The sequence below is a fragment of the Rhizobium sp. P32RR-XVIII genome, from assembly GCF_012641395.1.
Taxonomy (GTDB): domain Bacteria; phylum Pseudomonadota; class Alphaproteobacteria; order Rhizobiales; family Rhizobiaceae; genus Rhizobium.
Genome location: NZ_JABAIH010000009.1, coordinates 111,981 through 226,809 on the forward strand (window position 1 = coordinate 111,981; position 114,829 = coordinate 226,809).

Sequence of the window (114,829 nt, forward strand, 5' to 3'; positions counted from 1 at the left end):
TCTCCCGCAAGCGAGGGCCTCGTCGGAAAGCCTCACTAAGAAGTCGGGCGTTGGTGAACTCTTGCAGCCACCACTCCTTGCGCGCACGGCCTTTCTTTGGATTGGTTACGCGCTTCTTATCTCGTCCTTCTATTTCGCCAACACCTGGACCGCCAAGATTATTTCCGACGCCACGGGCGACGCCTATCTCGGCGTCCGGATCGCCATGCTGATCCAGTTCGGCGGCGTGCTGGGGGCCGTTCTCTACGGTCTCCTGACGCTTTGGATTAACGGACGGCTCGCGACGATCCTGCTGTTGGTGCTCGGCGGGGTGGCATTCACGCTTTATGCCCAGTTCAGCGGCGTCGTCTCTGCCGCCATGATGCTCGCCTTCGTCATCGGCATCTGCGCCAATGGTGGCGTTGCGGCCTTCTACGCCATCAGCCCGACAATCTATCCGACGGTGCTGCGCGGCACGGGTGTCGGCCTGATGATCGGCTTCGGACGCGGCGTAGCCATTCTGGCGCCGCTGCTGACGGGATACATGCTCTCCAGCTACTGGACGCCCTTCGACGCCTATCGGTTCTTCGCAATCGTCATGGCGCTTTCCGCGGTCGCCACGGTCGGCTTGCACATGACCTACAGGAACAGCCGGATCTCCGCGGCCAAAGCGTAAGGATGCTCGACTTGAAACATTGCTCCGAAACTCGAACGATGCGCGCCGTCCGCTGTCCGGCTCCCGGCGGCCCCGAGGCCATGGTAATCCAGCGTCTGCCGCTGCCTGCTCCCGCAGCAGGCCAGGTGTTGATCAAGGTTCACGTGGCCGGTGTGAATCGGCCCGACATTTCTCAAAGGCGCGGCACCTATCCGGTGCCGCCCGATGCTAACCCGACGCTTGGCCTTGAAGTCGCGGGGACGGTCGAGGCGGTCGGAGACGGCCTTGGGCTGAAACCCGGTCAACGGGTGTGCTCGCTCGTCCACGGCGGCGGTTACGCCGACTACGCGATCGCCGAAGCCGATCAGATCATCGCGCTTCCCGACGAGATCGACTTCATCACCGCCGCCGCGCTTCCCGAGGTCGCAATGACGGTGGAATACAACCTGGTTGAACGGGCGGCCCTGAAACGACACGAATGGGTCCTCATTCACGGTGGCTCGAGCGGCATTGGAAGCCACGCGATCCAGCGTGCCAAGGCGATGGGTGCAAAGGTGGCCGTGACCGCCGGTTCGGACGAAAAATGCGCTTACTGCCAAACGCTAGGCGCCGACGTGGCCATCAACTATCGCAGCGTTGATTTCGTTGAGGGCATCTCCGAAGCGACCAGGGGGCGAGGGGTCGATGTCGTGCTGGACATGGTTGGCGGCGACTATATCGACCGCAATCTCAAGGCGATGGCAGCCGACGGTCGTTGCGCGATCATTTCGCTTCAGGGCGGACGCAAGATTTCCGCGGATCTGGAGCCGCTTCTACGACGACGCCTGACCCTCGTCGGTTCCACCCTGCGCCCCCTGTCGAAGGCGGAGAAGGCGCGCATCGCAAAGCTGGTGTCACACGATGTATTGCCGCTCGTTGCGAACAACCATATCCGTTCCTCAGTCGGCAAGACGTTTCCACTGGAAAAGGTTGAGGCCGCCCATCGGCTGCTTGAGAGTGGCGCGACGATGGGGAAAATTGTCTTGACCGTCGTTTAGAACGCGACAGGGCTTGCACCAGACCGAAGGCATCGAGGAGAGCACCGCTGCCGTCGGAAGCTTCTGGATCAGGAGCATGACCGTGTCTTCGCCCTCCCGGTCGATGTCGCGATCCTGAGATCTTAACGATTGAGAGGGACAGCATCGCGGTTTCGGGTTAGTCTGGCCAGGTTGAGCCGGCAGATCCTGGTCAGGATCGAGAAGGGCGAGCAGAACTCCTTGTGGAGTCCGTCGAGAAGGTCCGCGCCGCCCGCGTGATCCGGCGCCCTCGCCAGGACCAGAAACGGTAGGATCCGTCCTTCGCGGCTGCCGGCTGTGTTGGCCGCCGTAGCCCGGTGCTGCTGCATGATCGAGTCAAGAGCATCGGCGTGCCTGTTCAGCGCCTCGCGGATTATCGCATCGTCACTGTCTGCTGTGGCGTAGAGGGCATCCTCCGGATCCGTTTCGCAGTCTATGACCATGCAGATCACTGTGCGGCGCAGGTCCAGCCATCTCCAATCGGTACGCGCTGCGGAGCATGTCCCAGAATGCGCCGCTCGGTCAGCCGGGCGGCGAACGCGTCTGGAAGGGAGACGCGGCGCAGGCCCGCGGCATGCCCGTCGATTGTTGGAACCTGCGAGACGACAGCTTTCAATCGCCGATCGGTCACACCGAAGCCGCGATGATCATGCACCAGCACTACGAAACCAGCTTCTGCGAAGGCTTCCGCGATGGGCTCGATGCCATGATATTTCGTCCCGGCATATCCGTGCGCCATCGTGATGGCGGGAAGTGGCAGCTTGTGTCCCTCCGGAACGAACAGCCACGCGGAGAGCTCGATTCCTCCCTCGGCGGGGAAGCGTAGGTCGTGTTTCTTGAACATTGATCGAGTCCTGTTTCAGCGGTTAAGTGAGCCGAGAAGGGGAGCAAGCGCCAGCTCTGCCTCCCTTGTCTGGAATCCTCGTTCGAATGCCCTGCGCATCTGCAATTGGGCAGTTTCACCCGCACAAGCTCGCCAAAGAGGTCGGAATCGCATCGGAACTCCTCGATGGGGGCGAGCGTCACTTTGTTCACACGATCCTTGATCATTTCGCCGCCGGCGGCGGGGAAGCGCGCTATGCGGTGGGCAAGCCGACGCGAAAATCTTCCTTGAAGCTCGGATCTCTCCCGAGACAATGGCGACATTCGGAGAGGTGGAAATTGCCACGCCTGAGGAGGAAATCTTACCACCATTGCGCAGTCAGGTGGCTAGCCACTCCCCCCAAAAGGCGAAACGTGTCGCGATTCTCATTCGCAAGCTCTACACCGCCGCGGTAATAAAGAAATGGTGTCTGCGGAACGTTGGGAAAGACATCGAGCAACATAAACTTCCGAAGCCCAAAGGCCACATGCCATGGCCAGCGGAGTACGTCGAACGGTTTGAGAACTTCCATAAGCTTGGGAGTGCCGCACGCACCCGCCTTCGCGCTCGCTCGCTTCCTCGGCAACCGGCGCGGTGACGTCGCTCTCGTTTAATGGGGCCAGCTTCACCCTTATCGCTACATCGATGACAGTACCAACGAGGTCCGCGTTGTGACGGTAGTCGGATTCTGGACGAGCAAAGACGAAAATAACGGCGGAAACGAGTATGTGACGGTGGTCGTTCGTCCCGAGCTTCAAGAAGTGCTGGCCGCTCTTGATCAGACCAACGGCGGCACCATCCTTAAGACGCACTATGCAAGCCGTTCTCCCGAAGGAGCCTCACGAACCAGAGGGCAGTTTGGTGCGAGCAAGCAGGTATCCCGCCGGGTTACACCCTAAATGGCCCGCGCACGAGCTACGCCAATGAAATGGCCGAGGGCGGCGCCGATCCTTTCGCCGTCCAAAAAGCGCTGGGGCATAAAAATATTCGGGACAACTCAGATATATCTCAAGAAGCTTGACGCGACGCCTATGGCTCTACGCGCCGCGGAGGCGGCGGCGCAAATCCGAAGGATTCGAGAGAGGGAGAAGTAGTCCAATCCACGAGTCACGTATTGATTCGTTTGTGATTTTCTTGGTTAACCCGTTGAGATGGATAATTGGTTAACCCGTTGAGATGGATAAAAGGTGGTGGGCCCGGAGGGAAACCAAGTTGGTTCAGTGAGCTGATAAAAGTGAAGGCTTGGGATGTTGGGCCTTATCACGTTCGCGAGGTTTATAGTACCCCATCGCGGAAGATGCGGCGCGCCCTCCCGCCAGTTCCGCGCGGCAAGCCTCGCCGAAATCCAGGAGAAAGTTCATCGCGCCGGACTGCGCGAGGTCGCGCATTTCAGAGAGCGAGCGATTGGGGGTCAGGTAGGTTTCGACGATCCTCGCCATCGCCAGTTCGGCCGCGTCCACGACCGGTCGTGATGAAATCAGGCGCATTTGAGCGACCAATGCATAAAGAAGCACTAGGTCCGAGACGTCATCCTTCTGATGGCTTATCGCATCGCCGTAAAGCCGCGTGGCTTCGGCTATGAAATCCGAAAACAGCTTTTCGCGTTTGGCCACCTCGACCTCGCGATGCTTTTCCCTCACCTGGGACCGATGCGTCATCCAGGCGGTGGCGAACGAGGCGAGACCTCCGAGTGCGACGCCGGCGAGGCCCATGAGGGCAGAGATGTATGGGTCCATGAGAATTCTCCTCTCGGATCGAAAGCGGCGCGGCCGACAAGCTACGTGCCCGGCGTCATCAGTACTTCTATCCTGCTAGCGGAGGGCCTATCCAAACGCCTTCCGGCACTGCGGGGATGCTGTTCACCAACCCGTCGAGCATTGCATGCAGGACGTTCTCGGTCAGCTCCTCCATCTTGTCGCCGGGCCCGACGAGGCGGTCCGCCAGCAATAAAGTCAGACCGTGCATCTGTGACCAAAAAACGAGGATCGCTCCATCGATGGTGCGGGTATTGGCCTCGTTATCTGCAATTGGACGCCCGAGAGCGCCGTCGGAAATCGCCGCAACTATAAGGGCTTTCATGTTGTAGGCCGCGGTTCTTTCGATCGCGGGACGCCCTTCGTCCTGACCGGCGAGGTAGCCCCCGAACATCAATCTGTAGAGCGCCGGATTGTTGACGCCGCCGCCGACGTATGCGCGCGCCATGGCTGCCAGCCTCTGGCGAGGACTGTCGAGTTCCTTCGTAGCGTCGGCCATGCGCTCGGCCAGCAGTTCGAATCCCACCGCAGAAACGGCTCCCAGCAATTCGCGCTTGTCGGCGAAGTGCTTGTACGGGGCGTTGTGACTGACGCCCGCCCGGCGGGCGAGCTCCCGAAGCGAAAACTCCGTGCTTTGAGACTCGCTCAACACGTCGAGCGCGGCCTCGACAATCGCCCTGTGAAGGTCGCCGTGGTGATAGGGCCGCTGTTCTCTGGTGGAAATGTCTTGGGTCATATCCGTCCGTTTAGAGAGTCAAGTTGCTCTTGTCAACATTTTGCTTGGAAGATGTTGACATTGTCCACTTTAACCCTTAAGTGGGCGATGTCAACATGCGCTCCATCTTCCGGAAGGCAGCGCGAACCAGCAACAGAGGCGACACTTCATGGATATTCATCATTCCGTCGGACGCAAAACGCACCGCACAAAGGAGCGTCCTCCGTTCGAGCGTATTGCTCTTTTGTTGCAAGGTGGCGGGGCGCTCGGTTCCTATCAGGCCGGCGTCTATCAAGCTCTGGCCGAAGCCGGTCTGCATCCGGACTGGGTCGCCGGCATCTCCATCGGCGCCATCAACAGCGCCCTGATTGCCGGCAATCCGCCCGACAGGCGAGTGGAGGCGCTCCGGAGCTTCTGGGAGACGGTAACTGGCCCTGCTCACGGATTTCCCACTCTCTTTTCGGCAATTTTTGGAGCGATAGGGTTCCAGGGTGACTTCGCGCGTGGCCTGCTCAATCAGACGCACGCCTTCGCAACCCTTATGAACGGCGCCGCGGGGTTCTTCACGCCCCGTCCGGTTCCACCTTTCTTTTCATCCGCCGGTCGTATCGAGGCGGAAAGCTTCTACGACGTCGCACCGCTCAAGGCGACGCTGGAGCGGCTGGTGGACTTCGACCGCATCAACGCGGGAGTCATGCGTTTCAGCGTCGGCGCCGTCAACGTACGCACTGGCAACTTCGAGTATTTCGACACCACGAGCCACGATATCCGCCCCGAACACATCATGGCGAGCGGCTCCCTGCCGCCCGGCTTCCCTGCCGCTAGGATTGACGGCGAGTGTTACTGGGACGGGGGCCTCGTATCGAACACGCCGCTGCAATGGGTGCTCGACAACTCGCCGCGCCAGGACACGCTGGCCTTTCAGGTCGACCTTTGGAGCGCGCGGGGCGAGTTCCCGCGTGACCTCCTTGGAATCGAACTGCGGCAGAAGGATATCCGCTTCTCGAGCCGCACGCGCGTGGCGACCGACCAATTCAGGTCGCAGCAGCGGCTGCGTCGCGCCCTAGGTCATCTGGTCGAACTCGTCCCCAAGGACGCGCTGCTGCGGGCCGATCCGGAGATCAAGCTTCTCGTCGATCAGGCCGACGAGAAGGTCTACAACATCGTCCAGCTCGTGTACCGGGCCAAGAACTACGAAGCTAGCTCCAAGGATTACGAGTTCTCCCGCCTGACCATGGAGGAGCACTGGACCTCCGGCTACAACGACGCCCTTCGAACACTGCGCCACCCCGAGGTGCTGCAGCGGCCCGACACGCCGGACGGTGTGGCTATTTTCGACTTCGATTGAGTTTTCACCAAAGAGAAGAGCACGACATGAAGATCGCCACAGTCCGCGAGAATGCCTTCGCGATGCCGCTCAACAACCCCGCCTATCCGAGGCCACCCTACAAGTTCTACAACCGCGAATTTGTCGTCATCAACTACCGGACCGATCCGGAGGCCCTTCGCGCTCTCGTGCCGGAGCCGCTGGAAGTCATCGGCGACACTGTCGCTTATGAATTCATCCGCATGCCGGATTCGACCGGCTTCGGCGACTATACGGAAACCGGGCAGGTCATTCCGGTGCGGTTCACGACGTCATCGGGCAGGGTGCAGGAAGGCAGCTACGTGCATGCCATGTATCTTGACGACAACTCTCCGATCGCCGGCGGCCGCGAGATTTGGGGCTTTCCAAAGAAACTGGCGACTCCGAAGCTGTCGCACGAGCAGGAGACGCTGGTCGGGACGCTCCACTACGGCTCGGTTTTGTGCGTGACGGCGACCATGGGCTACAAGCATCGCGAGCTCCCGCTGGAGCCGCTGGCAAAAGCGATGGCGAAGCCAGCCTTCGTGCTGAAGGTCATCCCGCACGTGGACGGTTCGCCGCGGATTTGCGAACTGGTGCGCTACTATCTCGAGGATGTGACGCTGAAGGGCGCATGGGCAGGGCCGGCGGCCGTGCAATTGTTCGATCACGCAATGTGCTACGTCGCGCGTCTACCTGTGCGCGAGGTCACGTCGGCCAGCCATTACGTTGCCGACCTGACGCTCGGCCTCGGCGAGGTCGTGTTCGATTACTTCCAAAACGACTGATCTCTTGCAATTGAAAGGAACTATCCATGACTCGATTTGATGGACGAGTGGCGATTGTCACAGGAGCCGCAAGCGGCATCGGCAAAGAGATAGCGCTTCGGTTCGCCGCCGAAGGCGGCATTCCCGTAATCGCCGACCTTAATCTCGACGCAGCGAACGCAACGGCCGCCGAGATCAAAAGCAAGGGCAGCGATGCCTTCGCCGTTGCGATGAACGTCGCCGACGAGGAGCAGGTGGAAAAGGCCGTTGACGACGTGGTCGCCATGTTCGGCAAGGTCGACGTGCTCGTCAGCAATGCTGGCATCCAGATCGTCAGGCCGCTGGTCGACTTTCCCTTTGCTGACTGGAGAAAGCTGCTTTCGATCCATCTCGACGGCGCCTTTTTGACCACCCGCGCCTGCCTCAAGCACATGTATGCCGCCAATTACGGCCGGGTGATCTACATGGGTTCTGTGCACTCCAAGGAAGCCTCGAAGCTGAAGGCGCCCTATGTCACGGCGAAGCACGGTCTGATCGGACTGGCCAAGGTGCTCGCAAAGGAAGGAGCCGAGCACAACGTCACGGCCAACGTGGTCTGCCCCGGCTTCGTTCGCACGCCGCTCGTCGACAAACAGATCCCCGAGCAGGCGCGGGAACTCGGCCTCAGCGAGGAGCAGGTAGTCAAGACGGTGATGCTCAAGGACACGGTCGACGGCGAGTTCACCAGCACCGATGACGTGGCCGACGCCGTTCTCTATTTCGCGGCGGCTAGTTCGAACGCCGTGACGGGTCAGTCGCTGGTCGTGAGCCACGGCTGGTTCATGCAGTAGGATCAAATCGCGAACAGACGAACGAACGACGACACCCCTTGTGACGCCGTGGGACAGGAACTTCTGCACCCTGGACCAGCTCTACCTCGCGACGAGCCGCAGTGGCCTGGCGCTCTCTCGTTCTTTAGTATCAAAGGAAATGAACATGGCAGTCTTCAATGATTTGCGGCGGGTCTTCTCGCACGCCCAACGACGTTCGGTGGCCACGAGCCGCTCCGTCGATGTCGTAGGCATGCGAGGAGTGACTGAGATACTGCGGAAGGCCGTCCAGACCACTGCGCTCGGCATGTTCGTAGGATTCGCCGCGCTGCCGACAGCCCGAGCAGATGACCAGCCCCCGCCGGTGAAACCGGCGATCAGCGACGAGGCAGCGACTGCCGTTTCGCAGATGGGAAAGACCCTGCATGCGAGGGACTTGTCGGTCACGGCAAGAACGGTTAGCGTCTATCTGGACGAATTCGGACAACCGCTTCACATCTTCCATACGATCAAAATCGCCGCCCGCCGGCCCGATCGGATCGCCGTCGAGTTTGTCGGCGATGACGGCAGACACGATCTATTCTACGACGGCACGACGGCCTCGGTCTTCTTTCCTGATAGCAAGAAATACATGACGATCTCCGCGTCGGGCGACATACCGTCCGCGCTCGACGAGGTCGCAACCAAGCTGGACGTCGATTTTCCGCTCGGCGCGCTTTTTGCGGGCTCTCCGGACACAGTGCTGCTAGGGGACGCCTTGTCCGCCTCACAGGTAGGGACCGCCAATGTCGACGGTGTCGAGTGCCGGCATCTGCTTTTCTCACAGAAGTCCGGCATCGATGTGGAATTGTGGGTCGAGAAGAATGACGCGGCGACGCCGCATCGTCTGGTCGTCACCTATCCGTTGCTGCAGGGCCAACCAAGCTTCGTTGCCGAATTCACCAGTTGGAAGACCCAGCCGCCTCTGTCCGACTCCGAATTCACGTTTGCGCCTCCTGCGGATGTGAAAAAGATCGATCCGACACCAGCCGTCGCGTCGGGAACGGAAGGGAGCAGGTGATGAACTATCTGAAGCGCACCTGCCTTGCTTTTCTCGCTTTGACGGCCATCACATCGGACGTTGCCTTCGGTCAGTTTGCGCCACCCGGAGGTCCGCCACCCCTCCCGTCTGGAGGGCCACCCCATTTTCCGTCGGCAGGGCCGGGCGGCCCCCCACGTCCGCCGATGGCGAGCCACGGTCGGCCGCCGGTGGGCGCGCAGAACCGTCCACCAGTGAACCCACGTACTCGTATGCCAGATGTCGGCGGCGCAAAGGGGCGATTGGCGGAAGGTCCAAGCCACAGAGGGAGCAACCTGTCCGGAAGCGTCCGCAACACCGTTAACTCGGGGGGTAACATCAATGGAAACCGCACCTTCATGAACTCCGGGGGCAATATCGTCGCGAAGGACTCGGGCAACCTTACCGTCAACAACTCTGGCGATCTCAAGATCTCGGGCAATCGCAATGGATACTTTGGCCGTGGATACTATGGTCGTGGAGACCATGGTGTAGGCGACTATGGTCCGGGAGAGTATGGCGGTGGAGACTATGGGCGTGGATACAATCGCCGCGACGCGTACGTCCTAGGCGGGTATGCGGCGGGCGTCGTCACTGGTGCGGCCACCGCCTCGAGCGCCGGCGGAAGGACTTACTCTTCCTATGGAGATCAGTCTGGATCCTCTACGGGTTCCTATGGCGCAGCGTCATCGAGTTCGTCCCAAGGCAGCGTGGGCTCCGCTAACGCGGCGTCGTCGGGTTCATCTCACGGGGGTTCTTCAGGTTCGTCTCACACCAGGTCTTCAGGCTCATCTGGCGGAGAATATGCGACCTCTTCCGATCAGAGCCGCTCCGACCGGCCTGTTGGCAGCGGAGAGGGCGGCTCGAACCAGAGCGGCGGCAATGGCAGTTCCCAGTCTGTCAATCCTCTAATTGCCGGCCTGTTTGAGAGCCTGCCGCCGGAGGGCACGGCATGGACATCGGAAGATGCGGTCGGTTGGCTTCAGGCTGCCGCCGCCAATCTACGAATCGTCTATAAGATCCAGGGAAACATCTTGGTCACGGGCGAAGTCCCGCCGTCGGATTACAATCGCGCTTCTAGTGGAAATTAGATTCAGCTCGGCATGTGGAAGAGGCTGAGGCCGGATGTCGCACGACATATCCGGCCTTCGCAGCAGGGCCCGTAATCGGTCGGCGCAGGATTCCCGAAGGCTGTCGATGGCGGTCGCTAGATCCGCGGATGAAGCGGAGTTGTTCCGAAGCATTTCCTGGAAAAGAACGTCCTTGGTCGGAAAATAGAGGTAGACCGTTCCCTTTGTTATTCCCGAGCGGGTTGCGACGTCTTTAGCCGGAGTTCCTTATATTCTCTCCTCGCAAACTCCTCAAACGCGGCCTCCAGTATTTCACGAGGCCGCCTTGCCTTCTGCTCCGCCCGCGATGTTTTCTTTCCGATTCGTTTGACAACATCGGGGGTACACCTGTGGTGGCCCGCTCAGGACCCTTGCCGGTGATTTGGTCTTACCTGTTCAACTTGAATCAATGTTGCGCGTGTCAACATTTTTGATCCGAAGGATGTTGACATCGCCTACTTTTGCCAATAAGTGGGCATTGTCAACATCTGGCAGTGGCCTTTTAACGCAGCAGATTGAAGCTGGCCGATCAACAACGTGGCTCTCTTCGCAACCTTACCGGAGCAAAAATGCAGTCCTTTCGATTGCTGGGAATTGGTCTCGCCTGCGCAGTTCTGGCTGCCTGCGAAGACAAAGCTGAAGTGGCGCCGCCACAGCAGCAGGTCCGTGTCGTCGCGGCCGCCGAGGCTCAGTATCAACCCGGTGCGGAAATCACCGGCGAGATGAAGGCCAGGGTTCAGACCGAGCTCTCCTTTCGCGTCAGCGGCCGGGTTCTTGAGAGAAGGGTGGACATCGGATCGCATGTCCACGCCGGCGACGTTCTTGCCCGCCTTAACGACACGGAACAGCAGGCGGACGTCAGCGTCGCCCGCGCCGCGCTGGAGTCGGCGCAGGCCGTCCGTACACAGAAGACACTGGCCTTCGACCGTGCGACGTCGCTCCTGAGGTCGCAGGCTGTCCCGCGGGCGATCTTTGACGATGCGCAGAAGGAGCTGCTGAGCGCGCAGTCTTCCCTCGAGGCCGCCGAGGCCGCGCTTGCGACTGCCGAGGACGCTCTATCCTACACCGAGTTGAGGGCCGCCGCGGACGGCATCATCACAGCGCGCGGCATCGAAGCCGGGCAGGTGGTGTCAGCGGCGCAGGCTGCCTTCACGCTCGCCCATGACGGTCCCCGAGACGCAGTGTTCGATGTCTTCGAGGCGTTCTTCCTGGATGGCCGGCCGTTGAAGGACGTCGAGGTGGTACCGGTGTCGGACCCCTCCCGCGACGTCCATGGCAACATACGCGAGGTTTCACCCGTCATAGATGGGAAGGGTGGCACGATCCGGATCAAGGTGGGGCTCCAAGAAGCCGCGCAATGGCCGCTCGGGACGCCCGTGGTGGGCAAGCTGCGGGCCGCGCCGCGCGACGGAATCGTGCTGCCCTACACCGCGATCGCATCAGCCGAAGGCGAACCCGCCGTGTGGCTCGTGAACGGCAAAAACCACTCGGTTTCGCTCCGGAAGATCTCTGTCGGCCGATACCGCCAGAGCGATTTCGTCGTCACGGGCGGCGTCGCCCCGCACGATCTGGTCGTGACCGAAGGTGGAAAGTTCCTCAAGGAAGGCCAGGCAGTCGCCTGGGATGGCAAGTGAGATGACTCTCAATCGCATATGCACCTCTCTCCCGCTTCTTCTGTCTGTGTCGCTTCTTGCAGGCTGCGATCAGAACTCCGTCGCAAGAGAGCAGTCGGGTCCTCGTCCAGTTAAAGTCGTCATAGCCGCGGCCGAAAGCAACCAGGCGGCAAGCTTGCCTGGCATCGTACGCGCCCGTATCGAGACCGATCTGGCGTTCCGAACGCTGGGGCGAATGGTGTCTCGCAAGGTCGACGTCGGCGACCTGGTGCACAAGGGCGATGTCCTCGCGGAGATCGATCCGCTCACGCTGCAGCTCGCCGTCAAGAGCGCCGAAGCCGATCTGCGCAACGCCCAGGCGCAGTTGGAGAACGCCGAGACGACCGAGACGCGAAAGAGAAGGCTCATGCAGAGCCATGCGGCAAGCGTTGCCGATCACGATCTTGCCGAACAGCAGCTCAAGTCGGCTACCGCCAATGCTGCGAAAGCAACGGCAAGCCTTGCGAAGGCGCATGAGCAGCTTGGCTACTCCGAGCTGAGGGCCGAGTTCGATGGCGTCATCACCGCCGCGTTCGTAGAGATGGGCCAGACCGTCTCTGCCGGCCAGCCGGTCGTGAAGCTGGCACGCCTCGAACAGCGCGACGTGATCGTCGACGTTCCGGAGGCGCAGTTCAGTAACATTCGCCTGGACGACCGCTTCAGCGTCGCCCTCCAGCTCGACAGCAAGATTCAAGCCATTGGCGTCGTCCGCGAGATCGCGCCTCAGGCCGATCCGAACACCCGCACCTATCGGCTGAAGATCGCCATCGATCAGGGGCCCGACATCTTCCGACTCGGCGCCGTGGTGACCGCGACGCCGTTTGTCGATGAAAGGACACAGGCCATCGCGCTACCGGTCTTCGCCATCCGCAGCGAAGGCGGCGCCATCCAGGTCTGGGTGGTGGATCGCTCGACAGCCACCGTGGCTAAGCGACCGGTTGAACTGGATGACCCGGCGTCCGGCGCCCGTTCCGTCAAGGTTCTATCGGGCCTGCGGGAAGGGGAAGAGATTGTCGTCGCCGGAATCGACCAACTTGTCGATGGACAGAAAGTGAAACTCGCACCGGAGCTACGCCCGTAAAAAAATTCAACCTTTCGGACTGGGCGCTCGAGCATCGTTCTCTCGTCTGGTATTTCATGATCATGTTCGCGGTAGCGGGCACCTTCGCCTATCTCGGGCTCGGTCGCGAAGAGGATCCGTCCTTCACGATCAAGACGATGGTGATCCAGGCCCGGTGGCCGGGCGCTTCCGCTGAGGAGGTGACACAGCAGGTCACCGACCGCATCGAAAAGAAGCTGCAGGAACTCGACAACCTCGAACACACACGCAGCATCACGACCGCCGGTCAGACGATCGTCTTCGTCGACCTGCTGCCGGATACGAACGCGCGGGATGTGAAGCCCACCTGGTCGCGCGTCCGCAATCTAATCGACGACATCACCTACGAGTTTCCCCAAGGCGTGGTCGGACCGTTCTTCGATGACCAGTTCGGCGACGTGTACGGCAATATCTTTGCCTTCATGGGCAATAGCGGACTTAGCCAGCGGGAGCTGCGCGATTTCGCCGAGAACGCCCGAACGCAAATCCTCAAGATCCGCGACGTCGGCAAGGTCGACGTGGTCGGTGCGCAGGACGAGGTGATCTACCTCGAATTCTCCACCCGCAAGATCGCCGCCCTCGGCATCGACCGCTCCGCCATCATCGCCACGTTGCAGGCGCAAAACGCCGTCACGCAGTCCGGTTTTGTCGAAACCGGGCCGGAGCGCGTCGCCTTGCGGGTCGGCGGGCGGTTCATCTCCGAAGAGACCTTGCGTAGGATCAATCTCAGGGTCAACGACCGCTTTTTCCCGCTGACGGACGTCGCCACCATCACGCGCGGCTACGTCGACCCGCCAACTTCGCTCTTCCGCTTCAACGGAAAGCCGGCCATAGGGCTCGCGATCGGCATGAAGACCGGCGGCAACCTCCTTGCCTTCGGCGAAGCGCTCGACAAGACGATGAGCAGGATCGTTGAGAACCTTCCCGTCGGCGTCTCGGTCGAACAGGTTTCCGACCAACCGAAAGTGGTCGACGAGGCAGTGGGGGGCTTCACAAGGGCCCTGTTCGAAGCGGTCGCGATCGTGCTCGCGATCAGCTTCATCAGCCTCGGGATGAGGGCTGGCCTGGTTGTGGCGGTTGCGATCCCGCTGGTTCTCGCCATCACCTTCCTGGTGATGCTCTACACCGGCATCTCGCTGCAGCGCATCTCGCTCGGAGCGCTGATCATCGCGCTCGGGCTTCTCGTGGACGACGCCATGATCGCCGTCGAGATGATGGTCGCGCGGCTGGAAGCTGGCGACAGTCTGAGGAATGCCGCGACCTACGTCTATACCTCGACAGCCTTCCCGATGCTGACCGGCACGCTCGTAACTGTGGCGGGTTTCATTCCTGTCGCTTTCAACAAGAGCAACGCAGGCGAGTTCACCTTCACTCTTTTTGTCGTCATTGCCGTGTCGCTCGTCGTTTCGTGGGTGGTCGCGGTTTTGTTCACGCCTCTGATTGGCGTGACCATTCTACCGAAGACAATGAAGAAGCATGCCAAGCACAAGGGGCGCTTTGCCAGGGCGTTTTCGAGCCTGCTGCAGTTCTGCCTGCGCTGGCGCTGGATGACGATCGTCGCAACAGTTCTCCTCTTCGCTGGATCGATCGTCGGCTTGTCGATGGTGCAACAGCAGTTTTTCCCGAGCTCCGACCGTCCTGAACTGATCATCGACTGGAACCTGCCGCAGAACAGTTCGATTGCCGAAACGAGCCGCCAGATGGCCCAATTCGAGCATGAGATGCTTGCCGGCAACCCTGGCGTCGAACATTGGTCGACATACGTCGGCAGGGGCGCGCCGCGGTTCCTTCTATCCTTCGACGTGCAGCCGGCCGACGTGTCCTTCGGCCAGACGATCATTGTCACCAAGGATCTCGACGTCCGCGACAAGCTGAAGCGGCAGATGGAAACCTACCTTCAGAAGACCTTTCCGGGAACGGACGCCTACGTGAAGCTACTGGACATCGGCCCCCCGGTCGGCAAGCCGATCCAGTACCGCGTGTCCGGCGAAAATCTGCAGACGGTGCGCGACCTGGCACAGAAGCTGGGCTCGGTCGTCAGCACCCATCCTTCCCTCAGGAACCTTGCCTTCGACTGGAACGAGCCGGCCCGTGTCGTGAAGATAGACGTGCTGCAGGACAAGGCCAGACAGCTCGGCGTCTCCTCCCAGGACATCGCGATGGCGCTCAACACCGTCGTACAGGGAAATGCCGTGACGCAGGTCCGGGACGACATCTATCTGGTCGACGTCATCGGCCGTGCCGCGGAAAAGGAGCGCGGCTCGATCGACACCCTGCTTGACCTGCAACTGCAGAGCAGCGGCGGCCAGTCCGTTCCGCTGTCATCGGTCGCAACCTTCCACTACGAGCTCGAACAGCCGACCATCTGGCGGCGCGACAGAGTTCCGACCATCACGATCAAGGCGGGGATCGGCGATGCGACGCAGCCGGCGACCGTCGTGAAGGCGCTCTCCGACAAGGTTGCGGCCTTCGAAAAGACGCTGCCGGCCGGGTACTCGGTCAAAGTGGGCGGCGCGGTCGAGGAAAGCGCCAAGTCGCAGGGTCCGATCGCCAAGGTGGCGCCTGCTATGTTCGTCATCATGGCGACGCTCCTGATGATCCAGCTTCAGAGCTTCCACAGGCTTCTCCTGGTCTTCTCGGTGGCCCCTCTGGCGCTCATCGGCGTCGTCGTGGCGCTCCTTGCCAGCAACTCGCCCTTGGGGTTTGTCGCACTCCTCGGCGTCCTCGCACTGGTCGGGATCCTCATCCGCAACTCCGTGATCCTGATTGTCCAGATCGAGGAGCTACGTGCCGAGGGAATGTCGGCATGGAAAGCGGTGGTTGAGGCGACCGAGCATCGCATGCGGCCGATCATGCTGACGGCCGCGGCCGCGACGCTGGCGCTCATTCCCATCTCGCACGAGATATTCTGGGGTCCAATGGCCTACGCGATGATGGGCGGGATCGTCGTCGGCACGGCGCTGACGCTTCTCTTCCTTCCGGCGCTCTATGTCGCCTGGTTCCGTATTCCTCGCGAAGTCGAGCAGAACTGAGATGACGTCACCGCTCTCGCACCCTGGGCGCATTGCCCAGGGTTTCGCCGGATATCGCCTCACCGCGACGATCGCCGCCGTTCATTGCGCGTGCAAAACCGTCCCAGTCCTCGTGGCCCTGTCCCTTATTACATCGGGTTGCGCCAATCGGGTGCAAGATGTCCTTCAGCCTCTCGCCGTGGCCCCGACCGGCACAACTCGGGTCACCATGCTGGTCGCTACGACGCGCAAGCCGTCGGAGGATCCTGGCAAACTCTTTTCCGGGGATCGCGGGACGGCGATTTCTCTCAACAGCGTCAATGTGTCCATACCTCCCGACCGGAATCGAAAGATCGGGGAGGTGCAGTGGCCGTCCCGCATGCCGCCCAACCCGCAAAAGGAGTTCGCGGTCACTGAGGTCGCCACGGTGCAATCCGAGGACAAGGCTCTGGACTGGTACCGAAGGAACCGAAACAAAAGGCATCAGGTCATCATCTTCGTTCATGGATTCAACAACACCTATGCCGACGCGGTATTCCGCTTCGCGCAGATCGTCCATGACTCAGGAACCGACGCCGCGCCGATTCTCTTCACCTGGCCCTCGAGGGGACGAGTCTTCGACTACCTTTATGACAAGGAAAGCGCCAACTACTCGCGCCGGGCTCTGGAGGATCTGATCCTCCAGGCTGTGAAAAGTCCCGACGTCTCCGATGTGACGATCCTCGCTCACTCCATGGGCGGTTGGCTTGCGGCGGAGGCCCTGCGCGGCGTCGCCATGCGCGAAAAGTCGATCCCGGCGAAGGTCAAGAATGTCATCCTGGCATCGCCGGACATCGACATTGATGTATTTCGCCGTCAGTTCATGGAGATGGGGCCTAAGCGGCCGCACTTCGCAATCCTGACGTCGAAACACGACAAAGCTCTGGAGGTTTCGAGCTGGCTATCGGGTGGCGTCGACCGCGTCGGTGGCTCCGATCTTAGACCCTATGCGCCCCTTCTCGACGAACTCGGCGTTTCCGTCATCGACACCAGCGCCGTCGCGACGAACGACCCGCTCGGCCACAATGCCTTCGCCGATAGTCCGGAGATCGTGCGCCTGCTCGGGCGGCGGCTGGCCGGGCAGAGCCTGGATGGCGGAAAGGCAAGCGTCGCAGACCAAATCGGGATGACTGCCGCAAATTTTGCAGGCTCGGCTGCGCGCCTTGCCGTCGCGGCGCCAGTCGCGGTCATCAGCCCGGAGGCGCGAGAGATCCTGAAGGAGGAGCTCACCTCCGACGGTGCAACCATAAAGGACGGGCAGATTTCGTACTGAACCGTAGCCGTTCAACCGAAGGCATGAATCCTCGATTGGCAAGGATTCGTTAGGATCGGACGATGGAAATCACCAAGACTGTAAGACGCTGGGCGCGGGCTGAATACGCCCGGATCGTCGAAAGCCGGCACCGTCGCCTTGCCGGCTGTACGGACCATCGAAGACAAACGTCACGGACGTCGCGCGGCTTCTTGGCAAGTCCCGGCGAGCGTGTACAAAATCTTCCCCTCCAAGGCTGCGATATTGGATGCCATCGCCGAAAATTACTTGGAGACCAGTCTGCGCTTCCCCGCGTTCGCGCCTGGTGAACGACGCGATGCAGCGAGCTGCCTGAAGGAAGCCGGTGATGATCATCATGGTGAACAAGCGCCGCCGGCCTTCGGCTTTTTGCGCGATATCGCCCAGGTTGCCGATCGCCTTGGCTTAGCCCGGCTCGCGCGGTTCTTCGGGGCTAAAAAGAGTGCCTCCTCAGTCCCTGCTCGGTGGCCTCGATACCGCTTCCCAAGAGCTGCAAAAGCAGCTGAATCGGTAGACCGTTTTCAGTCTCTGAAGTAGTCTCATGCAGGTGTTTGTTCGCTCCCAAAAATTTTCTTGGATACCCTCTTGAAACCAGAAAGTTGGCAAACCAAATCGATCTCAGCGGCAGCCCAGACGGGGGCCGAAATACCGGAGACGCAGGTTTCCGATGCGTCTCCTTTCCATGTTGCTTTACGGAGGATATGGTCATGAGAACAGAGTTCGACTTCGCACCCTTCTACCGGTCCAGCATCGGCTTCGACCGCGTCTTCAATCTCCTCGACAACGCGCAGCGTCTTCAGGCGGAGACATGGCCGCCCTATGATATCGTCAAGACCAACGAGGACGCCTATCGCATCATCATGGCGGTCGCCGGCTATGGAGAAGGGGACCTCGACGTCACCCAGGAACGCAACGTCCTCATGGTGAGGGGCGAGAAGACTGAGGAGACTGAGGGCGAATACCTGCACCGTGGTTTGGCCGGCCGCAGCTTCGAGCGGCGGTTCGAGCTTGCCGAACATGTGAAGGTCGAAAGCGCCTCCCTGAAGAACGGTCTTCTGAATATCTGCCTGAAGCGTGAGGTCCCGGAGGCGATGAAGCCGCGCAAGATCGCGATTGGCGACGACAGCCAGGCTCCGGCGCCTCTGCAGATCGCAGCCGAACAACAGGTCGCTTAACACCCTGCAGAAGGCAGACGCCGTCCCTGTGGCGGCAAAAGCCTCGAGGCTTACAGACATGAAGACGATCAATGTGAAGAACCTCGCGCCGTTCGATGAGCGCGATCTTGCTGCCTGCCAGCCCCTATTCGATCGACTTCTTCAGGAGGCTAAAGTTGCCAAGGACTCGGAAGAAGCCAAGCGGATAGCCGCTACACTGGTCGAGCTTTATCGGCAGGGTATTCGCGATCCGGAGAGTCTCCGGATCATGGTCGAAGGCGACCAGGGTCATACGCAGGCGTTCTGAGTCAGACCACAGTATAGTTGCGGCCGCCCGTGAACCGGGCGGCCGTTCTTACTTCGTGGAGGATCGTCTATCGTCATGCCACCTCTAGGTCTTTGTTTCCGTCGGCTGTGTGTCTCAAACGAACTCGCCGCAGTTCGTAAACGTCACACCGAAAAAAACGGACCGCGCTCGGACAATACGGCGCTTGCCGCAAGGACGATCGGCCCAGAGAGGAAACTTTGAATACACCTTCGCCGTCTCACCAGCTTCTCTCAGCGAAAGAAATTTTTGCGTCAGCGTGGCCAAGTTCTCGTCAAGCCATGCCGCCATCCCCTTATCCTTCGGCGAGGTTTGCCTGCAGGCCCGCCGTCGCGGCGCAGGATTGCCCACTTCGGCTATGGTGAGCAGGGACCTGTGAGCGGCGATCAAGACGTTCTCGAAAGCGACGTTGGCAAATGCGTCCTTCAGAATCTCGCTCCCCGCCACGGCGTGGCCAAGAGCGGCCATCGACCCGGTGAAGGGTAAGCCATATCCTTCAATGTGGGGAACCGTCACCATTGAAGTCATAAGCCCGGTCGGCAATTCTTCTATCCGAATGGCCACTGATGCAGCATCGTCCGAAGCGGCGAAAGGCTCAACGGCAGGTGCATTGCTGTTCTGCGGGTGCACCCTAGATAAGTTTACCGGATCGCGCGAACGATGAGGCAGAATGCGGCGGCACCAATGCTAAACAAGGAGATCATTTGGAGAGAAGTTCGCGAGCGGGAGATCGGTCCACCGCCGGCTAGGTTAGGAAGCGATCATCGCCAGGCGCTAACTAGAAGGACTGTAGGATGAAGGCCGAATTGTCATTGACGTCGAAATGGAAGGTTTAGGCACTTTGGCAGCAAGCGGGGAACGTAAATGCTGGAAGCCGGTAATGGGAGAATGAAATGAGCGACCGTCGGAGGACCGAGGCTAAGACTGGCATCGCTGGCCTGGATGAAATTCTTTGCGGCGGGTTTACCCGCCGACATGTATTTCTTCTCGAGGGCGCGCCTGGAACGGGAAAGACGACGATCGCCCTTCAGTTCCTCCTCGAGGGCGCAGCACTCGGAGAAAGGTGCCTGTACATTACTCTGTCGGAAACGGAGGAGGAACTGAGGGGTACCGCGGCGTCTCACAATCTGGAACTTGACGAAAAGATCGAGATCTTCGAACTGGTACCGCCTGAAAGCCTGCTGAACGCCGACCAGCAGCAGAGTCTTCTCTATTCCTCGGACTTGGAACTCGGCGAAACAACAAAGATGATCTTCGGCTCTTTTGAGCGGCTCCGCCCCAGCCGCGTCGTGATCGATAGCCTCTCGGAAATCCGCCTTTTGGCGCAGAGTTCATTGCGCTACCGACGCCAGATTCTCGCGCTGAAGCACTTCTTTGCGAAGTCGGGAGCCACTGTCCTCCTTCTCGACGACATGACCTCGGACGCCCTCGACAAGACTGTTCACAGCGTGGTTCACGGTGTCATTCATCTTGAACAGCTTGCGCCGGAATACGGATCGGAACGCAGGCGTCTGCGGATCATGAAATACCGCGGACGATCCTTTCGTGGTGGCTTTCACGACTTCGTCATCCACACGGGCGGCGTCCGGGTCTTTCCACGGCTTCGAGCACTAGAGCACAAGGCTGAATTTTCTCGCGGTATGCTTGGAAGCGGCGTCGCCAAACTTGACGGCTTGCTCGGCGGAGGGATTGAGCGTGGATCGAGTACCTTGCTGATCGGTCCTGCTGGAACGGGCAAGAGCCTCTTTGCGCTCCAGTTCGTCGACGCGGCCGTTAACCGCGGGGAGCGGGCCGCTGTCTTCGTTTTCGACGAGGAGCTCGGACTCTTGTTCGCCCGGACGAAATCCATGGGATTTGACTTCGAACGTATGAGAGACGAAGGGAAGATCCACATAGAACAGCTCGATGCTTCGGAGGTTTCTCCTGGAGAGTTTGCACAGCGGGTCCGTGACCGTGTCGCTGACTTCGATGCGAAGACGGTCGTGATCGATAGTATTAACGGCTACCAGGCGGCGATGCCCGAGGAGAACGCACTCATCCTTCACATGCACGAACTACTCCAGTTCTTGAATCGGCAGGGCGCGGCGACCTTCCTCACGGTCGCTCAGCACGGGCTGGTCGGTGATATGAAATCCCCAATCGATGTCACTTATCTATCTGACACGGTCATCCTGCTGCGTTACTTCGAAGCCTTTGGCAGAGTTCGCAGGGCCGTTTCCGTCATCAAGAAGCGCACCGGTAGACACGAGGAGACGATCCGGGAATTCTCAATCAGCGAGCGGGGGCTGATGGTGGGGGAACCTCTCTCTGCATTTCAAGGAGTTCTCCGAGGCGTTCCCACCTTCGCTGGCGACGGCCACTCTTTGTTGTCGGATTCGAACGAGGATCGCGAACATTCCTGACCAGCCCGTAGTCAACCTCATCTTAGCGCCATCCGGAAGGGACGCGCAAATTGCCGCATCGCTGCTCGAGGAGGCTGGTGTGTCCGGCCAGGCTGTAGCCGATCTGCCCTCTCTATTGCGCCAGCTCGACGAGGTTACTGGTTTCGTCGTCGTGACTGAAGAGGCGCTGCGAAGCGCCGATCTGAAGCCGTTGTCGGAATGGATAAAGCAGCAGCCGAGCTGGTCGGACATGCCATTCATAGTCTTGACACAACGGGGTGGCGGTCCGGAACGCAATCCTGCTGCAGCGCGCCTTTCCGAGGTCCTTGGCAACGTCAGCTTCCTGGAAAGGCCGTTCCACGCCACGACGTTCATCAGCGTCGCCCATACGGCAATGCGAGGGCGCCGCCGCCAGTATGAAGCGCGCGCTCGCATGGAGGCGCTGCGCGAAGGGGAACGCCAACTGCAGACGGCGCTGGAGGCAGGCAGCCTCGGTGCCTGGGAGCTCGCCCTCGGCAGCCGGATACTGACGACCTCGACGATGTGCCGGGCGATCTTTGGTAGAGGACAAGACGATCCGTTCACATATGAGCACCTTTTGTCCAGCATCTATCCCGACGATTTTCAACGGATGCAAGGAGCCTTAGCTGCTACCATCGAGACCGGTGTCGACTTTGCGATCGAATGTAGGACGCTGTGGCCGGACGGCTCAATCCGCTGGGTCGAGCTCAGAGCTCAGCTTTACCGAAACAGAGCGGGCGAAGCTGTCAAGATGGTCGGAGTATCGGCGGACATCACCGAGCGCCGCAACACTCAGGCGCAGCAGCAAAAGATGAACGAAGTCCTGGAGGAGCGGGTTGCAGCCCGGACTGCCGAATTGGAGGCGGCCCACGCGGCTGTCCTGGCCGAGGTCGCACAACGTGAAAGGGCCGAAGAGCAGCTTCGCCAATCCCAGAAGCTTGAGGCGATCGGCAAACTGACAGGAGGAGTCGCCCACGATTTTAACAATCTTCTGATGGCAGTGCTCGGAAATCTCGAACTTCTGCGCAAGGCCGTCGCGGGCAACGAGCGCATGCTCAGACTGGTCGATGGAGCGCTCCAGGGAGCTAGGAGGGGAGCCTCTTTAACACAGCGACTACTTGCCTTCGCAAGACGCCAGGACCTGCAGGTCAAACCCGTGGACCTTCGGAAGCTCGTGATGGACATGGAGGATCTTCTTAGAAGGTCCGTCGGACAAATGATTGTTTTGGATAGAGAGCTACCGGACAACCTCCCGCCAGTTCTCGCCGACCCCAACCAAGTCGAGCTCGCCTTGCTCAATCTCGCCGTCAACGCCCGCGACGCCATGCCCGAGGGGGGCTCGTTGAAGATCGCACTGGCTGCGAACCTGCTGAAAGAGGGCAGCGCTGACCTTGCGGCCGGTCATTACGTCACCTTGTCAGTGACCGACAGCGGAACCGGCATGAACGCGGAGACTCTTGCAAAGGCGGTCGAACCCTTCTTCTCCACAAAGGAACTCGGCAGGGGTACCGGACTCGGCCTCTCGATGATCCACGGCTTGGCTCTTCAACTCGGCGGCCGCTTCACCCTTAGAAGCACGCCAGGAGCCGGCACAACGGCCGAACTATGGATACCGGTCGCCAACGGGACTGCGGCAGAGGTCGAAGAAAAAGAGCGGCCAATTGGCATCGCATCGAATACCGCATCAAAACGAGTTCTCCTGGTCGACGATGACGTGCTGATTGCCATGAGTTCCGCGGACATGTTGCTCGACCTCGGCCATGAAGTTGTAGAAGCCCATTCGGGAGCCGAGGCGCTCGAGTTACTCGGGAGCGGCGAGCAGTTCGATCTGCTTATCACCGATTTCTCCATGCCAGGCATGAACGGCGTCGAACTAGCCAGGGTTGCAAGGCAGCTGCACCCGGGTCTGCCGGTCCTAATGGCGACCGGGTACGCGGACCTGCCGTCGGATGCGCAGATTGATGCCGTGCGGCTGGGAAAACCATTCACCCAGCATCAGCTCGCAACAGAGATCTCCAACGCTTTGCAAGGTTAGCGCCGATCAGGTCGGTAATAGCGCAGTGAGGCCACCGCCTCCCAAAGTCGTCATCGCAGGTCTCCGTCATGAAGCTCCCGTGCCGTGCGTCCGATCCGGTGGGGCGGGAATGCGGCGAATTAGCGAGAGAGGGTCAAAGTCCCGCCAAAGGGGGCAGGTAAGGGACGCGGAAACCACGCGCCGCCAGACTGAAAGGCATCAGCACGAGCTGAGGTGAGGAAAACCACCGTGCGGCAATTCCGATCAATGACTGAGATAACCCGCCGTTCCGGTCCGATAGCGTACAAAAAGAGACCCGCGGCTGGTGGAGAGTGCCTGCGGGGTCAAGTCGCCAGTTTCGCTGGCTGGATGCGCTGGCGGGCGTCGCCAAGACATGCAATCCGCCAAACTAACGAGCCGAGGAGGCAATGCGTTCCAGCGCGCTACGTTATGGTCAAAAAGAAGCCTCGGCGGAGCGGGGCAAGACGAGGGTGACCCAGCGACCTTTCAGAAGGGCGCTGAAGAGGCAGGGCTGTAAGCCCCGGTACGCGGCCCCAGACAACTGAACGATCAGATGACGCGCATGTTTCGGCGGCTGGCAAACATTTTCCGGCACGACCTACTCGTCGAACTCAGTCCAGGACCATGAACCAAAACGGAAGAACCGCGACGATATCCCCGTTTTCATCTAGGATTTCGAAGCGCTGTGCCAGACTGCCGTACGGCACTCGCCAACGGAAGAGCGACGAGTGTTCAGCGTCTGGCTTGCTGGCTGCTGATGTGTCAGGTCCGAGTGGAAGACCCACGCTTGATTAACTCACGAGTACCTCTCCAAGATGCGGGGTCCTCGTGAGGACTGGCGGACAAGGGCACCTTGCGATCTTCCTCCCATGCCGGGCCTGACGCGGATTTCAGCCGCTCGTGGGATAAGATGGAGCCCACCTTCACAATCTCCCTATGGTGATAGTTCCTGACGGTCTCAGAGGCGGGGCCAGGTTTGCGATTCACACACGACCTTCAGGACGCAGCCCTTCAGCTTCAGTGCGTTGCCAGAGAGCGTCAGAGAGCCGTCGTATGTCTTGTCTGCGGGTCATGTCCTGACCTCCGAGTTTATCAAGCAATGGGGCGAGGGGGCCGACAGCTTTGCCAAGGACCCTCCCAACGCGACGATTTCGGTCTTGAGCGGCAAGGGAGATTCTGTCGCCGATGCGGTAGTTGTCCTGAAGACACCGAAGCTTGAGGCCGGAAACCTGACCTTTGAGGTCGCCGTCCTCGAAGGCGATCTCGCCGGAGCCGATGGCCCCGCATCACTGTTCATCGACTGGTTTGCGGCCCGCGGTCCGTACGGGGGCGTCGCCGTCGGAGGGCGTGCTCCGGTCTGGCGTGGCGGGTGGTATGCGCATCCGGGCGCATACCACGGTGCAGGCGTCGTCGCCGGCGCCGCAATCGGTGCGGCAGTCGCGGAGGATCGTCGCTATTACCCGCCACCGGCATGCGGATATTACCCCTATCCTCCCTGCTACTAGCACCAGGTCGAAGGAACATGCGTGTGCTGGTTTCTGTCCGGTGGGAGGTTTGTAAGGGGCCTTCCACCGGAGGTGACAAGACTGAGGACCTAGCGATTGGACCATCTTTCGAACCCGAACCCGGTATTCGAAATCTTCGTCGGCACTGTGATTTTGATCGTCGTCATCTTCGTGCACGGCGTGGGTATCCGGAGCATCAGCCTTCAGTTCAGCAAATTCTGGGCGCACGTCACGAGCGCCACGCCGCGCTGGCGAATGAACCTGGTGCTGGCGGTGACGATCGCCGCGCTGGCGCTCCTGCATTTCGCAGAAACTCTGCTCTGGGCGGTTCCCCTCTATGTCAGGGATATCATCCCCTCGATGCGCGACAGCTATTACTACGTGCTGGAGAGCTATACGACGCTTGGGGAGGGCAATGTCACTCTCCCGGATCGGTGGCGTCTGCTTGGACCGATCATAGCAATGTCCGGTTTGTTCACCTTCGGTTGGACGGGAAGCGTCCTGGTCAGCATCATGACCGACGTCGGCAAGTTCGACAAACTGCAGGCGCGGCGGGAGCGAGCGGAGGGGGACAAGGCGCCATGAGTCGGCTCTCGCCTTCGCCGTTGCTGGTTATTGTAAAGTGTGCGACCAAGCTTCCGTCGAAACCCTTGCTCCGAGACGAGGAGCCGCGTCTACGCGGCGAGCGATGTCGTCCGAGCAATCCCGAGACTAACCAACTGTCGGTTCCCATCAGTTTCCAAGTGGCAAACCTTCTTGAAAGCAAGAGGCAGCCAGTCAGCCTGTTCGCCGGTTTTCGTTACTGGGCGACAGCGACAGCCGGTCTGACTTCGTCACCGGCGTTCCGCGCGGCAATTGGATTCAGACTGACCCGAAGAAGGGCTGGTTCACGATCCTGCGCCTGTACAGCCCGCTCGAGCCTTTCTTCGACAAGTCATGGCGACTGAGCGAGATCGGACTGGTGAAGTGAGGAGTGAGGTAGGGTTGTTCGATCCAACCAACCCTATGCGAATGTTGGCCGAGGAGGAAAATTGAGCGTAAACCTGCCGCATAATCCAAGGCCAAAGCATAGCCCACTGTCTGCTCCGTCGCGCCCAACTCGAGAGCTTCCTTCCGTTCACTATGGCGAGAAACCGGAAAAACCGCTGCGTTCGCCATCCCTGTCGTGTCCGGTTGACACGGCTCGCTCGGCAAAATGGATGTCGATCGGTCGGAATGGTTCCCAAGTCTCCGGTGGCCTTTTCGTTCATCAGGGGAACCTGCAACGGCCGGGTAAGTTAGATTCGGATGAAAGGAGACTTCCTCATGGGTATGGACAAACCGAAAGACGGCGCTCCCGGCACCACCGACCAGTCGCCGCGCTGGGAAGGCCCGCAGGAAAACACTCCGCCCGGCTACCTTCCTGCAAAGGACGACCCCGATCGGGCGAAGGATGCCAACGGTGAAACCAACAGTGACCCCGAGGTCAAGAAGGTTTCGGACGGCTACAAGCAGAAGGGCGAATGAGATGTCAGACGTAGAAAAAGAGCCAAGGTAAGTTCGCCAAGTCGGTAGCTGACCGGAAGGCCTCGGGCGTTCAACAACGCCAAGCCGACGGTAAATTACGGCCTCCGGAGATGCGACCGAACCAAGACACGTCCAGGCAAGAAGGGATCTCAACAATGACCCCGCCGACATGAACGGGGGCCGCGCGCGAAAAGAACGAGGAAACGTGGAAGGTTTGACCCTAAAAGCCTGCCCGCTGCGGACGTCTCCCGACGGTCCGCTGCAGTCGCCACTGGACCGCGCAATGGCTACATGACAGTTCTAGCGCCCCAGGTTCCCTTTAGTCGCTTCCCGCTTATTGATAACTCCGACCCGGTGCTTTTCGTGATTGTTCGATCCCCGAGACATCTATCGTTATGTCGCCGGTAAGCTCCTTGGTGATCGCTTCGAGTGTCACGGAAAGCCCGGCCTCCACCTCGCTCGATTTGAGATCTCTCGCGGTCTCACGCGCGTAAATCACCATTCTTGCCAAGGCGACGAGTTCTGTTTCTCTATCGATATTTTTCAGTTCTGAGCATGCCATGCTTAAACCCCCAAATTGATGCGCATAGCTTAGAACTGTTTTAGGGGCGGCGGGCGTGACATCGGCGTGACACAACGCACGGCTGACGACGTTAGGCCATACGCCAGAGAGATGTTCGGCTGAATGCGAAGCTCGGTGGAGGGGAACATTCATCAGCCTGATGTAGGACATCGATCAGGGCTATCGCGTCCGCTCTCTTCTGATCAACGTAGTTGTCGTGAAGAATTTGGAGCAGTTCATCAGCACGCGCGGCGCTGATCCCCGGGTAGTTTGCAATGACCGATTTCCAGGTGCGAGCTTTGAAAAACAAGCAACGCGCGCTTTCCTCGAGCCGCCGCGCTTCCTGGCTAGAGACAAGACCGTGGAGGAGACACCATCCGACGGTTGCAGAAACATTGACCATGGGAATAGTGATTGCCACATACCCCAGATCTTCCGGCCCATGTAGGAGCGCCACATCCGCATCGTCGACTAGGCTTTCATCCGCATACGCCTCGAATATTTCCCCGACACCGATCATGCCGAACGCGTGGCACTCCGCGGCCCGCAACGCGCCCATGCTCGCTGCGCCGAAGACCGCTACGCCCTTCGTGAGGCCATAGAGAATTTCCTTGTGCCAAACGGGCGCGACATTTTCGAAGGCGCCATCGATCAATCCTATGGCGCGAGCACCGTCGTCGACCGCCTGACGCACGTCACCCTGCACCGCTGGCGGCTTTATGATGATACCTTCCGCAACGAAGCGCCTTGCATCCGGAAGGCTTGGGCCGACGAAGACTACTTTCATGACGCAAACGATGCTGCGATCGCCCTGTTGCCAAACCTTTGCCGTCGCTCCCCCTCTGGGTTTTCCAATTCAGGCACCAGTATCTTGACGACCGAGAAGGGCAATTCCGGCTGGCTCAATCGAATGGCGATTGCCTGTGTGATACCTGCGCGCTTCAGATTCATCAAAATTCCTTCGAGATCCCGCGGGCCGGGTGCGGGCGCATGGCGGGAAGGCTCGGCGTAAAACAGCCGTCGCAACCGCTCGGGCAACGGTCGCCTATAGGTCTCATGAAACACGTCATCCCGCGCGCCGCTGATATAGGTGACGCGAGACTGAGCCGCCTCCGTCAGCGCTCGTATTGCAGCGCGTTCGGGAGAAGGATGGACGCCGCAGCCAAATGTCACGTCCACATAACGGGCAGCGCTGGTTGCCAAGGCGGTTTTGGTCGCAAGAAATGCGGCGATGCATGGGATGCCGATATCGCTTGTGATGTCGAACAACCGCAGCGCGATGCCGGCATTCTCGATCCGCATGACGAGCGACTTGACGTTCTCGTCGTCAAAAGCGCTGGGATCCATACACAGGGTGTGCTGCTTCGATTCCGGACTTACCTGCCACAAGACGTGGGCGTCGCGTTCGATGCGCTCGAGAAGAGCGTGAGAAACTGCTTCGTCATAGGTGTTGCCCGATGCGAGGCCGTCGGAAGACTGCCAGTACCGGCAGTCCGACAGGGTTCGATCAAGCAGCACGGCCCCACTGGGAACGTGGACGCGGTCACCCGTCATTAGATCCACCCCTGCCGCAAACGCCGTGATCTCGGTATCACGCGGAAGGGGTTGGTTTCGGGCGAGGAGCGGAACGAGCAGGTCGACACGTTGTCCGGCATCACGAAGAGCTAGCGCAGACGTGTTGCTCGTAGACAGGAACGGGGCGCTCGCGACGGCTCGCTCGAGAGCCTCCATAACCGCGGATGTTCTCGCATCAGCGTCGGTCAGCCCTTTGCCTTGAGCAACGGCGATCGACCTGGCGTCGGGCATGTAGGCACACCAGACCGGTATGCCGATCTGATCAAGTCCGGTTTGGCGACCTATACGGGTGATCCCAAACGTTTTTAGTAAGGGACGCACCCGCTCATAGGTCTGGTTTGGGGAGCATATGCGCTCCATGACTTCACGCCATCACTAGCTTAACCATCAAAGACGCCCGAGAAAGCCTGTCCAGAGGAGGAGACAGCGACGGCAAGATTGACATCCTTGATAACGGTTCCGCCTGCATTTCTGAGATCGTTCGCGTCCGCGAGCGGCCCGGAAGCGGGTGGCTGCATCGGCTGTACGGTTCCCGCGTCCAGGTCCGCCACATAAAGCTGATTGTCTCCGGGCAGCCCAATCTCCTTAGGTTCTGGTACTTAAAATCTAAAATCCGGCTTTGAGTAGACCCTCGCGGTAGAGGTCTTTCTGCCATTGCTCTTTTACCGGAAGCACGGACAGCCACTTGTCCAGGTCGAAATGCGGATTGAGCTCGTGGGCCTTGCGGCGATGCGTGCGCGCCTTCGCAGCATCGCCGGCCATCGCATAACTTGCCGCAAGCAATCGCTGGGCCGATGAGGAGTCGCGCATTTGGTCGATATAGCTGATCGCCTGTCGAAATTGGCCCAGGAAGTAACTGGCACCCGCCGCTATCCAGAAGTAGTCGTCAGGGCAGATCGGGTTCAACTGGATCGCCTTCTCGATCTTTGTCAGCCCGTCGGCGGGCCTCGAAGCGTGAACCAGCGCATCGGCATATCCGCAGACCGCGTCGGCAAGATGCGGGCTCAGTCCTTCGGCGCGGTCAAAGGCTTCGAGGCTTCCGTCGACATCGCCGACGTAGAGTCTCGACAGCCCAAGCTCCCGATGCGCCGAAGCCAGCTCAGGCTCCAGCGCCACCGCTCTTTTCGCCGTCTCTTCCGCTTGGACGAGCAATTCAGCCTCACCTCGTGCGGTCAACACCCATTCCCAAGCATATGTACGGGACAGGCCGGCCAAGGCCGGTGCGAAATCGCTGCGCATCTTCAGCGTTTCTCTGAAGGCATTGCGTGCCCGACGTACGTCTGGGAGCGTGAACTTGTTGAGATGCTGTACGCTTGCAAGATAGGATCGATAGACATCAGGGTAAGCGCGATAATCGGCGAGCATGATCTCAGTATGCTGAAGATGATTGCTGATCGCCGCCACGATCATTTGCGCAACTTGCTTTCGATGTGACGCCAGCGAGCTCGGCTTCAGGCGAAAGCGCTCCGCCCACAAGACACTGTCGGACGGAAGGAAGATCATCTGGATAAAGAGACCTTCGCCACTGATGCTCGTATCGATGACGTAGGAGATGGAATGTCGCTCCAACTGGGCGATCTTATTTGCGTCTTGGCGAATGCGGACGGCCGTATAAGGGGCCACAACCGCCACCGTTCTCAATGAGCACAGGCTAATCGTAATGTCTTCCAGCAAGGCGCGGGTTGGACAGGCGGAATTTTCCTCGGCCCCCTGTGGCGGAAGTAAAACCAGCCGGGGAAGTTCTGTCGGCACCGCCAGGAGCGTAGCTGCGGTCGCGGGGGCCAGGGAGAGCTCGGCGCCACCAGTGGATCGAGCGACGGCGCCAATTCGACTTGAGTGGCGATGTGCTTCAAGCAGCACCTCCCGAACAGCAGCATCGCCCGGATCATGCTCAAGAAGCTGTTTTGCGCTATCCTTGAGGTCGACCCAATCGGACCGATCGGCGGCCAGCTCGCGCACCTCGAAGAACATCTCCCGAAAACTCTTCCACTGGGCTGACCTCTGTTTTTCGACCCATGATTTCAGCCCGACCGGCAAATTGGCTTCGTCCAGGAACTGCCGCGTCAGCAATTTCGACGCCGCACCTAGGCGCGGCAGTGCTTCAAGGTCGCCGGAAAAAACGGAAAAGTCTGCTTCGATCGGTTCTGCGGAAAGACGCGCGGTCGAGGCGGTGAATTCAAATGGGACGGGCCAGCCCTCGGCGGCGCATTTTCGCACCCGCTCGATCATCTTGCGGAAGTTAGTCTTCGCGGCGTTTGGATCGGCGGTCCAAAGCAGCCTTGCGAGATAGTCGCGTGGGAGTTCGAATTCAGCGCTGGCCAACATATAAGTCAGAGCAAACACTGCCTTGTGCGGCAGTGGCACTGTTCCTCGTCCGTCCTCGGCAAGCTGGAGCCCTCCAAATGTCAAAAGCCGGAGCACAGAAACGATCCACTAACGCGCCACGCCCGAGTCGGCTTGGTCGTGTTCCGGCTCTGACGTACGGCCTAGCGATGTGACGAGTTGAAGGATATTTTGGCGAAGCTTTGCGTCCGCCACCCTTTGAAACGCGCGATTGAGTTCCAGTCCTTCACGGGTTGCCAGGAAGGCGGAAACTGCTTCTTCCTCCGGTAGAAACGGCCTGCGATCGCTCAGTGGTGAGCCGTCTGGCGCTTCGGCGAAGAAATAGCTGACAGGTACATTTAAGATAATTGCAATCTGCTGGAGACGGCTTGCGCCGACACGATTGCTGCCTTTCTCGTATTTCTGCACCTGTTGAAAGGTAATTCCCAAACCGGCTCCAAGCTTCTCCTGAGACATCCTCATCATCGTGCGTCTCAATCTGATCCTTGCGCCAACATGGACATCGATCGGATTCGGTTTCTTTTGGTCCATCACTTCAGCTCTCCGTCACGACTACACAGTGATATAAATCGAGGCTTCACGCAACTATCGCTGGAGAATGGGTCGAATGGCAACTGCTCAAACATTCGCCAGTGGCATCCAAGCTTCGTGTTGCTCCGCTTCGCTTGGTGGGAGATGTTGTTTATCTCGTTGCCCAGCAAGTCTTCGATCTATCCTGGGACGACCTGTCGAACCTTGCTGATCGCATCATGGAATTCCCGCTTACGACCGGCCGGGGTGACGAGATCGCCCACGGCTCGCCGGGAAGCCCAGATTCACCGGAACAAACAGCAACGGTAAAGGCGAGGATATCTACACCCCGGAGCTGCACATCGACACGCTCAAGGTGAAGTCGACGAATTTTCACGAAAGAGTCGACGCTGGTTTTTCGCGCATGCCGGCAAGCTGTCGCCTCCGCAATGAGGGCTACGAGCCGCATCCCCCAAATAGACGCCTATTGCATGTGACGGTGGCTGAGCGTGCCGTCGATGAACCCCCGGAGCACATGTCTTAGTTTATATGATCTTAATATAAAGAACTGTAGCCTCCCATGTTTTTGGAGGAAGTGAAAATGATCCTACGATTGGACGGTCAAGAGTCATCGCGGTACGGCATCGAAGCCGGACATTGCTCGGCAGCGACTAAGGCCGCCGTTAAATGTGCGCTGGAAGCAGCATTGAATTAGATGCCTCGCGGATCACAGTTTCGATGCTTGGAAATTTCCTCATACTTGAGGGATTCGTTCGATGCCATGGCGATGACGAGCTTGCAGACCACACCAAGCGCCGCAAGCACGAGCGAAGGAAGACCGCTACCAATTTCATGCTCGAGTTCGGGGTCTTCGGATCGCAGTTGCGGGTAGGTCAAAGAACAGGTCCCGACTTAGGTGCAATGGGTCTGTAGGCGAAGCCAACGATATCGGCAACGTTCGGAAATGAGATTGGTTCGGAATCCAGGCAAAGGGCTACGACTGCCGGTCGGTGATGGAACCTCGACCGGATGCCGACGAGCGAACTCCCTAGAACAAGCCGACAGCGGTATCAGAGAGTGTTAGTGCTCTATACGGCCCTCGGCGCCGCCATGCATCGGGAGGCGACGACGTGAAGTAAACACAGGGAACGTCTACGGTGAAAAGGATATCCAGCCTGGACTGAGGAGCGCTTCGACCGTAGTCCCGGGCCTTCCTCGGGTCACAAGATTGGCTGCCGGCGCTTCCACTCTCGGTAAGGCGCGAGAAGCTGTCCGGGGAATCTCCTCTCGATGACCTCTTCCGTCAGCGCGATCCGCGCCATGGTCTCTTTTCTCAGGTCTGCGTCGGACGTCTCGCTCGCTCTTTCGAGCTCCGCCATTTTCGTGAACAAATCGTCGTCGCTCATCGCTTCTAGAGAGACCGCGAAGTCCTGAATTGGCAAGTCTTCCATCATTGCCCCCATTTTGTCGCTAATGCGTTCGCAGCCAATCTCGGCCAAACGACCGCTGAGACTGGATGGTTCCTCAGTGCGCTGGAAAAACACACTGAATGCGAAAGTGTCTCAGGCGTCCGATGAAAGCTGCAGTCTCCCTGCAATAGTGCGCCACGAATCCTGCCAATCGCTTTCTTCTGGAACATTGACCGGGGCTGAAGGTTGGGCGCTGCCGCGCAAACAGGAGGAGAGGGACATGCAAGGCTGCAGAAATTCGGAGCATTCGGTGCGATTTCGATCGCGGGCGGCGCGCTGTTGAGTGCTTAGCCTTCTCGGACCCTCTATCGCCCGACGTGACATATCGGCCATCGCCAAACGTGCCACTTTCCGAAGCAAGGAAAATCGACGAGGCGCAGATTGAGGTCATGCCGCATGAGGTCCGTGCTTGACGGCTGGATGGCAAGTAGCCGCCAAGCGGAAATCGATGGAAAAATCGCCACACAGCTTTGAGGCTGCGCCGGCTTGCCGACCGGGGATGCGTCTTCCTCCGGTCAGGTACTCAGCGCGTTGCCCGTGCCTCGACTTCCGGCGAGAAAACCTCGCATAGGAAGACAAACTCCTCGGGCATGGCATGTTCTTCCGACCCGATCGTCGCCACTGTCCAGAATTCCTTGTCGGTGCCGAAGATCGTAGATACGTAAACGATTTCCAGCTCGTCCCTCGCAAGGGATTTCGCCCAATAGAATTTGTTCGCTTCGAGCTCCGACCGATCGATCACGACTCACCCCGTTTCGATCTTATGGATAAGGATGAGCATACCAACCGCATATAGTAGCTCGGTCTGTGACCTTGCATCTTCCACAGATGGTCCGGTAAATGACGGAGACATCCGTCGCTGACGGTCGCCTTTGCCTATCCAGCCGCTGCGGCGACGGCGTACCCTTCATGTTATGGATTTGCTGCGATCGGCCACGGCCTTTTTGTGGAAAGGACCGTCGTGGTTACCGACCGGGCGGCAGCGATGGCGATAGCCGCCACGCGCTCGCGAGCGGGCTGCGCAGGGTGGCCGCCGCGGGCAGGCGATTTCGGCGGCCGGTTGCGAAGCGCCCCGATCCTTGCGCACGTAAATTGAGGTATGCCGAAGCTCACGCGAAGGAACACTGGAACTGCGATATAGCGGAATCGTGGCGAGCGACCGCGATAATACCCGATGACAGTAACAGCTCGCTAATGTCGAACGCGGCATACCTTATCGCCAATATCTTCATGATCACTGCTTTGCATCTATTTCATGCGACCAAGCGCTGCCGGCACAACCCGCTCAGCATGTGGGTGGCGGCGCAATTCCGCCTCCGATCCCTGGTGCGCGAAAATCGGACAGATGCGCAATTGACGCGAAGCTCGACGAAATCAGCTCGGGCTTGGCCACGGGCGATCAGGAAAATCCATAGGACAAGTGGATGCGGAAAATGGAGATCGAAAAGGCGAGGCGTTGACAGCACTCGGCGCTTGGCTTTGAAGTATTCGCAAATCTTCCGTCACAGATTTCATCTCCGAACTTGTCCGTGCCGCCAATGAAGTAAACAAGCTCGACTATTCGGAAGCTCGCCGGCTTCTACAGCGTTCTGTGATCACGATCCGCAATATGCGCGAGCATATAGGAATCCCAAGTAGCGATACGAGCCACGATGCGGTGTTCGACTTGCAAGCGATAGCCTCTTCCGTCGCGCAGCGCGACGCATGGGAAGCTTCTCGGGCGCTGCTGAACGCGGCCGACATGATTCGCACGCTCCATATCGTTCTTGACTCCGGCACGCAGATATCGCCCAGGCCGGCATAGAGCGGAACCAATGAAGCTCAGCGACATTCCCCTCTCGGAAAGAGGAGAAAATACTATGACTTACGACCCCAGCAACCCCAATGAGCCGAACCGCCCAGTCGGATCGACCCTCGACCCTGATCTTCGGACAACACCACCAAAGCACCGACGCTCGAATTCGTGGGTTGGCTGGGTGGTTGCCTTCGTTGTCGTCGCGGTGGCGGCGATTGCTTATACTCAGTGGAGCGAAACCCCGGATACCGATCCTCAGACGACGGCCTCAACGACCAATTCAGAACCAGCTCCAGCAAAGCCAATGGCACCGGCTGACAATGCAGCACCGGTCCCTGCTACTCCGCCAGCAGGTGGCGGAACGCAGCAGCAAAATTAAGACCGGACTTGAATATTGTAATTCAAGTCCCACTTATTTTTCGTAGAATTTGTCTCCGGCGGCTGACCCCGGATGTACTGGCAGCAGCTGTTGAGACGGATCGAGGAAGGTCGGCACGAGGTATCGTTCCGGCCTTTTTCTTTGAATCGAATACCTCTGGATTTTCCCGGATCGCGTCTACAGAGCGACCGGCGTTGTCAGCCTATTCGCAACTGATACTTACATTGGCGACTTGCATTGTTTTCGACAGCGGCTTGGCAAATGGTATCTGCAGTACAGGGCGTTCCGCCCGACGGTGGAGCACCTCCACTATTCGAGACGTTCCGCGATTGGCGAATTGGCTTTGGTGCCGAAATGCGTAGCCTCGCCGTCGGGAGGAGGCTCAGCCAACCTGCTCGACCGCAAGCGTGCCCGCGGGGAGGGGGCGGATCAGCGACTTTGCCGAAATCGTGGGATCCAGCCAATCCGCCCAGGCACTCCGATCGAGGATAACGATCTGCCGGTCGTGGTAGGGTACGATGTCCAGCCCGGGCTCCATGGTCAGCATGGTGAAGGCCTGACCCACATCTGGCGTATCCCGCCAGATGCCGGCGATGCAGAAGATTGGCTCGTCCTTCTTGGTGAACAGCCACTTGTCCTTCCGTTTCTTCTTTGGGTCGTTAGCGTCCGTGAACTCGTAGAAGCCGTCCGCAACGATCAGGCAGCGGTTGGAATTGAATTCACGGCCCTCGGAGCGGAAGTTGTAGACGGGGCGTTTGTTCTGCGGCCAGCTCCATCGGCGCTGCACCAGCTCTGGCTCGTCGCGCTGGCCGTCGATTGTCCTGATGATCGGCGCTGTGTCGGTGATCTTGATGTCGTCGCGCGGCTCCAGGTTGGGCGCGCCTTCGCCGAAACGGATCCTGATCTTCAGATGGGCAAAATCCTCGACGATCGAGGCCACATCCACCATCAGCCTGTAGTCATTGCACATGCGTCCTCCAGATCGCTTTAAATTGTTTCCCTCGTATCCAGCCGGTCCAGGTGCAAGAGATGCTCGCACTGCACCCGCTCCAGGAGAACAAGCAGCTCTTTGGCCTGACATGTCGGCCGTCCGAGGCCGGCCTCCTGATAAGCCCGGCTTGCCGTCCGAGATGCGGCCCCCAACCCGAGCGTGCCGCAGAGCACCGGAAGGTCTCGCCGGAGCGTCTTGGCCGAGGCTAGCAGGTTATGGGCTTTCATTATAGGTGAAGGCGGGACGCTTGCTCCTTGAGTATGTTCCGGATATGTTCTTTTCATGATCGCGGAACTTTTTGATTTCAACACCCTGCTCAACGCGCGCCGCATCATCATAAGGCGACTTGGTGGCGATGTGGAGATGGTGGAACTACCGTGGGGTTTGCGTCCTCTGGATGGCGGTCCCCCGCCCTGTGAACGTCGTTCGCTCTGAAGGAAGGACGTTTGTAACCCACCGATGTCTGGTGCCGGCATCCGAGTTCCGCCATCGCAGTGGCGGAAAGAATTTCAGCTTCTCCCTCGCCAGTGGTGACTGGTTCTATTTCGCGGGGATCTGGCGGCACGCGACCGCCGACTGGCCGGAGGCCTATGCTATCCTGACGATCGATTCCAATACAGACATCGCGCCATTTCACGATCGGCAGATGGCCGTGCTGACCCGCAATCAGCGGATGGATTGGCTTGACGGGCTCGTGCCTGAAGACGAAAACCTGCGGCCGCTCCCGCCAGGGACTTTCCGGGTCAAACGCCTGTCGAGCGCCTCCTTCCAGCCAAGGCTGGCCGTCTAGAGCGCCAGTTGCAATTGCGGGGTCGCTTCGGGCCTTCGAGCTTCCAGGGAGGAGAGGGAGACGCCGAGCAGGCGTATGCCCTTGCGCGCCGGAAAGAGCGGCGCGAGAAGCAGCCCGACCACGTCCTCGAGGTCGCCAATCGCCGGCAGGGGTGATGAGACGGTCTTGCTGCGGGTGATCTGAGTGAAGTCGGCATACTTGACCTTGAGTGTCACTGTCTTGGCGCCGATGTCGTTTGCCTCGCAGTAGCCCCAGACTTTCTCGATCAGCGGCTGGAGACGTTCTCGGGCCGGTCCGTAGGAATGGATATCCTGCAAGAACGTGTCTTCGGCGCCAACGGATTTGCGCACACGGTTCGGCTTGACTTCGCGGTTGTCGATTCCACGGACGATCCCGTAGAAATACGGCCCGGACTTCCCGAAATGCGCGACAAGGAAATCCAAGGTTTTTATCTTGAGGTCGGCGCCGGTCTCAATCCCGAGCCGATGCATCTTGTCTGCCGTTGCCGGCCCGACGCCATGGAACTTCTTCACGGGCAAGCGCTCGACGAAAGCCGGGCCGTTCTTCGGCGTGATGACGAACTGCCCGTCCGGCTTGTTCTGCCCCGACGCCATCTTGGCCAGAAACTTGTTGTAGGAAATGCCGGCGGATGCGGTCAGGCCTGTGGCCGCCTTGATCCTTGACCGGATTTTCGGCGATTTCCGTTGCGATCTCCATGGCTTTCAGATTTTCAGTGACGTCGAGGTAGGCTTCGTCGAGCGATAGCGGCTCGATCATCGGCGTGTACTCGGCGAAGATCGCGCGGATCTGCAGCGAGACGGCCTTATAGACGTCGAAGCGCGGCCTGACGAAGATCAGGTCCGGACACTTCCGCTGAGCGGTGATCGACGGCATCGCAGAATGGACGCCGAATTCGCGGGCCTCGTAGCTGGCGGCCGCCACCACGCCGCGCGCAGCCGGGCTGCCGACGGCAACCGGTAGACCGCGCAGTTCGGGGTTGTCGCGCTGTTCGACCGACGCGAAGAAGGCATCCATGTCGACATGGACGATTTTGCGCGTCCGTTCCTGGTTCTCGTCATTTGTCATCAGTCGGCCCCCAGGCGAATCTATTCGTCGCCCAGGCAGGGGAAGTTCGCGCCGCACCTGTCGCCCTCCGGCGCTTGCATCCTTTCGCAGCCCACGGGCCATGCGGCGGCGAATTTCGCTCAAGCTCACACCAGCACCGAACGCCTTGACCAGCAATTTGCGTTGGTACGCGCCGTGCCGGGGCGCACACACGGCATGTCAGCTCGATTATCGAGACCTTGTGATTTTTTAGTCTCGGAGCTGCCTTCTCCACAAGCCGCGTTCGGCGCATGCGAAAATATTCCTCTATTGCCATCGATTTGAATCGGCTCCTGAATCCCCAACGCGGCGCTCAGACTCAATATCTTCGCCTGATATACACGTTGACTCATTCGCGCTTTGAGAACAAATACAGAACATATTCCTATTCCTCAAGCAAGAAACGGGTCGACGTCCAAGGAGACCATGACCTCAGCCGCGATCCAAACAACTCTCCTCGACGGTCTGCGCGAGCAGATCGCCCACCTGGAAAACGCCGGCCGGCGCGAGCGAAGCGTTCTGCCGTTCGGCGTTTCGCAGATTGACGCGCGGCTTCCGGGAGGCGGGCTGGCTTACGGGGCGCTGCACGAGTGCGCGGGCGGCGGGGCGGGCACTGTCGATGGAGCGACGGCGGCTCTTTTTGCAGCCGGCATCGCCGCGCGCGCCAAGGGCAAGATTGTCTGGTGCCTGACGCGCCCAGACCTGTTCTTCCCGGCGCTGGCGCAGGCGGGGCTCCATCCGGACCGCGTCGTCTTCGTCGAATCCGACAAAGAGGAGGACGTCCTTGCGAACATGGAGGAGGGCCTTTCCTACGGCGGGCTGGGAGCGGTGGTAGGCGAGGTCGTCCGGCTGCCGATGGCGGCGTCACGACGGCTGCAGCTCGCGGCCGAGAAGACCGGCACGATGGCACTCGCGGTGCGGCGCTGGCGACGGCAGACAGAGGCCAGCGACTTCGGCCAGCCTACCGCCTCGACCACGCGCTGGAGGGTGAGCGTCATTCCGAGCGAGGAGCTGCCGGTCCCGGGGGTCGGGAGAGCGAGGTGGCTTCTGGAGCTGATGAGGGTGAAGGCGGGTGAGTGCGCCGAGTTCGAAGTAGGAGCCTGCAATGCCGAGGGTCGTATCGATATTTTTCCCCCAGCTGCCGACCGACAGGATCAGACGCACAGATCCCGATATTCCGGCTGAACAGCCGATTGCCGTGATTTCGAAGAGCGGCTCGAAACGTTGGGTGTCGGCCGCCGATCCCGTAGCCAGGAAGGCGGGCGTCCATGTCGGCATGCCGGCGGCAAAAGCGCAGGCGCTGTTCCAGGGGTTGCGAATGATCGACGCTGATCCGGCTGCCGATACTTCCGCCCTTGAGCGCATCACCTTGTGGGCGTTGAGCCAATATTCTCCGATCGTCGCCATGGACGCGCCGGACGGCATCGTCATGGACACGGAAGGCGCCGACCATCTGCAGGGTGGCGAACTTCCGATGCTGACCGGGATCGCCAATCGGTTTCGCGCCCGGGGGCTGACGGTCCGCACTGCCGTTGCGGACACATGGGGCGCCGCCCACGCTTGCGCCCGGGCCATCAGCCGGGAGACTGTCGTCGTGCCGCGAGGAGAGACAGCTCGCGCGGTGGAGCTGCTCCCGATCTCGCTCTTGCGAGTTTCCGAGAAGACCGTCGGCGACCTGCGCACCCTGGGCTTCCGGACGATCGGCGAGCTGTCGGCGACGCCGCGCGCACCGTTGGCGCTCCGTTTTGGCCCGGACGTCGGAAGGCGCCTCGACCAGATGTTCGGCCGCCTGTGCGAACCCATAGATCCTATCAGAAGCGACGAGCTCATCGAGGTCAGCCGGTCGTTCGCCCAGCCCATCGGCGCGGCGGAGACGATCAACAAGTATGTCGCCCGCCTCGTCGTCCAGTTGGTCGACGAGCTCCAGCGGAAGGGCCTCGGCGTTCGCCGCACCGACCTGATCGTCGAGAAGATGGACGGCGCTCGCCAGGCGATCCCTGCCGGGACAGCAAAGCCGGCTCGAGATGTTGCCTGGCTGACTAAACTCTTCAAGGACAGGACCGAGAAGATCGAGCCCGGCTTCGGGATCGAAAAGCTCTCCCTTATCGCCGTCATGGCCGAGCCGCTCGCCGAGATCCAGAAGGCATCGGCGCTCGTCGAGGGCGAGGAGCAGGACATCACGCCGCTCATCGACATCTATAGCAACCGCGGGCAGCGCGTGTACCGGGTGGCACCGGTCGCGAGCGACGTACCTGAGCGCAGCGTGAAACGCATCGCCGCCGCCGCGCTGGAGGTCGCTGAGACGTGGGTGCACCACTGGCCGCGGCCGGTGCGGCTGCTCCACAGGCCCGACCAGATCGAAGCCATCGCCCTGCTTCCGGACCACCCGCCAGCGAGCATCACCTGGCGAGGCAGGCGACGCCGCGTCAAGCGCGCCGATGGGCCCGAGCGGGTCTTCGGCGAGTGGTGGCTCCGCGATAGCGAGCTCGACGCCGTCCGCGACTATTTCGTGATCGAGGACGATGGCGGCGAACGCTTCTGGATCTTTCGCTCCGGCGACGGCGTCGACCCGGAGACGGGCTCTCAAAAATGGTTCATGCATGGGATCTTCGCATGAGATACGCCGAACTCCAGGTGACCACGCATTTCAGCTTCCTCAGAGGCGCGTCCTCGGCCGACGAACTGTTCGCAATTGCCAAGATGCTTGGAATACCCGCACTTGGGATCGTCGACCGCAATTCGCTCGCCGGCGTCGTGCGCGCGCTCGAAGCGTCACGCGCCACCGGCGTCCGCCTTGTCGTCGGCTGCCGTTTGGATCTCCAGGACGGCATGTCAATCCTCGTCTATCCGACTGACAGGACGGCCTACTCGCGGCTGACCCGCCTGCTGACGCTCGGCAAGGGCAGGGGCGGTAAGGCGAACTCCATCCTGACCTTCGACGACGTCGCCTGCTATTCCGAAGGCCTGATCGGCGTCCTCGTACCCGATCTCCCAGACGACATATGCGGCGTTCAGCTCCGCAAGATGGCCGACATCTTCAAGGATAAGGCTTACCTCTCGCTTTGCCTCCGTCGTCGTCCAAACGATCAGCTTCGGCTCCACGAGCTCTCCAACATGGCGGCCCGCTTGAGGGTTCGCACGGTCGTGACGAACGACGTGCTGTTCCACGGGCCAGGCCGGCGCCAGCTGCAGGACGTCGTCACCTGCATCCGAAACAATATCACCATCGACGACATCGGCTTCGAGAGGGAAAGACACGCCGACCGCTATCTCAAGCCGCCGCACGAGATGGAAAGGCTGTTCCCCCGCTATCCGGAGGCGTTAGCCCGAACGATGGAGATCGTCCAGCGATGCAAGTTCTCCCTCGAGGAGCTGACCTACCAGTATCCCGAGGAGGCGATCGTGAAGGGCAAGAGCGCGCAGGAGTCGCTCGAGCACTATGTCTGGGAATGTGTACCCGACCGCTATCCGGAAGGCCTACCGCCCAAGACTCTGAAGATCGTGCGCCACGAGCTCGACCTCATCCGCACAATGAGATACGCGCCTTATTTCCTGACAGTATTCTCGATCGTGCGCTTCGCCCGGTCGCAAGGCATCCTTTGCCAGGGGCGGGGATCGGCAGCAAACTCAGCGGTCTGCTACATCCTTGGCGTGACCAGCATAGATCCGGAGACAAATGACCTGCTCTTCGAGCGCTTCGTCAGCCAGGAGCGCGACGAGCCACCGGACATCGACGTCGACTTCGAGCACGAGCGACGTGAGGAAGTCATCCAGTGGATCTACAAGACCTACGGCAAGGATAAGGCCGCGCTCTGCTCGACGGTCACGCGGTATAGGGCGCGCGGAGCGATCCGTGACGTCGGCAAGGCGCTTGGTCTTCCCGAAGATCTCACCAAGGCGCTGTCATCGGGCATGTGGTCGTGGTCCGAGGAGGTCAGTGACCGTAACATCCGGGAACTCAATCTCAACCCGGAGGACCAGCGCCTTGTCCTGACGCTGAAGCTCGCGCAGCAGCTCATGGGCGCACCGCGGCACCTCGGACAGCACCCGGGAGGATTTGTCCTTACGCATGACCGCCTCGACGACCTTGTCCCGATTGAGCCGGCCAGCATGAAGGACCGCCAGGTGATCGAGTGGGACAAGGACGATGTCGAGGCGCTCCGCATGATGAAGGTCGACGTGCTGGCGCTCGGCATGCTCACCTGCATAGCGAAAGCCTTCGACCTCATCCGAGTCCATAAGGGGGACGATCTTGATCTTGCAAAAATCCGTCAGGAGGACAGCGCCACCTACGCGATGATCAGAAAGGCCGACACGCTCGGAACCTTCCAGATCGAGTCACGCGCCCAGATGGCCATGCTGCCGCGCATGAAGCCCCGGACCTTTTACGACCTCGTGATCCAGGTGGCGATCGTTCGCCCCGGCCCCATCCAGGGTGACATGGTCCACCCCTACCTGCGCCGCCGCGAAGGCAAGGAGAAGGTCGAGTATCCGACCCCGGAACTCGCGGCAGTCCTCGGCAAAACCTTGGGCGTCCCGCTGTTTCAGGAGTCCGCGATGAAGGTGGCGATGGTCTGCGCCGGATTCACCGGTGGCGAGGCCGACCAGCTCCGCAAGTCGATGGCGACGTTCAAGTTCACGGGCGGGGTCAGCCGTTTCAAGGACAAGCTGGTCTCCGGCATGATTACAAATGGATACTCCGCCGAGTTTGCCGAAAAGACGTTCTCTCAGCTTGAGGGATTCGGAAGCTATGGTTTTCCGGAGTCCCATGCGGCGTCATTTGCCTTGATTGCCTACGCGAGCAACTTCATCAAGTGCCATTATCCAGACGTCTTCTGTGCAGCCTTGCTGAACTCCCAGCCGATGGGCTTCTACGCGCCCGCCCAGATCGTCGGCGACGCGCGCAAACACGGTGTCGAGGTCCGTCCGGTTTGCGTCAACCACTCGCGATGGGATTGTACCCTCGAGCCGATCGACGGCAGCGCGCGTCATGCTGTCCGGCTCGGTATGCGCATGGTGCGGGGTCTTGCCGCGGTCGACGCGGCTCGTATCGTCGCTGCCCGCATGGACGATCCATTCGCGAGCGTCGACGACATGTGGCGACGGTCAGCGGTCCCGGCGGCCTCACTGGTCGAGCTCGCGGAAGCCGACGCCTTCCTGCCGTCGCTCAAGCTCCAACGCCGTGACGCCCTTTGGGCCATCAAGGCGCTCCGCGACGAACCCCTGCCTCTCTTCGCCGCCGCGGCCCAGCGCGAGGCGAGGGCGGTGGCCGAGCAGCGGGAGCCGACGGTGACGCTCCGCCAGATGACGGAAGGCCACAACGTCGTCGAAGACTACGGGCACACCGGGCTGACCCTCCGCGAGCACCCAATCGCCTTTCTTCGCAAGGACCTGAGCGAACGGCGGATCGTCACCTGTTTGGAGGCCATGAGCGCGCGCGACGGACGCTGGCTGATGACGGCTGGTCTCGTCCTCGTCCGGCAGAAGCCGGGCTCGGCAAAGGGGGTCATGTTCCTGACCATCGAAGACGAGACCGGTCCGGCCAACGTGGTCGTCTGGCCCAGTCTGTTCGAACGTCGTCGTCGCATCGTCCTAGGGTCTTCCATGATGGCGATCAACGGCCGCATTCAACGCGAGGGCGACGTCGTCCATCTCGTTGCCCAGCAACTCTTCGACCTTTCCGGAGATCTTTCCGGGCTGGCGGACCGCGACGCGGCCTTCAAGCTGGCAACCGGCCGTGGAGACGAGTTCGCCCATGGCTCGCCGGGAAGTGCGGACTCGCGAGACAAGGTGGCCGCCGCAAAGCCCAGGGATATCTTCATCCCGGATCTGCACATCGACACCCTCAAGGTGAAAGCGCGCAATTTCCATTGAGGCTCTGATTTCTCCCAGGTCATTCGAAGGTTTTGGATTTTCTCGAAAACGAATGGCCGCTGCGCCACGGAGAACGGCATGAGCGAGCGGTGAAGGCCTGCTGCGGCGCCCTGAACGGGCTCATACAGGCCCTGGTCGCGCGCGACGCGTTCTTGGCTGCTTGCCTCAAAGCCGGCATGCCTACCGTCATTGCTCCGTTGAAACCGAAGCTCGCTCTCCATCCGGTGCGGCTAGCACGATTAGCCGGTACCTGACGGATCAACGCCGGCGTCGCATCCGATGAGGCGAGGCTGACTTAAGCGCGCGTGCTCTCGGACCTGCCTTTTGGAATACCGTCATGGAACTTCCGACCATCGGACGGCATTCCGTTATCGGAGTTGCTTCGGGGAAGACCATGGCCAGTGACAAACTATCGACCTATCGGTCGAAGCGCGACTTTCAAAAGACGGCGGAACCCAGCGGCGAAACGGGGATCGCCCGCAGCAATCGCCGTCGCTTCGTAGTCCAGAAGCACGATGCGACCCGCTTCCACTACGATCTGCGCCTCGAACTCGACGGCGTCTTCAAATCCTGGGCGGTGACGAAAGGGCCGTCTCTCGATCCGCATGACAAGCGGCTGGCGGTTGAGGTCGAAGACCATCCTCTCGACTACGGCGACTTCGAAGGCACCATCCCGAAAGGACAGTATGGCGGCGGCACCGTGATGCTCTGGGATCGGGGATACTGGGAGCCGGAGGGTAAGAAGAGCCCGGAGCAGGCGCTGGCAAAAGGCGATTTCAAGTTCAGGCTGGAAGGCGAGCGGCTGCACGGCAGTTTCGTCCTGGTGCGCATGCGCAACGACCGCGAACGCGGCAAGCGGACGAACTGGCTGCTGATCAAGCACCATGATGAGTTTTCCGTCGAAGAAAACGGCGCAGCGGTCTTGGAGGACAACGACACCTCGGTTGCCTCGGGCCGACCCATGGATGTGATCGCCGCCGGCAAAGGCCGCAAGCCGAAGCCGTTCATGGTGCAAGGCGGCGACGTTCAGGCCGATGCCGTCTGGGACAGCAATCATGGGCTTGCCGCCGACGAGCGCAAGGAAGGTGCAACGGACGACCAGCTTCCGAAGAGCATGACGCCAGTCGATCTTCCGGACTTCATCGAACCCCAGCTCTGCCAGACGCTCGGGCGCCCGCCGGCCGGTAGCGGCTGGATCCACGAGATCAAGTTCGACGGCTACCGGATCCAGATGCGGGTGCTCGACGGCGACGCTACCCTCAAGACCCGCAAGGGCCTTGACTGGACCGCAAAGTATCCCGAGATCGCCGAGACCGCCTCCGCGCTGCCCGATGCCATTGTCGACGGCGAGATCTGTGCGCTCGACGAGAATGGTGCCCCAGATTTTGCGGCTCTGCAGGCGGCCCTGTCGGAGGGCAAGACCAAAGACCTGGTCTACTTCGCTTTCGATCTTCTCTTTGAAGGTGGTGAGGACTTGAGGTCTCTACCGCTTGTCGATCGCAAGGCGCGGCTTCAGAGCCTTTTTTCCGAGGCCGGCAACGATCCGCGCATCCGCTTCGTCGAACACTTCGAGACTGGCGGCGACGCGGTTCTTCGGTCTGCCTGTAAACTGTCCCTGGAAGGCATTGTCTCCAAGCAGGCGGATGCACCGTATCAGTCCGGCCGCACGGAAACCTGGGCCAAATCGAAATGCCGCGCTGGCCACGAGGTGGTGATCGGTGCCTACGCCAGGACCAACGGCAAGTTCCGATCCCTTCTGGTCGGCGTCTATCGCGGCGACCACTTCGTCTATGTCGGCCGCGTTGGGACTGGTTACGGCGCGCAGAAAGTGGAGACGCTGCTCCCGAAGCTCAAGACACTGGAGGCCCCGAAGTCGCCCTTCACCGGGTTAGGTGCACCGAAGAAGGCAGCGGATGTCACCTGGCTGAAGCCCGAGCTCGTGGCGGAGATCGAATTCGCGGGCTGGACGGCCGACGGTCTCGTCCGTCAAGCCGCGTTCAAGGGCCTGCGGGAAGACAAGCCGGCCAAGGAGGTCGAGATCGAGCGGCCGGCCAACCCTTCGAAAGCAGAAGTGCCCGAACCAGCGCCCGCTGCACCGATGGCGAAGCTGGCTCGGCGCAAGGGTGCGAAGGCCGAGGTTATGGGCGTGCTGATTTCCAATCCGGACAAGCCGCTCTGGCCGGGTGCCAACGATGGCGAACCCATCACCAAGGAAGAGCTCGCGCGGTATTACGAGGCCGTGGGGTCCTGGTTGATCAATCACATCAAGGGCCGCCCGTGCTCCATCATAAGGACGCCGGATGGCATCGGCGGCGAGCAATTCTTCCAGCGCCACGCCATGCCCGGCACCTCGAACCTGCTCGAACTGGTCAAGGTCTTCGGCGACAAGAAGCCGTACCTGCAGATCGATCGCATCGAGGGTCTGGCGGCCATCGCGCAGATCGGCGGCGTGGAACTACACCCGTGGAACTGCGAGCGGAACACGCCTGAGGTGCCGGGCCGGCTAGTCTTCGACCTCGACCCTGGGCCGGACGTCCCGTTCTCCACAGTTGCTGCCGCCGCACGAGAGATGCGTGATCGCCTCGAGGAACTCGGCCTGATCAGTTTCTGCAAGACCACGGGCGGCAAGGGGCTTCACGTCGTCACACCGCTTGCGATCAACAAGCGCAAGCCGCTCTCGTGGGCTGGGGCGAAGGGCTTCGCGCATGACGTCTGCCAGCAGATGGCGCGCGACAACCCCGAGCTTTACCTGATCAAGATGACGAAGAGCCTCCGGAACAGGCGCATCTTCCTCGACTACCTGCGCAACGACCGCATGGCGACGGCGGTGGCGCCTCTGTCTCCGCGTGCCCGGCCGGGTGCCACGGTCTCGATGCCTCTGACGTGGGGCCAGGTGAAATCGGACCTCGACCCCAAACGCTTCACCATTCACACTGTGCCGGCGCTTTTATCGAAATCGTCCGCATGGGAAGACTATTGTGACGGACTACGGCCTTTGGATCAGGCCATCAAACGTCTCGGCAAAGTCGTCAAGGCTGCGTAAGGTCATCGGGCCAGGCGTTGGAGCACGGATCGGCATTGAAGGAGGCAAAGTCTTCATTCCAGCGGAGGAGCGGAATGAGCCTTGGCCGAGACGGATCCGCCAGACAGGAAGATTATGGCCGCTTAGACCTATGCGTCTTCGCGATCAGCTGCTGTAGACAGAGGATAATCCGGCCGATCTTCTTTTGGCCACCGCAGCAGGATGTCCCGCTGGCCGTTGATGTCGCTCACGGTGTGTAGGTGACGATCTTCAATTGAATTCCGGCGAGGTCGCGCGGTGTTCATCTCCTCGGCGGCCATCGCGTCGCGGATCACCGAGAAGGCTTCTTGGCCGACCGGGTCGTCAGGCGACAGATAATACGGGGTGTCGAGCCAGATCCACTCGACGGTCCCGCGCGGCGCGAAGACCTCAATGTCGATCGTCTTGGTGCTTTCGAGCGCCACGTTCTCGAGTTCCTCGTCCTCGAGGAGGACGTACTCATTCTCGCCGCGCTGGTATCCTTTCACCTCGTCCTCGTTTTCGACCTCCTTGCCGGTGACTGAATCCACGTAGTGGCTGACGACGCGATTCTGGGTTTCCCGGTTCAAGGTGTGGAAGCGGACCTTCTCGCTTTCGGTGGTCGCCGGCATCATCTGCACGGGGCAGGTAACGAGCGATAGCTTGAGGTATCCTTTCCAGTACGGACGGAGCGCCATGGGGGACCTCCGCTCAGCCGGCACGGCGCCGCTGGGCGCCGCTGGAGCTGCGAGAATTCGGCCTTGCGGACGCGCTTGCTGCCTTCTGCCGGTCCGCGCCCGCATTGACGTTACCGGCCGCGCGTTTGGTCCTGGCGGGTGCCGACATGCCCGCGCTCTCCCGCAAAGCCTGTAGGAGATCGTTCGGCTTCGACGACGGCGCCTTCTTCTTCGGCAGTGTCCGGCCCTCGATCTTTGCTTTCACCAGTTCGGCCACGGCCGCCTCGTAACGGTCGTCGAACGTGCTGGGATCGAACCCACCCTTCTTGGTGTTGATGATGTGCTTGGCAAGTTCCAGCATCTCGCCTTCGATCTTCAGGTCCGGCATTTCATCAAACGCCTTCTCGGACGAACGGACCTCGTAGTCGTAGTTCAACGTGGAGCCGACCAGGCCCTTGCCGTGGGGACGGATGAGGACGGTGCGCAGCCGCCGGAACAGAACGGTCCGGGCAATCGCCGCCACCTTGGCTTTGTTCATGCCGTCGCGCAGCAGCTTGAAGGCGTCTCCGCCCATCTTGTCCGGCGCGATGTAGCGCGATGTAGTACGGTTTGTCGAAGTAGACATCGTCGACGTCGACGCAGGGAATGAAGGCCTCGATTCTCAGCGTCTTGTCACTGTCGGGAATGGCTGCGGCGACCTCCTCGGGCTCGAGGACGACATATCGCCCATCCTCGATTTCGAACCCGTTGACCTAGCCTTCGCGGTCGACCGGATCTCCGGTCTCACTGTCGACGAACTCGCGGCGTACCCGGTTCCCGGTCTTGCGGTTCAAGGTATTGAAGGCGATCCGTTCCGAGGATGATGCGGCCGTATAAAGTGCGATTGGAAACGCGACCTCACCAAACTTGATATAGCCTTTCCAATTCGCTCGGGGCGCAACCATCGACACGGACTCCTGACGCAACCAACGCGAGTCAACCGAATCACTCGCCTGATTGTTCCAAGTCCAAACGAATCTGGCCGCGAGGCTAGGTGCGTGGGCCGCAAACGAAACGTGACCCGATGACTGGCGAAGGATCGCGCGTGCATCGGACGCATGAACACCTCAGGGGATCTCTCGGCGCCACAGGTGGGTCTTCGCTAGTCGATTGGTCTTCAGGAGAACGAAGGTTGCGCAGAACTCCACGAAGAGCTTGCCCTTGAGGGCTTCGGAAAACGGTGACCGCGCGGTACCAGGATGTGTGCGCGTCATCGGTGGTATTGGGTCTGGAAGCTTCCAACTTAGTGAGTCTACCGGTGTTCCTGTACGCCAGCGTACGGAGAGACCCCGCAGGCGGGTGCGGGGCAGGTGGCCAGCGTCGATAGCCGGACGCGCTCGCGGGGTGAGCCGAAGACATTCCGCCAAATCAACGAGCCGAACTGCTGATCGTTGCGGTCCGCAACCGTACGGTAACAAAAAGAGCCCCGCAAGGGCAGGTAACGGACATGGAGACCGCGCGGCACCGGATGAGAGCCCATCATCACAGGCTGAAGTAACTAAGCCTACCGCGTGGCCACCTTGATTAACGATCGGGATAGCGAGCGTTCCAGATCGCTAGCGTACGCTCCAAAGAATCCTGACCGAAGCACGGTAATGAGCAGTGGAACCAGCAGTCATCTCTTGCGCGCCAAATTGCCATTAGCAGCCTGGCGGACGCGCGGCGCGGCCGCGACATACATCACATACCCGTCAGCGGCATCTGCGAGCGCTATCGACGCCTCGTTTTCGCGCCAGCCCGCTTCTACCGCAGCCAGGATGATTTCTTTCGTCAACTGATCGAAGACGCGCTGACAGTCTCCGATCCGCTGAACATTGTCCACCTCATAGCTTGGCGTCTTCATTTTGTTGGCCCTTCGTCAGTGAAAGGTCACGGGTAGCGTCTGCGGAAGTCCCTGGATCGCATAGCGATCAAGGCGTAGGGCTAAGAAAGTGGCTCTTTTTTTTCCAGGTGGCTTGCCGAAATGCCGTTCGAGCTGAACAGCCAGGTCGGCGGGATCGGTGATGCCCTCTTGGAACAGCCGGATAAGGAGCTTGGCGGCGACGTTGAAGGGACGGGGCTGATCAAAGAAAATATCTTCTGTGTAGCCGGCATCACTCAGCACACGTTGCAGCAAGCTGAAGTTCTGGCTGGTCAGGTCTTTGGTGGGTATTGCGGAAGACATAAAGCCCTCCTTTCGGTCGGGGCTAGGGTTTGGTGGCCCTCAAACAGCAGCGCCCGTGATGATTGCTGCTGGAGGCGGCACCATGCGCCGAATGGAAGGGCGACGCAAACTTATTATTTAGAATTAGCTAATCCGTCTTCGGAGGAGATCATGCCCTGACGGGACCTCGCGGCAGGACGTCCGCGATAAGCGGCGATTGGCGCAAAGTCCAACTTTTGCGATCGCGCCCTTCGAGTAAAATCGAGTAGGCTTTCTGTGAGGCACATCGAGGGCGCGGTGGCCCAGCCTGGCGTCAGGGCGCGGAACGGTAAAGGAACATTTCTGGGTATTCATCAGAGAACGTCAGTTTGGAGCGTCCCGCGTATCGAGGACGTCAGCCACGAACGCTTCCGGTCAACTGCGTCGTGTCGCCGGGCATCGCTATCCCAAGACATAGAGCAGTGCGGCGAGGACGAACGCCAAGGCAAGCACCGATACATTCCAGAAATAGAAACGGAAGATGTGTGGTTTCTCTCGACAATGGCACGATTCCGTTATGTCTTTGGGGTCCAACGCGTTTTTCCATCAAGCGTGCGACCACCTCATTGCCTAGAATAAATCCGTTCCGGCCCTATTGTAGTAGCGTAGGTCTATATGATTAACGGCGCGGACCGCTTGAGAGACATCTGCTCTCGCCTATGGGAGGAGCAGAAAAATGCCCGACCCAACCGCAACACCCAGTACCTTTATCGCAGCGATGGATGGAGAAACGGCTTGGGCCTTTCTGAATGCATCCGAGTGGATCGATCTCAAAAGTCAACGAACAGCTACAGGTCCCCAACCGCCCAATTGACTACGATTATTTCCGGGGATTGGGCGTGTGCTCGATCGTCATGAATGCCCGGGCGGCTTAGAGATTGAACCCGGCGTTGTCGGTAAGGAGGGGATGATCGGAACGGAAGCACTTGCCGGCATCAAACACTCTCCATTCGAAGTCGTTCAGATTGCCGGAACGCTCGACGTCTGCCGTTGCGACACATGCAGTCCTTGAATGAAAAGCGGCCGGCTCTGCGGCGGCTCATCACACGATACATGCAGGCGTTCCACGTGCAGATCGCTGCCACAGCGCTTGCCAACGGAAGAGCGACAATGGTCCCCAGTCTCGGCACTTACGATCGGCCTTGCAATGTCTGCCATGGCTCAAGCCAGCGGCGGCTCGGGTGGGACGGGCGGTTCCGGAAGCACTGGTGGGGCTTGGTGCCGCAAGCGGTTCCGGCACCAGCGGCGGCTCCGGCGGCGTTTCAGGTTCCGCGACCAGGAACAGCCCGGCGGGTACAAGTACTTCCAATACTGAAAGGCTCCACCGGCAAGAAAGATTCGTCCGACTGTGTTCAAGGCCAAACGACAACCAACAATGCGACGAAGACCGCCCCTAGTGTAAGCGCAGGAGCGCGTGGCTATTGCCAATAGCATTAAGCAGCCTAAGAAAAGGCCGCGGAGCGCCTGCGTGGCTTTTGCTTGAAGAGGCTGCTCCCTTTCGGTGTCCACGGGCGATTTTACGAAATCGATGGCAGCTGGTTTCGGTGACATGTCACCGTCGACTGTCGCCACTGAAGGCGCGCATAAGCCGTTCGGTGATTGATACCGCTCCCTCCATGCGACGGCGGCCCGCGATAATTCAACGGCTGATGTTTCCGGCGATACCAGAGATGAGAGATTCTACGTTGAACAGACTGTGGATCTGAATGCGGTTTGGATTGTTCCTTTGGTTGTGTTCTTTGGCCCGATTCGACGGCTCGGCGCGCGGTCGAAGCTCTTTGCATCGCGGAGTTCTCCATCTTTTATAGCCCTGGACCTGATCATGACCTGTTCCCGGCCCGGAAGCCTTTGAGACGACTGTCCCTGCGGATAACGTCGCTACGTCAAATCACTTCAGTCCCCCGTGGCTTCGACTGGGCCTCCGGGTCGCGCTGGTGCACCGCCTTCGTTCTCCCATGACGCTAGTGCTTCTGAGTCTGCGTTTTGCCGGCGCCAGATCGAGGGGAGATACTTCTCCGAAGAAATGGTGCCCGCTTCGATGCGGCGAATAATCACGACTTCTTCCTGATAATCAGCGCCTTCGGCGGCTTCCATCTCGGACGTGGCATAGTTTGCCCGCTTGAGAACACGCTGCAGCGCCGAGCGTTGTTCCTGTGGAGCACTCGCTTGACTAGGTGAACGAAAAGTCACCATAGCCACCCCTCCACAATCAGGAACAGGATGAAGATGACGCTGAAAACGACCAACATTCTGGCTGCCGTGTCGTGATCAAAGCGAGGATGATTGAATATGGAAGACATGACGTCCTCCTTTGCTGGGGGCGAAGGGTCTGAACCTTTTGCGCAGCGCCCGCGTCAAATGCTGTCGACAAAAAAGATACGCCGCGAATGGGTTTTAAAGAAGGCACCCGCCGCACCGTTTGCCCTAAAGGAAGATGAGCCGACGTTGAGGAAATGCCGTTCAGGCCGCCGGGTGATAAGCATCGAATTCCGAAACCAAGCTCGGTATTCAAGCGACCAGCCAAGTTCAGCTCCTATAGGAACTGCGGCTCAGCGGCCGGTGGCGACAACGGCGAATGGATCGGATGAGTAATCGGCCGAATGTATGGAGAAAAAACGGTGGAACATTCCTCCGGCAGGTCGGTTAGTTGACGTCAAATCAGGGAGGACGTCCAATGTATCACCACGTGAAGAAGCTCATGTACACCGTACGGGTTGACGAGCCTGATCCTAAGTTCGGCAACATGTTGCTTGAGCAATTCGGTGGCGCCAACGGCGAACTCGCGGCGGCCATGCAATACTCGATTCAGGGCCTGAACTGCGAGGACCCTGGACGCAAAGACCTCCTGATGGATATCGGGACAGAAGAGCTCAGTCACCTTGAGATTGTGGGCACCTTAGCAAGGATGCACCTGAGACCGTTGAAGTCGGTCAGAGAGGAGGCGGAAGCGGACCCGCTGATCGCCATTGCCGGCGGCGGTGGCGTAAATCTGTTCAATTCCATGGGAAATCCGTGGACGGCAGATTACCTCAAGATTACGGGTGAATTGGATGTGGATCTAAGAAGCAACATTGCTGCTGAAGCACGGGCCAAGATCGTTTACGAGCGCTTGATCAATTTTTGCCGTGATCCGGGCACCAAGGATGCGCTGCAGTTCCTGATGACCCGAGAAATCACGCACATGCGTGCGTTTTCACTGGCTCTGGAAAGCATGGGCAAGCCATCGCTGAGCATTGGCAGTATTGCGCCGACCCCAGGCTTGGTTGATCAATTCTTCAATGATTCCACGGGTCAAGGTGATCTCGGTGAAGTCGACTCGCGCGGTCCATGGAATGAAGGAGAATCTTGGGAGTTTGTAGAGGCGCCGGCCTTTAAAGATCTCAGGGGAGCGGAGAACACAGGACCAGCCATCCGCGCCCAGAGTGCCCCTCCGGAAGGACTAGAGGCGGTTCAAGGTCTGCTTGTTGACGAGCTCCGCGACCTGCTGCATGCCGAAAAGCAGCTATTAAAGGCGTTGCCGAAGATGCGGAAAGCTGCTCACTCGAGGCAACTCCAAACGCTATTGCAGCACCATTTCAACGAGACAGAAGAGCAGGTGGAACGCCTAAACGAAAGTCTACGCATTCTTGGTTCAGCAGCTCACGCCAAGCCCTGCAAGGGTATGGCGGGCTTGATAGAGGAAGGCGAGGAAGTGATTGCGGAAGGCAAGAAAAAGGAGGAGGCTCCCGCAGATCTGGCCTTGATCGGAGCAGCGTTGCGGGTTGAGCACTACGAAATCGCCGCCTACACCAATGCTCGCAATTTGGCACTGCAACTTGAGCTGCCGGTAGTAGCCCAGTTATTGACCCTGTCGCTGGGCGAGGAGCAGAATGCGGGACAGTTGCTGGATCAGGTTGCTCAGCCTTTGATGTCGGCGGCAAGAATGCCTCGCAACGTCATCTTGGATAAATAAACAGGTGGCTTCCATGGTTGAAGCGCATCGGCGGATTCTCCGGGACGAAAACTCTACGAAAACCGACCGTGGCATCTGGCCACTGCCACACGTGCCTCTTGCAGGTAGCCGACCACCGCGCTCATCAGGACAGAAGAGTTTGACACTGATAAGCCCCTTAATGCTGGAGGATCTCAGGCCGTCCTCGTGATAACAGAGCACTACAGTCCACGGCGCCGAGCCGGCAAGGCAGATAAGCGACCAGGATCCTGGGGAGAGGTTATCCTGGCCGCGGACTTACCCGGGGTTCGGAACGGCGCAGAGACGCTGATGCGGGCGGTAAGGTACCCACGCGATCCAAAAGACCCAAATGATCAAGATTCAGCTAGGTTCCGGTTCAGACGCGTGCGAGGAAGAACTTTGACCCGTTCTATCCAGACTTAATCCGATCGAAGCTGCTATTCGATCGGTTCGCGCGCAAGCTTCAGGGTGTCACTGCGCTCGTTGGCTGCTCACGACGGCGGATTAGGCCTTGGTCGCGGTTTTCGGCGGCACTTCGGTGCGTGAGGCGACGCCCCTCCCGACAGCGGGCATTCCCGCCTCAAGGCAAGCCGCAATAAAGGCTTCGCGAGCCACTTCTGCGGGAACTGCCCGGCTGATCGCTCCACGGCATTTGTCGATTGCCCGATCATATCGCTCGCCATGACGCAAAGGCCATTCGTTTTCGAGAAAATCCAGGGCGTCGAAGGCGGTATGAAATGTGCGTTCAAGTCCGCATTGCAGGTGGATTGCGACTGGAACTCGCCAAGGGACGTCATTGATAAACATGATCACTCCTCCTTTCGCGATATACCAATGCACGAAGATCCATGAGATCGCGGCCCTTTCAGAATCGGCAAGAAACGGGCGGAGCAACAAACTGCCGCGATCCCAACCTCAAACAGTTACAGGTTGCGAATGTTCCGGTCTGGTATAGTACCGTACGCTTCCTAGCGACGACGCCGGGCGATTGCTCCAAGCACGACTATCATCATTAGCAGCAGCCACGTTTCCCAGACTCGCGGAGTTCTTCGTGACGTTCGGCTTCAAGTGCGCATTTCCTCCTCCGCCGTTGCTGTGCGAGAGGTGCTGGTAACCGATGTTCTGCCCCCCACGTTGTCCTGTCCGCCTTGATCTGTGACCGGCATTCCATGGACGAGCGAAGGGAGTTTCTTGGACGCTGCCGAATCATCCTTGCGAAGGATGAGGCGATACAACAGGCCACCGAGAGTGCAGACACGGAGATTGCTCCGGCTATTGCAATCTCCTCACATCATGGCACGGAGGGCGCAGGTCCAATCACCGAACAAGGAACCCAAGCACTGCTGCGTTTGCCAGATCGATGAAGAATGCGGAGACGAGTGGCAGGATGATGAACGCGATGGTCGCTGCTCCGTGGATTTTAGTGACCGCCGTCATGTTGGCTATTGCCGTGGGGGTAGCTCCTAGCGAAATCCCGCAAAAGCCGGCGGAAATGACCGCCGCATTGTAGTTGCGGCCCATGGCTGGGAACACGACCAAGATGATGTAGATGACGGCCGCAAGCGTCTGCACCGCCAGCACGATCGCGAGCGAAAGGCCGAGCCCGCTCAGGCCCCACAACTGCATGCTCATCAAAGACATCGCCAGGAACACGTTCAGCGAGAGATCGGATATCAGCGCGAGACCGCGGGTGTGCGTCGGCCACGGCAAGCTCGGTGCTAGGATCGGAATGCTGTTCGTCATCGCAATGGCGATCAATAGACAGACGACGAACAGCGGAAGGTTGATACCCGCGTCCAGGATAATCTCGTGTAGGGCATAGCCAATTAGAATCGCAACATTTGTCACCAGCAATGTGCGCAACAGGCTGATGTAGCTGACATCGTCTTCATGGCTCCTGACTGTATCCCGCGAGACCCCAATTGTCAGCTCCTCGTCCTTGGGGCCGCTCAAGCCATTCCGGGTGATCAGATACTGTGCAAGTGGTCCCCCGACGAGGCTGGCGACGACCAGGCCGAGCGTTGCGCTGGCAATGCCGATTTCGAGAGCATTTGTGAGACCGAAACGGCTCGACACAATCGGAGCCCAGGCAATCGTCGTGCCGTGCCCGCCGATCAGCGAGGTCGAACCGAGAAGGATTGCCATGCCTTGTGGAAGACCGAGCACTTTCCCCATTCCGAAGGCCACAATGTTCTGGATTACCAGAAAAGCAAGCGTGGCGGCCAGCAGGATTAGAAACGGCTTGCCTCCAGCAAGGAGATCGGAGAGCCGCGCGTTCAGGCCAATGCCGGTGAAAAAGTAAAGCAGCAACATGTCGCGTGCGGCAAGCGTGAAGCTGATCTCGATGCCGAAGAACTCATAGGCGGCGAGCGTCACCAACGCTGCCAGGAGGCCGCCCGTGACCGCCTCCGGAATGCTCCAGCGGGTGAGAGCGGGGATGAGTCGATTGAGGTTCGCGCCAGCGAAGAACACCAGGATCGCTATGGTGAACGACAGCAGTCCTGGGACCTGTATTGTCGACATGCGCCACCTCGCCGGAGTTGCAGCCGAGCACGCAGCAATGACTGCGTGTCGTCACTTTGACATGCGCCAGACAATTAGGCGAGCGGAAATAGCCTCGCCACGCTCATCTAAAGAGCTTAGAATAGTTGGCTATCGGCCCACAACTGAATGTGGCATTCTACGTCACCTGCTTACCGACCGCGCATCTCGTGAAGCAGCAGAGTGGAACGCTCTGATCGGGGGATGGTAAGATGACAGTGCGCGACCTCGATACGAACGATTCAAACAGGTCTACATGGCGCTTCAAGCTCGGCATCTTTTTGGCGTGTCTTGTCATTGGCGCATGGCTGCTGGTGCCAATTCTGGCATGGACAGGCGCCTCCGCCGCAGCCATCGCCACCGTCACGGGAATGATCTTCATCTGGAACAAGGTGTTGATCCTCGTGACTATCGCAGTCATGGGAAAGCCGGGCTTTCAAGAGCTGAAACGGACCATCTTCGGGGTCTTCCGGTTCCCGCCGGAAAGCAGCATTGGCCCGGTGCGATACAATATCGGTCTCGTCATGTTCACCGTTCCGCTCCTGATCGCGATACTTGAGCCATATGCGATCTTGATATGGCCTTCGATCAGTCGAAACACCTGGGACGAGGTGCTGACCGACGTCATCTTCCTGGCGAGCTTCCTCGTACTCGGCGGTAACTTCTGGGAGAAATTTCATGCGCTGTTCGTGCGCGAGGCGCGTGTCGTCTCGACGACGGATGACCGTCCGACCGCCGCTCCCTGATGTTTTGTTCAATCACCGGACGGCTTCAGCTTGGGGCACGGAGGAGGGTTGGACGCGTGCCGATCGGCGATTTCTCCGCGCCACGGAGATGAGAGGGCAGGAATATGGGTCCCGATGACGAAGTGGCTGCAGCCGATAAACCGGCTAGACCCGGCAATCAGTTGCGCAATATCGCGCTTGGCATCCTGCTGGTTGCCGTCGTCCTCTTCGTCCTATCGATATTCATGGAACGAAGGACGCCAATTTCGTCGCAGGCGCAGGTTCAGGCATATGTCGTGGGCATTGCCCCCGAGGTTGCAGGCAGGGTGATCGATGTCGGCGTTACTGACAACTCGCGTGTCGAGGCGGATCAGGTCCTCTTTCACCTTGATCCGAACACGTACAATATCGCGGTCGAGCGGGCGGAAGCTACTCTCTCGATGATCGGCCAGTCGATCGGTGCGTCAACCGCGACCGTCGACGCCGTTCAGGCGAAGCTCGTCGAAGCGGAGTCGAGGCGAGACAACTTGCGCGACCAGGCCACAAGAGCGTTGGCGCTTGCCAATCGTGGCGTGTTCGCCAAGTCCCGGTACGACGAAGCCAAATCCGCCTTTGACCAGTCCGAGGCGCTGGTCAAGGCAAGCGAGGCGGAGCTTGCCAAGGCAAAGGAACAGTTGGGGCCGGCAGGCAAGGACAATCCGCAGATCAAGGAGGCACTGGCAGCCCTTGAACGTGCGCAGGTCGACCTGCTGAGGACGACCGTTCGCGCGCCGTCTGCGGGGGTGGTCACGAACCTTCAGCTTGCGGTCGGCAACGTCCTCAATCCTGGACAGACAGCCATGACATTCATCGACGTCGGCACGATCTGGATCGCGGCAGCGTTCAAGGAGAACAGCCTTGGGAACATCGCGGCGGGCAACAGCGCGGACATCATCTTCGATGTTCTGCCCGGAGAATTGTTCACGGCCAAAGTGGAAAGCGTGGGCTTCGGCGTGTCACAAGGCGCGACGGACCCCAGCTCCGGTCTGCCGATCATCCGCTCGGACAGTGGCTGGCTGAGAGACCCGCAGCGCTTTCGCGTTCGGCTACTGTTGGATGAACCACAGCGACCGCAGGGCGCGCGCTACGGGTCGCAGGCAACCGTCGTCGTCTATACCGGAAACAACCTCATCACGAATGCAGTGGGCGCGTTGTGGATTCGAATCCTGTCGGTGCTGAGCTATGTCCGTTGACCAAGGGAGACGCACGAACAGTTCCCCCATGAGTGAACCGCAACGCCGGGCTCTCCGGGTGGCGCTGGCCGTTTCCGTGGGCTTTGTCGCCTCGGCGGCAGTGGGTGCCGTCTTCCCTTTCATCGGCCCGCTTTTTGCGGCTCAGTTTCTCTTGTCCAGTTCCCGGCCTCTTCCCGTCGCGCAGACGATCGGCATGGTCCTGCTCATTTTGGCCACTGGCCTACTTCTGATATTTCTGACGGCGGCTCTCATCGATCGACCGATTGTCTTTCTGGCGGTGCTGGGATTGGTCTATTTCTGCTGCTTCGCCGTGCAGGCTATTGGAAAGGGCGGGCCCGCGGTCTTTCTGGTGCTCGTCGTAGCGATCATCGTGCCGCTGGTGGGTGTTCTCCATCCCACGTTTGCCGACTCCGTTCTCTCTATCCTGATCGGCGCAGTTTTGAGTGCGACGGCGCTCATGTGGCTCAGCCATGCCCTGGTTCCAGAACCAACGGCCATCACTGCGGCTCCGGAACAAGAAACCGCGCGTCATGATCAGCCCGTCCATCGAGCCTGCGCCAACACCGTGATCCTGTTGTTTGCCGTTGCTGTTTGCATAGCGAGCAACCAGCTAGTCGCCGCGGTGGTCATCCCAATCACCGTCGTCTCCCTGCTGGACCAGCTCGACATTGCGGCCAGCGGGCGCGCGGCACTGGGTCTCGTCGTTGTGAACGTTTTCGGGGGCATCCTCGCAGCGCTTGCCTATGGTCTTCTGAGCGTGAGGCCGAGCCTGGCCCTCATGTTTGCGATTTTACTCATCGTTTCATTGGGCCTTGGCGCACGCGGCGCGTCTCGCTCAAGCGATGCGACGATGTATGCCGGAGCGCTGACGACGTTCCTCATTCTGTTTGGCCTTGGAGTGTCGCCGCTGCCCGGAAGCGCGGCGGAGTCGCTTTCGACGCGCGTCGTCTATGTCACAGCCGCCATCATCTACACGGTTGTCGCTGCGGCGCTGCTCTGGCCGCGCCCGTCCTTGAGACCGACACGAGGGCAATGGGGAAGAAACCACATTGAGAAGGAACCACGATGAGACTAGAGAACAGGGTGGCAGTCGCTACGGGCACGGCTGTCCCCAAAGGCTTGAGCAAGACAATCCGACGATCGAATTCTGCTGTCTCTAAACTCCACGCGAACCGGAGAAGCGCTCGTGGCTAATCCGCATCATGTTTCTAATCCTCCCTGGAGTTGGGCTATACCCGCGTTCGGTGCTGGCCTACTGGTCGTGAAGCTCCTTGGCGTCGTTCAGCCTGAGGCCGTGGCGTTCCTAGCGCTCGCCGCAGTGCTGCTCTTCGGAACGGTTTTTGCGGCCGTCCATCATGCCGAACTATTGGCGGTCAAACTCGGGGAGCCATTCGGCTCAATCTTGCTTGCGGTCGCAGTCACCGTCATTGAGGTGGCTCTGATCGTGTCGATCATGGTCTCGGATGTCGAGGGCGGTGACGTGGTCGCTCGCGATACCGTGTTCGCGGCATTGATGATCGTGCTCAATGGAATTGTCGGCCTCTGTCTCGTCTTGGGCGGACGGCGGCATTTCGAGCAGACGTTTCAATTGAAGGGAGCTTCGTCGGCGTTGGCAGTGCTGGGCACACTGGCAGTGCTTACGCTGATCTTGCCAAATTACACCTTTATCGCCGGTCCATCGTACTCGAACACACAACTCATTGTCATCGGTGCCGCATCGTTTTGCCTGTGGACCGCCTTCATTTTTGTTCAAACTGTCAAGCATCGCGACTATTTTCTCGACCTGCCACTGGCTGATGATCCGTCGTCCGATGTCGCCGAGTTCGAGTTCGAGAAGCCGACAGATGGCGTTGCGATGGCGAGCCTGGCGTTGTTACTCGTTTCGCTGATCGCCGTCGTGTTGCTGGCGAAACTTCTCTCGCCGACGCTGGAGCAAGCTGTCGCGGCCGCTGGATTGCCCTATGCCTTCGTCGGTGTTGTGGTCGCCGCCGTTGTTCTGTTGCCCGAGGGAATCGCGGCCGCGAAATCGGCGCTCAAGAATCAACTGCAGAACAGCATCAACCTGGCGCTTGGCTCTGCCATTGCCTGCATCGGGCTCACCATTCCGGCAGTGGCGGTCGTCTCGCTTCTCCTCGGCCACCATCTTGCACTTGGCATCTCGACAGCCAACATGACGCTGCTTGCGCTGACCTTGTTCGTCGGAACCTTAACGCTCGGTACGGGGCGCACTACGGTGCTACAAGGACATATCCATCTGGTGATATTCGTAGTCTTCCTGCTCATGTCGGCTGCTCCCTAAGGATAGCGAATGGCATGGACAATGTTCGCAATTGGCGGCGCAGAGTTACCAAAGGCGTCCGCGGTCGATGGCACTTGATATCTCGCAGCGGAATTATCCCAGCAATGTGTATGAACACATCGCTCACGATGCTGGCTATCTGAGGCATGACACAACGCTCGATCTTCGCCTTTTGTTGGACGTATCGGGCATGGTCCCCTCGAAATTGCGACCGAGAATTGTCCATGATCCACCGGAAGGTGGCGCTGAAGGCGCTATAGGAAACGTAGCCCAGCGAAGCGGCTATGGAGAATATTGGTTCGCGGCCATGGCGCAGCCGTGCGGCACCGAGGGGCGCATTCGCTATCGCGCCAGATAGTACATCGGTGGAAGCACCTTATCGTGGAAATACTGACGCTGTAGTGTGCACTGCCGAGCTTAGATTGAAGCTTGCGCAAGATCTTGGAAATGATCCTTGCCTGTTTTCAAGAGCTGACGGAAAACGAAAACTTACAAATTGCGCCATCAAGCCACGCGAGGCGGCTCTGGAAGAAGGATATGATGTAATGATCTCCGAACTTAGCACCATCGGAAAATGATGCCGGGAAACGATCTATGACGGTCAGAATGCCTCGCTGGCTGGTCTTCTTTATCTCTGAACCACATGCGGTGTTATCAGCAGTTACCGCAAAAGTGATAACCTGGGCGGCAGGGATCCTTAAACGGTAGGAGCGAGTTTCCCGACCGTCCACGTGTCCAGATATGAGGGTGATGTTGTCTTCTGTGGAGAGCCAAATCTCTTGCGCCGGGTCCCGGGCAAAGCAATGGTCGGGCGGTAAGGCCGTTAGCAAAAGAAGCACGGCACGGGTGGTGAGATGCATGGCATCCTCCTTACGGTTCACATTGCATAGGCTGGCGTGAAATAGCCAGCTTATTTCCCATCACGAGCGGTTTTCCCACTCCATCATCATGCTCGAGGGGCTTTGCAGTCGGCAGGACCAAGCACCGCTACCTTCGTCTGCCTCAGACACGGCAGCGCAGGTGATCGGATCGGGAGCGGTCAAGCGCGAGAAGGTCACGGACAGCTGGAGGTGGAATACGCAGCGTGCGCATATGGTCGAGGGAGGTCACGCTTCGACGAGCGCCGTATCGCCTGATCTGGGTGCGGTTCATTCCGCGTCTACGACCGGATGCTGTAGATGCCGAGTTGGGTGATACCGGCAACGAAATTCAGAAGGGCATGGATGAGACCGGCGGAACTGGCGTCTACCGGGTGGGGCGGGGATAGACCGTGTCTATAGGAAGTATCTGCATCAGGTTGCTGAAATCACCGGTAGGCTCTCCTGTACGCTACGCGGTGGACGGTCTCTGGCTCACCATTCGCCGTGCGCCAGATACTCTTTCTGTCGTCTACCAAGATCTGCACGGTTTCATGGAGACGATGCGGGGTTTGAGCTCGAACGAGCTCAATTTTATCTACATAGTCCAGGCGGATCGCCGAAACGCTGCGGCTGCCGTTGCGCAGTACATCCGGTTAAAATTCTCGAATGCCGTGGGTTATGTGCCGTATATGGCAACGTGCGCCGCTACGATGATTGCTCGCACTGAAATCGCCATCATGGGCAGGCATTCGCCAATTGGCTCGGTCGACCCGCAGTCTAATATGCATGCAACCGAGCCGTGGCATTCGGATGGTACCGGCGCAAGCGATGAGTGGCGCAGTTCGAAAAGGCGAAATCAGTATAAGGATCCCGCCCTGCTCGCAGCATGGGCACCTATGCTGGCTCAGTATGGATCCGACCTGCTCGTCGCTTGCAGCAATGCGGTTACCGTACGTCCGAAAAAGTCCCGCCGAAGCAGGGCAGCTTCCTCAGGATTAAGGGACCGCACCGCCGATCCGAATTCACGAAGAAGCACGCGCAATGTTTCGGTTCGGTAGCGTACTTAATTCGGCCGAAGCTGCTCTCCGATTTCGCGCCGGTTCGGTGGTGCCACGGTCGTCATCGGCGCGGCGAGGTGGCCTTTCTGCTGTCTTGAAGACCAACGGTCGGCTATGGTCGCCGCTGGAAAGGCACTGGCGGAGGGCCGTTCTCCCACCCTGTCAAGTTCGGCCAGGATGTCATCCGGTGATGCGACACCCGACCTCACGAGCAGGATGGCCTTAGACAGAGCGGCCCGGCCGCGTTCAGAGGAGGGATCGACGTGGTTTGACTTCAGCCAGCAACTGAGCGCCGATGTTACGAGCTCTATTTCTTCGTCAGTGTAGGAAAGCAGATCGAAAAGAGACATGACAGCTCCTTCCTTTGGGGCAAGAGCAGATTGTCTCTCAAGCGGTCAATACCCGGTTGCATATCTAGACCGACGACTAAGAATACGCCTGACTATTACCAGCAGCAATCGTGCGTCTGATGGCGTACGGAACAGGAAGTTCAGCGGGCCGACAGCTGTTGTTCGAGCACCACCAGAAGCTAGTGTAATGTCGGATGCGACACCGGAGGGCCCAACCAGCCGAACAGCCAAGCGAGCAGAAAGGCCAGAGCGACGGCCAACGCTATCAGTATCCACACACCCAAAGTCCGCCTTGGCGGTCTGCCGGAATATCAATCAGGATCAATCATTGATCACTCCCGAAGCTGTTCGGGAACGCTGACCGCGCGGCACCAGGATGGGGGCTGCGAGATCATTGGCGGACGAGACAGGAAGACTGCCGCGCGGCGATCTTGATAACGGGTGTGGTTCGGCGAAGCGTTCCGGCCCGCTAACGTGCGGGCAAAAAGAAGCCCCGCCGGAACGAGGCAAGTTTGCCTGTAGCAACATTCTAACATTGGAGGGCGCTCCGCTTCCGGTGCGGTAGCGCACCGGTGTGACAACTTCAAAGGTTGAGGCCTCATTCCCGCCGAAGCTGCTGTTCGATCACCTCGCATGCCAGCTCGGTAATGCCCCCGTCTTCGGCAGGGTGACTGTTTAGCAAGTCCGCTGCTAACTCGTAGATCTCGCGCTGTTCCTGCGCGGACAAAACGCCCTTCTGCTCAAGATGCATGATCAGTGAAGCCAAGAGCGCTGATGTGGATAGGCTGACAGCAGAGGCCGAGAGGAAAGCGGGATCCGCGGCGGCCGGCGCCTTTATCCTCCTGCCATACGGCGGGGTCGACGGCTTCCAGAAAGAGCGATCATTCATGACGCAATCCTCCGCAGAGACGCGTGTGAGGTGACCGCGCGGTACCAGGATGAAAGGCGCTATCGCTGGTCGCTGAACAGAAGAACTGCCGCGCGGTCCATCAGTTCAAACGACCCGGGTTCCGCAATGTTCCATTCTACTAATATGCCGCATTGATCATCAGCCGAGAAGACCAAAGAGCCGACGGGCTGCCGATGACGCCGTCAATCGCTCCGAGCCCAGACGGATCAGCAGCCAAATTCCCCATCCGGCTCCCGCGGCTCTCCGGTGAAACTATTGTCATCGCTCATTGCCACTAGCGGCGCTGAGCTCCGCAGCTCCGTTGATGTCCACGACATTTAAGTCAGGGTCACGAAGATAACGCTGTGGGTAGCCTCTTATGCCAGAGCGGAAAACCAGAAAAAACACTTTGGATCGTCTTGCGGCGCTTCCCGAAGCCGAGCGCTGTCAATCGCCTGATTGTGCGTTGGAAGTCATTGGTGCGGAACGCGAAGTGACAATCGTTGCGGCCAATCGCGGAGTTCTTCGGAACGAAGCTTCGGGATAGAGCATAAGGTGTACCTGCAGGCACCACAGGGCGCCGCCTACTGGAAAATTTGGCCGCGGAATTTCCGTGAGGCTGAATACACCTCGATAGAAAGGCAGTGACTTTCCTAGATCGTGTGTGATGATCGCTACATGATGCAAGGCAAGCGGCGTCATTTCAGCCAGCTTCAGAGATAGCAGCAGCGCACCTATTCGTCGATTGGCGCCTACCGGCTTCGAGCACGCGATGGTTCAGCGGCGGATGCTTCAGGCAAAGAGCATTATTGCCTTGCGTTCCTCGAAGCCGTAGCAGCCCCATTTCGTGCGGCGGATGCTGTCGGCGTCCTCATGTCCCACGGATGACCCTCGATGATGTTCGCGCCCGGCGCCGGCGTGCGACCCTCTATGCTCATCTATTCCCCATTCACGTAATAGCCGAATACCAGCTTGCCCGCCTTCTTTCCATGGGAGGCGCATCTCAGCCTCTTCTCCAAGTCGTCGATCAACGCCTGCCGCATAAGGTCGGTAGAGCTTCATGTTGAAACCTCCCTCCCATGTTTTCCCGCAGGCTTTGCATTCAACCTCGATATCCAAGTGATCGGGGCAGATGTTAATAGAGCCGGGCGTCCGATCCATTCCCACAAACTGGCGCATGCGTCATCCTTTCCCTTGCGAGGTCAATTGCCCAAAATTGGTGAAACGCGGCCGTGGCGCCTGTCGGTAGTTTCAGATCAGTGTCGGTTCGGGATCGTGGTCGATCTCTTCAATGATGTTGGGTGTGTCGTTCTTCGGAGATCCGACCTTGTCGATCGGCCACATCGTCATCACCTCGGTTGGGAATGGCTTCATCAGGTCATCCGGATCCGCTCTGGCGAAAGCCAGCGCTGGTAGTCTTCTGGATGCAGAATAACCGGCATGCGGTCGTGGATCGAAGCCACTCATTTGCAGGGCAGGTGACAATCGCGAAGGTGCGGATTTCGGTGCCGGCCCAATTTCAAAGCATCCGCCAGACGCCAGCGAGCGCGAACGGCGCTAGCGACGCGTCATAGCGACGGCATAGGAGTGCTTGTTCTTGCCTGTTTACAAGCAGAGGGCTGATCATCAGCCCTCTGCTATGCCAGCTTACGGCAGTGGCTGGCGCCAACGGTCGCGCTCACGATCAACGTCTGCAGCGCTGTACGGGTCCAGCGTCGGGTCGAAGCGCGTCCAGCCTTCCTCGCCGTAGGCGCGGCGACGTTCAACGGGGTCGACATAGTTCGATTGTTTCAAGATCGCATCGGCTTTCAAGGCGAAATCATCGTTCACCCTGGCGGTGACCAATGTCCCACCGCGACGCACGCCCTCGGCATAAAGATGGGCGTCTTCTTCGGATACTCCAGACGAGGTCAGAGCGCCAATGATGCCCCCTGCCGCGCCGCCCGCGACAGCGCCCGCTGCTGCACCTGCTGCAGTCGCGACCAACCAACCGGCAGCGACGACCGGTCCCACGCCGGGAATTGCCATAAGACCGAGACCGGTCAGTAATCCACCAGCGCCTCCAACGACAGCACCCACGCCAGCGCCGGTCCCCGCGCCTTCGGCGGCATTGGAGCGGTCGCCCGAGACATTGTTGGAGATGATGCTGATGTCATCCGAAGGGACACCGGCGGCCTCAAGCGCGTCAACCGCCGCGCGCGCATCTTCATAATCGTCGAAGAGTCCTGTTACAGTTCGCATGCTGTTCTCCTATCTTCTGGTGAATGATCGCTACTGCGCGACGACGTTACCCTGGTAGTCGAGACCGACCGAGACGGATTTCCCGTCTTTCATCGCCATCGCTTGCCAGATGCCTTTGTCATCGAGTTTTAGGCCCGTGACGTCGGAGTAGCCGGCCTTTTCGATCCGTTCCTTGGCCTGGCTTTCGGTAAAACTGTTGGCGCCTTCTAATGGAGCGGTAGGATTTGTGCTGTCGGGCGTCGCGACTGCCGGCGTGTTGCCCTCCAACGTCGGAGGCTTCGCGGTTTGCGCATGGGTAGCCAGAGCTGACGCGCCGAGTAGGGCGGCAGCCAAAATTATCATCTTCATGGGTGGTTTCCTCTCTTGCAGGATCGCACTGGCGATCCGTGACGTGAAACCGTGTGGATCGCTATTTGTTCCACGGCGAAACAACGGAACAAGAGGCGGGACTGCGGGTTTGCTTCCCGCTAAACAATGGAGGGGAGATACAATGGTAACGTGGTAGGCAAGGAGTCTGACCGCAAAGGGTCTGGTGGAGGACGACCTCGTCCTCTCGAGCAGGCCATCGCAGCATACGATTCCTGCGTCGCACGCCTGGACGGCACGGTGCTAAGCGCCCAGATCGCAGCGTTCAAGCACATCACCTCTAGCATCTCCAACTTCTGAGGGATGGCGCGCGAACGCCGCGTCGAAGACGTTGGAGGCCATCAGGAAGGAGCCACCTATGCCAACATCGTCTTCCACCCGTTCCGTCAGCGTCTCCCGGCGCCTGGATCGGAACATCGAGGCCCTCCTCAGGCGGCGGCAGGAGGAGGCGAGACATGCTTCTCTTCAGGAGCGCGCCGCAGCTGAGATCACCCGCTTCGCAGGGTCGATGACTTTCGTCTACATCCACGCGATCGTCTTCGGCGCCTGGATTTTAGTCAACGTCGGGCTGCTGCCGGTCCTGCCAGCATTCGACCCATCCCTCGTGATCCTCGCGATGGTAGCATCCGTCGAGGCGATTTTCATCTCGACCTTTGTCATGATCAGCCAGAATCGGATGGCGGAGACAGACGACAAGCGCGCCGACTTGAATCTGCAGATCTTGCTGCTTGCGGAGCACGAGGCAACCCAGCTCCTTACGATCGTTTCCGCCATCGCCGAAAAGCTCGACGTCGATCTGGACCAGAAGGAGGAGATTGCGGAACTTCAGGAGGACGTGACGCCGGAGCAGGTGCTGGACACCATGGAGAAGATCTCGGCGAGCCCGTCGAAAGCTAGAGACGCGCGATCCCGGTCTCTCTGACGACGATCTGTTTCTGCCCGAGCGTTGTTCCGGCGCCGCGCTACTCTACTTCAAACCCTATCGTACTTTGCTCAAGCCGATGGCGTCGCCGCAACCGGGGACGATGAGATTGGAGGGACCCGGCGCATTTTGCCAGACGACGTAACCCGCTAAGCAACGAATTGACCTTCCATGGCGTATGTCGCGAAGAAGCTAGCGCAGGGCGAGAAGAGCACCTTCTACCGTGAACCCGCAAGTCAGCTTCGCGCTCTCTTGGAAGAAGTCGGCGTGACCCGGCCGGCCAGTCAACCGTCAAGGCGGGCTGATCTCCAGCTTTGCAACGAACTGGGACGAGTCCACCTCCCTTTACACAACCCAAGGCGCGAGACGGCGTAGGGCCGCCGTCCCGATGAGGTAAAATTGGCGTCTTCACTGCTAATCCCGGGGGGCCTTGTGTGATTGGCTTTGCGAGATGTCATTCTGAGACCGTGTCTGACGATCGCCTCGCGTGTCTTCGACTTCCTTCTTCCGAACGCTGTCGTCGATCGTCTCGGTGCGATCGGAAGCCGTCTTGCGGATGCCAACCTCCTCCACAATGCGGGCCTCCTTCGAGACGACGGCTTCCTCGTGATGCTCTTCGGCCGAGATCGTACGATCCTGGAACGCGCGGTCGGCGTCCGTCAAAGGGCGATCGACGCCGCGGCGTTCGATCTCGACATTCTCATCCCGAAGGCTCACGTCCTCGCGGACGGGATGCTCGACCGTATAGGCGCGGACCCGAACGGAGCCGCTGTTGACTCGCCACGACGCGTTCACTATGGAAAGTTCCCTTTTTCCTGATCCGGATTGCCTCGACGAGCACCAGCCTCTTCTCGATGACCAGGCGCTCTTCGAGGACGGGCACGATAGTCACGTCGCCTCCGTCCGAATCTGAGGAGCTGCATCCACCACCGTCTCGAACGGTACGTGCTCGACTTCGACTTCTTCCGAGAGAAGGTTGACGCTGACGGCTTCGTTCGCGACGATCGTCCTGCTGCGAACGCGAACTTCGCCGTCAGGAACCTCGCGCTTGGCAACAGAAAGCCGTTCCTCGGCAAGAGGTATCGTTTGCTCTTCATCGTGCATGGATGCTTCACCTTCCGGTCAGCAAACCATCGCGATTCGATAATGTTCCGAGGAATATTAGAGACGTTCGATCCTCGTTGCCCGGATGACAATCTCCTCCTGATGAAGGCGAACCTCCAAATCTTTGCGGTAGGACGTCCACCACGCGCGGTCGAGCTCGTCAATCATCACTTCAACGACGACGATACGATCCTCCTCAATAGAACCGTCACCCTCCCATAAGCCTTCGGCAGGTGCGTTGACGTGCATGGTCGCTCCTCCGAAATTCTCCGTGAGTTCCGACCGAATGACGTCAAAGTTGGCGCGACTGCTTTCTCCCGTCCTCGGGAGAAGAATTTCTATGAGATATGACATGCCGCGCCCAACCACTCCGCGCATCGAATGTTCCAGCAGCGCAGGACTGCTTCATTGTCTCGCTTTAGCGGGAAAAGAGGTTCCGCGTGGCTGCGACGCGCAGGTCCTCGTCGACGACGGAGGCTAAATTGAACAGAGCCTCGCGGCTTGCCTTCCAGGCATGCGCAGAGTCCGGCGGCATGATGAACCGTGGCCCAGCCGAAGCCCCTTCCGTTCTGGCCCAATCACGCCTCTCCCTCGGCCGCGCCGGCTGGTCGCAAACGATGAACGGAACCGAGTTCGCTAGATCGCGTTATCAACGCTTCGAGTAACGTGAGGAAATCATGAACGAAAACACCGGGTCTAAATTCTTTTCCAGATTCGCCACCGCCATAGCCGATCTGTCCGGCAAGCCCGGCACGTTTGTAATTGCGGCGGCACTCGTTCTGATGTGGGCGATCTCCGGGCCGTTCTTCGGCTTCTCCGAGACGTGGCAGCTGGTCATCAATACCGGCACCACGATCATCACCTTCCTGATGGTCTTCGTCCTGCAGAACTCTCAAAACCGCGACGGCAAGGCTCTACAGGCCAAGCTCGACGAACTGATCCTGACGTCGCAGGCGCAGAACACGTTCGTCGGCATCGAAAAGCTCGACGAGCAGCAGCTCCGCGAGGTGAGCAAAAGGCTTGCCGAAAAGGCCGACTGTGTCGAGGACGTTGCCGACGACAAGGCGGAGAAGAGGGAGTGGGAATCTCAGTCCGAGCCTTTAATTCCATAATATACCAATGTCGCCGGAATTGAATTGATAGGTCTGCGGTTCGACCCTTCAACAGCGAATGAAACGCGGATTGGTGACGCCATAGACGGCTCGCCCGGTCTAACGCTGGCGACGTTAGGCCCGGTGGCTTCGACCACGCCGGAAAGATCCGATCCTAGGTGAGGGGCAGGGGCTGCGGCAGTGCACTCTTGTCCGATCGGAGCCGGCCGTCCCAAGGGCACCAGCCGCGAAGACTTTGATGAGAATCTCGTTTTGGCCCGGCAAGGGTTTCTTGAGCACTTCCGAGCGGATGGGCCGAACTCGTGCAAGGGATATATGCGGTCATCACCGCATCAGAAGATCTCATGATGTTGCTATCCTTCGTGGGTTCATTCGGATGGCTCACTTCTTGTCGCAATCGACGCCTCGACCTTAAAGATTTGCTCATGCCGCCATCGATGATCAACTCGCCGCCGACGACAAAGGAGGCCTCGCCGGGGCGAGGAAGACGACCTTTGTTACTGCCGAGGAATCGCCAAACGACTGACCGCTGCTTCGGACGCCGGACCGGGGACCCAAGAGACGCGTGGGAAGAGGAAGGCATCGGCGCGCTCGCGGTGATCGGCATCCGAAAAGCGCATCGCCCTTCTCGTCACAGGGCGATGCGCAATTCTATTCGTCGCAGCGGCGGATCCTTCCCCCGCGCTGCAAAGGGCGGGCAGTTCTACCGGTAGCAAACGCGGGTCGACCTCGTGACCCATCTATCCTGGCGTTCGCTATAATATCGCTCTTTCTTCGTGTGGCAGGATGCCTTCTGCGGCCGGTCATGGTCGCGATAATAACGAGGGTGGTACCGCGGGTTGCCGTGATCGCCGGAACCGACATAAACCCCGCCTGGTCCAACCCGGAAAACGGTCTCAGCGAGCGCTGCGGTACCGGTCAATGCAGTAAGCGCAATGACGGCTGCGATTAAGAGCTTTCTCATGTTTCCAATCCAATCCAACGATCCGATTTGTCTAGACGGGTCGCCTCCGGCATCAACGTGGCTACCACAGTGACAATCAGAAGCTTTTCATTGCTCTTTCCTCACGTTGTAGTTGGAGGATCAACGAAGGACATAAGGAAACGGTTCCACGCTTGGCCTTCGGTCCGAACGAGGCGGGACGATCATCTGGTAGCGATAGTCGTTCAAGGAGTTCTGGGCGAACCAGTTTCCATTTGATGAGGGATGGGAGCGGTAAGTATCACTCCCCTCAACACTAGCTACCCCAGTCCCTCAGCGTAGCCAAACCTCACGCGGCGGATGGCCGGGACGGCGCGCCCTGCAACTCGGTGGCCGCTAAATATCAAGGTTTAGCGGGCGGCGGCACTTCACCAGAGAGCGTCAGTCGGGGATGTCCCGTGTATCCATGATGTCTGCGCCATGGACGCTTGCCGTCAACTCCGTCGTGTCGCCAGACATCGCTATTCCGAAGACGTAGAGCATGGCCGCGAGTACGATCCCCAAGGCAAGGACCGATGCGTTCCAGAAGGTGAAAACGGAAGATGTGGGATTTTTACCGGCCATGAAGGGATTCCATTGTTTCTTGGCATCCAAACGAGTATTTCCATCAAGCGTTCCGCCTTGGGGCTTTGATCCGCCGCTACATCGGACCAAAGTTTTGCATTACTTCCGCGGCAGCTTACGTGCGCTTTTAGGAGACGCCGAACAGCTTTGCCAAGCTCTCGATAACAACAGCCAGCGCCAAGAGCGTGGCGAGTCCCATCGGCCAATCGCCCAGCCGGGCTCGCGCTAGGGTCGACTGAAAGCCCCGGCGGGGCCTGGGAAGCGGACGTCTCTCGCGGTTTAAAGATCTCTGCACCAGTCGTTCCCATGCCCAGGCTGCTACTCTTGAGCAAAACCTTCCCGCTGGAGAGCATCTCCTGGCGGCGTCGTGAACAGTCGGGCATTCTCTGCTCGACACTGCGTCGGAGAAACGCCCAAAAATCCGGCGAAAGGTGGCGCTGAACGCGCGATCGGAAACATATCCCCAGGGAAACGGCTATGGAGGATATCGGCTCACGGCCGCGGCGGAGCCGCGTGGCGGCGAGGTGCATCCGCCACCGTGCGAGGTAGTAGATCGGTGAAGCACCGACACTCGCCGTAAAATGACAGACGAAAGCCGATCTCGACTAGAACGCGAGTTTAGCAAGCTCACCACGATGTAGCGGCCGTCCGGCGTCTCTAGAACGGCTTTTCCTTCTTCAAGCGTCGCCCTCTCTGCGAGGAGGGTCGACCTTTCGAAGGCTGAAGAAGTATCGCCGCTCGTCGCCTTCGACGACCATCATGCCGGCAAACGCGTTGTCGTCGATCCTTCGGAAGTAGTCGACGATCGGCTGGCGGTCGTAGACCATCGCGGCCGTCTCCTTGCCGTCGATCATGCGGAGCTTGACGGACGCCGTCGTTCCCGTGCGCGGAAGACCTTCTGCAGATATGAGAACCAGTTCCGGGCGACGAAGGTGCGCCCGAAGGGGGCGAGGCGGATCGCAGTCCTGACCGGAACGAACGCCGGCTCGATCGGCACGAGACGTCCCGGCCGCCATTGGAAGAGCAAGGCGTCTGCGCGCAGATCCGGGTGGAATCGCTTCCCGAACCATTGAAGGTTCTCGAGGACGCCGTCCAGTGGATGCCCGGAAGGAATGCCGACGCCCCGCCAGAGGCCGATCATGTCGGCGGGCAGGACCGGCGGCAGCGACCGGAACCAGGCGATCTTCTTCGACTGCAGGTCGTCGGGCATCGTCTCTCCGAAGCATCGAAGGGTCGAGTGGGGTGCCGGACAGGTTGGGCGCTCGTCTGCCGTGTCGTTGGCCGCAGCGAGAAACCGAAAAAATCGCCGCGTTCACTATCCCTGTCATGTCCGGTTGACACGGCGCGCTCTCGGCGGAGGGAATGTCGATCGCTCGGAATGGTTCCGACGTTTCGGCAGCGTCGTCCCAGGGCCGTGGACTCGCAACCTCGACGAAAGTTCTCCCTACAGAAGGAGGACTCGCCATGGCATGAACAAACCGAAAGACGGCGCTCTCGGAACGACTGACCAGTCACCACGATGGGAAGGCCCGCAGAAGAATACGCGTCGCAGCCTGGCGAGGCTCGCTTCCGCATCACCTGCAGCACGTCCAGGTCAATCGACGTCGGAAACCTCATCTAAACGCTACCACCCAAACTCACGACAGCCTGCGCTGCCGCGAAACGATTTCGCGTGCCTGCAGCCGTCGGGTGAAAGAGGGCGCTTCCCATGACGGGTCGAGCGCCCTCGGCTTGTCTGAAGATCCGAAGCGAGCCGCATTGTCCCGCCGCATTAGGCCCAGGCAGATCCCGCGCAATCCATGGGGCCACGGCCGAGGCGGCTAGATTGCCCGGACGTTCTCGGCCTTCGACTTCCCGGTTTTCCGGTCTTGTCCGAGGTCGTAGGAGACCTTCTGTCCGTCGCGCAGGGGAGTGGAGCCCTGGACGGCGCTTACGTGGACGAAGACATCCTGGCCGCCGTCGTCGGGCGTGATGAAGCCGAAGCCCTTATCCTGGTTGAAAAATTTGACGGTGCCGTTCGCCACTGAACTTCTCCTGGTGCGTGCGAGATGGAGTGCGATTCATAGACATCGATCGTTTCCTCCGCAACGTGATTTCGCGTTCCCTTCCCCGTGAGCAGCTCGCAGATCTAAGTGCGCTCGGCGTACCTGACCTTACGACCCGGTCGAGAAGCTCGGGAAACCGACCGTTTTCCTGGCCAGCTTCCTGAGTTGATGAAGCGGCAGGCGATCTGCATGTTTCCGATCTCGGAGTGCCCCGAGGGCCGATCGTCGCCATTGCTCATTTTCTGTTCCCTCCCTGAGATCGTCGGCACGTAGCGCCCTTAGCTCCCTTGGGTGGGACTTTGTCCAATAGAACGTGTGGGCTTCGATGGAACGATCATGAAGCAAGATTCGAGCCGCGACACCTGCGGCTTATCGGCCGAAAATTGCATCGAGAATGGCAGCCACATCAAAGAGTTTCTCGCAGGCAGGATCAAATCCGTGCCCTTGTGCCAGCTGCCGCGCCCAATTTACCGCCGCTCTGCCCCCCCAATCGTCAGGCGGATTACACAGAGTTTCCGACCTTGTGCCATGGTAGCGCTCGGCGACGAAATCATAAAAGGAACCGTTGACGTTCCGTAGGGCCGCGCCACCCTCGGTACCATGGAACCTCGCGCTTATGACGGCATCGCATCCTGCATGCAAACGCCAGGAGCAGGCCAATCGAAGAACGGCACCCATCGCAAGTTCAATCGTCCCGACCGCAAAATCCTCGACCTCCGTTTCATCCTTGCGAAGTGGCAGTCCTTGGCGGAACAACCTGCCTTCGACTTTCGTGACGCTTGGAAAATCCAAGGTCCAAAGCCCAAGATCGGCCAGGTGGACCCCAAGATCCATCAGGCAACCGCCGCCAGAGAGCGACCTGTCGTAGAACCATCCCTTGTCCGGTCCGTAGGCATTGTGAAATACCAAGTCGGCGGCGAAGACGCTGCCCAGCTCTCCGGCCCGGATGATGTCGCGAATGCGGCGCATGCCGGCTGTGTGGCGATAAGATAAATCGACGTCCAGCAACCGGTCGGCCGCTCGTGCAGCTGCAATGACTGCCGCCACTTCGTCTTTCGAGCGGCCGAGCGGCTTCTGGCAAAAGACCGCGATGCCGCGACTGAGGGCTTCGATCGCTTGCTCTGCATGCAAGGCACTTGGGGTTGCAATGACCACTCCGTCGAGGCCATGCTGCAGCAAAGCGTTGCAAGAAGGAACGACCTCGGCCGATTTAGCCAGCTTGCGTGCTTCCTCCGCCATCTCCGCCGATGGGTCGCAAATTGCGACGGCATCGACCAGGCCAGTTTCCAGAAGCGACTTCATGCGGAGACGGCCGATCCAGCCGACGCCCAGAAATCCCAGACGCGTCGGGCGGGTATCGCCGCGAAGCCTTTCGGCCTTTGAAATCTTATTCACGCGTACATCACCAATGCCTTGAGAAATCCATGGGGCCGGTCGCGCGTCATATCGAGCGCCTCGCCCAGCCGCTCCAGCGGAAGGTGGTGCGTATAAAGAACTGAGGGGTCAAACAGCCCCTCCTGAACCGCTTTAACGGCATCGCGGATCCCTTGCACGTAAACGGAAGGGTCGCGCTCATGAGCATTGATGACGTCAAGTCCCCGCCAGTTCCAAAGCTGCATGTTGATCTGCCGCGGGCCGTCCTGATGATAGCCGGCAACAATGAGCCTTCCGCGTTCTTTCGTGAGTTCGCCGGCGAGATCGAGCGGCCATTGCTTGCCGACGGCCTCGATAACGCAGTCGCAGAAGCGGCCGCCGGTAAGCGCCTTGACCTCCTCGATGATTCGCCAATGATCATCGATGGGGATAGTTTCTGACGCACCCATGCGCTTTGCCAGGTCCAGCGAGAATTGCCGGCGGGACATGGCGATCACGCGCGCCCCGGCCAAGACTGCGAGCTGCGTCAGCAGTGCACCCAGGAAGCCGATCCCGACAATCGCGACGGTCTGGCCGGCTCCGATGAGGCTGCGTTTAAAGATGTTCATCGCGCAGCCAAGCGGTTCCCCCGGAAAGGGCTGACCAGCAAGTTGGTCCGGCAGCCGCACCACGGCATTTTTATCCGCGAGGTCGTGGGTCGCATAGGCGTGATAGCTGAGCGCGGCGACACGATCCCCGACGAAAAGATCTTCGACATCCGCCCCGACCGCGTCGATGATGCCCCAACCTTCGTGTCCCAGGCCGCCGGGTTCTGTCGGAAACGTCATCCATTTGGCCCCGGCCCACGGTGTGAGGCTCGAAGCGCAGACACCGCAGCCTTCGAGTGCGACGCGCACCTGGCCGGCGGCCGGTTCGGGAAGCGGCAGGGTGTCGACTCTCATCTGGCCAGCACCCGTAACCACCGCAGCCTTCATCCGAGATGGCAGCGCCGATGTCACGATGTTCATGGACAATCCTCCTCGAGCAACACCTATTGCGGCTTTGCGGCAATTCAACCGGCACTCAATTGTACACCGCTTTGTATCCTGACCCGCTGGGCAATAAGATAATCCCTCAGTTTGGCAGAAACCGGCGTCGCAACCTGTTGCGGCCAAGGCGGGACGATACGTCCCGTGCTTGTCTTGCCGGCAAAAGGCCCCAAGTCTTGTTTGTGACGATCGGTCTGTCTCCCGACTGATCGTGCTTTCCCATCGAGAACTTCCACCGGGATAACAGGTTCCACGGTCACCGACATCGAGTTCAAAGATGTCATTGATGATGTCATTGAAAAAGATGTCCTCGATGAAGGAACAAAGCTTAGGGCGTAATGTTCGGCCGGGGAATGTCGTCTCTTTCACACCCTAGGATGAGCCATGCGACGAGTTCTTGTCACGGGAGGCTGCGGATTTATAGGCCGCCATGTCATCGAAGAATTGCTCAGCAACTCTTATGATGTTCGCGCGCTGGACGCGCTGATTGACCAGGTTCACGCCGACGCCGAGCTAGCCATTCCCAAGCAGGTCGAACTGGTATGCGCCGATATTCGCGACAAGGCTAAAGTCCGTGAAGCGCTGGAGGATGTCGATGGCGTCATCCATCTGGCTGCGGAGGTAGGCGTCGGCCAATCGATGTATGAAATTGCCCGCTATGTCGGCAGCAACGATTTTGGTACCGCGGTCCTTCTCGAGGCCATGATCGGTCTGCGCGTCAAGCGCATTGTCGTCGCCTCCTCGATGAGCGTCTATGGCGAAGGCTCGTATGTCACGCTGGATGGTGACCGCCTTGGCTTCATCCGCCGCAATGGCGCGCAGATCAAGGCCGGAAAATGGGAGCCGCTTGGACCAAACGGCGAAACGCTGACGCCGGTCGCGACCGATGAGGAAAAGCCAGCGGACCTTGCCTCCATCTACGCCCTGACGAAATTCGCTCAGGAGCGTCAGGTGCTGATCTTCGGCGAAGCCTACGGGGTCGAAGCGGTGGCGCTTCGCCTTTTCAACGTCTTCGGTGCCGGGCAGGCGCTTTCAAATCCCTATACCGGAGTCCTGGCCAATTTCGCCTCTAGACTGGCCAACCGGCAACCGCCAATGATCTTCGAAGACGGACGGCAGGGTCGCGATTTCGTGCATGTACGCGACGTGGCTCGCAGTTTCCGCCTCGCACTAGAACAGCCCCGTGCGACCGGTCATGTCATCAACATCGGCAGCGGCCAAGCCTACACGATCACCGAAGTCGCCACGTTCCTGGCAGAGGCCATGGGCCTGCCCGAGATAGCCCCGGAAATCCTGGGTAAGGCACGCTCAGGCGATATTCGCAACTGCTTCGCCGATATTTCGAAGGCACGTGAGCTGCTGGGATTCGAGCCACAACACCGGCTCGAGAACTCGCTCGGCCCCTTTGCCGAATGGGTCCGAAGCAGCGGTGCGATTGACCGCAGTGCCGAGATGAAACGGCAACTCGAAGAGCGGGGACTGGTGTCATGAGCCCGCATACTCCAGAGCAGGTCAACCAGCTTGCCGCCCCGTCGGTGGCAGGCAACGCCGCGCCGATCCTCGTTGTCGGTGGCTGCGGCTTCATCGGCTGCAACATTGCCGACAGCTATCTGAACGACGGCGAGGACGTCATCCTGCTCGACAATCTGAGCCGACCGGGTGTCGACCAGAACCTGCAGTGGCTTAAAGATCACCACGGGGATCGCGTCCATCCCGTGCTTGCGGATGTTCGCGATTTGCGCAGCATCGAAGCGGCATTCGCGGATGCCAAATGTGTATTCCATTTCGCTGCACAGACGGCGGTCACTACGAGCCTCGCTCACCCGATCGACGACTTCGAGACCAATGCCCGCGGAACACTCAACGTACTGGAGGCCGTCCGCAAGGCCGGTCGCAACGCTCCAGTCATCTTCGCCAGCACCAACAAGGTCTATGGCAGCCTCGAAGGCATGCCGATAATCGAGCTGAACGACCGCTATATCCCCGCTGACGAGGAACTTCGCGCGTACGGCGTGAGCGAAGAACGCAACCTCGATTTCTGCACGCCTTACGGCTGCTCAAAGGGTGTCGCTGACCAGTATGTGCTGGACTACGCGAAGTCCTACGGACTGCCGACGGCGGTTCTAAGGATGAGCTGCATTTATGGCCCCCGGCAATTCGGCACGGAGGATCAGGGTTGGGTGGCGCATTTCCTCATTCGCGCGCTGCAGGGCGAACCGATCTCGATCTACGGCAGCGGCAAACAAATGCGGGACATCCTCCACGTGGACGATGCCGTCGCTGCCTACCGCGCCTTGCTGGCGTCGATAAACCGCGTGAAGGGCAGAGCGTTTAATCTCGGCGGCGGTCCGCACAATGCCGTCAGCATCCAGATCCTTCTGCGCGAGATCGAACTCCTGACGGGGCGCGCGCTCAAGACATCTCACAGGCAATGGAGGGCTGGCGATCAATTGTTTTTTGTCGCCGATACCCGGTTGCTTCACGAGACGCTCGGCTGGAGAGCGCAGACGTCATGGGTAGATGGTTTGCGAGACCTGCACGACTGGCTCGTCGCACATCGTTTCGGTGCGACACGAACTGAGCGCGCAAGGAGGCTGACGGCGTGACCGAATTGATGCACGACAGAACCTCTCCGCTGCCAGGATTTGTTCCTTGCTTGTCCCAGCAGCGACCGCGCCCCCGGCGCATTCTCATGACGATTGATGCGATTGGTGGGCTCCGGCGTTATGCCATGGACCTCGCTCGAGCGCTGAAGGAAGCGAACGTGGAGACGGTATTCGCCGGTCTGGGACCACGTCTCTCGACGCAACAGATGCGAGAGGCGACCGCAATTGGGCCATGCATCTGGCTGGACGCGCCGCTGGACTGGATGACGGACCGCGAGGACCACCTCGACGTCATTCCCGAGCTTCTGAGGGAACTGGCCGACAAGCATATGGTCGATCTCCTGCATCTGAACCTCCCGTCCCAGGCGGCGGGTCTCGTCTCCGACGTCCCTATCGTTGCAGTGTCGCATTCCTGCGTCGTCACCTGGTTTGAGGCTATGCGCGGGGCTCGCCCCTCGGCTGACTGGTCGTGGCAGGCCGACCGAAACCGGAGCGGATTTGACTGTGCGGACATTGTGATTGCACCGAGCCGGAGCCACGCGGGGGCGTTGACACGCTGCTACGGAGCGATCCCCAACCTTGAGATCGTGCACAACTGCACGTGGCTTTCGGCCGCGCCGACCGTCAGGGAGAATTTCGTCTTTGCCGCCGGCCGATGGTGGGACGAGGGCAAAAACGGCGCATTGCTCGATCGGGTCGCGACGATCACCAACCGCCGTATCGTCATGGCCGGTCCGCTTGAGGGCCCTGCGGGACAACACCTTACAATAGGCCATGCCGAACATCTCGGCGAACGATCCTATCCCGAGACGGTAGCGCTGATGCGGCGCGCCGGGATTGTCGTTTCCCCCTCACTCTACGAGCCGTTCGGTCTGGCGGCGCTTGAAGCGGCGCGAACGGGCGCTGCATTGGTGCTTGCCGACATTCCGATCTACCGCGAGTTATGGAACGGAGCCGCGCTTTTTGCCGATCCGCACGATCCGGCAAGCTTTGCAGATGCCATCGATTGTTTGACGGCAGACGAGGACATGCGGACCGGCCTCGGCTTTCTTGCGCAGCAGCGCTCCGGTCAGTTTTCGCCTGCGGCCCAATGCGAAGCAATTTTGCGCGTCTACGCGCAAGCCATGGCCAGCACACGTATCGCGACGGGCTAGCACATGAAGTTTCTCTTCTATACCCACTCGCTGATTTCGGACTGGAACCACGGCAACGCGCATTTCCTGCGGGGCGTGATGCGCGATCTCGTGAGGCGTGGCCATGAGGTATTCGCCTTGGAACCCGAAGGCGCCTGGAGCCGCGAGCACCTCATGGCTGAGCAGGGACCTGGTGCCGTAGATGCATTCCACAGAAGCTTCCCGACTCTACGATCGACGATCTACGGAACGAACTTCGATCACGAGGAAGCCGTAGCGAATGCAGATGTCGTGATCGTGCACGAATGGACAGATCCGAAGCTCGTTGCTCGGCTTGGCCGTGTGCGGCGCAATGGGGGCAGTTTCACCCTGCTGTTCCACGACACGCACCATCGGGCTGTGTCGGCCGAACGCGACATTGCCCGCCTTGAGCTTGCCGATTACGATCTTACCCTCGCTTTTGGCGAAGCGCTGCGACAGCGATATCTTCGAGCGGGTTGGGGAAGGCGCGTTTTCACCTGGCACGAGGCTGCGGACGCCGAGCTGTTCCGTCCGATGCCGGAGGTCGAAAAGAGCGGCGATCTGATCTGGATCGGAAACTGGGGTGATGACGAGCGTAGCGCTGAGATTGGTCATTTCCTGATCGAGCCTGCTCAGGCCCTGCAGCTTAAGACAACAGTTCAAGGCGTACGCTACCCTAAAAGCGCACGCGAGGCATTGAAGCGCGCGAGGATCGACTATGGCGGGTGGATCGCCAATGCCGAGGTTCCGCGAGCCTTTGCGGAAAATCGCGTCACCATCCACATTCCTCGCCGCCCCTACGTTGAGGCGCTGCCCGGCATTCCGACAATCCGGGTATTCGAGGCGCTCGCCTGCGGAATCCCGTTGATCTCCGCGCGCTGGGACGACGCCGAAAACCTCTTCCGAGACAATCAGGATTTTCTCTTTGCGCGCGACGGCGCCCAGATGACGCGGTTGCTCAAGGATGTGCTTTCCGACCCGGCATTCGCCGACGAACTGGTGCGATCCGGCCTTGAGACAATTCGCGCACGCCACACCTGCCGGCATCGCGTCGATGAGCTTCTTGCGATTCTCGGCACCGAGGGGTCGGACCGTGTTCGAAACAAACTCCTTTCTGGGGAGGGGGCAGAATGAAGATAGCCTTCTACGGATCCAGCATCGTCTCCGCCTATTGGAATGGCGCAGCCACCTATTACCGCGGATTGCTGCGCGCTCTCGCAGCCAAAGGTTATGAGATCACCTTCTATGAGCCGGATGTCTATGACAGGCAGAAAAACCGCGACATCGATCCGCCTGAGTGGTGCAACGTCGCGGTCTACGAGGGCAGCATTGTCGCATTGAAGCATGTTGCCGAAGAAGCCCGGCTTGCCGACATCGTCATCAAGGCGAGCGGCGTTGGTTTTGAAGACGAGTTGCTGCTGCAGGAGGTGATGCACTCGGCTCGCCCCGGGGCGCTCAAGATATTCTGGGACGTCGATGCCCCCGCGACGCTCGCCGAACTACGCGCTGCACCCGACCATCCTTTGCGCCTCTCGCTTCCCGCGCTCGATCTGGTCTTGACCTATGGTGGCGGCGACCCCGTGGTCGAGGCTTATCGCTCCCTCGGCGCCCGGGAGTGCATTGCGATCTACAATGCCCTCGACCCTGAAACCCATCATCGCGTCGCAGCCGATCGACGTTTTGAAGCCGACCTCGCTTTTCTCGGCAACCGGCTGCCGGACCGCGAAGCGCGCGTCGAAACCTTCTTTCTGGAACCGGCGGCGCGGCTGTCTCGACACACTTTCCTGCTTGGGGGGTCAGGTTGGCAGGACAGGGCAAGGCCCGAAAACGTCAACTATGTCGGTCATGTGCCCACGCGCGACCACAATGCGTTCAATGTCACCCCGAAGGCGGTGCTGAACATCTCGCGCGCCAGCATGGCAGAAAACGGCTTTTCGCCAGCGACACGCGTCTTTGAAGCGGCGGGGGCTGGGGCCTGCCTGATCACCGATCATTGGGAGGGTATCGAGCTATTCCTGAAGCCCGACGAGGAGATCCTCGTCGCCCGCGATGGCCAGGAGGTTGCGGGAATCCTGAGGGCGCTCACCCGAGCGCAAGCGCAGGAGATCGGCAAACGGGCGCTCGCCCGGGTGCTGAGAGAGCACACCTACGGGCACCGCGCCGAGGAGGCTGATCGCATCTTCCGGTCGCGCACCCACAAAGCGGAGGCGGCCGAATGACGCGTTCGCTCAACGTTGTCGTCCTTGGCCTTTCACTCTCCTCATCCTGGGGCAACGGTCACGCCTCGACGTTTCGCGCACTGCTCCGGGGTATGAGGGCGGAAGGGCACAATGTCCTGTTCCTTGAACGGGACGTTCCCTGGTATTCCGGCAATCGTGATCTCCCCGAGCCCGACTTCTGCGAGCTCGCCTATTACAGCAGTGTGCCAGGACTGATCGAGGATTTCGCTGAGCGGCTACGCAGGGCCGATGCCGTCATCATCGGTTCCTATGTGCCCGAAGGCGTTGCGGTCATCGATGCAGTTGCGGCCGTCGATCCGGCGCAGCTCTGCTTCTACGACATAGACACGCCCGTGACGCTCGCCAAGCTCGATCGCGGTGACGAGGAATATCTGGCGCGACGTCAGATTCCGCTCTTCGACATGTATTTTTCCTTCTCCGGCGGCAAGGTCCTTGACCGGCTGGAGACGAGCTACGGCGCCCGGCGTGCGGGAGCGCTCTATTGTTCAGTTGATGCGGAGCTTTACCGCAACACAGGCGAAGAGCCTTTGTGGGACCTTGGTTATCTCGGCACTTATAGCCCCGACCGTCAGCCGGCGTTGCGGCAGCTGTTGATCGAGCCGGCGCGGCAGCTGCCGCAGATGCGCTTCGTCGTTGCCGGACCGCAATATCCGGAAGGGATCGATTGGCCGGCGAATGTCGAGCGCATCGAGCACCTGCCGCCTGAGGAGCACGCGAGCTTCTATAGCCGCCAACGTTTTACGCTGAACGTGACCCGCGCCGCGATGATCGCGGCGGGATGGTCGCCGAGCGTCCGTCTCTTCGAAGCCGCCGCCTGCGAAACGCCAATCATCAGCGATTTCTGGCCCGGCTTGGACGAACTCCTGCCGCACGGGCAAGCCGCCATCATTGCCTCTCAGACCAGCGATGTCGTCTCGGCATTGAGCGGCATGGATGCGAAGGCAAGGAGTGCGCTTGCGAGCGAAGCGTACCGTCGGGTGATCAATAGCCACACCGGCGTTGCCAGGGCGCGCGAATTCGCACGCACGCTTTTCGGCAACGCGCTGCACTTTGACAGGGAAGCACCGCTCAACAGCCCACGGGTGTCGGCTTGAAATTGAGGAGATTGGTTGATGCTGCATGAAACACAGGCTTTCGGGGGGAAAACCGTCGTCGTGGCCGGTGGCGCCGGCTTCGTTGGCTCGCATCTCTGCGATGCGCTGCTTGCGCGCGGGGACCGGGTGATCTGCGTCGATAGCTATCTGACGGGTTTCCCGGCTAATGTCCTTCCCCTGCACAACCATCCCGCCTTCACCATGATCGAGCAGGATATCTGCGACGAGATCGCGATCGACGAGAAGGTGGACCAGATCTACAATCTCGCTTGCCCTGCGTCTCCTCCGCAGTATCAGGCAGACCCGATCCACACCATGATGACCAGCGTCAGCGGAACGGGAAACCTGCTCCGGCTCGCTGAAAGAGATGGTGCATCCTTGCTGCAGGCGTCGACGAGCGAGGTTTATGGCGACCCCGAAGTGCACCCGCAGAGAGAAGACTACTGGGGTCACGTCAATTGCACGGGCCCGCGTGCCTGCTATGACGAAGGAAAGCGCGCGGCCGAGGCGCTCTGCTTCGATAGCCTCAGGGCTGGAAAGGTGGATGCCCGTGTCGTCAGGATATTCAACACCTATGGCCCGCGCATGCAGCCGAGCGATGGCCGAATCGTCTCCAACCTCATCGTTCAGGCTTTGCGCAATGAGCCCTTGACGATCTATGGCAGCGGCGAACAGACCCGATCGTTCTGCTATATCTCCGATCTACTGGATGGACTCACTCGACTCATGAATGTGCAGCCGAATCCGGGGGTGCCGGTCAACGTCGGCAATCCCGGGGAATTCACAGTCGCCGAACTTGCGGATCTCGTGCAGTCGATGGTTCCCACACGTTCCACGCTCATTCACATGCCGCTGCCGGCCGATGATCCGCAGCGCCGCCGGCCGGACATCACAAGAGCCCGCCAACTACTGGGCTGGGAGCCGAAAATTCAGCTTACTGAAGGGCTGGAGCACACTATCGCCTGGTTCCGCCACATCCTGTCGAATCACCCCCCGCGCAGGAACATAAAGCGTCCACGGCTGGATATCGCCCGACCTGCCTCCGTCGCGCCAGGGGCATCATCATGGAGGTGAAATTTTCGAGAAAGGACGATTTGGAGCGCGAGATCAAGGAACTCGGCCCCTGGTTCCACAACATGCGTATAGGGGGCATCGAAACGGCTCCCAACCATTTCCTGGGCGATTATCCGGCGTTCAAATGGGCTCGCTTCAAACACGTCCTCCCGGAAGATCTGGAGGGGCGCAGCGTGCTGGATATCGGCTGCAACGCCGGCTTCTACTCGCTGGAAATGAAAAAGCGCAACGCAGGGACGGTCGTCGCAATCGACACCGATCCTCATTATCTGCGCCAGGCGGAATTCGCGGCCGATCATGCCGGCGTTGAAATCGAGTTCCGGCTCATGTCCGTCTATGATGTCGCCAAGCTTGGGCAGCGCTTCGACCTCGTTGTCTTCATGGGTGTGCTCTATCACCTGCGCCATCCGATGCTGGCACTCGACCTGCTTTACGAGCATGTCGTCGGCGACACGATGCTCTTCCAGTGCCTGCAGCGCGGCGATGTGACCATTCCGGAGCTGCAACACGATTACGACTTTTCCGAATGGCGAATCTTTGAGCAGCCGGGTTATCCGAAGCTCTTCTTCGTCGAGGAACGGTTTTCCAACGACCCGACAAACTGGTTCATTCCAAACAAGGCCGCGATCGAAGCCATGCTGCGCAGTTCCGGTTTCGTCATCCAGCAAAACCCCGAGCGCGAAGTCTATCTCGTACGTCGCGGCCAGCGTTCATTTGCGGCCGATCCACCGCCGAAAATCGCGTAAGATTTTGTCGACGTTAGCGACCCCTTCGCCAATTGCCTCAAGTGAAGCGGGTCAACAAGTCGGCCCCCTCCCGACCGGGAAATCTTTCGTGTCGGCGTTATCTCCACAACGGTCCAGGTGCGCTTCCTGCGTCAAAGCTGGTGGAGCATATGAACAGCTCAGTTCCGAGTTCGACTTCCAGGGGCTCATTTGGTCCGCTCACGCGTGCGGCTCAGGTGCGTTCGACAAACTTGTTGAAGCGGCTGGTGCCCCCGTCCTGCGTTTTTTCCTGATAGAGGAAGGCGAGTTTGTTTTGATCGAATATCTTGAAGAACTCATCCCATTCGATCTCGTCGAATTCTTCTTCGGGCTCTCGGAAATCAATGCGAAGAACTCCGCCCTTGCCTTTCGTTCTGATGACAGCGGAATGTCCGTCCCGCTCCTCTGCCCACCTGCGAATCTCGTCGTGGTTTGTCGTGGTCTTCGAGCCGCTCATCTGCTTCTCCTCTATTTTTACGCTTTCCTAGCCGGAACCGCCTGCGCCCTCAAAAGTTCCAGCCGACATGGCGAACGACCACCACCCTCCACGTCCTCAGACCTTGGCACCTTTAACAACGATCCCGCCTCTGGATCAGCGAAGCCCCGGAGGCCATCGACCGGTCACCTTCGCCGCGTGGTACTGGCAGCAGCAGGCCCACCCAAGTTATAACGCCGTTAGGAACTGGAAAGGTGCGATAGTGATGATCGAGTGAGGCTTGAGTTAGGCTCTCACCTGAAGCAGCTACGCAGAGACTGTCTGCTGCCACTCGGCCAGGCGGCAAGTCGAGGCGCCCGCGCCCGGTAGGTTCGGGCTATGCACGGTTTTGATCCGGCCCGATCGCGCCGCCCTCGACGGTGCCGAAACCGCGCCAGCAAGTATTCAATGGAATGCGGGAACCAATAGGCCCTTGGGTTGTTCGGTTCGTTCATTAGCTGGTGAGGCATGATCAGCATGCCGCGGTCGTCTCAAAGCAGTATGAAAACCGGTCAAAAGGATAATAGGGATCCTCCAGTCACCAGCTATCTTCCTGGATGGGTGGCGCGGGCGCTTGCGGCGAATGGTATCCGGCGATTGGCAGAGGCGGCATCCATGAGCGATGCGGATCTCCTGAAACTCCCGGGAATTGGGAAAGCCTCGGTCAAGTTGATACGGTCCGCCAGCAGAAAGTCCCGGCGGGAGCACAGAGGTCAAACCAGTGGAACGACAACTTGAACCACACCTGCGGAGAGGAACCTGAAAGGTTAGCCGCTAAGTAACAGTTGCAAGCGCCGCAGATAGCTTTCCGCGGCTTTGTCGATCCTCGCTGTCTCAGCCCTGGGAATGCCATTTCGTGCTCCCGTCCACAGGCCAATCTGGAAGGCGAGATAACAGGCTTCAAAGGCGGTGAGGAGATCATCTCTCAAGTCACAATCTGCATGCTGCGAAACGATGTCCGCAAGGCGGTCGCGCTCAACCGCTGAAAGGTCAAATTCCACGCACGCGCCAGCGACGTCCCAAGCCACGTCCTGGCAACCGATCATGTCATGAGCGCAATTGTGATCAAGAGCATCGGTTTTCAGCAGCTGACCGGTTGCCGTGACCAGCCATTCCCACCTGTGAAGCCGATTGTCGCTATCGATGCGGCGCAATCGACGCACCAGTCGATCCGGATTGCCGATCAGCTGACGAAGCTTGCCCGCCGCTTCGCTATCACGGGCTTTCTCGACGTTGAAAACAGCCATATGGCATAGCTCATCGAGGGACGCGCCGCTGTTCGGGGCAGACATATGGCGGGCGCGGAAACCGAGATACCGGGCCAGCTGATCGATGATGTTCGATCTGTCCAGGTCAGCGGCATCCGCAGGCGTTCCTCTCACCCATCTTTCGACTGTAAATCCGTAGCATGCACCGACGATATCGGGTGTGAATCCTGCCTCGTTAAGCAAGGTGCCTCTTCGCGCCTTGTTCGAACCCGCATCGGATAGGCCGGCAAATTTGATAAGCCAGGATTGGTCCCCAGCCCGCATGAGGAATTTGCGTTTCTCCATCTGGATATGGCTCGGCGGCCAATCGCCGGGCTTCGCATAGTGGATGCCACGCCAAACCCCACCCGATAGATCCTGCCAAGAAACGCCTTCAACCCCCACAAGCTCGCTCACCCATGTCTGAAGGTTTCGCACTGGCTTCGGCGACCGGATGATGACATCGTCCATGCTGACAACATATCTTGCTCGTTCTCTCCAGCGCTGGCGTTGGTCTGTACTCGCCCGCGGCCCCGGTTCCCCGGCGTGACTCGGGAAGAAATGAAGCCTGTGAGGTTTCACTCCATGCGCTTCCAACCAATCGGCGACACTCCCGAACGAGCTTCCGGATAGGCCCGGTCCTTCGTCTACGATGGCAAAATTGCTCTCCGGATCCGCGAGGATACGGCCGGAAAGCTCCGCCGTGACCTGCATGCGCCGCTGAAAGGGATGTCCAGTCGGCCGCAATGAAAAAGCTGGGCCCGAGCCCAAGGCGGCGGCGACCAGGGCAGCCAGGGTGACCCCGATGCTTCGAAGGCCGATGACAACCGTGTTAGATGTGAGTTGCGAGCTGAGAGCGGCTTGAAGGTAGCTTTCTGGATAAAGAGCGTAAAAGGCAAAACCTTCGGTCTCCTTCATCTGAACGGGTTCACCGCTGTCCAAGTGCTCAAGAAGGCTTTTCCAGGCATTCGCAAGCAGCAATTCTCCGCCGAAATTGTTTTGCCACGATTGCATGACGGCTTGAGCATGCGTCAGCAAGAGCCTCGCGCCGGCTTCCTGGACCTTCGACACATCATCGGCCCCTTTCCTCTCGAACTCTTGATCGGCCAATCCCTGGACCAGCTCGCCCGTGGCGATGAAGGCTCTGACCAGCGCTGCATGGCGTCGCAATCCTGGCGGCATTCTTGTGCAAGCAACCATCGCAGCAGCAAGAGCGGCGCATACTGTCGCCGGTCGTTCAATGCGCCGGATATCGCCGTAGACCAGCATCGGACGGTTCTCCATCTCATTGCGAGCTCCTGACATGATCGTCGTTGGCGGTTCGCAGAATTAACCATCAGGTCTTTGGGAACAGATGACGCTGCAATCTGTTTGGGCAAGCATTGTAGATGCTTGGAGTATGACATGGGCTCGAGAGAAATTCGTGTCGGTCTGGTCGGGGTTGGTAATTGCGCGTCGTCGCTCGTCCAAGGATTGACCTATTACCGCGATGTACTGGGCAATGAACCGGTGCCCGGCCTGATGCATGTCGATCTTGGAGGTTACCATGTGAGGGACATCAAGATATCGGCCGCCTTTGATATCGCCGCCTCCAAGGTGGGCCGCGACGTGGCGGAAGCCATCTATGCCGAACCGAACAATACCGAGCGTTTTGCGGACATCGCTCCGACAGGGGTCGAAGTGAGGCGCGGCCCAACGCTGGACGGAATTGGCAAGTATCTGGAGGATATAGTCGAAGAGGCCCGCGAACCCGTCGCCGACGTGGCTAACATCCTTCGCGAAAACGAAACCGATGTGCTCGTATGTTACCTTCCCGTCGGTTCCGAAAAGGCTGCCAAGTGGTACGCGGAGCAAGCCCTCGATGCTGGTTGCGCCTTCATCAACTGCATTCCGGTCTTCATAGCTTCAACGGCTGAATGGCAACAGAAGTTCGCCGATCGCGGCCTTCCGATCATTGGCGACGATATCAAAAGCCAGGTGGGAGCAACAATCATCCACCGGGCGCTCGTAAATCTCTTCCGAGAACGCGGCGTCAGAGTCGATCGGACTTACCAGCTGAATTTCGGTGGCAACACTGATTTCCTGAACATGCTGGAACGCGAACGGCTGGAGTCGAAGAAGATTTCAAAGACACAGGCCGTGACGAGCCAGCTTGATATTCCACTTGCCGCCAACGACGTGCACGTCGGGCCCAGCGACTATGTCCCGTGGCTTGCAGACAGGAAGTTGGCCTATATCCGGGTCGAAGGCACGACCTTCGGTGGCGTACCCCTCAATGCCGAACTCAAACTGGAAGTCTGGGACTCTCCCAACTCCGCCGGCGTGGTCATAGACGCGGTACGATGCGCCAAGCTGGCGCTCGATCGCGGCATCGGTGGTGTTCTGACCGGCCCTGCGAGCTACTTCATGAAATCTCCGCCTCAACAATTCACAGACCATGAGGCGCATCGCCGGACACAGGAATTCATCGACGATCAGGAGGATATTCTGCGCGGAGCCGCGCAATGAGCGCCACGTTTCTTTTGGTGCGCCATGCGGCACACGACAGTGTCGGAAGATTTCTGGCCGGCAGATGCGAGGGCGTTTCGCTCAGCGCTGCCGGCTTGGAGCAGGCTCGGCGTCTCGGAGAGCGAATGAGAGGCGAGGATCTAACCGCCATCTACACGAGTCCGCGGGATCGCACCCGGCAAACGGCCGAGGCAATCGCATCAGCGTCTGCCATCGGGCCACCGCAGATCACTGAAGCACTAGATGAGGTGAATTTCGGCAGCTGGTCGGGGCAGACATTCGAGGCGCTCGATGGGGATCCTCACTGGCGCCGATGGAACACCGTTCGCAGCCTCGTGCGCACGCCCGGGGGTGAAACGATGCTGGACGTTCAGCGGCGAGTTCTGGAACTGATTGAAACCCTGACGAGCAGCGGGCATGGCCCCAGGATAGCTCTTGTTTCGCATGCGGATGTCATCAAGGCGGCAGTCTGCCATGTCCTTGGCCTTTCGGTCGACGCCTGGCCGAAATTCGACATCGCGCCGGCGTCCATCACCGTGGTTGTCGCTGGGGACTGGGGCGCTAAGGTCGTGACACTCAACGAAATCATCTCTTAGAGCAGCGGGGGAAAAACACATGATCGAGGCCGCAATGATCTGGAACGAACCGAACAACAAATCTCATTGGGATCCGGAAATCGACCCGGATTGGAGCCGCTTCGCTCAAATGGCTATTCTTGCGGCCGACGCGATCGCAACACGAAATCCGGCCCTCACAAAAGTCCTCGGCGGGTTATCTCCAATTGATCCCGGGTTCATGACGCGCATGAGAGATTACGGCGTGCTCGACCATGTCGATGCCGTGGCAATCCACGGCTTTCCGCTTGATTGGAACCTGTGGCAGATTCACGAATGGCCCCAGAAGATCGATGCAATTCGAGGTGTTACCGATCTCCCGATCTGGGTCACTGAGGTCGGCGTGTCGACCTTCGGGGCAGAGGAAGTTCAGCTGTGGGGGCTAAAGCGAACGGCCGAATTGTTGAAAGGCAAAGTCGAGCGATGCCAATGGTACAGCCTCTACGATCTTCCCAAAGCCTGGGAAGCAACAACACGACATCGCGAGGCGGAAGGCTCCTCCTATTATCGCCATTTCTATATGGGCCTTCTTCGCGAGGACGGTGCGCCAAAGCCCGCCCTCGATGAGTTCGCCCAACACACTCCCGAACTGGGTCTCGTGCAATGGTTCCGCTTCGAAGATCCGAGGCTTGACAATGCTGTCGCTTGGATGAAGCGCCTTGGTGTCAAATCTGTTCGCACCGGCTTGTCGTGGGCTGACCGCTTTCGTCCGAATGCGCTGGACTGGTTTGACAGGCAGATGCGTGCTCTCGAAGATTTTGACGTGACGGCGACATTCTGTTTTACACCCGAACATCGGGGTATAGCGCCACACCACACGAGCCCCCCCTTGGTCCCGGAGGAGTTCGCCCAATTCTGCGATGAGATGGTCGCGCGATATGCGCCGCAACGGGATAGCCGTTCCGCGTCGCCCGGACTGCAATCAGCTCGGCCTATCTGAAACGCCAGTCTCCTGCCTTCGGCATCGAATAGACCCAGCCGATCCATCAGGCGACTGAGCCCCCCTGCGTGTGAGTGACGCCGTGGAAATGCGGCGGTTGCCTACAGTTATTCGCCCACCAGAGTCGGTGCCTCATCCTGCCAGGGAGAGAGGATTTAGCGTGCCTGTCGCCTTCGCAGGAGAGCGACTTCGGAACCGGAGCGGGCCTTCTGAATTCACGCAAGTCAATCGATGGGTGAGACGAAGCTGGGTTCGGCTAATGTATCGTCATGGAACGAGTGCTCTACGGCGGTGTCCCGCTAGTTCGACAATAGCGCTAGCGTCATCCCATCATTTGGTTCTCATCTAAAAAACGGAGCTGAACCTCGATCGTTGACCTAGTGACCGTCACCGCGTTCAATTTGGCTTCAGCCTTGCGCCACGGGGGGGTGTCACATCGGAAGTTTGCTTTGGCCATGCATCAGTAAACAGCCGCCTGGAGGCGGCTGATTTTGTGATTGTCAAAGGTGAAGCATCTTCATTTCTTTTCCAGATCCTCGGCCATCTGGAGGTGATGTTCCAGTGCGGGAACGGTCTTTGCGGCCCAGGCTTTCAAATCCGGGTTGTCGCCTTCATTCCCGTAACGCTTGAAGACGTCGACAGCATCCTCGTGCGCGTCGACCTGATCGTCGTGATATTGCTCCGTGAAATCTGCTCCCTCAAGTTTCTTGAGCTTGTTAAGGGTTTCCTGCTGACCGTCCGACATAGCAGTAGCTGGCATTGCCTTTACTTTGCCACTGTCGATAAGTCGCTTCAGCTCGGCTGTCGTCTTCTGGTGATCCTGAACCATTTGCTGAGCAAACGCCTTCGTGGCTTCATCCGCTCGCTCGAGCGCGAGTTTGCTCGACTCGATCTCGAACATGTCACTCATCGAGACTTCTTTGACGAAGTCCTCAGTCTTGGGAGGGATTGCCAGCGCCGAATTGACGCCAGATTTTTCCGCCGCAGACTGCGCCAAGGCAGATGTTGCCACCATAAGACCGGCGGCCATCAAAACAATCGATCGCATCGGGCTTCTCCTTTGTGCAGCCATTCGAACAAAGAACCCGGGAACTTGTTCCTACAGCTTCAGGGAAGTCTCGGATTGAACGGGCTGGTGGATATCAGCCCGCGCTATCCTTGCCGATCATTGTAATAGGCAGCTCAGCGCCCCCAATCAGGCCACAGGAACTCCTGTGCGGCAAAAGGAAATCCGGCCTGCTGCGATGACCATATGCCTTGTCTCTTTCAGCGGGGAAGCAAATCCTCCGGCGGTGATGGAGATATTGAGGACCATGATTCCCGGTTTGGGAATCTGCGAAAGCCCGGCTGTCGCCGGGCTTTCTTGCGGACCCTGGCGTAGCTTAATTGCGGCGGAAGGGAGAGCAGCAATGCAGCTCATCGACACTCTTATAATCGATGGCGCCATGACGGTCAGAGGAGAAGGGCCGCGAGCTCGTCTCCTTGCACATGAGTGACTGACGACACCCTGATGGTGACGAAGCCATCCATCGCAGGAGATCATGGTTCAGCTCACGGAGACGGGAGCGATCCAGAGGAAGATCTATCTAGCATGCCTGCCACGAGCTTCCACGCAATTAAATGCCACGTGGAGCAGCTCGCGTGCCGCGCCGGGGCGCGGCATTGATGATCGCGCAGGGAGAGTATGCAAGTTCAAATCGCTCGATCAATGAGTTCCCCTTAGGATGCTTCGTGATCAGAAAGGGCCGCAGGGAGAGGTTCCACAAACCATATCACCGAAGAGGAACAAACCATCCAGTCGATAGTTCGCGGGATATGGCAGCCGCCGTTAACCATGCATGGGAGGATTCAATGTCAAACGAGTTTTCGGAAAGCGAGGTGGCGCCCTTGCGCCAGTCGCCACCACAAAGCGGAGAGCCCAATCCATCGACGACGAGCCCAGCGCAGTTGAGCGATCTTAAAGACAAGATCGCCGAGGACCTGAGCGGCGCACGCGACACCATCAAGGAGGGCGCCGAGGCCGCGGTCGTCAAGGCGAAGGAGGCCGTCTCCGAGCAGACAAATTTTGCTGCCCGTCAGGTCGGCGGCATCGCAACCGCCCTTCAGAAGGTTGGCTTGGAGCTCGAAAAATCCGATCAATCCGAGGTCGGTCGATACGCCAGGCAGATCGGGAGTAGCGTGCAAAGTTTTGCAAAGCAGATGGAGGGACGCGACCTCGGCGAAGTAGCAACCATGGCCGAAGACTTCGGACGCAAGCAGCCACTAGCCTTTCTTGGAATCGCGGCATTGGCAGGGCTTGCGGCCAGCCGCTTTCTAACGGCCTCGGCAAGTCGACCGGCGAAGGCAAGCTCGCGACAGGAGAATACGGGTATTCAATCCGATTTTTCCACGAAGAGCGGAGGGCCTGCAAATGGTTAAACCGACCGAAAACATCCCGCTCTCCGAACTCGTGAGCGGACTCGTGGCCGATCTGACGGGACTCCTACGCAAAGAAATCGACCTCGCCAAGACCGAAGCTTCTGAAAAACTCACACAGGCGCTGAGCGGCATCGAGGTTCTAATCGTTGGCGTGGTGCTCGCGATCGGCGCCGTCGGCGTCCTACTGAGTGCGCTTGTCGGCGGCCTTTCATCCTTTTTGGTCGGCCAAGGCATGACGCAGCCGAACGCCAGCGCGCTTGCCGCACTTGTTGTCGGCCTCATCATTGCCCTGATCGCCTGGGCGATGGTGTCACGAGGCTTGAGCGCACTGCGCGGAAGCAACTTGAAGCTTGATCGCACGACGACATCGCTGCGCCGCGACGTCGATGCCGTGAAGGAGAAGATCTGATGGCCAACTCAATTGAAAAGACATCCTCCGATCTTCAGCGGGAGATCGACGCTGATCGGCAACGTATAGGAGATCGCATAGACGCCATTCAGGAGCGAATGTCGCCGGGCCAGCTCATCGATGAAGTTCTGGTCTACGCGAAGAGCAGCGGTGGGGGCGAGTATGTCAGAAATCTCGGCCAGGCTTTGAAGGACAATCCCCTGCCGGTCGCGTTGATGGGCATTAGCCTCGCTTGGCTTATGGCAAAGCAGCAATATCCGTCTTCGTCTGCCGCCTCGTCGAGCGCTGGTTTGGATGAAGATGAAGACTATCCTCTTTATCAGGTGGAGGGACCGGTGCGGCGGATCGGCCCGCCGGAAACCGAAAACGGTGTCCGCTACAGCCATTTCGCCGACACCTCAGGGAAACGCTTGAAAGCCATTACCGACGATGCCGGACGCCGCGCCGGGCATTTCATGGACGACGCGGGAAAGACGTATCGGGGCTTTGCGGATGCCACCGGGAGGCAGATCGTGCAGATCGTCGACGAGACGGGAGCGATGTTTGACGCCGCGTCGGGCTGGGCCTCAAAAACATGGGCTCAGGTCAAGGGCACCGCAAGCAATATCGGAACGCGCGCATCGGATGCTGCCAGCTCGATCTCGGAGAGCTCCACTTCGGCAGGAGCAAGCATGCAACAGCAGGCGAGCAAATTGAACGATGCCATTCTAACCCACTTCCGCGATCAACCCCTCGTTGGCGGCGCTCTCGCATTTGCAGTGGGCGCTGCGATCGGGGCGGCGTTGCCGCATACGGAAACCGAAGACGAGTATTTCGGCGAAGCCGCCGACGCGGCGAAAGACACGGTTGCCATCAAGGCGTCCTCGATGATGGATCAAGGAACGGAGATTGCATCTGACGTCTATAGCAAGACCGTTTCAGCCGCGTCCGACGTTCATGATGCTGCCAAGGCTGGAGTGGTCGAGGAGGCCGACGCGTTCAAATCGGGGTGAGCAAGCGGGACCTGCACTCCCCGGAAGAAGAGTTGCGAACGCAATAACATGCTATTAAAATGGAGCGTCGATGCCGATTGGTCGGCACATCAAAGCTCTCTGCTTATGCCTGCCGTATGCAACACTGCACGGGGTGATGATTGTGTCTAGTACATTGATCCAATGAGACGAGCGAACTCGTGTTCGGGTACACCATAAGCATCGCCGGCGAATGCCTCCAAAGCCTGACGGTTGCGTATGGTCACCTGACCCCTCTCGGCTACAATGAAGCGATGGCCCTCAAGAATATGGAGGGCTGTCGTCACGCTTGGACGTCTCACATTGAGCAGTCCAGCCAAGAAATCGTGCGTAACGGATAGCCGATCACCGGCGGTACGGTCGTGAACCATCAATAGCGATCGAGCCAGCCGTTCGTCGACGCGGTGAGTGGCGTTTGCAAGGGCGGTGTAAGCCGTTTGCACGAACAGCGTTTGCGCGTAACGGCTCAGGAGCTTTCGCATCGGCCGGCTTTCGACCATGGCCGCGAACAAGTGCTCATTCCTGATCCTGTGACCGCTCCCATCCACTTGCATGAACACTTTGAAGGGTGCTTGATCGTCTTCAAAGAGACTGTTCGGAGGCGTCATTCCTTCCCGGCCGAAAATGCCCACTTCGACGGTCTCTCCAGAGGGCGAAACAGCCATGATCGAGCCGATGCCGGACTCGGGAAAGTAGCTATAGTCTTGAGGCTGATCCGGCTCAGAAAGCACTGTCAAACGCGGCAGGTATGCGGGTTCCAAATTCTTTAGCAATCGTTCGCGGTCGCTGTCTTCGAGAAGGTTGAGAATCCTATTGAACATTGCTTCTCCGTGCGGACCCTATCACCAAATACCTCGGTCCGTAGAGGCCGCGCGGTCTCCTGAATCACATTTACCCACTTGGTGCGAAGCTCCTTTCTATCCGGTAGGCTTCCGACATTGGAACACGGCAATCTCTTGTTTGTTCCATGGCTCCTAGCCGTTCAAATGGCTCGCGAGTCCTAAAGCATTGATCAAGGGCGCCGTCCCGGCGTAATGCTGCGTCGATCCGGTCCATGATTTCTATCCGCTGGGAAAGTCGACGATACCAAAATCGACGACGACCTTCGCCTGCGCGCATCTGTTCGAGTCTGGCGACGACGTCGATGGATGAAGTCGTGGATATGTCCCGTGTCACCGTTGCGGAAGTAGTACCACTCCAACAGGGGAAACTCGACAGGTCCAAGTACTACAAAATCGGCTTGCCGCCAGTGACAGCGATCGTCGCACCCGACACGTAGCTGGACAGCGGATCGGCCAGCATCACGTAGGCCGTCGCAAGCTCTGCCGGCTGACCGGGGCGCTGCATTGGAACCTGCTTTCCGAAGTTCTTGATAGCTTCTTCGGGCATCGTCGAGGGAATGAGCGGAGTCCAGATCGGGCCGGGGGCAACCGCATTTGCGCGGATGCCCTTGTCAGCCAGTATCTGAGCGAGACCCGCCGTGAAGTTCTGGATCGCGCCCTTCGTCGTCGCGTAGGCGAGCAGGTGGGGGCTCGGGCTGTCAGCATTGATGGACGCCGTGTTGATGATGGCGCTGCCCGGCTTCATGTGCTGGACGGCGGCCTTCGTCAGATAGAACATCGCGTGGATATTGACACGGAATGTAAGCTCCCATTCCTCATCGCTGATGTCACCGATATCCTGAAAGCTCGCCTGATGCGCCGCGTTATTGACAAGGATGTCGATGCCGCCGAATTCCGCAACAGCGGTGTCGACGATCTTGCGGCAATGCTCCGCGTTCTGGATGTCTCCGGAGACGAGCACGGCCTTGCGGCCCTCCTTCTCTATCCAGGATCTCGTCTCTTGCGCGTCGTCATCTTCGTTGAGATAGGACACGAGCACATCGGCGCCCTCGCGGGCGAAGGCGATGGCGACGGCCCGGCCGATGCCACTATCCGCTCCGGTGATGATCGCCTTCTGTCCTGCAAGTCGACCGGATCCCCGGTAACTCTGCTCTCCATGGTCGGGAATGGGCGACATTGCATTCGTGCTGCCGGGCATAGGCTGCTTGGGCGTGCTGAATGGCGGGGTCGGATAGCTGGTCATCGTCGGCTCCTTGTTTGGAATCATCTCGGTTGTCATCCAAAACCTGTGAGCCGGTTCGTGGTTCCGTACCTCGGTCGAGCTCCCAACGCGACTGGGTTTGTAGCTGGAAACTGGAACAGTCGTTAGCGCCGCGCCGTAGCAGAGGACGGCCTTTCTTCGGGCCAGCAGGGCGACGATGAACGGTTCCGTCAGGTGCCGGGCTCAGCGGATGTTATCGATCGAGTTCCCATGCAGGAGATCAGCCGGGAAAGTGCGATCGGCGAGGAAGGGCAGCTAGGCCAGAGGGAGCGCGATAGCCCCGGGGATGAACAGCGCGATTGCATAGATTTTCATCGCCGTCACCTACGTCTCTCGGGGTTGATCTAGGCCGGATCCGCGGCTACCTGTTGACCCTGTCGCTTTGCCACGCCGCTGCGTACAGCGTCCGCGCGGCATTGCGCAGCTCGTCCTGTATGCCGTGATCTTGCTCGTATGCCACATGGTTTGTGGCATACGGTTCCCAGTAACCGATATACCGGTCGATTTCGGCCAGCGTTCCGGCGGGAACCAGATCCATCGACTTCAGCCAATCCGAAAGGCCGCGCCGAACGTTTTCCGTTCCCTCGGGAAAACAGCCGGCCGGCAAGATGCCGGGGATAGTTCCAGCCCTTCATCTCTATTTCTTTCGCCTCTTTGGCGTGCTTACCATGCGTCGTGGTCGGATCGGGATTGCCGCCGTCGGCGCAGACTAGACGATCGATCATCAGCTTGAGGGGCGAGGAAGTCTGATACCAGTTGACCGGAGTCACGATCATGAGGCCATGGGCCTCGACGCCGCCGAGGTGGAAAAGCATGCCTTGCATGGTGGATTTGCTGGCCGTATTCAGACGCGATGCGGCTGAGGTCGAGAATCTCGACCTTGACGCGCGGATTCTGCTCGAGCACGGCCTTGGCGATCTCCATCATCCTGAAGATCTTCGAAATCTCGCCGGGCAGGTGAGCTCGCTTCGGGATGAACCGCTGCGCAGCGGCAAGGACACGAGGAGAAGCGCTTCGCGGTCGCGCTGTTTCGAGACGGGCATCGCCACGCGGAACTTTGGGGGCTTCTCGCGCTTAGTTTAGGAGACCGTTCCCAAATCGGGGGTGAGTAAGCGGGAAGCGCATCCTCGTAAGAACCGTTGCTACCGCAATTGCATCCTGCTGAAGTGGAGTCACCCATGCTCAGTCGTCCGCGCACCAAGCTCTCGGGTATTGCTGCCTTCCTTGTCGTGGTGGGCGGCGTACTCGTCGCGCTGAAGGGCACACATGACCCCCTGACAGACAGGTCAGCGGAGAATGAACGGGAGGCTGGCCGCGGCAGGGACGCAAACGTCCCCGAGGCGATACCTGTGAAAGGGCTACGCGATGTCTTTTGGCGGGTGGTTCACGAAGTCAGCGATGATCGTGTGACACTCATCGCGGCTGGGGTGACGTTCTACCTCTTGTTGGCTCTGTTTCCCTCGTTGTCGGCTCTCGTCGCGCTCTATGGGCTGATCGCGGATCCGGTCACCATGGCTGACCACCTGCAGGAGCTCTCAGGCGTGCTTCCGCCGGGCGCTTTCGATCTCATCGCCGATCGCATCAAGAGCCTCGCCGAAAGCCGCAGCTCGACGCTTGGCATCACCTTCTTCGTGGGCCTTGCTATAGCCCTTTGGAGCACGCATAGCGGCACGCTCGCGGTCTTTGATGCGATGAACGTGGCCTATGAAGAGAGAGAAAAGCGAGGACTGATCAAGCTTAACCTCATAGGGCTGTGCTTCACTCTCGGCGCGATGATTTCTGCCGCCACAATGATAGCGCTGGTCGCCGTCATGCCTGTGGTGCTTTCCTATCTTTGGCTCGACCAGTTCAAGGAGCACATGGCCCTGCTTCTGAGGTGGCCCGTTATGCTCTTGATCGCGGGGGCAGCGACCACCGCTGTATACCGCTTCGGTCCAAGCCGCGAGCCCGCCAAGTTTCGATGGATGACGTGGGGTGCCGCTCTCGTAACCGTCTCGTGGTTTGCAATGTCGCTGGGATTTTCGCTATACCTAAACCACTTCGCCAACTACAACGCGACCTACGGCACCCTCGGCGCGCTGATCGGCTTCCTGGTGTGGATATGGCTCTCGATCGTCATCCTGATCCTGGGAGGCGAGCTGAACGCGGAACTGGAACACCAGACGGCGAAGGACACCACCACGGGAGCGCCGTTGCCGATGGGATCGCGCGGAGCCTATGTGGCGGACACCCTTGGTGAGACTGCGGACGAACCCCGTTGACCGGCACGAACGCCGCCTTCGCAGCCATTTTCTCGCGGTCATTTATGCCGGTGCCAGTGTGATGGACTCTTGGGCCATAGCAATTCATCGATTTTGTTTGGCAGCATGGAACGGATGGAAGCAAACATGCGCGAGGCAAGGCTTATGCTTGGCGAGCTCGCCCATGCTGCCAACCCGAAGGTGAGAGACGGATTTCGCCCCTGACCGCATCGGAAAGACTTGAAAGGTGTAGGCACTTTCCTGTGTTTTTCCTTCTCGTCAAAATTCGTCACGCAATGGGCGATTTTCATAAGTCCTGACCCGTAAGAACGCACGTTGTCGGGACGGCCGAGGCAGCGCCGGTGCCAAAACCCGGTGGCGGTTATGCCTTTTACTGTGTGTGATGCGGCCCAGAGCTCTTGCCATTATTTCGAACCGTTTTGGAAGTGGTAAGTGCCCGCACGCCTGACGTCGGTCTGTCGCCTTTGCCACCGATGTTCCGCTTTCTAGAGCCGTCGGCGCAAGGGCCGGCGGCTCTTTGTTCCTAGTGGGCGGCAGCGTTTGCAACACGATTACCGGCGTTCTGCGTGGCATTGACCGTATTGGCAGTATCTCGCCCTATCCCGCGGATAGTATTGCCGCAGGCGGCGAGTGAAAGCAGGATGCAGCATGTGGTCACAATTGTTGTCACTGTCTTCATCATCTTTCTCCTTTCACCGTACTCAAGGATGCTCTGTGCCTGGCGAGGATTCGCGCTGATCGCGATCTTCGAGGTCAGTTGCAATCAGGAACGCGTCGGTATGCGCGCGCGCGGCTTCCCTCAGGGCATCCATGTTGGGAAAATCGCCGCCCACGATTTCACCTGACTCCCGTTTGATTTCGCGCTTTGCCTCGATCCAGTGGTCCTCATGACGACCGTCAGGTCTTCCTTCTCGCTCCCAAATGGCATAGGCCCGTTTCCGCACTTCGTCTTCATGCACGGGTATAGCTCGTCCTTTATTTTCCTTAATCCCCTCCATCCAATCACCGCCGCCTGCCATGGTCATTATCTCCAATACCGGCGGCTGGTGGTGGCGGACGATCGGCCAAGAAGATAGCCCATGCTGAAGGCCAGCGCTCCAATGCCGAGGATCAGTGTGCTCGCGGTGTGCGGGTGGTCTGCCGCGCCTGCGACGACAGCATTGGCCTCTCTCTTTATCGCATTGGCTGTGTCAGATGCCACCTTCCGGACGCCTTCGGGTTTCTCAGATGGTGATCCGGTGAAGCCGGCTTCGGGATCGTTCGTCATTGGGTTCTCCTTTCGTCAAAGGAGAACTGCCGGAGAAGGCGTCGGTTCCTCGGTATTATTACAATAGGGCGCATGCAGATATATGAGTGCCCCGATCGCGAATTCGCTCGGCGGCGGGGTGACTGCCGACTATGACTTGCTACTCACCCATTATGAGATTGACATCGCCGACGCGACAGGATGGCCTTGTGGCGTGAGACCGAGACCAGCGCCGGGCCTGAAAGTGAACGCCTTTGCTGGTAGCCTCGATCACCCGCGCTGGATGCATGTACTGCCGAATGGCGACGTGCTCGTTGCGGAGACAAATACGCCCACCAAGAAGGAGAGCGGCTTCAGCCTGCGCAAGATTTTCATGGCGGGGGCGATGAAGCGGGCCGGCGCGGCGACGACGAGCGCCAACCGCATCACGCTGCTGCGGGATACGGACCATGATGGTATCGCTGACCTGCGCACTGCGTTCATTGAGGGTCTCAATTCGCCCTTCGGCGTGGCGTTGTTAAACGGCAAGCTCTATGTCGCCCACACCGATGCGATCGTTGCCTACCCTTATTCTCCCGGGCAGATCCAAATAACGGCGCGGCCGCAAAAGGTCATCGATCTACCGGCCGGCGACATCAATCACCACTGGACCAAGGATCTAATTACCGGTCGCGACGGACGGACGCTCTACGTCAGCGTCGGGTCAACAGCAATGTCGGCGAAAATGGCATCGCGGCGGAGCAAAGCCGCGCCGCGGTGCTGAAGGTCGATCTCGCTAGCCGGAGAACGCGGGTTTTCGGTTCGGATTTGCGAAACCCCAACGGACTTGCCTGGAATCCGCAGAGCGGCAGGCTTTGGGTGGCTGTCAATGAGCGCGACGAGATTGGGGATGATCTCGTCCCGGATTACATGACGTCGCTGCGCGAAGGTGGCTTTTGCGGCTGGCCTTACAGTTATTTCGGCCAGAATGTCGACGTGCGCGCCAAGCCGCCGCGGCCGGACCTCGTCGCCACGGCAATCAGACCTGATTATGCGCTCGGCTCCCACACGGCTTCGCTAGGGCTGACCTTCGATCAGGACTCTTCACTTCCGCCGCCATACCACGGCGGCGCATTCGTGAGCCAACACGGCTCCTGGAACCGAAGTGTCTACAGCGGGTATAAGGTGATCTTCATAGCTTTTCAGAACGGTAAGCCTGTAGACCGGCCGAGAAATGTCCTCAGCGGCTTCATCGGGGCAGCCGGCACGGCCATGGGTCGTCCGGTCGGCGTGACCTTTGACAAGATGGGAGCATTGCTCGTCGGCAACGTGATCCGGCGTGTGACGCCCGCCAGCGGGTCATGAGTCGTCTGGGCATCCTCAGGGCGCCCCAAGCTCCATCATCGCTGGAATTTGCTGGGCTTCGAGCTGTTGGTGTTCGATCGAGACGGAGATCAGGGAATCAGGAGAATGAACGATCGGGCACCGAAACCACAACAGCAAGAAACAACGACTCCGCGCCCCAGGCATGCCATACGCTGCGGAGAATATCTGCCGCCCATGTCAGGGAACCGGCAACGTCAACCTTGAGACGTGTCGCGAGTGCAAGAGGACAGGAAGGTTCGGACGCCTGTCGGGGTAACGTCTGACTCACGACCGGCAAAGGCGTTCTTTGCAGCCGGCGAATTTCACGTCGCAAGATGAAGCATTGAGCTTCTTTGACAGCTTGGCTCCTGTCTCACCCGACTGCTTGATTAGCCTTTGGCAAGGTCACGGGATCAGCACGGGTCACCCTGGGCGGGGTTTTGGAAAACCTTGGGCGGTAATGGCAAACGGTTCAGCCTCGCGGATGCCTGCTCTTTAAGATAGGCGAGCGAAAGCTCGCATCGCTCGATCCCGCGTTGATCCCGCTCAAGTTTGCATTCCGCTTGAGCCGCTTTGGCCGAAGCAGGAGTGCGTGCGGCTGGTTTTCCTATGTTCAAAGGGGCTGCGGGCGAGGGGCCCCACCGCTTCAATGCACATTGAAGCTGGAACTCGCGAAAATACGGCTGGAGAGGAACGGCTGCATGCATAGAGAGTTAGTAAGGGTAACCTGGTGTCTTGAGATGGACTATCATGCCCAAGTGGTCGGTGCCGATCGCGTTATTGACCGTATTCTCCGCGGTCGTCGCTTGGTGGCTCAGCGAACCCAACCGGACCTTCGAACCGGACGACCCGGGGCTGACGGATTCAGGTGATCCAGCAAAGGGCCAGATTGTCTTTGCGGCCGGTGATTGTTCGTCCTGTCACGCCACGCCCGGACAGCCTGACCGGCTCCATTTGGGCGGCGGCCTTGCCCTCGCATCACCCTATGGGACTTTCCGCCCCCCAAACATCTCGCCGGATCGCGCCGACGGCATCGGAAATTGGACGGTCGCCGATCTGGCCAATGCCATGATTGAAGGCACTTCACCGCAAGGGAAACATTACTATCCGGTATTTCCCTATCCGAGCTATACAGGCATGTCTTTGCAAGACGTAAAGGACCTGTTCGCCTATCTGCGAACGTTGCCGCCAGTGTCGGGCCGTGCACCTCCGCACGATTTAGCCGCGCTATTTCGCATCCGGCGCTTTGTCGGCTTTTGGAAGATCTTGTTTTTTCATGAAGGCAAGCTTCAAGCACAGCTCAACGGCAATCCGAGCCACGACCGCGGAGCCTACCTGGCCGAGAGCATCGCCCATTGTGCAGAATGCCACTCCACGCGCAATTTCTTCGGCGCAGTCAAACCCGACACGCGATTTGCCGGCGGCGAGGATCCGGAGGGAACAGGTTTCGTTCCCAATATCACGCCGACGAGGATTGGTAGCTGGTCTCAAGGCGAGATCGCCGAGCTGCTCAAGAGCGGCAATACGCCCAACCATGGGCGCGTGGGCTCATCAATGGCCGCCGTCGTCACCAATACAGCCCTGCTGCCGCAAAGCGACAGGGACGCTATCGCGGTCTATATCAAATCACTGCCTGTCCGTCCCACTCCACACCCCTGAGGTCAATGAGCATACAGGTAGGCGGCCAAATCCCGCGCCTCGGCGTCGGATATTCCGGTCTCGGGCATTGCCGTTTTAGGAGAAAAGACGCGGGGCGATACGATCCAGCGGATGAGATCGTCAGGTGTGTTGTTGGCAACGCCGGCGATGTAGACTCGCTCGCGCAGGCCGGACAGATCGCCTCCAACTTTCCCATCTGCACCCGCGACGCCGGGAATGGTATGACAGCCTGCGCATCCGTACTGCCGGAATACTTCCGGCGCGTGGGTGGGATCACCGCGCGTTAGAAGCCGGGCTGTTTCCATCGTTTGTTGCCGGGTCTTTAGGGCTTGAGTAGAAACCGCCGCGACAAGGCCGATGACTGCTCCGCCCAGCAGCGTCACTGCCCAATATCTGTTCGGAGAGTAAATATCCGTCATGTCCACCTCGCCCGGCTGGAATTCAATATCCACGATGCGATGAGACCCAATGCGGCCGCGGCATAGATAGTTCCTGCCGGAATCCACATGACCATTCCGGCCAGTACCTGATCCTCCGGAGGCGTAAGGCCCCAGTCGCCGGCCGCCTGCGTCTGCGCATGATAAAGAACATGCGGCGAAAGCGCGATCAGAGCTCCGAGAAGAGCAGTATGCAGCATGGTGAGAAACACATGCCAAGCGGCGACGCCGAAATCGCTGCGCCAGCGGATCGCCCACCAGAAAAGAACGGCCGTCACGAAAAAACTCAGATGCTGCAGACGATGAAGTGCGACATTCGTCACTGTGGCATCGAACAGGGCAGGGGCGTGCCACCCCCATATCGCCACCCCATGTAGAATGGTGGCAACGGTTCCGCCGGTTAGCCCTGTCCAAATTGCTCGAGCCGGCGACGTCCCCATCTTTCCTCCAATCCATCGTCTGATGCCATTCGGCAGTCCCCACAAGAAGACAGCTGCCGGCCGGGCGAGGACGAAAAGCGGCGCTGAGACTGCCATGATGATTTCGTGCTCGATCATATGAAAGGTAAAAAGGTGTTCCCCCAGCCAATGCAGCGGAGACACCAATGCCATGGCCAAGGTGAACCAGCCGGCGGCGAAGCCTATACCGCGCCAAGCCATGGAGAGATGTACTGCGGAGGAACGCTGCCACAGCTTCCACGAACCCATGACGTATAAAGTGCCGGCGACGGCAAGGAGGTAGACGACAAAGGGATCAAAGCTCCACGCCAGATTGCCGGCATGCACTTCCGTGCCATGAGCGGCGGCCTGAGGCGCAGCCGAGAAAAGCAGGATCGATAGGACGATCAGCGTTGGCATGTATCGATCAGCAAGGTTGCGGCCGACTGCATCAGCATGGCGAAAGAAAAGGCCAGGCCAGTGAGCAGGCTCAGACGATTGACAAATAGTGGCGTTCGCGACGCGACAGGCGTTCTCTCCGCAAGAGGGGAAAGTGCCGCCACCACTGTCACAAGGGTGAGCAATATCGAAACGGCCGCCGACAACGGCACGTGCGTCCGGCAGTCGGAATAGGGCAGAATCTGCCCCAGCTGCGTGTTCGCAGCCCAGATAAGGGGTGCTGCAACCAAGCCGCTCAGCCGTATCAGCGATACTACCATAGGCGCGGTATCCAGTAGAGACACAGGTAGAGCGGAACCCATGTCGCCACAACAAAGTTCCAGTACATCGCATTATCCTCAACGTCTCCGTAACGCCGCGGATTGTCGGCGTGACGGGTGAACATCAGGCAGGCCAGCACCAGGGTATCGATGAGATCCGTGAGAATATGAGTGGTGTGCAGACCGAGGATGACCCAGACGATGGAACCGTAAGCGTTGGTATCCCACTTGACGTGCACGGCCGGAAACTCGAAGGCCCGCAAGACCAGAGGGGCGATGCCGAGGAGCACCATGACGATCATGCCGATGCGGACTCTTGCGAGCTGTTTCTGTTTGGCCCAGTGAGAAAGGAGAAGGTTCGGAACAAGGCTGGCAACAAGCAGTGCAGTCAGCGCACTGCCGGGGAGCAGATCCGGCAAAGGGGCATCGATGGGCCATTGGCCGGCGAGGCTTGCCAGGTACAAATAGACGGCGATCACAAGGGCAAATCCGGTTCCCTCGATCAGCATGAATGCCAGCGTCCCCCACCAGGTGAGACTTGCGCTACCCATGCCGGCGAGCGGCAGGTGGGAAACATCGAGAACCGGACGTTCATTCATGACTCGTCCTCCGGCACGCCTTTCGGCCAGAACCAGCCAATCAAGGCTACTGCAATGGGAATGGATCCCCAGACCACGGCCCAAGGAGAAAACATTGACCAGATCAACATGACTGATGTCGCGAGCGCCGCCAGTAGGGGCCAGATGGAATTGATCGGCGAGGATTCGCGGGCTTCGGGCACGCCCTCGACAACTGTGCTAACGATGAGTTCTCGTCGATCCAGCCGCATGCCGGTGACGACCTTCAATTCGGCAGAATTTGCCCAAAGGGGCTCGCGCGCCTCCACGACCGGAATGCGGCGAAAGTTCCAGGCAGGCGGAGGAGATTGTGTCGCCCATTCCAGCGTCGAAGCATTCCAGGGATTGGGCCCGGCAATCGCGCCGCTGCGCGCGCTACGGATGACGTCGATGATAAACATGAGAAAGCCGCAAGCCAATACAAGCGAGCTCAGGCTGATGAACAGGTTCAGATTGGCCCACGGCATTTCCGGCTGATAGGTGTATATGCGGCGCGGCATGCCGATGAGCCCGAGGATGTGCATCGGAAAGAACGTGAGATGAAAGCCGACAAAGATCAGCCCGAAGACCCAGCGGCCCAGACGTTCGCTCATCATCCGACCGGTCATCTTGGGAAACCAGTAGTAAACGGCCCCTAACAGGGGAAAGACCGCTCCCCCGATGAGCACGTAATGGAAGTGGGCCACCACGAAGTAGGTGTCATGCACCTGCGTATCGAAGGGAACGGAGGCGACCATCACACCCGTCAGGCCGCCAAGCACGAATGTGACTATGAATCCGATGATAAACAACATCGGTGTTTTGAAGATCGGACGCCCGTCCCAAAGCGTTGCAAGCCAGCAGAAGATCTGAATGCCGGCCGGAATCGCAATGGCCATGCTCGAAGCAGTGAAAAAGCTCTCGCCCAGGCGCGGCAGTCCAACCACGAACATGTGATGGACCCATAATCCAAAGGCCAAGATGCCAGTGGCGATCAAAGCCATGACCAAAGCCAGATATCCGAAGGCGGGTCTCTGGGCGAAGGTCGAGATCATCGTCGAGACCATTCCGACGGCAGGCAAAAAGATAATATAGACCTCCGGATGACCGAAAAACCAGAAGAGATGCTGCCAGAGCAGCACATCGCCACCTTCTGCCGGATTGAAGAAATGGGTTCCCACGAGGCGATCTAGAATGAGTGACGAACTCGCCACCATGATTGCCGGCATCGCCATGATGACCAGGAATGACGTTACCAGCATGGACCAGACAAACAGCGGTATGCGATCGAGCGACATGCCGGGCGCACGCTGCTTTAAAACGGTCACCACGATTTCGACGGAGACCGCGAGCGCTGACAACTCGGTGAATGTGATCATCTGCGCCCAGATGTCAGCGCGCTTGCCGGCTCCGTATTCGGGGCCGGAAAGCGGAACGTAAGCGAACCAACCCACATCGGGTCCCGCGTCCAATGCAAATGCCACCCACAGTAAAATGCCGCCCGCAACGAAGATCCAGTAGGAAAAGGCGTTGAGGCGCGGAAAGGCAATGTTGCGGGTGCCTACCATAAGAGGGATCAGATACACCCCCATCGCCTCCATTACCGGCACGGCGAATAGGAACATCATGTTGGAGCCGTGCATGGTGAATATCTGATTGTACCGGTCCGGGCTGAGGAACCGGGCTTCGGGAGATGCCAGCTGCAAACGCATCGCAAGTGCCAACACGCCGCCAAGAAGAAGAAAAACGAAAGCAGTGACGATGTAGCGGCGGCCGATAATCTTATGGTCAACCGTCGTCAACGCGCCCCAGAAACCGGATGGAGTATTCCAGGTCCGTCGCAGCTGGATATCGATGCTCTCGTCATCGAATTCGCTATCGGTCGGCGGTGCATCATGCTTTGTCATTTAAGGCTTTCCAAGTATGCAGAAACCTTTTGAAGCTCGTCGCTCGAAAGCGTCACCAGCGGCATGTTGTTGCCCGGCTTGAGCGTCTGGGGGTCCGCAATCCAGGCCGCGAGCGCGCCGCGAGTATTTTGCAGCAGCCCGGCTGCAATCGTCTGCCGGCTTCCGACATGCGTCAGATCCGGACCGGTCGTGCCCGACGCCGGCGTCCCACGAACGGCATGACAGGCGGCGCATGGTTTACTCATGAAGATTGCTTCGCCCGCAGCCCCTTCCGGATCCCCAGGCGGCGCGCGGTCGCGCTGCTGCCCCTCCAGCCACCGCCGGTAGTCAGCCTCGCTCTGCGCAACGATCAGTAACGCCATGTGGCTGTGCTGCAGCCCGCAAAATTCAGCGCATTGGCCTCGATAAACACCCGGCCGCTCCGCGTGAATGGTCAATGTATTGGTTCGGCCGGGAATGAGGTCCTGCTTGCCTGCGAGGCTCGGAACCCAAAACGAGTGGATGACGTCGGCGCCTTCCAACTGCAACCTCACATCCCGGCCTGCCGGAATATGCAATTCATTTGCCGTCTGAAATTCCGCTCGGGAGATCGGATCGACATAGATGAACTGCCACCACCATTGTTGGCCGCGAATCCGGACCGTCAGGGCGTCCTCCGCCGCCTGGCCAATGGCATGCGTGGTGTAGAAGCTTGCAATCGTCAGTCCGCTGATAATGACCACGGTCGCAACGACTGCTGCGTAGACCGCGCTGCGCATCTTTCGCTCGCGCCGATCGTCGAAGCGCTCACGGTGGATGCGCAAGAGGGCCCGAGCAAGCACGAGCACCACAAGCGACCATACGATGGCGCAGACGATGACGATGAGCAGGATCAGCTGCTTCAAAGCAACGGCAGCTTGGCCTTCGGCGTGGAGTGCGGACTGCATGCCCGTACATGCAGACAGAAGGATCGTTGCGCCAAAGAGGGCAAAAACCGCAGCGCGCTTCAAGGGCTAGTCCCCTGGTCAGGATGCGGGCCGGCGGGTCCCTGGTCGAAAAGGATGGCGGCCGGCGCCCGATTCTCGGCTGGCCGCGTCTGGCTGTCGTCATTGCGGCTGGGCGCGGTGTATTTGGCGGAATAGGCGCCGATGGATTTCACATAGCCCGCAAGCTGCCAAATCTCGTCTATGGTCATCTTGTCGCGGAACGGCGGCATGCCCTGGGGCCGCCCGTCCCTGATCGATGCGACGATCGATACCATTTCCGGCCCGTAGAGCCACCATCCATCCAGAAAGGAAGGACCGGTGCCGCCTCGGCCGTCTCCGTGACAAGCCGGGCAGCCGAACCAGGAATAAAGACGCTTACCCTGGCTCATATCGAAGGCCGTGTTCTCGTAAGGCTTTCCCAGGGCAAAATACACTTCAGGCGGAGCTCCGCTGATCCCGTTCGGCATGAGCCGGATATTTTCCAGCTCCGTTGCGAGGGGGGGATCAAGCCGATACGTTCGCCCCTCGCGACCCCAACCGATGCAGACGCCGACAGCAACGCAGGCCACAAACGCCGCGGCCGGCGCCCAAGTGACAGACATTGCCCGCTTCACCGTAGCCATCGGCTGATCCAATAGGCTCTAGTCGGTCGGCGCGATTTCCGACCGGGTGACGAAGACTGGAAGCAGCTTGTAGGATGGCGTCTTCGATTTCGCATCGTGATGTCCCAGCGGAAAAAGCGGGTTGCACTCCGGATAATACGCGGCGCAGCACCCGTTCGGAATGTTATATTCGATGACACGCAGACCTGAGACCTGCCGGCTCACGGAAGTGTCGATCGCGGTTCTGAGATCGACGCTGCCGCCGTTGGCAAGACCGAGTCGGGCGATGTCTTCAGCATTCATGAAGACGATCCTTCTCGTTCCGTCCACGCCACGAAAGCGGTCGCTATAGCCATAGATGGTCGTGTTGAACTGGTCGTTGGAGCGCAGCGTCGACAGATGCAGGACATTTCGGGCATCACCTTGAATGTCGAACTGCGGGAAAAGACGCTCGGGCGTTATGAAATTCGCCTTTCCGGTTTTCGTTACCCATTTGCGCTCGCGAGCAGGCAGGGGACGAGGGATGCCGCCGGGCTGAAACAGGCGCTCGTTGAAATTCTTGAAAGTCTCGGGATAGGTCCGCTCGATTGCGTTCCGGATCTCACTGTAATCGGCGACCCATCGATCCCAGGGTACGTCGGATGCGCCGAGCGTCGCCTTCGCCATTTCGGCGATAATGGCCGGTTCGGAGCGGATTTCCTGGCTCGCCGGCGTGGCCCGCCCCCTGGAGCCATGGAAATGCGCAATGGAGCTTTCTATCGAGACGGCCTGCGCTCCGCTTTCCTGCTGATCGATTTCAATCCGGCCAAGGCATGGCAGAACATACGCGATTTCGCCGTGGATGACATGGCTCCGGTTGAGCTTGGTGGCGATCTGAACAGTCAGCCGCAGTTTCGGCCAGGCCGCCTCCATCGCCTCCGTCTCCGGAATTGCGCGCAGAAAATTGCCGCCGAGGCTGATGAAGCCGCGCGCCTCACCTTTCAGAATGGCTTCGCATGTCTCAACCGTCGAACGTCCAGTCCAGCGAGGGGGTTCGAAGTGATAAAGTTCCGCCAGCTTGTCGAGCGGTGCCAGACCGGGCTTTTCGGTGATGCCGACCGTTCTCTGACCTTGTACATTCGAATGACCGCGTACCGCACAAATATTGGCGCCCGGCTTTCCGATATTGCCGCGCAACAGGGCAAGATTGGCAATCATGTGAACATTGTCGACGCCCATGACCTGCTGCGTCACGCCCATGCCGTAGATGATGAGAACGGTCTGTGCGTTCGCGTAGGTCTGCGCTGCTTGGGACATCTGCGCGCGCGTCAGCCCAGAGACGCGCTCAAGCTCACCCCATTCATAAGCGCGAGCGGCAGCGGCGAATTCCTCGAAGCCTGTGGTATGCTGGCGGATGAAGTCGTGATCGAGCACGTGCTTCTTGTCGGCGGCGGCGATCGAGGCGGCAAACGCGACTTCCGCCGCACTAGACAGGTCCTGCGGACGGTCATCGTCACCTGCCACTTTGCTTGCACCGGATGAGTGAAGCGCATCGTCGGCCTCGATCAGCGCCTTGCAGATCCCGAACAAGGCTGCGACATCGCCGCCGTTCTTCACCTGGTAGTATTCCGAGGAGATGGGCGTCTCCTTACCGGTCAGCATCTCGCCCGGCGCCTGGGGATTCTTGAAGCGTTCAAGCCCGCGTTCCCGCAGCAGATTGAAGGTGACGATCGGAACGCCACGGTCGGCCGCATCCTGAAGGTCGTGCAGCATCCTCGGCGAGGAGGTGCCGACGTTCTGCGCGATGTAGAATATGCAACTTGTATTCTGAAAATCTGAAAGAATCGCGGTGCCGACGGAGGCGCCGATGCTTTCCGGTAGTCCGACGGAGGTGCTCTCGTGACACATGTTGGAACTGTCCGGCAGGTTGTTGCTGCCGAACATGCGGGCGAAAAGCTGATACATGTAGGACGCCTCCAACGAGGCGCGGCCCGAGGTGTAAAAGTCCACCTGACGAGGCGATAGTAAACGCAGCTCCTTACCGATCTCTTCGAAGGCGGCCGTCCAATCCACAGGTTCGTATCGGTCATTCGCCGGGTTCCACCGCATTGGATGAGTGAGCCTGCCCTGTTCTTCGAGATCGTGATCCCGCCAGGCTTCGAGCTCGCTGAGCGTATGTTTCGCAAAAAAAGACGGGTCGGCCTTGCGGTGTGTTACTTCCCACGCTGTCGCCTTCGCGCCGTTCTCACAGAATTCGAGAGGACGCGTCTTGGCGGGCTTCGCCCAGGCGCAACTGACGCACATGTAGCCGTCAGGCTTGTTCTGGTGGGCAAGCAGCGTCGGTCCGGCAGCAGGAATGTGTTCTCGAAGAAGAATCTCTCCCACCGCCTTGGCAGAACCCCAGCCGCCTGCCGGGCCGTCATATGGCTTGATCGATGGATGTGTCTTTGGTGCCGCCGTCATCTATTCCTCCGCGAATGTCTTAAAAGCATCGGAGTGCGAACTTTGTTCCATTTCGCCTAAGAGTACGCGTCGAGATAAATCAGGGCATCAAACAGCCCGGAGTCGGTCTGCACCTTCCACGCCAAAATGCCACTTCTACGGGTTTACTCCACTGCTTGGTTAGCATTCTGGATCTTCAGATCGGCTCTTTCGAGCGCCGCAATGCAAAGCCACGAAATTTCGTCCAAAGGATAGGGACTACACCCGCCGGTCCGCTCCTTTAACGCTAGGTTTTACATTGTTCCTATGCGGTAGCGTACGGTTTTAAGGTGCTGCGCGGGGAAGCATCCGGCGCGTATCGGCGGCTAAGCGCAAGCAAGGTCCTATCGCACGTCTGGCTCGCTAGTGATCATGCAGGAAGGGAACTGGATCACCCTCGAGGAGTCTCGAGAGCAGATTCCGAAATGGCATGACCAGCAAGTCCTCGTACGATAGATGACGCAGTCTTGGCGGAAATCGCGGAAATGACGGAAGGCAAGACGGCATGCGGCGGCTAGATGCGATAATATCTTAAGAGGCTCGCCTGGGAAGCAAGCGAGCCTCTTAATAGTGGACCTCGTAGAGAGCGTGCGACGAAACTCTACTTGGTGCGTTATCCAACAAGTCCCACAGTGATCCGTGCGGTAGTGAATGGTTAACGCACAGCGCGAATGACGGCTCAAGCGAAGAAAACGCCCTTGCCGATTCGGGCTGCTGTATGGACCTTTCAGCCTACTTCCGCAGCGTCATCCATTCGTTCGTTCCGCCCTAACAGTATTGGGGCGCTCGCTGAGCGGATCAAGGCATCGTGCCGGCCCCTGGAAGCTAAGGAACGCTCCAGTTCGTCGTGCTAGTGGACGACTTACATACCGGGCTTAAGCACGAGGCCGCCTTCGCATTGTTACCAAAACGAGCAGGCACGTAGCGATCCCCTTATCCATGCGTGACCTTTCATTTTACGTCTATTGACTAATGCAGCGAGGCTGCTTCGGAAAACTTTGTTTCACCAAGCATTTCACAAAGATGGCTGCGAGCGCGGTTTACTCGGCTCTTGATGGTGCCGACCTCGCAGTGGCAGATCACGGCGGCTTCCTCGTAACTCGTGCCTCCCAGGACGAGGAGCAGAGCATCGCGATTACGCGGCGCGAGCTTGTCGATTGCAGCCTGCACGTCACGGGCTCTGAGCGACCAATCCTGCGTCGATGTCACCGCCGCCTGATATTCCGTGAGATCACTAACGTAGCCAACAGGCTCGCGCTTGCGGCGTTTGTAATTGCTGCAATGTGTGTTGCGCATGATTGTGAAAAGCCAGGATTTCAGGCTTGTGCCGTCTTGGAACTGTTCGAGATGACAGAGTGCCTTTGAAACGGTTTCCTGCACCAGATCCTCAGCGTCATTGTCAACCCGCTCGAAGCGTCTGGCAAATGCTTTAAGTGCTGGAAGCAGGGAAATGATTTCCGTCTGGGATGCGCAGTTGAATTCAACTGAAGCCTTTGGCATGGCATTTCTCCTTCTTTGCTGGAGCAATGCCTTGGCAATAGGGGCGTTCCCGAGAAAATATTTGAGTACGTTAGCGTACAACCTAGTTTGGGGAAAACCGTGACCGCGCGGCAGAAGCACGGAGGGTCGCTCATCGCGCGTGTTAGAACTGGAAGAGGACTGCGGCCGCGCAAATAACGCTCGCGGTTCAACTGCGTCCAGTTCGTTAAGGTATGGTCCGAGGCTCTGCCAAGAGTGCAGGCGTTAAACGATCTTCCATCTGCCGCTACTTACTTCACCACTGCGGAGATCGGGTAAACCGCGATGATATCCCCATTTTCATCGACGATTTCGAACCGCTTTTTGCCTATCTGTTCGCCTTGTACAACTAGTTCTGCCACTATCTCGCGGGCCGCTTGGAGCGCCTCTTCTTGTACGGCCGCGAGGTTCGGCAGATCTATACCTTCGAGGTCTTCTTCGATCTGATCGTCTTCGCGGATATGAAAGAAATATCTTGCCATTGGACCGGACGCTCGTGGCTCAAGGAAACAGCGAGTTTCCTTTGGCGAACAGCGTGGATGTACGAATGTTCCCGTCCAATAGCGTACAGAGGTCCTAATCGACGGTGGGAAAGCGAAGAGTTGGTGGGCCTAGAAAGAGCGCAAACTTTTAAGAAGGAAAAGTGGATCCAGCGATCCTCGCTTTCGAATGGCCGGCGCTACGTCGTTTCTCTTTCTCGCGAACAAAGACTCCACGAGGACCTCATAAGCGGAACTGAGCCGGCTCAACATCGCCGCGAGGCCCGGCAGACACTAAGCGCATCCAATCGCTACCCATCAACGTAACCCGAAGAAGCTCAAAAGCGCGATCACGATTACAACGGCACCGACAAGCCAAATCAGATTGTTCACTGGAAATCCCTTCTACGGTTCGAATTGAGCAAAGACATTGCCAGCTTTAAACTCATGTACAGGCTTACGGTTCCACCCATCGAAGCCTCATTGAGCGCGTGCTCTCCTTCCAACACGGTCAGTCGAGCGCCATATGCCGCTCGGCCACTTTAGCTTAATTCAGCTTACTGGCTACTTTGTTTGCCGCGCCTCGAAGAGAGCCGTGCGGGCGACGCTTCTCCGGGCTCATTGAGGGTCTTCCGACCGCTCTTTCCCTATTTGCTGATTTCCGAGACGGAGGATGCGGCTGAGAGCGGCTCTCCCATCTTCCGATAACATGTATCTCGCCTCCCGCAGCGCTTCTTGCCACGCAGGCCCACGCTCCCACGCCTCGTCGTACGCCAGCGCGAAGTCGGATGCTCGCCTCGTCTGGTAGAGAGCTTCGAACAGCAGCTCGGCTTGCCGGATGTCCTTTTCGCGCTTCAACGCACTCAAATCATCCATTCGTCGTCGTGTGGCCACGATGAGCTTATGGACAGCATACCGAGACGGTTCCGGGACGGTCACAGGGATTCCGCTCTTGTGTAGCAGGATGGTCCTCACTGGATCTCGGATCAGGAAATCGAGGAAGCGCAGCGGGTCAGCGCCGCCGAGGGCAGGCATCTTCGCGGGCTGGTCCATGTAGTCGTCAGAACCGCGGTTCGACGTCAGGAACTCGACCCTGAACCCACTGTCCGTTTGGAACGCGGACGTCGCCGCGGCCCCGGATCGATGAGGCACCGGCCGAAAGGTTGGATCGACGCCCTGCAGCAGCTCGACAATCGGAGGGAGGCTGTCCTGCACCTCGGATGAGATGGCATAGTCCTGGGCGACGTCCGCATCGCCGGTGAGGATCGCCGCCATGGGCAGGCGCACGCCGAGGAGGCCGCTGTACGTCTGGAAGGCGACCGTGCCGATGAGGACGCCCCGGAGCCGGAAGAGACCTCCGGCCGCCAGTGCTTCGACGACGTCGCCGGACATGCTATCGAGGGCGAGCATGCCGCCCTCGCGAGTCAGGGTGGACACCATCCGTCGACGGGCGCGAAGATCGTCTTTCTCGCGCTTGAAGGTCTCGACACGGCGAGCGATATCATCATCGGTCGCAGGACCGACGTAGCGACGTGTCCTACCGCGTTGTCCATCCGGAAGATCGAAATACCAGTAGCGGCGACCCTTGACGGTGACGGGCGTGAACGTGCCTTCGGAAGGGAAGTCGACTGTCCATGCGGCGTCGAGCGAGCGCTGGCCCAACTCGGCAAGCATCGTCTGGTACATGAGGTCAATAGTCTTCAAAGGTGCCATCCTTTTTAGCCATCTCCTACTACTCGCTCGTAGCAGGACGTGCATCGGCACCGATCGTCGGCGTAGCGATCTTGCCGCCTTTAAGAACGTGCATTCCGATCTTCAGGACGATCCCTGCAGGCTTCTTTGCGCACCGCGGGTATGTACGGAGATCGTGATCCGTCATCATATGGAATCCTAGCGTTATACCTCTTTTGTAAAAAAGGTATAACTGGTGAAGGGGTGGTGTGCAAGAGGGGACGGTGGCAGAGACGGCCTGAGGATATGTCTATCGTAGTTATATGCTTTTTGGGGAAAGGTCATAACCGATTGGTTCGAGGTAGGACGATCATAGGAGCCGTGTAAGGGAGGGCTGCGTCGACAGCAAGTTTACTGGATTCCCGCCTCGGCTGAGGATGTGATCGGCATATTGCGCAGCGTAAAACAGACCGCGCAAGGTCATGAGAATCGTGCGCTTTACTTGGTGACTTCCGCCAAATTTAATGAGGAGGCTTTTATCGATAAAGATGTTATCTGAAGGTCGAGCGCCGATACGGCACGGCAATAAGAACAAATGGCTCGTTTGTTCCATAACACAGATTACGCGATCTGAAACATCGAAGGGGTACATTCTATTTCCAAGTGCGACATGCCAATGATTTCAATGGCTTCACTTTGGAGATTTTGGCATGTCCCGATGCTATACGCAGCTTGCTCTCGCCGACCGACGACGCCTACATCAGCTGGTGGC

The 114,829-nt window shown here is 59.3% G+C and carries 98 protein-coding genes and 17 pseudogenes (1 of these 115 running past the window's edge); 54 read left to right on the forward strand and 61 right to left on the reverse strand.

The annotated features are described in order from the left end of the window. A protein-coding gene (locus HGP14_RS23530) for an MFS transporter (protein WP_168832293.1) crosses the window boundary here: on the forward strand, window positions 1-655 show its final stretch. It extends 677 nt beyond the left edge of the window; only the last 655 of its 1,332 coding nucleotides appear in the window; the start codon falls outside the window, past its left edge; it ends in the stop codon at window positions 653-655. Window positions 656-693: 38 nt separating this feature from the next. Then, the gene (locus HGP14_RS23535) at window positions 694-1,671 is read left to right on the forward strand and encodes an NAD(P)H-quinone oxidoreductase (RefSeq protein ID WP_168832294.1); all 978 of its coding nucleotides are present in this window, start codon (window positions 694-696) and stop codon (window positions 1,669-1,671) included. 122 nt (window positions 1,672-1,793) lie between these two features. Here HGP14_RS23535 and HGP14_RS23540 read toward each other — a convergent pair whose 3' ends face one another. Both HGP14_RS23540 and HGP14_RS23545 read right to left on the reverse strand, forming a co-directional pair. Further along, window positions 1,794-2,132, reverse strand: coding sequence for a hypothetical protein (locus tag HGP14_RS23540; protein ID WP_168832295.1), 339 nt, complete (start codon window positions 2,130-2,132; stop codon window positions 1,794-1,796). Between the two features lie 5 nt (window positions 2,133-2,137). Next, window positions 2,138-2,533, reverse strand: a complete 396-nt coding sequence (locus tag HGP14_RS23545) for an alpha/beta hydrolase (protein ID WP_168832296.1) — start codon at window positions 2,531-2,533, stop codon at window positions 2,138-2,140. 847 nt (window positions 2,534-3,380) lie between these two features. On the opposite strand from HGP14_RS23545, the pseudogene HGP14_RS36710 reads away from it, so the two are divergent. Then, window positions 3,381-3,572 (forward strand): annotated as a pseudogene (locus HGP14_RS36710) (integrase); the annotation flags it as partial. Window positions 3,573-3,768: 196 nt separating this feature from the next. On the opposite strand, the gene HGP14_RS23555 reads toward HGP14_RS36710, so the two are convergent. Continuing rightward, window positions 3,769-4,287, reverse strand: coding sequence for a hypothetical protein (locus HGP14_RS23555; RefSeq protein ID WP_168832297.1), 519 nt, complete (start codon window positions 4,285-4,287; stop codon window positions 3,769-3,771). 67 nt (window positions 4,288-4,354) lie between these two features. Then, entirely contained in the window at window positions 4,355-5,041 is a 687-nt protein-coding gene (locus tag HGP14_RS23560) for a TetR/AcrR family transcriptional regulator (RefSeq protein ID WP_168832298.1), read from the reverse strand. Between the two features lie 148 nt (window positions 5,042-5,189). Here HGP14_RS23560 and HGP14_RS23565 point away from each other — a divergent pair, with 148 nt between their 5' ends. From HGP14_RS23565 to HGP14_RS23580, 4 genes are all read left to right on the forward strand, one after another. After that, window positions 5,190-6,368: a patatin-like phospholipase family protein gene (locus HGP14_RS23565; protein ID WP_168832299.1), complete on the forward strand. Its 1,179-nt coding sequence runs from the start codon at window positions 5,190-5,192 to the stop codon at window positions 6,366-6,368. Between the two features lie 26 nt (window positions 6,369-6,394). Further along, a complete protein-coding gene (locus HGP14_RS23570) occupies window positions 6,395-7,153 on the forward strand; it encodes an acetoacetate decarboxylase (RefSeq protein ID WP_168832300.1) in 759 nt (252 codons plus the stop codon). Between the two features lie 26 nt (window positions 7,154-7,179). Beyond that, window positions 7,180-7,962 carry a 3-hydroxybutyrate dehydrogenase gene (locus tag HGP14_RS23575; protein WP_168832301.1) on the forward strand — a complete coding sequence of 261 codons (783 nt, stop codon included), beginning with the start codon at window positions 7,180-7,182 and terminating at the stop codon, window positions 7,960-7,962. Between the two features lie 145 nt (window positions 7,963-8,107). Then, a complete protein-coding gene (locus HGP14_RS23580; protein ID WP_168832302.1) occupies window positions 8,108-9,001 on the forward strand; it encodes a DUF2092 domain-containing protein in 894 nt (297 codons plus the stop codon). Window positions 9,002-9,999: 998 nt separating this feature from the next. Here the strand turns inward: HGP14_RS23580 and HGP14_RS36715 are convergent. After that, on the reverse strand, window positions 10,000-10,299 hold the full coding sequence (locus HGP14_RS36715) for a hypothetical protein (RefSeq protein ID WP_409527099.1): 300 nt from the start codon (window positions 10,297-10,299) through the stop codon (window positions 10,000-10,002). Window positions 10,300-10,676: 377 nt separating this feature from the next. Here HGP14_RS36715 and HGP14_RS23590 point away from each other — a divergent pair, with 377 nt between their 5' ends. The 7 genes and pseudogenes from HGP14_RS23590 (at window position 10,677) to HGP14_RS23620 (ending at window position 18,660) form a co-directional block, all read left to right on the forward strand. Beyond that, a complete protein-coding gene (locus HGP14_RS23590) occupies window positions 10,677-11,741 on the forward strand; it encodes an efflux RND transporter periplasmic adaptor subunit (RefSeq protein ID WP_168832303.1) in 1,065 nt (354 codons plus the stop codon). 1 nt (window position 11,742) lies between these two features. Beyond that, a complete protein-coding gene (locus HGP14_RS23595) occupies window positions 11,743-12,840 on the forward strand; it encodes an efflux RND transporter periplasmic adaptor subunit (protein ID WP_168832304.1) in 1,098 nt (365 codons plus the stop codon). Further along, a pseudogene (locus tag HGP14_RS23600) lies at window positions 12,837-15,890 on the forward strand (efflux RND transporter permease subunit); the annotation flags it as partial. The gene HGP14_RS23595 and the pseudogene HGP14_RS23600, both read left to right, overlap by 4 nt. A 1-nt stretch (window position 15,891) precedes the next feature. Continuing rightward, window positions 15,892-17,181, forward strand: a complete 1,290-nt coding sequence (locus HGP14_RS23605; protein ID WP_168832306.1) for an alpha/beta hydrolase — start codon at window positions 15,892-15,894, stop codon at window positions 17,179-17,181. 210 nt (window positions 17,182-17,391) lie between these two features. Continuing rightward, the gene (locus HGP14_RS23610; RefSeq protein ID WP_168832307.1) at window positions 17,392-17,736 is read left to right on the forward strand and encodes a hypothetical protein; all 345 of its coding nucleotides are present in this window, start codon (window positions 17,392-17,394) and stop codon (window positions 17,734-17,736) included. Window positions 17,737-17,906: 170 nt separating this feature from the next. Continuing rightward, window positions 17,907-18,374 (forward strand): Hsp20 family protein, encoded by a 468-nt coding sequence (locus HGP14_RS23615; protein WP_168832308.1) that lies wholly within the window; start codon window positions 17,907-17,909, stop codon window positions 18,372-18,374. A gap of 58 nt (window positions 18,375-18,432) precedes the next feature. Further along, a complete protein-coding gene (locus HGP14_RS23620) occupies window positions 18,433-18,660 on the forward strand; it encodes a hypothetical protein (RefSeq protein ID WP_168832309.1) in 228 nt (75 codons plus the stop codon). A 114-nt stretch (window positions 18,661-18,774) separates the two neighbouring features. On the opposite strand, the gene HGP14_RS23625 is transcribed toward HGP14_RS23620, so the two are convergent. Next, window positions 18,775-19,308 (reverse strand): DUF892 family protein, encoded by a 534-nt coding sequence (locus tag HGP14_RS23625; protein WP_312862173.1) that lies wholly within the window; start codon window positions 19,306-19,308, stop codon window positions 18,775-18,777. A 263-nt stretch (window positions 19,309-19,571) separates the two neighbouring features. Between HGP14_RS23625 and HGP14_RS23630 the strand changes: the two genes are divergently transcribed. Further along, complete coding sequence (locus HGP14_RS23630) at window positions 19,572-21,080, forward strand: ATPase domain-containing protein (protein WP_168832310.1); 1,509 nt, start codon at window positions 19,572-19,574, stop codon at window positions 21,078-21,080. Then, on the forward strand, window positions 21,064-23,115 hold the full coding sequence (locus tag HGP14_RS23635; RefSeq protein WP_168832382.1) for an ATP-binding protein: 2,052 nt from the start codon (window positions 21,064-21,066) through the stop codon (window positions 23,113-23,115). The genes HGP14_RS23630 and HGP14_RS23635 overlap by 17 nt, the downstream gene beginning before the upstream one ends. Before the next feature lie 958 nt (window positions 23,116-24,073). Here HGP14_RS23635 and HGP14_RS23640 read toward each other — a convergent pair. Beyond that, window positions 24,074-24,181: pseudogene (locus HGP14_RS23640) on the reverse strand (DUF2147 domain-containing protein); the annotation flags it as partial. On the opposite strand from HGP14_RS23640, the pseudogene HGP14_RS23645 reads away from it, so the two are divergent. The 3 genes and pseudogenes from HGP14_RS23645 to HGP14_RS23655 all read left to right on the forward strand — a co-directional run. After that, window positions 24,171-24,620, forward strand: a pseudogene (locus HGP14_RS23645) (hypothetical protein); the annotation flags it as partial. The pseudogenes HGP14_RS23640 and HGP14_RS23645 sit on opposite strands and share 11 nt — an antisense overlap. Before the next feature lie 96 nt (window positions 24,621-24,716). Next, window positions 24,717-25,205 (forward strand): ion channel, encoded by a 489-nt coding sequence (locus HGP14_RS23650; RefSeq protein WP_168832311.1) that lies wholly within the window; start codon window positions 24,717-24,719, stop codon window positions 25,203-25,205. A gap of 720 nt (window positions 25,206-25,925) precedes the next feature. Then, a complete protein-coding gene (locus HGP14_RS23655; RefSeq protein WP_168832312.1) occupies window positions 25,926-26,126 on the forward strand; it encodes a hypothetical protein in 201 nt (66 codons plus the stop codon). Between the two features lie 653 nt (window positions 26,127-26,779). Here the strand turns inward: HGP14_RS23655 and HGP14_RS23660 are convergent. The 5 genes from HGP14_RS23660 to HGP14_RS23680 all read right to left on the reverse strand — a co-directional run bounded on the left by HGP14_RS23660 (window position 26,780) and on the right by HGP14_RS23680 (window position 31,137). Next, on the reverse strand, window positions 26,780-27,382 hold the full coding sequence (locus HGP14_RS23660; RefSeq protein WP_312862174.1) for a TfuA-like protein: 603 nt from the start codon (window positions 27,380-27,382) through the stop codon (window positions 26,780-26,782). Between the two features lie 89 nt (window positions 27,383-27,471). Then, on the reverse strand, window positions 27,472-28,623 hold the full coding sequence (locus tag HGP14_RS23665; RefSeq protein WP_168832314.1) for a YcaO-like family protein: 1,152 nt from the start codon (window positions 28,621-28,623) through the stop codon (window positions 27,472-27,474). Window positions 28,624-28,643: 20 nt separating this feature from the next. Continuing rightward, a complete protein-coding gene (locus HGP14_RS35680) occupies window positions 28,644-28,844 on the reverse strand; it encodes a hypothetical protein (RefSeq protein WP_168832383.1) in 201 nt (66 codons plus the stop codon). Between the two features lie 25 nt (window positions 28,845-28,869). Continuing rightward, entirely contained in the window at window positions 28,870-30,492 is a 1,623-nt protein-coding gene (locus HGP14_RS23675) for a tetratricopeptide repeat protein (protein WP_168832315.1), read from the reverse strand. Window positions 30,493-30,696: 204 nt separating this feature from the next. Then, a complete protein-coding gene (locus HGP14_RS23680; RefSeq protein ID WP_168832316.1) occupies window positions 30,697-31,137 on the reverse strand; it encodes a helix-turn-helix domain-containing protein in 441 nt (146 codons plus the stop codon). Window positions 31,138-31,277: 140 nt separating this feature from the next. On the opposite strand from HGP14_RS23680, the pseudogene HGP14_RS36720 reads away from it, so the two are divergent. After that, window positions 31,278-31,513, forward strand: a pseudogene (locus tag HGP14_RS36720) (hypothetical protein); the annotation flags it as partial. A 314-nt stretch (window positions 31,514-31,827) separates the two neighbouring features. On the opposite strand, the gene HGP14_RS23685 reads toward HGP14_RS36720, so the two are convergent. The 3 genes from HGP14_RS23685 to HGP14_RS23695 all read right to left on the reverse strand — a co-directional run bounded on the left by HGP14_RS23685 (window position 31,828) and on the right by HGP14_RS23695 (window position 33,327). After that, entirely contained in the window at window positions 31,828-32,013 is a 186-nt protein-coding gene (locus tag HGP14_RS23685; RefSeq protein ID WP_168832317.1) for a hypothetical protein, read from the reverse strand. Window positions 32,014-32,336: 323 nt separating this feature from the next. Further along, a complete protein-coding gene (locus tag HGP14_RS23690; protein ID WP_168832384.1) occupies window positions 32,337-32,579 on the reverse strand; it encodes a hypothetical protein in 243 nt (80 codons plus the stop codon). A 529-nt stretch (window positions 32,580-33,108) separates the two neighbouring features. Continuing rightward, a complete protein-coding gene (locus HGP14_RS23695; RefSeq protein ID WP_205927305.1) occupies window positions 33,109-33,327 on the reverse strand; it encodes a hypothetical protein in 219 nt (72 codons plus the stop codon). 1,117 nt (window positions 33,328-34,444) lie between these two features. Here HGP14_RS23695 and HGP14_RS35685 point away from each other — a divergent pair. Continuing rightward, on the forward strand, window positions 34,445-34,759 hold the full coding sequence (locus HGP14_RS35685; protein ID WP_168832386.1) for a hypothetical protein: 315 nt from the start codon (window positions 34,445-34,447) through the stop codon (window positions 34,757-34,759). Between the two features lie 382 nt (window positions 34,760-35,141). Here HGP14_RS35685 and HGP14_RS23705 read toward each other — a convergent pair whose 3' ends face one another. Beyond that, window positions 35,142-35,729 (reverse strand): SOS response-associated peptidase, encoded by a 588-nt coding sequence (locus HGP14_RS23705; RefSeq protein ID WP_168832318.1) that lies wholly within the window; start codon window positions 35,727-35,729, stop codon window positions 35,142-35,144. 303 nt (window positions 35,730-36,032) lie between these two features. Here HGP14_RS23705 and HGP14_RS23710 point away from each other — a divergent pair. Beyond that, window positions 36,033-36,540, forward strand: a pseudogene (locus HGP14_RS23710) (SOS response-associated peptidase family protein). On the opposite strand, the pseudogene dinB reads toward HGP14_RS23710, so the two are convergent. Next, window positions 36,537-37,626: pseudogene (dinB, locus tag HGP14_RS23715) on the reverse strand (DNA polymerase IV). The pseudogenes HGP14_RS23710 and dinB overlap by 4 nt on opposite strands. Before the next feature lie 20 nt (window positions 37,627-37,646). Beyond that, a pseudogene (locus HGP14_RS35690) lies at window positions 37,647-37,897 on the reverse strand (hypothetical protein). A 173-nt stretch (window positions 37,898-38,070) separates the two neighbouring features. Between HGP14_RS35690 and HGP14_RS23720 the strand changes: the two are divergent. The 5 genes and pseudogenes from HGP14_RS23720 to ligD all read left to right on the forward strand — a co-directional run bounded on the left by HGP14_RS23720 (window position 38,071) and on the right by ligD (window position 46,561). Beyond that, complete coding sequence (locus HGP14_RS23720; RefSeq protein WP_168832319.1) at window positions 38,071-38,829, forward strand: ImuA family protein; 759 nt, start codon at window positions 38,071-38,073, stop codon at window positions 38,827-38,829. Then, window positions 38,750-40,261 carry a DNA polymerase Y family protein gene (locus tag HGP14_RS23725; RefSeq protein WP_168832320.1) on the forward strand — a complete coding sequence of 504 codons (1,512 nt, stop codon included), beginning with the start codon at window positions 38,750-38,752 and terminating at the stop codon, window positions 40,259-40,261. The genes HGP14_RS23720 and HGP14_RS23725 overlap by 80 nt, the downstream gene beginning before the upstream one ends. Next, complete coding sequence (locus tag HGP14_RS23730; RefSeq protein WP_168832321.1) at window positions 40,258-43,518, forward strand: error-prone DNA polymerase; 3,261 nt, start codon at window positions 40,258-40,260, stop codon at window positions 43,516-43,518. The genes HGP14_RS23725 and HGP14_RS23730 overlap by 4 nt, the downstream gene beginning before the upstream one ends. Before the next feature lie 26 nt (window positions 43,519-43,544). Then, window positions 43,545-43,772: pseudogene (locus tag HGP14_RS23735) on the forward strand (DUF982 domain-containing protein); the annotation flags it as partial. A gap of 140 nt (window positions 43,773-43,912) precedes the next feature. Beyond that, window positions 43,913-46,561 carry a DNA ligase D gene (gene ligD, locus HGP14_RS23740; protein WP_168832323.1) on the forward strand — a complete coding sequence of 883 codons (2,649 nt, stop codon included), beginning with the start codon at window positions 43,913-43,915 and terminating at the stop codon, window positions 46,559-46,561. A 281-nt stretch (window positions 46,562-46,842) separates the two neighbouring features. Here ligD and HGP14_RS23745 read toward each other — a convergent pair. The 5 genes and pseudogenes from HGP14_RS23745 to HGP14_RS23765 all read right to left on the reverse strand — a co-directional run. Beyond that, window positions 46,843-47,256 (reverse strand): annotated as a pseudogene (locus tag HGP14_RS23745) (Ku protein); the annotation flags it as partial. Window positions 47,257-47,269: 13 nt separating this feature from the next. Next, window positions 47,270-48,179 (reverse strand): annotated as a pseudogene (locus HGP14_RS23750) (Ku protein). Between the two features lie 710 nt (window positions 48,180-48,889). Continuing rightward, window positions 48,890-49,117: a hypothetical protein gene (locus tag HGP14_RS23755; RefSeq protein WP_205927315.1), complete on the reverse strand. Its 228-nt coding sequence runs from the start codon at window positions 49,115-49,117 to the stop codon at window positions 48,890-48,892. A 15-nt stretch (window positions 49,118-49,132) separates the two neighbouring features. Further along, window positions 49,133-49,438 (reverse strand): hypothetical protein, encoded by a 306-nt coding sequence (locus HGP14_RS23760; protein WP_168832324.1) that lies wholly within the window; start codon window positions 49,436-49,438, stop codon window positions 49,133-49,135. Between the two features lie 1,911 nt (window positions 49,439-51,349). Beyond that, window positions 51,350-51,649 (reverse strand): hypothetical protein, encoded by a 300-nt coding sequence (locus HGP14_RS23765; protein WP_168832325.1) that lies wholly within the window; start codon window positions 51,647-51,649, stop codon window positions 51,350-51,352. Window positions 51,650-52,130: 481 nt separating this feature from the next. Between HGP14_RS23765 and HGP14_RS23770 the strand changes: the two genes are divergently transcribed. After that, window positions 52,131-53,408: a DUF892 family protein gene (locus HGP14_RS23770; RefSeq protein ID WP_168832326.1), complete on the forward strand. Its 1,278-nt coding sequence runs from the start codon at window positions 52,131-52,133 to the stop codon at window positions 53,406-53,408. A 504-nt stretch (window positions 53,409-53,912) separates the two neighbouring features. Here the strand turns inward: HGP14_RS23770 and HGP14_RS23775 are convergent. Together HGP14_RS23775 and gltS are read right to left on the reverse strand one after the other, a co-directional pair. Next, a complete protein-coding gene (locus HGP14_RS23775) occupies window positions 53,913-54,215 on the reverse strand; it encodes a DUF982 domain-containing protein (protein WP_168832327.1) in 303 nt (100 codons plus the stop codon). Window positions 54,216-54,725: 510 nt separating this feature from the next. Continuing rightward, window positions 54,726-55,931: a sodium/glutamate symporter gene (gene gltS, locus HGP14_RS23780; RefSeq protein WP_168832328.1), complete on the reverse strand. Its 1,206-nt coding sequence runs from the start codon at window positions 55,929-55,931 to the stop codon at window positions 54,726-54,728. 230 nt (window positions 55,932-56,161) lie between these two features. Between gltS and HGP14_RS23785 the strand changes: the two genes are divergently transcribed. The 5 genes from HGP14_RS23785 to HGP14_RS23805 all read left to right on the forward strand — a co-directional run bounded on the left by HGP14_RS23785 (window position 56,162) and on the right by HGP14_RS23805 (window position 60,563). Further along, on the forward strand, window positions 56,162-56,695 hold the full coding sequence (locus tag HGP14_RS23785) for a transporter suffix domain-containing protein (protein ID WP_168832329.1): 534 nt from the start codon (window positions 56,162-56,164) through the stop codon (window positions 56,693-56,695). Between the two features lie 104 nt (window positions 56,696-56,799). Continuing rightward, entirely contained in the window at window positions 56,800-57,906 is a 1,107-nt protein-coding gene (locus HGP14_RS23790; RefSeq protein ID WP_168832330.1) for an HlyD family secretion protein, read from the forward strand. A 28-nt stretch (window positions 57,907-57,934) separates the two neighbouring features. Next, window positions 57,935-58,975: a hypothetical protein gene (locus tag HGP14_RS23795; protein WP_246704556.1), complete on the forward strand. Its 1,041-nt coding sequence runs from the start codon at window positions 57,935-57,937 to the stop codon at window positions 58,973-58,975. Window positions 58,976-59,092: 117 nt separating this feature from the next. Next, on the forward strand, window positions 59,093-60,205 hold the full coding sequence (locus tag HGP14_RS23800; protein WP_168832332.1) for a calcium:proton antiporter: 1,113 nt from the start codon (window positions 59,093-59,095) through the stop codon (window positions 60,203-60,205). 67 nt (window positions 60,206-60,272) lie between these two features. Then, a complete protein-coding gene (locus HGP14_RS23805) occupies window positions 60,273-60,563 on the forward strand; it encodes a hypothetical protein (RefSeq protein ID WP_168832333.1) in 291 nt (96 codons plus the stop codon). 106 nt (window positions 60,564-60,669) lie between these two features. On the opposite strand, the gene HGP14_RS23810 is transcribed toward HGP14_RS23805, so the two are convergent. From HGP14_RS23810 to HGP14_RS23845, 7 genes and pseudogenes are all read right to left on the reverse strand, one after another. Beyond that, window positions 60,670-61,065: a hypothetical protein gene (locus tag HGP14_RS23810; RefSeq protein WP_168832334.1), complete on the reverse strand. Its 396-nt coding sequence runs from the start codon at window positions 61,063-61,065 to the stop codon at window positions 60,670-60,672. 1,063 nt (window positions 61,066-62,128) lie between these two features. Continuing rightward, window positions 62,129-62,473 (reverse strand): hypothetical protein, encoded by a 345-nt coding sequence (locus HGP14_RS23815; protein ID WP_168832335.1) that lies wholly within the window; start codon window positions 62,471-62,473, stop codon window positions 62,129-62,131. A gap of 598 nt (window positions 62,474-63,071) precedes the next feature. Continuing rightward, window positions 63,072-63,362, reverse strand: a complete 291-nt coding sequence (locus tag HGP14_RS23820) for a hypothetical protein (RefSeq protein ID WP_168832336.1) — start codon at window positions 63,360-63,362, stop codon at window positions 63,072-63,074. Window positions 63,363-64,154: 792 nt separating this feature from the next. Next, window positions 64,155-64,541, reverse strand: coding sequence for a hypothetical protein (locus HGP14_RS23830; protein WP_168832337.1), 387 nt, complete (start codon window positions 64,539-64,541; stop codon window positions 64,155-64,157). Between the two features lie 72 nt (window positions 64,542-64,613). Beyond that, a pseudogene (locus HGP14_RS23835) lies at window positions 64,614-64,967 on the reverse strand (SOS response-associated peptidase); the annotation flags it as partial. A 42-nt stretch (window positions 64,968-65,009) separates the two neighbouring features. Then, window positions 65,010-65,603: a general stress protein gene (locus HGP14_RS23840; RefSeq protein WP_168832338.1), complete on the reverse strand. Its 594-nt coding sequence runs from the start codon at window positions 65,601-65,603 to the stop codon at window positions 65,010-65,012. Between the two features lie 30 nt (window positions 65,604-65,633). Further along, on the reverse strand, window positions 65,634-65,951 hold the full coding sequence (locus HGP14_RS23845; protein ID WP_168832339.1) for a PepSY domain-containing protein: 318 nt from the start codon (window positions 65,949-65,951) through the stop codon (window positions 65,634-65,636). Window positions 65,952-66,327: 376 nt separating this feature from the next. On the opposite strand from HGP14_RS23845, the gene HGP14_RS23850 reads away from it, so the two are divergent. Further along, entirely contained in the window at window positions 66,328-66,891 is a 564-nt protein-coding gene (locus HGP14_RS23850) for a DUF1003 domain-containing protein (protein WP_168832340.1), read from the forward strand. A gap of 414 nt (window positions 66,892-67,305) precedes the next feature. On the opposite strand, the gene HGP14_RS23855 is transcribed toward HGP14_RS23850, so the two are convergent. From HGP14_RS23855 to HGP14_RS36730, 3 genes and pseudogenes are all read right to left on the reverse strand, one after another. After that, window positions 67,306-67,686: a YsnF/AvaK domain-containing protein gene (locus tag HGP14_RS23855; protein ID WP_312862175.1), complete on the reverse strand. Its 381-nt coding sequence runs from the start codon at window positions 67,684-67,686 to the stop codon at window positions 67,306-67,308. Then, a pseudogene (locus tag HGP14_RS36725) lies at window positions 67,592-67,995 on the reverse strand (YsnF/AvaK domain-containing protein). Before HGP14_RS36725 ends, HGP14_RS23855 begins: the two are co-directional and overlap by 95 nt. Window positions 67,996-68,052: 57 nt before the next feature. Next, window positions 68,053-68,244, reverse strand: a complete 192-nt coding sequence (locus tag HGP14_RS36730; protein WP_409527098.1) for a hypothetical protein — start codon at window positions 68,242-68,244, stop codon at window positions 68,053-68,055. A gap of 428 nt (window positions 68,245-68,672) precedes the next feature. On the opposite strand from HGP14_RS36730, the gene HGP14_RS23870 reads away from it, so the two are divergent. Beyond that, window positions 68,673-69,107 (forward strand): low affinity iron permease family protein, encoded by a 435-nt coding sequence (locus HGP14_RS23870; protein WP_168832342.1) that lies wholly within the window; start codon window positions 68,673-68,675, stop codon window positions 69,105-69,107. Window positions 69,108-69,810: 703 nt separating this feature from the next. Here HGP14_RS23870 and HGP14_RS23875 read toward each other — a convergent pair. From HGP14_RS23875 to HGP14_RS23900, 6 genes and pseudogenes are all read right to left on the reverse strand, one after another. Beyond that, window positions 69,811-70,071 carry a hypothetical protein gene (locus HGP14_RS23875; RefSeq protein ID WP_168832343.1) on the reverse strand — a complete coding sequence of 87 codons (261 nt, stop codon included), beginning with the start codon at window positions 70,069-70,071 and terminating at the stop codon, window positions 69,811-69,813. A gap of 399 nt (window positions 70,072-70,470) precedes the next feature. Further along, on the reverse strand, window positions 70,471-70,653 hold the full coding sequence (locus HGP14_RS23880; protein WP_168832344.1) for a hypothetical protein: 183 nt from the start codon (window positions 70,651-70,653) through the stop codon (window positions 70,471-70,473). A 677-nt stretch (window positions 70,654-71,330) separates the two neighbouring features. After that, window positions 71,331-71,863 (reverse strand): annotated as a pseudogene (locus HGP14_RS23885) (GXWXG domain-containing protein). Window positions 71,864-72,473: 610 nt separating this feature from the next. After that, complete coding sequence (locus tag HGP14_RS23890; RefSeq protein ID WP_168832345.1) at window positions 72,474-72,677, reverse strand: cold-shock protein; 204 nt, start codon at window positions 72,675-72,677, stop codon at window positions 72,474-72,476. 390 nt (window positions 72,678-73,067) lie between these two features. Continuing rightward, window positions 73,068-74,093, reverse strand: coding sequence for a Gfo/Idh/MocA family oxidoreductase (locus HGP14_RS23895; protein WP_312862176.1), 1,026 nt, complete (start codon window positions 74,091-74,093; stop codon window positions 73,068-73,070). Then, entirely contained in the window at window positions 74,090-75,079 is a 990-nt protein-coding gene (locus HGP14_RS23900; protein WP_205927306.1) for an MDR/zinc-dependent alcohol dehydrogenase-like family protein, read from the reverse strand. Before HGP14_RS23900 ends, HGP14_RS23895 begins: the two co-directional genes overlap by 4 nt. 405 nt (window positions 75,080-75,484) lie before the next feature. On the opposite strand from HGP14_RS23900, the gene HGP14_RS23905 reads away from it, so the two are divergent. The 8 genes and pseudogenes from HGP14_RS23905 (at window position 75,485) to HGP14_RS23940 (ending at window position 84,014) form a co-directional block, all read left to right on the forward strand. After that, window positions 75,485-76,591 (forward strand): NAD(P)-dependent oxidoreductase, encoded by a 1,107-nt coding sequence (locus HGP14_RS23905; RefSeq protein ID WP_168832346.1) that lies wholly within the window; start codon window positions 75,485-75,487, stop codon window positions 76,589-76,591. A 14-nt stretch (window positions 76,592-76,605) separates the two neighbouring features. Beyond that, a pseudogene (locus tag HGP14_RS23910) lies at window positions 76,606-77,706 on the forward strand (NAD-dependent epimerase/dehydratase family protein); the annotation flags it as partial. Between the two features lie 86 nt (window positions 77,707-77,792). Further along, complete coding sequence (locus HGP14_RS23915; RefSeq protein WP_168832348.1) at window positions 77,793-78,860, forward strand: glycosyltransferase family 4 protein; 1,068 nt, start codon at window positions 77,793-77,795, stop codon at window positions 78,858-78,860. Between the two features lie 3 nt (window positions 78,861-78,863). Continuing rightward, a complete protein-coding gene (locus HGP14_RS23920) occupies window positions 78,864-79,994 on the forward strand; it encodes a glycosyltransferase (protein ID WP_168832349.1) in 1,131 nt (376 codons plus the stop codon). Beyond that, on the forward strand, window positions 79,991-81,079 hold the full coding sequence (locus tag HGP14_RS23925) for a glycosyltransferase (RefSeq protein ID WP_168832350.1): 1,089 nt from the start codon (window positions 79,991-79,993) through the stop codon (window positions 81,077-81,079). The genes HGP14_RS23920 and HGP14_RS23925 overlap by 4 nt, the downstream gene beginning before the upstream one ends. Then, the gene (locus tag HGP14_RS23930) at window positions 81,076-82,194 is read left to right on the forward strand and encodes a glycosyltransferase (RefSeq protein ID WP_168832351.1); all 1,119 of its coding nucleotides are present in this window, start codon (window positions 81,076-81,078) and stop codon (window positions 82,192-82,194) included. The genes HGP14_RS23925 and HGP14_RS23930 overlap by 4 nt, the downstream gene beginning before the upstream one ends. A gap of 18 nt (window positions 82,195-82,212) precedes the next feature. After that, window positions 82,213-83,268: a UDP-glucuronic acid decarboxylase family protein gene (locus HGP14_RS23935; protein WP_168832352.1), complete on the forward strand. Its 1,056-nt coding sequence runs from the start codon at window positions 82,213-82,215 to the stop codon at window positions 83,266-83,268. After that, window positions 83,259-84,014, forward strand: a complete 756-nt coding sequence (locus HGP14_RS23940; RefSeq protein WP_168832353.1) for a TIGR04290 family methyltransferase — start codon at window positions 83,259-83,261, stop codon at window positions 84,012-84,014. Before HGP14_RS23935 ends, HGP14_RS23940 begins: the two co-directional genes overlap by 10 nt. A 211-nt stretch (window positions 84,015-84,225) precedes the next feature. Here HGP14_RS23940 and HGP14_RS23945 read toward each other — a convergent pair whose 3' ends face one another. After that, entirely contained in the window at window positions 84,226-84,489 is a 264-nt protein-coding gene (locus tag HGP14_RS23945) for a hypothetical protein (protein ID WP_168832354.1), read from the reverse strand. Between the two features lie 519 nt (window positions 84,490-85,008). Between HGP14_RS23945 and HGP14_RS36285 the strand changes: the two genes are divergently transcribed. Beyond that, window positions 85,009-85,245, forward strand: coding sequence for a helix-hairpin-helix domain-containing protein (locus tag HGP14_RS36285; protein WP_281408119.1), 237 nt, complete (start codon window positions 85,009-85,011; stop codon window positions 85,243-85,245). A 29-nt stretch (window positions 85,246-85,274) separates the two neighbouring features. On the opposite strand, the gene HGP14_RS23955 is transcribed toward HGP14_RS36285, so the two are convergent. Next, the gene (locus tag HGP14_RS23955) at window positions 85,275-87,038 is read right to left on the reverse strand and encodes a hypothetical protein (protein WP_246704558.1); all 1,764 of its coding nucleotides are present in this window, start codon (window positions 87,036-87,038) and stop codon (window positions 85,275-85,277) included. Window positions 87,039-87,158: 120 nt separating this feature from the next. Between HGP14_RS23955 and HGP14_RS23960 the strand changes: the two genes are divergently transcribed. The 3 genes from HGP14_RS23960 to HGP14_RS23970 are packed head-to-tail and all read left to right on the forward strand — an operon-like array spanning window position 87,159 to window position 89,816. Further along, window positions 87,159-88,262, forward strand: a complete 1,104-nt coding sequence (locus tag HGP14_RS23960) for an inositol-3-phosphate synthase (RefSeq protein ID WP_168832355.1) — start codon at window positions 87,159-87,161, stop codon at window positions 88,260-88,262. Continuing rightward, window positions 88,259-88,858, forward strand: a complete 600-nt coding sequence (locus tag HGP14_RS23965; RefSeq protein ID WP_168832356.1) for a histidine phosphatase family protein — start codon at window positions 88,259-88,261, stop codon at window positions 88,856-88,858. The genes HGP14_RS23960 and HGP14_RS23965 overlap by 4 nt, the downstream gene beginning before the upstream one ends. A 19-nt stretch (window positions 88,859-88,877) precedes the next feature. Next, window positions 88,878-89,816: a beta-xylosidase gene (locus HGP14_RS23970; RefSeq protein ID WP_168832357.1), complete on the forward strand. Its 939-nt coding sequence runs from the start codon at window positions 88,878-88,880 to the stop codon at window positions 89,814-89,816. Window positions 89,817-90,333: 517 nt separating this feature from the next. On the opposite strand, the gene HGP14_RS23975 is transcribed toward HGP14_RS23970, so the two are convergent. Further along, the gene (locus HGP14_RS23975) at window positions 90,334-90,864 is read right to left on the reverse strand and encodes a DUF4142 domain-containing protein (RefSeq protein ID WP_168832358.1); all 531 of its coding nucleotides are present in this window, start codon (window positions 90,862-90,864) and stop codon (window positions 90,334-90,336) included. Window positions 90,865-91,667: 803 nt separating this feature from the next. Between HGP14_RS23975 and HGP14_RS23980 the strand changes: the two genes are divergently transcribed. Genes HGP14_RS23980 through HGP14_RS23990 form a run of 3 tightly spaced genes read left to right on the forward strand, consistent with a single transcriptional unit; the run spans window position 91,668 to window position 93,635 of the window. Beyond that, entirely contained in the window at window positions 91,668-92,234 is a 567-nt protein-coding gene (locus HGP14_RS23980) for a nutrient deprivation-induced protein (RefSeq protein WP_246704565.1), read from the forward strand. Beyond that, window positions 92,227-92,643 (forward strand): phage holin family protein, encoded by a 417-nt coding sequence (locus tag HGP14_RS23985; protein ID WP_168832359.1) that lies wholly within the window; start codon window positions 92,227-92,229, stop codon window positions 92,641-92,643. The genes HGP14_RS23980 and HGP14_RS23985 overlap by 8 nt, the downstream gene beginning before the upstream one ends. Beyond that, window positions 92,643-93,635 carry a DUF3618 domain-containing protein gene (locus tag HGP14_RS23990; RefSeq protein WP_168832360.1) on the forward strand — a complete coding sequence of 331 codons (993 nt, stop codon included), beginning with the start codon at window positions 92,643-92,645 and terminating at the stop codon, window positions 93,633-93,635. The genes HGP14_RS23985 and HGP14_RS23990 overlap by 1 nt, the downstream gene beginning before the upstream one ends. Before the next feature lie 146 nt (window positions 93,636-93,781). Here the strand turns inward: HGP14_RS23990 and HGP14_RS23995 are convergent, their stop codons facing one another. From HGP14_RS23995 to HGP14_RS24005, 3 genes and pseudogenes are all read right to left on the reverse strand, one after another. Beyond that, window positions 93,782-94,474, reverse strand: coding sequence for a Crp/Fnr family transcriptional regulator (locus HGP14_RS23995; RefSeq protein ID WP_168832361.1), 693 nt, complete (start codon window positions 94,472-94,474; stop codon window positions 93,782-93,784). Between the two features lie 406 nt (window positions 94,475-94,880). Next, window positions 94,881-95,738: an SDR family oxidoreductase gene (locus HGP14_RS24000; protein WP_168832362.1), complete on the reverse strand. Its 858-nt coding sequence runs from the start codon at window positions 95,736-95,738 to the stop codon at window positions 94,881-94,883. Between the two features lie 342 nt (window positions 95,739-96,080). Further along, a pseudogene (locus HGP14_RS24005) lies at window positions 96,081-96,745 on the reverse strand (NADPH-dependent FMN reductase); the annotation flags it as partial. 189 nt (window positions 96,746-96,934) lie between these two features. Here HGP14_RS24005 and HGP14_RS24010 point away from each other — a divergent pair. Further along, on the forward strand, window positions 96,935-98,017 hold the full coding sequence (locus HGP14_RS24010; RefSeq protein WP_168832363.1) for a YihY/virulence factor BrkB family protein: 1,083 nt from the start codon (window positions 96,935-96,937) through the stop codon (window positions 98,015-98,017). 523 nt (window positions 98,018-98,540) lie between these two features. Here the strand turns inward: HGP14_RS24010 and HGP14_RS24015 are convergent. The 3 genes from HGP14_RS24015 to HGP14_RS24025 are packed head-to-tail and all read right to left on the reverse strand — an operon-like array spanning window position 98,541 to window position 99,284. Further along, on the reverse strand, window positions 98,541-98,696 hold the full coding sequence (locus HGP14_RS24015; RefSeq protein WP_168832364.1) for an entericidin: 156 nt from the start codon (window positions 98,694-98,696) through the stop codon (window positions 98,541-98,543). A 22-nt stretch (window positions 98,697-98,718) separates the two neighbouring features. Next, window positions 98,719-99,036, reverse strand: a complete 318-nt coding sequence (locus tag HGP14_RS24020; RefSeq protein WP_312862177.1) for a DUF2934 domain-containing protein — start codon at window positions 99,034-99,036, stop codon at window positions 98,719-98,721. 5 nt (window positions 99,037-99,041) lie between these two features. Beyond that, window positions 99,042-99,284, reverse strand: coding sequence for a hypothetical protein (locus HGP14_RS24025; protein ID WP_168832366.1), 243 nt, complete (start codon window positions 99,282-99,284; stop codon window positions 99,042-99,044). A 157-nt stretch (window positions 99,285-99,441) separates the two neighbouring features. Between HGP14_RS24025 and HGP14_RS24030 the strand changes: the two are divergent. From HGP14_RS24030 to HGP14_RS24040, 3 genes and pseudogenes are all read left to right on the forward strand, one after another. Further along, a pseudogene (locus HGP14_RS24030) lies at window positions 99,442-100,607 on the forward strand (PQQ-dependent sugar dehydrogenase); the annotation flags it as partial. A 343-nt stretch (window positions 100,608-100,950) separates the two neighbouring features. Continuing rightward, window positions 100,951-101,106 carry a GXWXG domain-containing protein gene (locus HGP14_RS36735; protein WP_205927307.1) on the forward strand — a complete coding sequence of 52 codons (156 nt, stop codon included), beginning with the start codon at window positions 100,951-100,953 and terminating at the stop codon, window positions 101,104-101,106. A gap of 251 nt (window positions 101,107-101,357) precedes the next feature. Then, window positions 101,358-102,266 carry a cytochrome c gene (locus tag HGP14_RS24040; protein ID WP_168832367.1) on the forward strand — a complete coding sequence of 303 codons (909 nt, stop codon included), beginning with the start codon at window positions 101,358-101,360 and terminating at the stop codon, window positions 102,264-102,266. Between the two features lie 2 nt (window positions 102,267-102,268). Here HGP14_RS24040 and HGP14_RS24045 read toward each other — a convergent pair whose 3' ends face one another. The 11 genes from HGP14_RS24045 to HGP14_RS24095 form a co-directional block, all read right to left on the reverse strand. Beyond that, the gene (locus tag HGP14_RS24045) at window positions 102,269-102,685 is read right to left on the reverse strand and encodes a c-type cytochrome (RefSeq protein ID WP_168832368.1); all 417 of its coding nucleotides are present in this window, start codon (window positions 102,683-102,685) and stop codon (window positions 102,269-102,271) included. Continuing rightward, a complete protein-coding gene (locus tag HGP14_RS24050) occupies window positions 102,682-103,560 on the reverse strand; it encodes a cytochrome c oxidase assembly protein (RefSeq protein WP_168832369.1) in 879 nt (292 codons plus the stop codon). Before HGP14_RS24050 ends, HGP14_RS24045 begins: the two co-directional genes overlap by 4 nt. Beyond that, the gene (locus HGP14_RS24055) at window positions 103,548-103,859 is read right to left on the reverse strand and encodes a hypothetical protein (RefSeq protein WP_168832370.1); all 312 of its coding nucleotides are present in this window, start codon (window positions 103,857-103,859) and stop codon (window positions 103,548-103,550) included. The genes HGP14_RS24050 and HGP14_RS24055 overlap by 13 nt, the downstream gene beginning before the upstream one ends. Next, window positions 103,853-104,458 carry a cytochrome c oxidase subunit 3 gene (locus tag HGP14_RS24060; protein WP_168832371.1) on the reverse strand — a complete coding sequence of 202 codons (606 nt, stop codon included), beginning with the start codon at window positions 104,456-104,458 and terminating at the stop codon, window positions 103,853-103,855. The genes HGP14_RS24055 and HGP14_RS24060 overlap by 7 nt, the downstream gene beginning before the upstream one ends. Next, window positions 104,455-106,362, reverse strand: a complete 1,908-nt coding sequence (gene ctaD / locus HGP14_RS24065) for a cytochrome c oxidase subunit I (protein WP_168832372.1) — start codon at window positions 106,360-106,362, stop codon at window positions 104,455-104,457. The genes HGP14_RS24060 and ctaD overlap by 4 nt, the downstream gene beginning before the upstream one ends. Further along, window positions 106,359-107,288, reverse strand: a complete 930-nt coding sequence (coxB, locus tag HGP14_RS24070) for a cytochrome c oxidase subunit II (protein ID WP_168832373.1) — start codon at window positions 107,286-107,288, stop codon at window positions 106,359-106,361. The genes ctaD and coxB overlap by 4 nt, the downstream gene beginning before the upstream one ends. Window positions 107,289-107,347: 59 nt before the next feature. Next, window positions 107,348-107,929 carry a cytochrome c gene (locus tag HGP14_RS24075; protein WP_168832395.1) on the reverse strand — a complete coding sequence of 194 codons (582 nt, stop codon included), beginning with the start codon at window positions 107,927-107,929 and terminating at the stop codon, window positions 107,348-107,350. A 39-nt stretch (window positions 107,930-107,968) separates the two neighbouring features. Then, window positions 107,969-110,371, reverse strand: coding sequence for an FdhF/YdeP family oxidoreductase (locus HGP14_RS24080; RefSeq protein WP_168832374.1), 2,403 nt, complete (start codon window positions 110,369-110,371; stop codon window positions 107,969-107,971). A 987-nt stretch (window positions 110,372-111,358) separates the two neighbouring features. Then, window positions 111,359-111,889, reverse strand: coding sequence for a sigma-70 family RNA polymerase sigma factor (locus HGP14_RS24085; RefSeq protein ID WP_168832396.1), 531 nt, complete (start codon window positions 111,887-111,889; stop codon window positions 111,359-111,361). A 269-nt stretch (window positions 111,890-112,158) separates the two neighbouring features. Beyond that, window positions 112,159-112,389 (reverse strand): DUF6894 family protein, encoded by a 231-nt coding sequence (locus tag HGP14_RS24090; protein WP_168832375.1) that lies wholly within the window; start codon window positions 112,387-112,389, stop codon window positions 112,159-112,161. A gap of 615 nt (window positions 112,390-113,004) precedes the next feature. Next, complete coding sequence (locus HGP14_RS24095) at window positions 113,005-114,090, reverse strand: GSU2403 family nucleotidyltransferase fold protein (RefSeq protein WP_168832376.1); 1,086 nt, start codon at window positions 114,088-114,090, stop codon at window positions 113,005-113,007. Window positions 114,091-114,829: the final 739 nt, after the last annotated feature.

Bases quoted from the DNA above. Each gene is read 5' to 3' on its own strand.
- HGP14_RS23830 (WP_168832337.1), bottom strand. From the start codon at position 64,541: ATGCGCCAGTTTGTGGGAATGGATCGGACGCCCGGCTCTATTAACATC.
- HGP14_RS23945 (WP_168832354.1), bottom strand. From the start codon at position 84,489: ATGAGCGGCTCGAAGACCACGACAAACCACGACGAGATTCGCAGGTGG.
- HGP14_RS23690 (WP_168832384.1), bottom strand. From the start codon at position 32,579: ATGGGGGCAATGATGGAAGACTTGCCAATTCAGGACTTCGCGGTCTCT.
- HGP14_RS23975 (WP_168832358.1), bottom strand. From the start codon at position 90,864: ATGCGATCGATTGTTTTGATGGCCGCCGGTCTTATGGTGGCAACATCT.
- HGP14_RS24060 (WP_168832371.1), bottom strand. From the start codon at position 104,458: ATGAATGAACGTCCGGTTCTCGATGTTTCCCACCTGCCGCTCGCCGGC.
- HGP14_RS24075 (WP_168832395.1), bottom strand. From the start codon at position 107,929: ATGTCTGTCACTTGGGCGCCGGCCGCGGCGTTTGTGGCCTGCGTTGCT.
- HGP14_RS23785 (WP_168832329.1), top strand. From the start codon at position 56,162: ATGACAGTGCGCGACCTCGATACGAACGATTCAAACAGGTCTACATGG.
- HGP14_RS23655 (WP_168832312.1), top strand. From the start codon at position 25,926: ATGGGTATGGACAAACCGAAAGACGGCGCTCCCGGCACCACCGACCAG.
- ligD (WP_168832323.1), top strand. From the start codon at position 43,913: ATGGCCAGTGACAAACTATCGACCTATCGGTCGAAGCGCGACTTTCAA.
- gltS (WP_168832328.1), bottom strand. From the start codon at position 55,931: ATGTCGACAATACAGGTCCCAGGACTGCTGTCGTTCACCATAGCGATC.
- HGP14_RS35685 (WP_168832386.1), top strand. From the start codon at position 34,445: ATGACTTACGACCCCAGCAACCCCAATGAGCCGAACCGCCCAGTCGGA.
- HGP14_RS24045 (WP_168832368.1), bottom strand. From the start codon at position 102,685: ATGACGGATATTTACTCTCCGAACAGATATTGGGCAGTGACGCTGCTG.
- HGP14_RS24080 (WP_168832374.1), bottom strand. From the start codon at position 110,371: ATGACGGCGGCACCAAAGACACATCCATCGATCAAGCCATATGACGGC.
- HGP14_RS23970 (WP_168832357.1), top strand. From the start codon at position 88,878: ATGATCGAGGCCGCAATGATCTGGAACGAACCGAACAACAAATCTCAT.
- HGP14_RS23570 (WP_168832300.1), top strand. From the start codon at position 6,395: ATGAAGATCGCCACAGTCCGCGAGAATGCCTTCGCGATGCCGCTCAAC.
- HGP14_RS23905 (WP_168832346.1), top strand. From the start codon at position 75,485: ATGCGACGAGTTCTTGTCACGGGAGGCTGCGGATTTATAGGCCGCCAT.
- HGP14_RS23555 (WP_168832297.1), bottom strand. From the start codon at position 4,287: ATGGACCCATACATCTCTGCCCTCATGGGCCTCGCCGGCGTCGCACTC.
- HGP14_RS24000 (WP_168832362.1), bottom strand. From the start codon at position 95,738: ATGACCAGCTATCCGACCCCGCCATTCAGCACGCCCAAGCAGCCTATG.
- coxB (WP_168832373.1), bottom strand. From the start codon at position 107,288: ATGCAGTCCGCACTCCACGCCGAAGGCCAAGCTGCCGTTGCTTTGAAG.
- HGP14_RS23880 (WP_168832344.1), bottom strand. From the start codon at position 70,653: ATGGCCGGTAAAAATCCCACATCTTCCGTTTTCACCTTCTGGAACGCA.
- HGP14_RS23795 (WP_246704556.1), top strand. From the start codon at position 57,935: ATGAGTGAACCGCAACGCCGGGCTCTCCGGGTGGCGCTGGCCGTTTCC.
- HGP14_RS23955 (WP_246704558.1), bottom strand. From the start codon at position 87,038: ATGGAGAACCGTCCGATGCTGGTCTACGGCGATATCCGGCGCATTGAA.
- HGP14_RS24055 (WP_168832370.1), bottom strand. From the start codon at position 103,859: ATGGTAGTATCGCTGATACGGCTGAGCGGCTTGGTTGCAGCACCCCTT.
- HGP14_RS36730 (WP_409527098.1), bottom strand. From the start codon at position 68,244: ATGCACGTCAACGCACCTGCCGAAGGCTTATGGGAGGGTGACGGTTCT.
- HGP14_RS23615 (WP_168832308.1), top strand. From the start codon at position 17,907: ATGAGAACAGAGTTCGACTTCGCACCCTTCTACCGGTCCAGCATCGGC.
- HGP14_RS23995 (WP_168832361.1), bottom strand. From the start codon at position 94,474: ATGTTCAATAGGATTCTCAACCTTCTCGAAGACAGCGACCGCGAACGA.
- HGP14_RS23920 (WP_168832349.1), top strand. From the start codon at position 78,864: ATGAAGTTTCTCTTCTATACCCACTCGCTGATTTCGGACTGGAACCAC.
- HGP14_RS23620 (WP_168832309.1), top strand. From the start codon at position 18,433: ATGAAGACGATCAATGTGAAGAACCTCGCGCCGTTCGATGAGCGCGAT.
- HGP14_RS23870 (WP_168832342.1), top strand. From the start codon at position 68,673: ATGAACGAAAACACCGGGTCTAAATTCTTTTCCAGATTCGCCACCGCC.
- HGP14_RS23560 (WP_168832298.1), bottom strand. From the start codon at position 5,041: ATGACCCAAGACATTTCCACCAGAGAACAGCGGCCCTATCACCACGGC.
- HGP14_RS24020 (WP_312862177.1), bottom strand. From the start codon at position 99,036: ATGGCAGGCGGCGGTGATTGGATGGAGGGGATTAAGGAAAATAAAGGA.
- HGP14_RS24090 (WP_168832375.1), bottom strand. From the start codon at position 112,389: ATGGCAAGATATTTCTTTCATATCCGCGAAGACGATCAGATCGAAGAA.
- HGP14_RS24025 (WP_168832366.1), bottom strand. From the start codon at position 99,284: ATGACGAACGATCCCGAAGCCGGCTTCACCGGATCACCATCTGAGAAA.
- HGP14_RS23665 (WP_168832314.1), bottom strand. From the start codon at position 28,623: ATGGAGCGCATATGCTCCCCAAACCAGACCTATGAGCGGGTGCGTCCC.
- HGP14_RS24050 (WP_168832369.1), bottom strand. From the start codon at position 103,560: ATGCCAACGCTGATCGTCCTATCGATCCTGCTTTTCTCGGCTGCGCCT.
- HGP14_RS23850 (WP_168832340.1), top strand. From the start codon at position 66,328: ATGCCAACATCGTCTTCCACCCGTTCCGTCAGCGTCTCCCGGCGCCTG.
- HGP14_RS23915 (WP_168832348.1), top strand. From the start codon at position 77,793: ATGACGATTGATGCGATTGGTGGGCTCCGGCGTTATGCCATGGACCTC.
- ctaD (WP_168832372.1), bottom strand. From the start codon at position 106,362: ATGACAAAGCATGATGCACCGCCGACCGATAGCGAATTCGATGACGAG.
- HGP14_RS23605 (WP_168832306.1), top strand. From the start codon at position 15,892: ATGACGTCACCGCTCTCGCACCCTGGGCGCATTGCCCAGGGTTTCGCC.
- HGP14_RS23965 (WP_168832356.1), top strand. From the start codon at position 88,259: ATGAGCGCCACGTTTCTTTTGGTGCGCCATGCGGCACACGACAGTGTC.
- HGP14_RS23770 (WP_168832326.1), top strand. From the start codon at position 52,131: ATGTATCACCACGTGAAGAAGCTCATGTACACCGTACGGGTTGACGAG.
- HGP14_RS23595 (WP_168832304.1), top strand. From the start codon at position 11,743: ATGACTCTCAATCGCATATGCACCTCTCTCCCGCTTCTTCTGTCTGTG.
- HGP14_RS23775 (WP_168832327.1), bottom strand. From the start codon at position 54,215: ATGTTTATCAATGACGTCCCTTGGCGAGTTCCAGTCGCAATCCACCTG.
- HGP14_RS23875 (WP_168832343.1), bottom strand. From the start codon at position 70,071: ATGAGAAAGCTCTTAATCGCAGCCGTCATTGCGCTTACTGCATTGACC.
- HGP14_RS23590 (WP_168832303.1), top strand. From the start codon at position 10,677: ATGCAGTCCTTTCGATTGCTGGGAATTGGTCTCGCCTGCGCAGTTCTG.
- HGP14_RS23840 (WP_168832338.1), bottom strand. From the start codon at position 65,603: ATGCGAACTGTAACAGGACTCTTCGACGATTATGAAGATGCGCGCGCG.
- HGP14_RS23990 (WP_168832360.1), top strand. From the start codon at position 92,643: ATGGCCAACTCAATTGAAAAGACATCCTCCGATCTTCAGCGGGAGATC.
- HGP14_RS23760 (WP_168832324.1), bottom strand. From the start codon at position 49,438: ATGTCTTCCGCAATACCCACCAAAGACCTGACCAGCCAGAACTTCAGC.
- HGP14_RS23540 (WP_168832295.1), bottom strand. From the start codon at position 2,132: ATGGTCATAGACTGCGAAACGGATCCGGAGGATGCCCTCTACGCCACA.
- HGP14_RS36285 (WP_281408119.1), top strand. From the start codon at position 85,009: ATGAAAACCGGTCAAAAGGATAATAGGGATCCTCCAGTCACCAGCTAT.
- HGP14_RS23820 (WP_168832336.1), bottom strand. From the start codon at position 63,362: ATGAATGATCGCTCTTTCTGGAAGCCGTCGACCCCGCCGTATGGCAGG.
- HGP14_RS23815 (WP_168832335.1), bottom strand. From the start codon at position 62,473: ATGTCTCTTTTCGATCTGCTTTCCTACACTGACGAAGAAATAGAGCTC.
- HGP14_RS24015 (WP_168832364.1), bottom strand. From the start codon at position 98,696: ATGAAGACAGTGACAACAATTGTGACCACATGCTGCATCCTGCTTTCA.
- HGP14_RS23725 (WP_168832320.1), top strand. From the start codon at position 38,750: ATGCCGAGGGTCGTATCGATATTTTTCCCCCAGCTGCCGACCGACAGG.
- HGP14_RS23790 (WP_168832330.1), top strand. From the start codon at position 56,800: ATGGGTCCCGATGACGAAGTGGCTGCAGCCGATAAACCGGCTAGACCC.
- HGP14_RS23630 (WP_168832310.1), top strand. From the start codon at position 19,572: ATGAGCGACCGTCGGAGGACCGAGGCTAAGACTGGCATCGCTGGCCTG.
- HGP14_RS23810 (WP_168832334.1), bottom strand. From the start codon at position 61,065: ATGCATCTCACCACCCGTGCCGTGCTTCTTTTGCTAACGGCCTTACCG.
- HGP14_RS23925 (WP_168832350.1), top strand. From the start codon at position 79,991: ATGAAGATAGCCTTCTACGGATCCAGCATCGTCTCCGCCTATTGGAAT.
- HGP14_RS24040 (WP_168832367.1), top strand. From the start codon at position 101,358: ATGCCCAAGTGGTCGGTGCCGATCGCGTTATTGACCGTATTCTCCGCG.
- HGP14_RS23680 (WP_168832316.1), bottom strand. From the start codon at position 31,137: ATGGACCAAAAGAAACCGAATCCGATCGATGTCCATGTTGGCGCAAGG.
- HGP14_RS23845 (WP_168832339.1), bottom strand. From the start codon at position 65,951: ATGAAGATGATAATTTTGGCTGCCGCCCTACTCGGCGCGTCAGCTCTG.
- HGP14_RS23545 (WP_168832296.1), bottom strand. From the start codon at position 2,533: ATGTTCAAGAAACACGACCTACGCTTCCCCGCCGAGGGAGGAATCGAG.
- HGP14_RS23980 (WP_246704565.1), top strand. From the start codon at position 91,668: ATGTCAAACGAGTTTTCGGAAAGCGAGGTGGCGCCCTTGCGCCAGTCG.
- HGP14_RS23575 (WP_168832301.1), top strand. From the start codon at position 7,180: ATGACTCGATTTGATGGACGAGTGGCGATTGTCACAGGAGCCGCAAGC.
- HGP14_RS23755 (WP_205927315.1), bottom strand. From the start codon at position 49,117: ATGAAGACGCCAAGCTATGAGGTGGACAATGTTCAGCGGATCGGAGAC.
- HGP14_RS23720 (WP_168832319.1), top strand. From the start codon at position 38,071: ATGACCTCAGCCGCGATCCAAACAACTCTCCTCGACGGTCTGCGCGAG.
- HGP14_RS23960 (WP_168832355.1), top strand. From the start codon at position 87,159: ATGGGCTCGAGAGAAATTCGTGTCGGTCTGGTCGGGGTTGGTAATTGC.
- HGP14_RS24085 (WP_168832396.1), bottom strand. From the start codon at position 111,889: ATGCCAAAGGCTTCAGTTGAATTCAACTGCGCATCCCAGACGGAAATC.
- HGP14_RS23985 (WP_168832359.1), top strand. From the start codon at position 92,227: ATGGTTAAACCGACCGAAAACATCCCGCTCTCCGAACTCGTGAGCGGA.
- HGP14_RS23935 (WP_168832352.1), top strand. From the start codon at position 82,213: ATGCTGCATGAAACACAGGCTTTCGGGGGGAAAACCGTCGTCGTGGCC.
- HGP14_RS23675 (WP_168832315.1), bottom strand. From the start codon at position 30,492: ATGATCGAGCGGGTGCGAAAATGCGCCGCCGAGGGCTGGCCCGTCCCA.
- HGP14_RS23565 (WP_168832299.1), top strand. From the start codon at position 5,190: ATGGATATTCATCATTCCGTCGGACGCAAAACGCACCGCACAAAGGAG.
- HGP14_RS23705 (WP_168832318.1), bottom strand. From the start codon at position 35,729: ATGTGCAATGACTACAGGCTGATGGTGGATGTGGCCTCGATCGTCGAG.
- HGP14_RS23765 (WP_168832325.1), bottom strand. From the start codon at position 51,649: ATGGTGACTTTTCGTTCACCTAGTCAAGCGAGTGCTCCACAGGAACAA.
- HGP14_RS23535 (WP_168832294.1), top strand. From the start codon at position 694: ATGCGCGCCGTCCGCTGTCCGGCTCCCGGCGGCCCCGAGGCCATGGTA.
- HGP14_RS23900 (WP_205927306.1), bottom strand. From the start codon at position 75,079: ATGAACATCGTGACATCGGCGCTGCCATCTCGGATGAAGGCTGCGGTG.
- HGP14_RS23805 (WP_168832333.1), top strand. From the start codon at position 60,273: ATGGCACTTGATATCTCGCAGCGGAATTATCCCAGCAATGTGTATGAA.
- HGP14_RS23730 (WP_168832321.1), top strand. From the start codon at position 40,258: ATGAGATACGCCGAACTCCAGGTGACCACGCATTTCAGCTTCCTCAGA.
- HGP14_RS23940 (WP_168832353.1), top strand. From the start codon at position 83,259: ATGGAGGTGAAATTTTCGAGAAAGGACGATTTGGAGCGCGAGATCAAG.
- HGP14_RS23930 (WP_168832351.1), top strand. From the start codon at position 81,076: ATGACGCGTTCGCTCAACGTTGTCGTCCTTGGCCTTTCACTCTCCTCA.
- HGP14_RS24010 (WP_168832363.1), top strand. From the start codon at position 96,935: ATGCTCAGTCGTCCGCGCACCAAGCTCTCGGGTATTGCTGCCTTCCTT.
- HGP14_RS23580 (WP_168832302.1), top strand. From the start codon at position 8,108: ATGGCAGTCTTCAATGATTTGCGGCGGGTCTTCTCGCACGCCCAACGA.